107 protein-coding genes and 2 tRNA genes (2 of these 109 cut by a window edge) are annotated in these 109,571 nt (G+C 67.6%); 64 read left to right on the top strand and 45 right to left on the bottom strand.

The features are described 5' to 3' along the window. The 3 genes from KDK82_RS14685 to KDK82_RS14675 all read left to right on the top strand — a co-directional run. Positions 1–179 carry the end of a tripartite tricarboxylate transporter substrate binding protein gene (locus KDK82_RS14685; protein ID WP_088165300.1) on the top strand. The gene continues 790 nt to the left of window position 1, outside the view, so 179 of the gene's 969 nt are visible here — the last part of the coding sequence; the start codon falls outside the window, past its left edge; it ends in the stop codon at positions 177–179. A 163-nt stretch (positions 180–342) separates the two neighbouring features. Continuing rightward, positions 343–1,530, top strand: coding sequence for a CaiB/BaiF CoA-transferase family protein (locus tag KDK82_RS14680; RefSeq protein ID WP_088165299.1), 1,188 nt, complete (start codon positions 343–345; stop codon positions 1,528–1,530). Between the two features lie 43 nt (positions 1,531–1,573). Beyond that, entirely contained in the window at positions 1,574–3,127 is a 1,554-nt protein-coding gene (locus KDK82_RS14675; protein WP_016453080.1) for a malonyl-CoA synthase, read from the top strand. A gap of 108 nt (positions 3,128–3,235) precedes the next feature. Here KDK82_RS14675 and KDK82_RS14670 read toward each other — a convergent pair whose 3' ends face one another. Beyond that, entirely contained in the window at positions 3,236–3,679 is a 444-nt protein-coding gene (locus tag KDK82_RS14670) for a universal stress protein (RefSeq protein WP_016445196.1), read from the bottom strand. Between the two features lie 116 nt (positions 3,680–3,795). On the opposite strand from KDK82_RS14670, the gene KDK82_RS14665 reads away from it, so the two are divergent. From KDK82_RS14665 to KDK82_RS14625, 9 genes are all read left to right on the top strand, one after another. Beyond that, positions 3,796–6,231 carry a cation-translocating P-type ATPase gene (locus KDK82_RS14665; protein WP_088165298.1) on the top strand — a complete coding sequence of 812 codons (2,436 nt, stop codon included), beginning with the start codon at positions 3,796–3,798 and terminating at the stop codon, positions 6,229–6,231. Between the two features lie 163 nt (positions 6,232–6,394). Beyond that, entirely contained in the window at positions 6,395–6,532 is a 138-nt protein-coding gene (ccoS, locus tag KDK82_RS14660) for a cbb3-type cytochrome oxidase assembly protein CcoS (protein WP_013803228.1), read from the top strand. Positions 6,533–6,595: 63 nt separating this feature from the next. After that, on the top strand, positions 6,596–8,032 hold the full coding sequence (gene ccoN, locus KDK82_RS14655) for a cytochrome-c oxidase, cbb3-type subunit I (RefSeq protein ID WP_063326627.1): 1,437 nt from the start codon (positions 6,596–6,598) through the stop codon (positions 8,030–8,032). 19 nt (positions 8,033–8,051) lie between these two features. Further along, positions 8,052–8,684: a cytochrome-c oxidase, cbb3-type subunit II gene (gene ccoO / locus KDK82_RS14650; protein ID WP_012204624.1), complete on the top strand. Its 633-nt coding sequence runs from the start codon at positions 8,052–8,054 to the stop codon at positions 8,682–8,684. 11 nt (positions 8,685–8,695) lie between these two features. Beyond that, positions 8,696–8,833, top strand: a complete 138-nt coding sequence (locus KDK82_RS14645) for a cbb3-type cytochrome c oxidase subunit 3 (protein ID WP_012204625.1) — start codon at positions 8,696–8,698, stop codon at positions 8,831–8,833. A gap of 27 nt (positions 8,834–8,860) precedes the next feature. After that, the gene (ccoP, locus tag KDK82_RS14640; protein ID WP_012204626.1) at positions 8,861–9,778 is read left to right on the top strand and encodes a cytochrome-c oxidase, cbb3-type subunit III; all 918 of its coding nucleotides are present in this window, start codon (positions 8,861–8,863) and stop codon (positions 9,776–9,778) included. Between the two features lie 77 nt (positions 9,779–9,855). Then, complete coding sequence (gene ccoG, locus KDK82_RS14635) at positions 9,856–11,310, top strand: cytochrome c oxidase accessory protein CcoG (protein WP_013803227.1); 1,455 nt, start codon at positions 9,856–9,858, stop codon at positions 11,308–11,310. 57 nt (positions 11,311–11,367) lie between these two features. Continuing rightward, complete coding sequence (locus KDK82_RS14630; protein ID WP_012204628.1) at positions 11,368–11,682, top strand: FixH family protein; 315 nt, start codon at positions 11,368–11,370, stop codon at positions 11,680–11,682. Positions 11,683–11,861: 179 nt separating this feature from the next. Next, a complete protein-coding gene (locus KDK82_RS14625) occupies positions 11,862–12,149 on the top strand; it encodes a hypothetical protein (protein ID WP_013803226.1) in 288 nt (95 codons plus the stop codon). 81 nt (positions 12,150–12,230) lie between these two features. On the opposite strand, the gene fnr is transcribed toward KDK82_RS14625, so the two are convergent. Next, positions 12,231–12,950 carry a fumarate/nitrate reduction transcriptional regulator Fnr gene (gene fnr / locus KDK82_RS14620; RefSeq protein WP_034391808.1) on the bottom strand — a complete coding sequence of 240 codons (720 nt, stop codon included), beginning with the start codon at positions 12,948–12,950 and terminating at the stop codon, positions 12,231–12,233. Between the two features lie 162 nt (positions 12,951–13,112). On the opposite strand from fnr, the gene hemN reads away from it, so the two are divergent. The 4 genes from hemN to KDK82_RS14600 all read left to right on the top strand — a co-directional run bounded on the left by hemN (position 13,113) and on the right by KDK82_RS14600 (position 19,116). Then, positions 13,113–14,495 carry an oxygen-independent coproporphyrinogen III oxidase gene (gene hemN / locus KDK82_RS14615; protein WP_034391810.1) on the top strand — a complete coding sequence of 461 codons (1,383 nt, stop codon included), beginning with the start codon at positions 13,113–13,115 and terminating at the stop codon, positions 14,493–14,495. A 5-nt stretch (positions 14,496–14,500) separates the two neighbouring features. Then, positions 14,501–15,217: a sulfite exporter TauE/SafE family protein gene (locus KDK82_RS14610; protein ID WP_088165297.1), complete on the top strand. Its 717-nt coding sequence runs from the start codon at positions 14,501–14,503 to the stop codon at positions 15,215–15,217. Positions 15,218–15,286: 69 nt separating this feature from the next. Continuing rightward, positions 15,287–16,633: an HD-GYP domain-containing protein gene (locus tag KDK82_RS14605; protein ID WP_088165296.1), complete on the top strand. Its 1,347-nt coding sequence runs from the start codon at positions 15,287–15,289 to the stop codon at positions 16,631–16,633. Next, positions 16,630–19,116 carry a bifunctional diguanylate cyclase/phosphodiesterase gene (locus KDK82_RS14600; RefSeq protein ID WP_088165295.1) on the top strand — a complete coding sequence of 829 codons (2,487 nt, stop codon included), beginning with the start codon at positions 16,630–16,632 and terminating at the stop codon, positions 19,114–19,116. Before KDK82_RS14605 ends, KDK82_RS14600 begins: the two co-directional genes overlap by 4 nt. Here KDK82_RS14600 and KDK82_RS14595 read toward each other — a convergent pair. From KDK82_RS14595 to KDK82_RS14585, 3 genes are all read right to left on the bottom strand, one after another. Then, complete coding sequence (locus KDK82_RS14595; RefSeq protein WP_088165294.1) at positions 19,080–19,898, bottom strand: sulfite exporter TauE/SafE family protein; 819 nt, start codon at positions 19,896–19,898, stop codon at positions 19,080–19,082. The genes KDK82_RS14600 and KDK82_RS14595 overlap by 37 nt on opposite strands. Before the next feature lie 390 nt (positions 19,899–20,288). Next, positions 20,289–20,690, bottom strand: a complete 402-nt coding sequence (locus KDK82_RS14590) for a cell division protein ZapA (protein WP_012204636.1) — start codon at positions 20,688–20,690, stop codon at positions 20,289–20,291. 33 nt (positions 20,691–20,723) lie between these two features. Beyond that, positions 20,724–20,933, bottom strand: coding sequence for a hypothetical protein (locus KDK82_RS14585; protein WP_012204637.1), 210 nt, complete (start codon positions 20,931–20,933; stop codon positions 20,724–20,726). A gap of 316 nt (positions 20,934–21,249) precedes the next feature. On the opposite strand from KDK82_RS14585, the gene KDK82_RS14580 reads away from it, so the two are divergent. From KDK82_RS14580 to KDK82_RS14555, 6 genes are read left to right on the top strand one after another with little or no spacing between them, the layout of a single operon-like run. Next, positions 21,250–22,650 carry a cobyrinate a,c-diamide synthase gene (locus tag KDK82_RS14580; RefSeq protein ID WP_088165293.1) on the top strand — a complete coding sequence of 467 codons (1,401 nt, stop codon included), beginning with the start codon at positions 21,250–21,252 and terminating at the stop codon, positions 22,648–22,650. After that, positions 22,647–23,240: a bifunctional adenosylcobinamide kinase/adenosylcobinamide-phosphate guanylyltransferase gene (locus tag KDK82_RS14575; protein WP_088165292.1), complete on the top strand. Its 594-nt coding sequence runs from the start codon at positions 22,647–22,649 to the stop codon at positions 23,238–23,240. The genes KDK82_RS14580 and KDK82_RS14575 overlap by 4 nt, the downstream gene beginning before the upstream one ends. Next, complete coding sequence (locus tag KDK82_RS14570; RefSeq protein WP_088165291.1) at positions 23,237–24,115, top strand: ABC transporter substrate-binding protein; 879 nt, start codon at positions 23,237–23,239, stop codon at positions 24,113–24,115. The genes KDK82_RS14575 and KDK82_RS14570 overlap by 4 nt, the downstream gene beginning before the upstream one ends. Before the next feature lie 41 nt (positions 24,116–24,156). Continuing rightward, positions 24,157–25,140, top strand: a complete 984-nt coding sequence (locus KDK82_RS14565) for an iron ABC transporter permease (protein ID WP_063327961.1) — start codon at positions 24,157–24,159, stop codon at positions 25,138–25,140. After that, the gene (locus tag KDK82_RS14560; protein ID WP_088165290.1) at positions 25,137–25,940 is read left to right on the top strand and encodes an ABC transporter ATP-binding protein; all 804 of its coding nucleotides are present in this window, start codon (positions 25,137–25,139) and stop codon (positions 25,938–25,940) included. The genes KDK82_RS14565 and KDK82_RS14560 overlap by 4 nt, the downstream gene beginning before the upstream one ends. A gap of 16 nt (positions 25,941–25,956) precedes the next feature. Then, positions 25,957–26,754, top strand: coding sequence for an aminoglycoside phosphotransferase family protein (locus KDK82_RS14555; protein ID WP_088165289.1), 798 nt, complete (start codon positions 25,957–25,959; stop codon positions 26,752–26,754). Here KDK82_RS14555 and KDK82_RS14550 read toward each other — a convergent pair. Next, a complete protein-coding gene (locus KDK82_RS14550) occupies positions 26,751–27,629 on the bottom strand; it encodes a MurR/RpiR family transcriptional regulator (protein ID WP_013803214.1) in 879 nt (292 codons plus the stop codon). The genes KDK82_RS14555 and KDK82_RS14550 overlap by 4 nt on opposite strands. 160 nt (positions 27,630–27,789) lie before the next feature. Between KDK82_RS14550 and KDK82_RS14545 the strand changes: the two genes are divergently transcribed. The 10 genes from KDK82_RS14545 (at position 27,790) to KDK82_RS14500 (ending at position 37,023) form a co-directional block, all read left to right on the top strand. Further along, complete coding sequence (locus tag KDK82_RS14545; protein WP_088165288.1) at positions 27,790–29,133, top strand: aspartate aminotransferase family protein; 1,344 nt, start codon at positions 27,790–27,792, stop codon at positions 29,131–29,133. A gap of 71 nt (positions 29,134–29,204) precedes the next feature. Further along, positions 29,205–30,122 carry an amino acid ABC transporter substrate-binding protein gene (locus tag KDK82_RS14540; protein WP_013803212.1) on the top strand — a complete coding sequence of 306 codons (918 nt, stop codon included), beginning with the start codon at positions 29,205–29,207 and terminating at the stop codon, positions 30,120–30,122. A 17-nt stretch (positions 30,123–30,139) separates the two neighbouring features. Beyond that, positions 30,140–30,796, top strand: coding sequence for an aspartate/glutamate racemase family protein (locus KDK82_RS14535; protein WP_034391838.1), 657 nt, complete (start codon positions 30,140–30,142; stop codon positions 30,794–30,796). A gap of 63 nt (positions 30,797–30,859) precedes the next feature. Continuing rightward, positions 30,860–31,429, top strand: a complete 570-nt coding sequence (cobO, locus tag KDK82_RS14530; RefSeq protein WP_013803210.1) for a cob(I)yrinic acid a,c-diamide adenosyltransferase — start codon at positions 30,860–30,862, stop codon at positions 31,427–31,429. Positions 31,430–31,468: 39 nt separating this feature from the next. Further along, a complete protein-coding gene (bluB, locus tag KDK82_RS14525; RefSeq protein WP_012204651.1) occupies positions 31,469–32,176 on the top strand; it encodes a 5,6-dimethylbenzimidazole synthase in 708 nt (235 codons plus the stop codon). Beyond that, positions 32,173–33,255: an adenosylcobinamide-phosphate synthase CbiB gene (cbiB, locus tag KDK82_RS14520; RefSeq protein WP_088165287.1), complete on the top strand. Its 1,083-nt coding sequence runs from the start codon at positions 32,173–32,175 to the stop codon at positions 33,253–33,255. The genes bluB and cbiB overlap by 4 nt, the downstream gene beginning before the upstream one ends. Next, the gene (locus KDK82_RS14515; protein ID WP_088165286.1) at positions 33,252–34,295 is read left to right on the top strand and encodes an aminotransferase class I/II-fold pyridoxal phosphate-dependent enzyme; all 1,044 of its coding nucleotides are present in this window, start codon (positions 33,252–33,254) and stop codon (positions 34,293–34,295) included. The genes cbiB and KDK82_RS14515 overlap by 4 nt, the downstream gene beginning before the upstream one ends. Then, complete coding sequence (locus tag KDK82_RS14510; protein WP_088165285.1) at positions 34,282–35,787, top strand: cobyric acid synthase; 1,506 nt, start codon at positions 34,282–34,284, stop codon at positions 35,785–35,787. The genes KDK82_RS14515 and KDK82_RS14510 overlap by 14 nt, the downstream gene beginning before the upstream one ends. A gap of 143 nt (positions 35,788–35,930) precedes the next feature. Further along, positions 35,931–36,362: a hypothetical protein gene (locus KDK82_RS14505; protein WP_013803206.1), complete on the top strand. Its 432-nt coding sequence runs from the start codon at positions 35,931–35,933 to the stop codon at positions 36,360–36,362. A gap of 289 nt (positions 36,363–36,651) precedes the next feature. Next, positions 36,652–37,023, top strand: a complete 372-nt coding sequence (locus KDK82_RS14500) for an oxidoreductase (RefSeq protein WP_012204656.1) — start codon at positions 36,652–36,654, stop codon at positions 37,021–37,023. Positions 37,024–37,108: 85 nt separating this feature from the next. Here the strand turns inward: KDK82_RS14500 and otnI are convergent, their stop codons facing one another. The 7 genes from otnI to KDK82_RS14465 form a co-directional block, all read right to left on the bottom strand. Continuing rightward, positions 37,109–37,906, bottom strand: a complete 798-nt coding sequence (gene otnI / locus KDK82_RS14495; RefSeq protein WP_088165284.1) for a 2-oxo-tetronate isomerase — start codon at positions 37,904–37,906, stop codon at positions 37,109–37,111. Between the two features lie 35 nt (positions 37,907–37,941). Further along, complete coding sequence (gene otnK, locus KDK82_RS14490; RefSeq protein WP_088165283.1) at positions 37,942–39,225, bottom strand: 3-oxo-tetronate kinase; 1,284 nt, start codon at positions 39,223–39,225, stop codon at positions 37,942–37,944. Then, positions 39,222–40,154, bottom strand: coding sequence for an L-threonate dehydrogenase (gene ltnD / locus KDK82_RS14485; RefSeq protein WP_088165282.1), 933 nt, complete (start codon positions 40,152–40,154; stop codon positions 39,222–39,224). Before ltnD ends, otnK begins: the two co-directional genes overlap by 4 nt. Then, a complete protein-coding gene (denD, locus tag KDK82_RS14480) occupies positions 40,151–41,131 on the bottom strand; it encodes a D-erythronate dehydrogenase (RefSeq protein ID WP_088165281.1) in 981 nt (326 codons plus the stop codon). The genes ltnD and denD overlap by 4 nt, the downstream gene beginning before the upstream one ends. A gap of 43 nt (positions 41,132–41,174) precedes the next feature. Continuing rightward, positions 41,175–42,506, bottom strand: coding sequence for an MFS transporter (locus KDK82_RS14475; RefSeq protein ID WP_088165280.1), 1,332 nt, complete (start codon positions 42,504–42,506; stop codon positions 41,175–41,177). A 102-nt stretch (positions 42,507–42,608) separates the two neighbouring features. Next, positions 42,609–43,247, bottom strand: coding sequence for an aldolase (locus KDK82_RS14470; protein WP_088165279.1), 639 nt, complete (start codon positions 43,245–43,247; stop codon positions 42,609–42,611). Between the two features lie 146 nt (positions 43,248–43,393). Further along, positions 43,394–44,161, bottom strand: a complete 768-nt coding sequence (locus tag KDK82_RS14465; protein ID WP_013803197.1) for a FadR/GntR family transcriptional regulator — start codon at positions 44,159–44,161, stop codon at positions 43,394–43,396. 119 nt (positions 44,162–44,280) lie between these two features. Here KDK82_RS14465 and cobT point away from each other — a divergent pair, with 119 nt between their 5' ends. Then, positions 44,281–45,525, top strand: a complete 1,245-nt coding sequence (gene cobT / locus KDK82_RS14460) for a nicotinate-nucleotide--dimethylbenzimidazole phosphoribosyltransferase (protein ID WP_088165278.1) — start codon at positions 44,281–44,283, stop codon at positions 45,523–45,525. A 17-nt stretch (positions 45,526–45,542) separates the two neighbouring features. On the opposite strand, the gene KDK82_RS14455 is transcribed toward cobT, so the two are convergent. Then, entirely contained in the window at positions 45,543–47,006 is a 1,464-nt protein-coding gene (locus KDK82_RS14455) for a PLP-dependent aminotransferase family protein (protein ID WP_088165277.1), read from the bottom strand. Between the two features lie 105 nt (positions 47,007–47,111). Here KDK82_RS14455 and KDK82_RS14450 point away from each other — a divergent pair, with 105 nt between their 5' ends. Beyond that, a complete protein-coding gene (locus tag KDK82_RS14450) occupies positions 47,112–47,858 on the top strand; it encodes a GNAT family N-acetyltransferase (RefSeq protein ID WP_088165276.1) in 747 nt (248 codons plus the stop codon). On the opposite strand, the gene KDK82_RS14445 is transcribed toward KDK82_RS14450, so the two are convergent. Next, complete coding sequence (locus KDK82_RS14445) at positions 47,834–48,739, bottom strand: LysR family transcriptional regulator (protein ID WP_026062687.1); 906 nt, start codon at positions 48,737–48,739, stop codon at positions 47,834–47,836. The two genes, KDK82_RS14450 and KDK82_RS14445, sit on opposite strands and share 25 nt — an antisense overlap. Before the next feature lie 143 nt (positions 48,740–48,882). On the opposite strand from KDK82_RS14445, the gene KDK82_RS14440 reads away from it, so the two are divergent. After that, positions 48,883–49,890: a tripartite tricarboxylate transporter substrate binding protein gene (locus KDK82_RS14440; RefSeq protein ID WP_071957095.1), complete on the top strand. Its 1,008-nt coding sequence runs from the start codon at positions 48,883–48,885 to the stop codon at positions 49,888–49,890. 9 nt (positions 49,891–49,899) lie between these two features. Here the strand turns inward: KDK82_RS14440 and KDK82_RS14435 are convergent, their stop codons facing one another. Continuing rightward, entirely contained in the window at positions 49,900–50,676 is a 777-nt protein-coding gene (locus KDK82_RS14435; RefSeq protein WP_088165540.1) for a helix-turn-helix transcriptional regulator, read from the bottom strand. A gap of 199 nt (positions 50,677–50,875) precedes the next feature. On the opposite strand from KDK82_RS14435, the gene KDK82_RS14430 reads away from it, so the two are divergent. Both KDK82_RS14430 and KDK82_RS14425 read left to right on the top strand, forming a co-directional pair. After that, positions 50,876–51,364, top strand: coding sequence for a DUF3237 domain-containing protein (locus KDK82_RS14430; protein ID WP_016453040.1), 489 nt, complete (start codon positions 50,876–50,878; stop codon positions 51,362–51,364). 47 nt (positions 51,365–51,411) lie between these two features. Next, on the top strand, positions 51,412–52,419 hold the full coding sequence (locus tag KDK82_RS14425) for a tripartite tricarboxylate transporter substrate binding protein (RefSeq protein WP_088165275.1): 1,008 nt from the start codon (positions 51,412–51,414) through the stop codon (positions 52,417–52,419). Positions 52,420–52,422: 3 nt separating this feature from the next. Here KDK82_RS14425 and nth read toward each other — a convergent pair whose 3' ends face one another. Beyond that, positions 52,423–53,076, bottom strand: a complete 654-nt coding sequence (gene nth / locus KDK82_RS14420; RefSeq protein WP_043819386.1) for an endonuclease III — start codon at positions 53,074–53,076, stop codon at positions 52,423–52,425. 232 nt (positions 53,077–53,308) lie between these two features. On the opposite strand from nth, the gene KDK82_RS14415 reads away from it, so the two are divergent. Continuing rightward, positions 53,309–54,382 (top strand): YhcG family protein, encoded by a 1,074-nt coding sequence (locus KDK82_RS14415; protein ID WP_088165274.1) that lies wholly within the window; start codon positions 53,309–53,311, stop codon positions 54,380–54,382. 65 nt (positions 54,383–54,447) lie between these two features. Here KDK82_RS14415 and KDK82_RS14410 read toward each other — a convergent pair whose 3' ends face one another. Beyond that, positions 54,448–55,356, bottom strand: coding sequence for a LysR family transcriptional regulator (locus KDK82_RS14410; RefSeq protein ID WP_013803186.1), 909 nt, complete (start codon positions 55,354–55,356; stop codon positions 54,448–54,450). 115 nt (positions 55,357–55,471) lie between these two features. Here KDK82_RS14410 and KDK82_RS14405 point away from each other — a divergent pair, with 115 nt between their 5' ends. From KDK82_RS14405 to KDK82_RS14390, 4 genes are all read left to right on the top strand, one after another. Next, complete coding sequence (locus KDK82_RS14405) at positions 55,472–56,959, top strand: amidase (protein ID WP_088165273.1); 1,488 nt, start codon at positions 55,472–55,474, stop codon at positions 56,957–56,959. Between the two features lie 59 nt (positions 56,960–57,018). After that, complete coding sequence (locus KDK82_RS14400; RefSeq protein WP_065346291.1) at positions 57,019–58,005, top strand: tripartite tricarboxylate transporter substrate binding protein; 987 nt, start codon at positions 57,019–57,021, stop codon at positions 58,003–58,005. Between the two features lie 138 nt (positions 58,006–58,143). After that, positions 58,144–59,340, top strand: a complete 1,197-nt coding sequence (locus tag KDK82_RS14395; RefSeq protein ID WP_088165272.1) for a PLP-dependent aminotransferase family protein — start codon at positions 58,144–58,146, stop codon at positions 59,338–59,340. Next, a complete protein-coding gene (locus KDK82_RS14390) occupies positions 59,337–59,594 on the top strand; it encodes a SlyX family protein (RefSeq protein WP_088165271.1) in 258 nt (85 codons plus the stop codon). Before KDK82_RS14395 ends, KDK82_RS14390 begins: the two co-directional genes overlap by 4 nt. Positions 59,595–59,649: 55 nt before the next feature. On the opposite strand, the gene KDK82_RS14385 is transcribed toward KDK82_RS14390, so the two are convergent. The 3 genes from KDK82_RS14385 to KDK82_RS14375 all read right to left on the bottom strand — a co-directional run bounded on the left by KDK82_RS14385 (position 59,650) and on the right by KDK82_RS14375 (position 62,435). Continuing rightward, positions 59,650–59,784: a DUF3149 domain-containing protein gene (locus KDK82_RS14385; RefSeq protein WP_012204679.1), complete on the bottom strand. Its 135-nt coding sequence runs from the start codon at positions 59,782–59,784 to the stop codon at positions 59,650–59,652. A 198-nt stretch (positions 59,785–59,982) separates the two neighbouring features. Further along, complete coding sequence (locus tag KDK82_RS14380) at positions 59,983–61,410, bottom strand: M20 family metallopeptidase (protein ID WP_088165270.1); 1,428 nt, start codon at positions 61,408–61,410, stop codon at positions 59,983–59,985. Next, positions 61,407–62,435 carry a tripartite tricarboxylate transporter substrate binding protein BugE gene (locus KDK82_RS14375; RefSeq protein WP_088165269.1) on the bottom strand — a complete coding sequence of 343 codons (1,029 nt, stop codon included), beginning with the start codon at positions 62,433–62,435 and terminating at the stop codon, positions 61,407–61,409. The genes KDK82_RS14380 and KDK82_RS14375 overlap by 4 nt, the downstream gene beginning before the upstream one ends. A 191-nt stretch (positions 62,436–62,626) precedes the next feature. Here KDK82_RS14375 and KDK82_RS14370 point away from each other — a divergent pair, with 191 nt between their 5' ends. Both KDK82_RS14370 and KDK82_RS14365 read left to right on the top strand, forming a co-directional pair. Then, positions 62,627–63,616, top strand: coding sequence for a LysR family transcriptional regulator (locus KDK82_RS14370; RefSeq protein ID WP_063326597.1), 990 nt, complete (start codon positions 62,627–62,629; stop codon positions 63,614–63,616). 116 nt (positions 63,617–63,732) lie between these two features. Next, positions 63,733–64,272 (top strand): DUF2721 domain-containing protein, encoded by a 540-nt coding sequence (locus KDK82_RS14365; protein ID WP_088165539.1) that lies wholly within the window; start codon positions 63,733–63,735, stop codon positions 64,270–64,272. A gap of 30 nt (positions 64,273–64,302) precedes the next feature. Here KDK82_RS14365 and KDK82_RS14360 read toward each other — a convergent pair whose 3' ends face one another. The 7 genes from KDK82_RS14360 to KDK82_RS14330 form a co-directional block, all read right to left on the bottom strand. Then, positions 64,303–64,749: a type IV pilin protein gene (locus KDK82_RS14360; protein ID WP_306417377.1), complete on the bottom strand. Its 447-nt coding sequence runs from the start codon at positions 64,747–64,749 to the stop codon at positions 64,303–64,305. 2 nt (positions 64,750–64,751) lie between these two features. After that, positions 64,752–68,108 (bottom strand): PilC/PilY family type IV pilus protein, encoded by a 3,357-nt coding sequence (locus KDK82_RS14355; RefSeq protein ID WP_179217908.1) that lies wholly within the window; start codon positions 68,106–68,108, stop codon positions 64,752–64,754. Between the two features lie 10 nt (positions 68,109–68,118). Continuing rightward, positions 68,119–68,676 carry a PilX N-terminal domain-containing pilus assembly protein gene (locus KDK82_RS14350; protein ID WP_179217907.1) on the bottom strand — a complete coding sequence of 186 codons (558 nt, stop codon included), beginning with the start codon at positions 68,674–68,676 and terminating at the stop codon, positions 68,119–68,121. A gap of 2 nt (positions 68,677–68,678) precedes the next feature. Next, on the bottom strand, positions 68,679–69,767 hold the full coding sequence (locus tag KDK82_RS14345) for a PilW family protein (protein WP_088165266.1): 1,089 nt from the start codon (positions 69,765–69,767) through the stop codon (positions 68,679–68,681). After that, a complete protein-coding gene (gene pilV / locus KDK82_RS14340) occupies positions 69,764–70,252 on the bottom strand; it encodes a type IV pilus modification protein PilV (RefSeq protein ID WP_051940613.1) in 489 nt (162 codons plus the stop codon). Before pilV ends, KDK82_RS14345 begins: the two co-directional genes overlap by 4 nt. A 19-nt stretch (positions 70,253–70,271) precedes the next feature. After that, entirely contained in the window at positions 70,272–71,105 is an 834-nt protein-coding gene (locus KDK82_RS14335; protein WP_080736830.1) for a GspH/FimT family pseudopilin, read from the bottom strand. Between the two features lie 450 nt (positions 71,106–71,555). Then, positions 71,556–72,461, bottom strand: a complete 906-nt coding sequence (locus KDK82_RS14330; RefSeq protein ID WP_012204684.1) for an HTH-type transcriptional regulator ArgP — start codon at positions 72,459–72,461, stop codon at positions 71,556–71,558. Between the two features lie 70 nt (positions 72,462–72,531). Between KDK82_RS14330 and KDK82_RS14325 the strand changes: the two genes are divergently transcribed. Next, a complete protein-coding gene (locus KDK82_RS14325) occupies positions 72,532–73,182 on the top strand; it encodes a LysE/ArgO family amino acid transporter (RefSeq protein ID WP_088165265.1) in 651 nt (216 codons plus the stop codon). A 9-nt stretch (positions 73,183–73,191) separates the two neighbouring features. Here KDK82_RS14325 and KDK82_RS14320 read toward each other — a convergent pair whose 3' ends face one another. Beyond that, positions 73,192–73,503 carry a hypothetical protein gene (locus KDK82_RS14320; RefSeq protein ID WP_034391877.1) on the bottom strand — a complete coding sequence of 104 codons (312 nt, stop codon included), beginning with the start codon at positions 73,501–73,503 and terminating at the stop codon, positions 73,192–73,194. A 30-nt stretch (positions 73,504–73,533) separates the two neighbouring features. Beyond that, positions 73,534–74,031 (bottom strand): Lrp/AsnC family transcriptional regulator, encoded by a 498-nt coding sequence (locus tag KDK82_RS14315; RefSeq protein WP_088165264.1) that lies wholly within the window; start codon positions 74,029–74,031, stop codon positions 73,534–73,536. Between the two features lie 108 nt (positions 74,032–74,139). Between KDK82_RS14315 and KDK82_RS14310 the strand changes: the two genes are divergently transcribed. Further along, positions 74,140–75,042 (top strand): EamA family transporter, encoded by a 903-nt coding sequence (locus KDK82_RS14310; RefSeq protein ID WP_034391880.1) that lies wholly within the window; start codon positions 74,140–74,142, stop codon positions 75,040–75,042. A gap of 97 nt (positions 75,043–75,139) precedes the next feature. On the opposite strand, the gene KDK82_RS14305 is transcribed toward KDK82_RS14310, so the two are convergent. Beyond that, positions 75,140–75,925, bottom strand: coding sequence for a MetQ/NlpA family ABC transporter substrate-binding protein (locus KDK82_RS14305; RefSeq protein ID WP_034391882.1), 786 nt, complete (start codon positions 75,923–75,925; stop codon positions 75,140–75,142). 196 nt (positions 75,926–76,121) lie between these two features. On the opposite strand from KDK82_RS14305, the gene KDK82_RS14300 reads away from it, so the two are divergent. Next, positions 76,122–76,340, top strand: coding sequence for a DUF3820 family protein (locus KDK82_RS14300; protein ID WP_063326593.1), 219 nt, complete (start codon positions 76,122–76,124; stop codon positions 76,338–76,340). Positions 76,341–76,406: 66 nt separating this feature from the next. On the opposite strand, the gene KDK82_RS14295 is transcribed toward KDK82_RS14300, so the two are convergent. The 4 genes from KDK82_RS14295 to mfd form a co-directional block, all read right to left on the bottom strand. Further along, positions 76,407–76,955, bottom strand: coding sequence for an ABC transporter substrate-binding protein (locus KDK82_RS14295; RefSeq protein WP_088165263.1), 549 nt, complete (start codon positions 76,953–76,955; stop codon positions 76,407–76,409). A gap of 306 nt (positions 76,956–77,261) precedes the next feature. After that, positions 77,262–77,975, bottom strand: coding sequence for a phosphoserine phosphatase SerB (gene serB / locus KDK82_RS14290; protein WP_012204694.1), 714 nt, complete (start codon positions 77,973–77,975; stop codon positions 77,262–77,264). A gap of 79 nt (positions 77,976–78,054) precedes the next feature. Then, a complete protein-coding gene (locus tag KDK82_RS14285; RefSeq protein WP_088165262.1) occupies positions 78,055–78,720 on the bottom strand; it encodes a hypothetical protein in 666 nt (221 codons plus the stop codon). A gap of 17 nt (positions 78,721–78,737) precedes the next feature. After that, a complete protein-coding gene (gene mfd, locus KDK82_RS14280; RefSeq protein ID WP_088165261.1) occupies positions 78,738–82,232 on the bottom strand; it encodes a transcription-repair coupling factor in 3,495 nt (1,164 codons plus the stop codon). 161 nt (positions 82,233–82,393) lie between these two features. Here mfd and ispD point away from each other — a divergent pair, with 161 nt between their 5' ends. Continuing rightward, positions 82,394–83,224: a 2-C-methyl-D-erythritol 4-phosphate cytidylyltransferase gene (gene ispD / locus KDK82_RS14275; RefSeq protein ID WP_088165260.1), complete on the top strand. Its 831-nt coding sequence runs from the start codon at positions 82,394–82,396 to the stop codon at positions 83,222–83,224. Between the two features lie 16 nt (positions 83,225–83,240). Continuing rightward, the gene (gene ispF / locus KDK82_RS14270; RefSeq protein ID WP_013803157.1) at positions 83,241–83,720 is read left to right on the top strand and encodes a 2-C-methyl-D-erythritol 2,4-cyclodiphosphate synthase; all 480 of its coding nucleotides are present in this window, start codon (positions 83,241–83,243) and stop codon (positions 83,718–83,720) included. A 103-nt stretch (positions 83,721–83,823) separates the two neighbouring features. Here the strand turns inward: ispF and KDK82_RS14265 are convergent, their stop codons facing one another. Together KDK82_RS14265 and ompR are read right to left on the bottom strand one after the other, a co-directional pair. Then, positions 83,824–85,326, bottom strand: a complete 1,503-nt coding sequence (locus KDK82_RS14265) for an ATP-binding protein (protein WP_012204699.1) — start codon at positions 85,324–85,326, stop codon at positions 83,824–83,826. Between the two features lie 104 nt (positions 85,327–85,430). After that, complete coding sequence (gene ompR / locus KDK82_RS14260; protein WP_017404718.1) at positions 85,431–86,168, bottom strand: two-component system response regulator OmpR; 738 nt, start codon at positions 86,166–86,168, stop codon at positions 85,431–85,433. Positions 86,169–86,473: 305 nt separating this feature from the next. On the opposite strand from ompR, the gene KDK82_RS14255 reads away from it, so the two are divergent. Next, positions 86,474–87,220, top strand: coding sequence for an SIMPL domain-containing protein (locus KDK82_RS14255; RefSeq protein WP_034391893.1), 747 nt, complete (start codon positions 86,474–86,476; stop codon positions 87,218–87,220). 72 nt (positions 87,221–87,292) lie between these two features. On the opposite strand, the gene KDK82_RS14250 is transcribed toward KDK82_RS14255, so the two are convergent. Next, positions 87,293–88,087 carry a 3-hydroxybutyrate dehydrogenase gene (locus KDK82_RS14250; RefSeq protein WP_012204702.1) on the bottom strand — a complete coding sequence of 265 codons (795 nt, stop codon included), beginning with the start codon at positions 88,085–88,087 and terminating at the stop codon, positions 87,293–87,295. 69 nt (positions 88,088–88,156) lie between these two features. Between KDK82_RS14250 and KDK82_RS14245 the strand changes: the two genes are divergently transcribed. From KDK82_RS14245 to KDK82_RS14230, 4 genes are all read left to right on the top strand, one after another. Next, positions 88,157–89,164, top strand: a complete 1,008-nt coding sequence (locus tag KDK82_RS14245) for an alpha/beta fold hydrolase (protein ID WP_179217906.1) — start codon at positions 88,157–88,159, stop codon at positions 89,162–89,164. After that, entirely contained in the window at positions 89,161–91,410 is a 2,250-nt protein-coding gene (locus KDK82_RS14240; RefSeq protein ID WP_088165258.1) for a bifunctional (p)ppGpp synthetase/guanosine-3',5'-bis(diphosphate) 3'-pyrophosphohydrolase, read from the top strand. The genes KDK82_RS14245 and KDK82_RS14240 overlap by 4 nt, the downstream gene beginning before the upstream one ends. Positions 91,411–91,477: 67 nt before the next feature. Then, a tRNA-Val gene (locus KDK82_RS14235) sits at positions 91,478–91,554 on the top strand. Positions 91,555–91,684: 130 nt separating this feature from the next. Next, positions 91,685–92,098 (top strand): DUF1801 domain-containing protein, encoded by a 414-nt coding sequence (locus KDK82_RS14230; protein ID WP_088165257.1) that lies wholly within the window; start codon positions 91,685–91,687, stop codon positions 92,096–92,098. Positions 92,099–92,108: 10 nt separating this feature from the next. On the opposite strand, the gene speG is transcribed toward KDK82_RS14230, so the two are convergent. Continuing rightward, positions 92,109–92,639: a spermidine N1-acetyltransferase gene (gene speG, locus KDK82_RS14225; protein WP_012204707.1), complete on the bottom strand. Its 531-nt coding sequence runs from the start codon at positions 92,637–92,639 to the stop codon at positions 92,109–92,111. A 4-nt stretch (positions 92,640–92,643) separates the two neighbouring features. Further along, positions 92,644–93,324: a TetR/AcrR family transcriptional regulator gene (locus KDK82_RS14220; protein WP_013803152.1), complete on the bottom strand. Its 681-nt coding sequence runs from the start codon at positions 93,322–93,324 to the stop codon at positions 92,644–92,646. Positions 93,325–93,648: 324 nt separating this feature from the next. On the opposite strand from KDK82_RS14220, the gene KDK82_RS14215 reads away from it, so the two are divergent. The 9 genes from KDK82_RS14215 to adhP all read left to right on the top strand — a co-directional run bounded on the left by KDK82_RS14215 (position 93,649) and on the right by adhP (position 104,344). Beyond that, complete coding sequence (locus KDK82_RS14215) at positions 93,649–95,016, top strand: NAD(P)-dependent oxidoreductase (protein WP_088165256.1); 1,368 nt, start codon at positions 93,649–93,651, stop codon at positions 95,014–95,016. 34 nt (positions 95,017–95,050) lie between these two features. Beyond that, positions 95,051–96,370, top strand: a complete 1,320-nt coding sequence (preA, locus tag KDK82_RS14210; RefSeq protein WP_013803150.1) for an NAD-dependent dihydropyrimidine dehydrogenase subunit PreA — start codon at positions 95,051–95,053, stop codon at positions 96,368–96,370. 132 nt (positions 96,371–96,502) lie between these two features. Beyond that, positions 96,503–97,996 (top strand): NCS1 family nucleobase:cation symporter-1, encoded by a 1,494-nt coding sequence (locus KDK82_RS14205; protein WP_013803149.1) that lies wholly within the window; start codon positions 96,503–96,505, stop codon positions 97,994–97,996. Positions 97,997–98,026: 30 nt separating this feature from the next. Further along, entirely contained in the window at positions 98,027–99,487 is a 1,461-nt protein-coding gene (gene hydA / locus KDK82_RS14200; RefSeq protein ID WP_088165255.1) for a dihydropyrimidinase, read from the top strand. A gap of 24 nt (positions 99,488–99,511) precedes the next feature. Further along, positions 99,512–100,777, top strand: coding sequence for a Zn-dependent hydrolase (locus tag KDK82_RS14195; protein ID WP_012204713.1), 1,266 nt, complete (start codon positions 99,512–99,514; stop codon positions 100,775–100,777). 70 nt (positions 100,778–100,847) lie between these two features. After that, positions 100,848–100,924: transfer RNA gene (locus KDK82_RS14190), tRNA-Val, on the top strand. 220 nt (positions 100,925–101,144) lie between these two features. Continuing rightward, the gene (phaR, locus tag KDK82_RS14185) at positions 101,145–101,684 is read left to right on the top strand and encodes a polyhydroxyalkanoate synthesis repressor PhaR (RefSeq protein WP_043819348.1); all 540 of its coding nucleotides are present in this window, start codon (positions 101,145–101,147) and stop codon (positions 101,682–101,684) included. Between the two features lie 92 nt (positions 101,685–101,776). Beyond that, positions 101,777–103,165: a 30S ribosomal protein S12 methylthiotransferase RimO gene (gene rimO, locus KDK82_RS14180; protein WP_016453016.1), complete on the top strand. Its 1,389-nt coding sequence runs from the start codon at positions 101,777–101,779 to the stop codon at positions 103,163–103,165. Between the two features lie 150 nt (positions 103,166–103,315). Further along, on the top strand, positions 103,316–104,344 hold the full coding sequence (adhP, locus tag KDK82_RS14175) for an alcohol dehydrogenase AdhP (RefSeq protein WP_034391942.1): 1,029 nt from the start codon (positions 103,316–103,318) through the stop codon (positions 104,342–104,344). A 64-nt stretch (positions 104,345–104,408) separates the two neighbouring features. Here the strand turns inward: adhP and KDK82_RS14170 are convergent, their stop codons facing one another. From KDK82_RS14170 to KDK82_RS14150, 5 genes are all read right to left on the bottom strand, one after another. After that, on the bottom strand, positions 104,409–105,827 hold the full coding sequence (locus KDK82_RS14170) for an MATE family efflux transporter (protein ID WP_088165254.1): 1,419 nt from the start codon (positions 105,825–105,827) through the stop codon (positions 104,409–104,411). Between the two features lie 54 nt (positions 105,828–105,881). Further along, positions 105,882–106,502 (bottom strand): DUF2239 family protein, encoded by a 621-nt coding sequence (locus tag KDK82_RS14165; protein WP_088165253.1) that lies wholly within the window; start codon positions 106,500–106,502, stop codon positions 105,882–105,884. A gap of 135 nt (positions 106,503–106,637) precedes the next feature. Next, positions 106,638–107,192, bottom strand: coding sequence for an elongation factor P (efp, locus tag KDK82_RS14160; protein WP_012204719.1), 555 nt, complete (start codon positions 107,190–107,192; stop codon positions 106,638–106,640). Between the two features lie 162 nt (positions 107,193–107,354). Then, complete coding sequence (gene earP, locus KDK82_RS14155; protein WP_088165252.1) at positions 107,355–108,488, bottom strand: elongation factor P maturation arginine rhamnosyltransferase EarP; 1,134 nt, start codon at positions 108,486–108,488, stop codon at positions 107,355–107,357. Positions 108,489–108,493: 5 nt separating this feature from the next. Next, a complete protein-coding gene (locus KDK82_RS14150; protein WP_012204721.1) occupies positions 108,494–109,378 on the bottom strand; it encodes a LysR family transcriptional regulator in 885 nt (294 codons plus the stop codon). A 168-nt stretch (positions 109,379–109,546) separates the two neighbouring features. On the opposite strand from KDK82_RS14150, the gene KDK82_RS14145 reads away from it, so the two are divergent. After that, positions 109,547–109,571 carry the 5' end (the start) of a CaiB/BaiF CoA-transferase family protein gene (locus KDK82_RS14145; RefSeq protein WP_043823498.1) on the top strand. 1,193 nt of this gene lie beyond the right edge of the window, so 25 of the gene's 1,218 nt are visible here — the first part of the coding sequence; it begins with the start codon at positions 109,547–109,549; its stop codon lies off the right edge, out of view.

Genomic DNA, 109,571 nt, shown 5'->3' with positions numbered 1-109,571 from the left:
AGAAGCTGTTCGATGCCAGCACCAAGGCGCTGGAAGACCCCGATGTGAAGGCCAGGCTGGCCAAGCAGGGCAATCTGGCCGCGCCCTCGGCATCCCTAGAGGAATTCCGTGCCTGGGCCCTGAAGGAAGGGCAGGAGTCCAAGGCCCTGACCCAGCGTTCCGGCGCCGGGCTGCAGTGAGACACCCCCTGAGGCGCCACGTGCCTTCCCCCTCTCGCTTCGCGGGGGGGACGACACCCTCGGTGCGGGAGCGGCCCTTCCTCGGTGTCCTGGTCTTGGGCCCCGCCGGTCCCATGGGTTGTGGGTGTCGCGTCAAGCAATAGATAACGATATGGAAATCCCTATGAATGAACAAGCCACGGGCCTGCCGCTGGAAGGCCTTACCGTCATCGACCTCACGCGCGTGCTGGCCGGCCCCATGTGCACGCAGATGCTGGCCGACCTGGGCGCGCGCGTGATCAAGGTGGAGCAGCCCGGCACGGGCGACGATGCGCGCGGCATCGGGCCGTTCGTGGACGGGGGCTCGGCCTATTTCCTCTCGGTCAATCGCAACAAGGAGTCGATTGCGCTGGACCTCAAGCAGCCCCAGGACCGCGAGGTCTTCGAGCGCCTGCTGCAAGGCGCCGATGTGCTGGTCGAGAACTTTCGCCCCGGCACCATGGACAAGCTCGGCTATGGCTGGGAGGCCCTGCATGCACGCCATCCCCGGCTGGTGATGACCTCGGTCTCGGGCTTTGGCCAGACGGGACCCTACAGCGGCTTTCCCGCCTACGACATGGTGGTGCAGGCCATGAGCGGCATGATGAGCGTGACCGGCCACCCGGACGCCGGGCCCTGCCGCGTGGGCGTGTCCATCGGCGACCTGGGCGCGGGCCTGTACGCGGTCATCGGCACACAGGCGGCCTTGATGCGCCGCTCGCGCACGGGGCAGGGCGAGCGCGTCGATGTCTCCATGCTCGACTGCCAGGTGGCCTTGCTGGAAAACCCCGTGGCCCGCCTGGGCGCGCTGGGCAGCGTGCCGGGGCCTATCGGCACGCGGCATCCCTCCATGGCGCCCTTCGATGTGTTCGCGGCGCAGGACGGCTGGTTCGTCATCGCCGTGGGCAGCGATGCGCTGTTTCGCAAGCTCTGCGGCCTGCTGCAATTGCCCGAACTGGCGCAGGACGCGCGCTTTGCCGGCAACGCGCAGCGGTGCGAGCACCAGGCCGAGCTCAAGGCCGCGCTGCAGGCGCGCCTGCGGGACAGTCCCAGGGCGCATTGGCTGGGGTTGCTCACTGATAATGGCATCCCGGCGGGGGAGTACAACAGCGTGGCCGACATCGTCGAGCACCCCCAGGTGCGCGAGCGCGGCATGCTGGCCCAGGTGCAGACCCCCAGCGGCCAGACGCTGCGCGTGGCGGGCAATCCCTTGCAGGCCTCGCTCGGCCAGCCCCTGGTGCGCAGGCAGCCGCCCGCGCTGGACGCGGACCGCGAGCGCATCCTGCGCGAGCTGTCCGTGGCGCCGCCTTCGCCAATCCATGAACGTGCCTGAGATTTCCCGGTCCCCAGCGGATTCTTCCTTCTTCTTCACAGCCATGACCAACCGCAATCTGTTCGCTGCCTTGCGCGCCGCCTTTCCCCAGGATCTGCAAAAGTGGGCCGTAGAGGCCATAGGCGCTGACGGCGCCAGCCTGTTCTACAGCTGGGCCGACCTGGACCGTGGCAGCGCGCGCATGGCCAACCTGCTGCAGTCGCTGCAGCTGCCGCCCGCCAGCCGCATTGCCGTACAGGTGGACAAATCGGTGGAAGCGCTGATGCTCTACTTGGCCACGCTGCGCAGCGGCCATGTCTTTCTGCCGCTGAACACCGCCTACCAGGCCGCCGAGATCGAGTACTTCGTGGGCAATGCCGAGCCCGCCGTCGTGGTCTGCACGCCGGCCAATTTCGGCTGGGTGTCCAAGATCGCCTTCACCTCGGGCGTGGCCCATGTCTACACCCTGGGCGACGACCGCAGCGGCACGCTGCTGGAGCGCGCCGCCCACCATGGCGACGAGCAAGAGGTGGTGGAGCGCGGCGAGGACGACCTGGCCGCCATCCTCTACACCAGCGGCACCACGGGCCGCAGCAAGGGGGCGATGCTCACGCACGGCAACATGCTGTCCAACGCCGAGACGCTCAAGGACTACTGGGGCTGGCAGGACGGCGACGTGCTCATCCACGCGCTGCCCATCTTCCATGTGCATGGCCTGTTCGTGGCCATCCATGGCGCGCTGCTCAACGGCAGTCCCATGATCTGGCTGGCCAGGTTCGAACCCGGCACGGTGATCTCGCGCATGCGTGACGCCACCGTCTTCATGGGCGTGCCCACGCTCTACGTGCGCATGCTGGCGGACGCGCGGCTCACGCGCGAGGCGGCGGCCCACATGCGGCTGTTCATCTCGGGCTCGGCACCCATGCTGGTGGAGACGCACCGCGACTGGCAGGAGCGCACCGGCCACGTCATCCTGGAGCGCTACGGCATGAGCGAGACCATCATGCTGACCTCCAACCCCTACCGTGCCGATGGCCGCAACGGCGGCCAGTCCGAGCGCCGCGCCGGCACCGTGGGCTTTGCGCTGCCCGGCGTGGGCGTGCGCATCGTGGACGACGCAGGCCAGCCGGTGGCCGTGGGCGAGATCGGCAACATCCAGGTGCGCGGCCCCAATGTGTTCAAGGGCTACTGGCGCATGCCCGAGAAGACGGCCGAGGAGTTCACGGCCGATGGCTGGTTCCGCACGGGCGACGTGGGCAAGCTCGACGAGCGGGGCTATGTCAGCATCGTGGGCCGCAGCAAGGACCTGATCATCTCGGGCGGCTACAACGTCTATCCGGCCGAGATCGAAGGCTTCATCAACGAGCTGCCCGGCGTGGCCGAAAGCGCCCTGGTCGGCGTGCCGCACCCCGACTTCGGCGAGGTGGGCGTGGTGGTGGTGGTGCCGCGTCCCGGCGCTTCGCTCGAGCCCCAGGCGGTGGTCGATGCGCTCAAGGGCCAGCTGGCCAATTTCAAGATTCCCAAGCGCTGCTTCGTGGTGCAGGAGCTGCCGCGCAACACCATGGGCAAGGTGCAGAAGAATCTCCTGCGCGACCAGCACAAGCAGTTGTTCGCCTGAGTGGTCGCCAAGGCGCGGGTCGCGCCCTGGCCTGATTGAAAAAGCAAAAGGCATCGGCGCCGCCGATGCCTTTTTTTGTGCAGCGAAAGCCGAAGCTGCCGCTACCCTTCAGCGCAGTACCAGCACGGGAATGTGGGTGTGCGTGAGCACGTGCTGCGTCTCGCTGCCCAGCAGCAGGCGCTGCAGGCCCTTGCGGCCGTGCGAGGCCATGACGATGAGGTCGCAGTCGCGGCGCTTGGCCACGTCGATCACGCTTTCGGCCACCAGGTCGGACTTGACGATCTCCGTGGTCACGTGGACCTTGAGCGCCTGGCCCTTGGCGTGGATGGCATCCAGCACGGTCTGCGCGTTGGCCGTCCACTGGCCTTCGATGCGTTCGATCTGCTTGAGATCCACGGTTTCGCCGCCTTCGAAGTAGCTGCGCGGATAGTGCTGGACCACCTTGACGACGATCACGCTGGCGCCGCACAGCGCGGCAAGGCCCAGGCCGCTGTCCACGGCCTTGTCGGAAAGCTCGGAACCGTCGGTGGCGATCAGGATGCGGTTGTACATGCGTGCTCCTTTCGTGTGTGCTGATGGGTGGGACGAAGTCAGCATAGACCCAACCATGAGTTAACGGTTGATTAATGTCAATACGCTTATCATGCCCCCCGATTACGCTAAGAACCATGCCCCACACCATTGCAGCCCCATCCAGCGAGGCGGCGGTGGCGGCGCCTGATTCAGGTCTCTCGCCCTCGCAGCAGGCCACGGCCCGACTGCTGGATGATCCGCAGGAGTGGAGTTCGTTCGGACGGCCCGCAGGCCCCGCAACTCCCGCCGACCCTTCCAAAGAACCCACCGATTTCCCTGCCTGGGATTCGCACGTCGTTCTGGAGGGCATGCACTGTGCCGCATGCGCGCTGACCATCGAGGATGCGCTGCGGGCCGTGCCCGGGGTGGAGAAGGCCGAAGTCAGCGCAGCCACGCGCCGCGCGCGAGTCACTTGGCGCCACGAGCAGGTGCTTCCATCCCAGTGGATGGAGGCCGTGCGGCGCGCCGGCTACCAGGCGCTTCCTGCACGCGATGCCTTTGCGCGCGAGCGCCGCCAGGCCGAAAGCCGCCGTGCGCTGTGGCGCTGGCTGGTGGCCGGCTTTTGCATGATGCAGGTGATGATGTATGCGTGGCCCGCCTACGTGGCCCGCCCCGGCGATCTGTCGCAGGAGATGGAGACGCTGCTGCGCTGGGCCTCCTGGGTCATCTCGCTGCCCGTGGTGCTGTTTTGCTGCGGACCCTTTTTCTCCAGTGCGCTGCGCGACATACGCCAGCGCCGCGTGAGCATGGACCTGCCCGTGGCGCTGGGCATGCTGATCACCTTCGTGATCAGCTCGCTGGGCACCTTCGATCCTTCGGGGCCCTTCGGCGAGGAAGTCTTCTACGACTCGCTGACCATGTTCGTCTTCTTCCTGCTGTCCGGCCGCTGGCTGGAGCTGCGGCTGCGCGACCGCACGGCCGGCGCGCTGGAAGCCGTGATGAATCGCCTGCCCGATGCCGTGCTGCGCGAGAACGCGGCCGGCCACTTCGAGCGCGTGGCCACGCGCCGCCTGCGTGCCGGCGACCGGGTGCGCGTGCTCAGCGGCGAGGCCTTCCCGGCCGACGGCACCATCGTGCGCGGCCGCACCCATGCCGACGAGGCCCTGCTCACGGGCGAGTCCACGCCCGTGCTGCGTGCCGAGGGTGACAGCGTCACGGCCGGCAGCTACAACCTGGACGCCGTGGTCGATGTGCGCGTGGACGGCGTGGGGGCCGACACGCGCTTCGCCCAGATCGTGGGCCTGATGGAAAGCGCCTCGCTGCAAAAGCCGCGCCTGGCCCAACTGGCCGACAAGGTGGCGCGGCCCTTCCTGGTCGTGGTGCTGCTGGCCGCGCTGGGCGCTGCCATCTGGTGGTGGCCCACCGATCCCGGCAAGGCCATGATGGTGGCCGTGGCCGTGCTCATCGTCACCTGCCCCTGCGCGCTGTCGCTGGCCACGCCCGTGGCCATGCTCACGGCCGCCGGCACGCTGGCGCGCAGCGGCGTGCTGGTGCGCAACCTGCAGGGCCTGGAAGCGCTGGCCGCCGTGGACACCCTGGTGTTCGACAAGACCGGCACGCTCACACGCGACGGCCTGGCGCTGTCCTCGTTCGAGCCTGCGCGCGGCGAGGATGCCGACGAGGTGCTGGCGCTGGCGGCGCTGCTGGCGCGCCAGTCCATGCACCCGGCCTCGCGCGCCATCGCGCAGGCTGGCGCCCATGCCGCGACGCACTGGAAGCTGGACACCATGCAGGAAGTGGCAGGCCTGGGCCTGGACGCCTGGGTGCAGGGCCCGGGCGGACGCCGCCATCTGCGCCTGGGATCGGCCCTGCATGCGGGCGTGGCGGGCGAGCAGCCCGTGCAGGGCGTGTTGCTGGCCGAGCAGACCGAACAGGGCTGGCATACGCTGGCGCGCTTTGTACTCAGCGAGGACGTGCGGCCCGAGGCCGCCGCCGTCGTGCAGGCGCTCGGGAAGCAGGGCATCGCCGTGATGCTGCTGTCCGGCGACCGAGAGGACGCCGCACGCGCCATGGCGGCGCGCGTGTGCATCACCCAGGCCCACGGCGGCTGCAGCCCGCAGGACAAGCTGGAGCGGCTGCAGCAGGCGCAGGCAGCCGGCCACCATGTGGCCATGGTGGGCGACGGCCTCAACGACGGCCCAGTTTTAGCTGGAGCGCATGTCTCTTTTGCTTTTGGTAGAGCAGTGCCGCTGGCACAATCGCGCGCAGATTTCGTTGTTCTGGGTGACAGCCTGGAACTGGTACTCCAGGCATGCCTGTTGTCGCGCCGCACGCTGCAGGTGGTGCGCCAGAACATGGCCTGGGCAGCCGCTTACAACGCGGTGTCGATTCCGCTGGCCCTGGCGGGCTTCATGCCTGCCTGGGTGGCCGGCCTGGGAATGGCACTGAGTTCGCTGCTGGTGGTGATGAATGCCGCGCGCCTTGCGCGCAGCCTGCCACTGGCTGCAACGAATCACACGGGCACGCCTGCTGCGCCCGCAGCGTCCGTCGCGATGAAGACGGGCTCCACCGCAACGGTGGGGAGGTTCTGATGGAAATACACCCCCTGAGCGGCTGCGCCGCTTCCCCCTCTCTCGCTTCGCGGGAGGGGAACGACACCTTCGCCGCGAGGCGGCTCTTGCTCGGTGTCACTGAGCTGGATCGCGCCCGTTTTGGGGGCAAGGCGTGGCGCGTCAGCGCCACGGGGAACTGACCATGGATATTTTGTATTTGCTGATCCCGCTGTCGGTGGTGCTGGTGCTGGCCATCCTTGCGGCCCTGTGGTGGGCCGTGTATCGCGGGCAGTTCGAGAGTGTGGAGCAAGAGGGTGAGCGCATTCTTCGGGACGATTGACGTGGGTCAACACGCCCGGGAGCGAAGAACGTAACACTTTGATAGCAATCTAAGGGGTGCACGATGGATAGTTCAAATAAAAACGCTGTCTATTACGACGATTCCGTCGTAAGGCAGTTCTCTATCATGGCCGTCGTCTGGGGGGTGGTAGGCATGGCTGTCGGGGTGTTGATCGCCTCGCAGCTGGCCTGGCCGGAACTCAACTTCGGCATTCCATGGCTGAGCTACGGACGCCTGCGTCCGCTGCACACGAACGCCGTGATCTTTGCCTTTGGCGGATCGGCGCTGTTCGCAACCAGCTACTACGTGGTGCAGCGCACCTGCCAGACGCGGCTGTTCATGCCCAAGCTGGCCAGCCTGACATTCTGGGGCTGGCAGATCGTCATTCTCGCCGCCGCGATCAGCCTGCCGCTGGGCTACACCCAGGGCAAGGAGTACGCCGAGCTGGAGTGGCCGATCGACCTGCTGATCGCCGTGACCTGGGTCTCGTATGCCATCGTGTTCTTCGGAACCATCGGCATCCGCAAGGTCCGCCACATCTACGTGGCCAACTGGTTCTTCGGCGCCTTCATCATCGCCGTGGCACTGCTGCACATCGTCAACAGCGCGGCCATTCCCGCCGGCTGGATGAAGAGCTACTCGGCCTACGCCGGCGTGCAGGACGCGATGGTGCAGTGGTGGTACGGCCATAACGCCGTGGGCTTCTTCCTGACCGCAGGCTTCCTGGGCATGATGTATTACTTCATCCCCAAGCAGGCTGGCCGTCCGGTCTACAGCTACCGCCTGTCCATCGTCCACTTCTGGGCGCTGATCTTCACCTACATGTGGGCGGGTCCTCACCACCTGCACTACACCGCGCTGCCCGACTGGACGCAGTCCGTGGGCATGGTGTTCTCGCTGATCCTGCTGGCTCCCAGCTGGGGCGGCATGATCAACGGCGTGATGACGCTGTCGGGCGCATGGCACAAGCTGCGCGACGACCCCATCCTGCGCTTCCTGATCGTGTCGCTGTCGTTCTACGGCATGTCCACGTTCGAAGGTCCGATGATGTCCATCAAGACCGTCAACGCGCTGTCGCACTACACGGACTGGACCGTGGGCCACGTTCACTCGGGCGCCCTGGGCTGGGTGGGCCTGATCACCATGGGCTCGCTGTACTACCTGATCCCGCGCCTGTTCGGCAAGACCAAGATGCACTCGGTGGGCGCCATCGAACTGCACTTCTGGATGGCCACCATCGGCATCGTGCTGTACATCGCCGCGATGTGGATCGCCGGTGTGATGCAGGGCCTGATGTGGCGCGCCGTCAATCCCGATGGCACGCTGACCTACACCTTCGTCGAAAGCGTCAAGGCCAGCTATCCGTTCTACGTGATCCGCGTGGCCGGTGGCCTGCTGTACCTGGGCGGCATGCTGGTCATGCTGTGGAACACCTGGAAGACCGCGATCTCGGGCCGTTCGGTGAAGGTGGCCGTGCCTGCAGTCGTGGCCCACGCCTGAGCGTCTAGGAGCATTACTCATGTCCGATCACAACAATAGCGCTCCCAAGAGCTTTTCCCACGAGAAGGTGGAAACCAACAATTTCCTGCTGATCGTTCTGACCCTGCTGGTGGTCGCCGTCGGCGGCATGGTGGAAATCGTTCCGCTGTTCTTCCAGAAGTCGACCACGGAAGCGGTGGCGGGCCTCAAGCCCTACACGCCGCTGCAGCTGATGGGCCGCGACGTCTATCTGCGCGAGGGCTGCTACAACTGCCACTCGCAGATGATCCGCCCCTTCCGCGCCGAGACCATGCGCTACGGCCACTACTCGGTGGCTGGCGAGTTCGTCTATGACCACCCCTTCCAGTGGGGTTCCAAGCGCACGGGTCCCGACCTGCACCGCGTGGGCGGCAAGTACAGCGACGAATGGCATCGCATCCACCTGAACAACCCGCGCGACGTGGTGCCCGAGTCCAACATGCCTGCCTACACCTGGCTGGAAAAGAACAAGGTGGATGACACCGTGGTCGCTCAGCACATGAGCGCGCTGCGCAAGGTGGGCGTGCCCTACAGCGACGAGGAAATCAGCGGCGCTGCCGAGCAGGTCAAGGGCAAGACGGAAATGGACGCCGTCATCGCCTACCTGCAGGTCCTGGGCCGTTCGGTCAAGTAAAGGAGAGCGACATGGACATCACCACCATGCGCATCGTGGCCACGCTGGCCTCGCTGGCCTGCTTCATCGGCATCTGGTGGTGGGCGTTCGCCCGCCGCAACCAGGCCCGTTTCGACGAGGCCGCCCAGCTGCCGTTCGAGCAAGACTGAGTCCCTCCACCAGAACGAGAACTTCCCATGAGCGATTTCGTAAACAACTTCTGGTCGATCTATGTCACGGCGATCACGCTGGGCGGCATCATCGGCTGCCTGCTGCTGCTGTATCTCACCGCACGCAAGAAGGTGGTCCCATCGGCCGACAACACCACGGGCCACGTCTGGGACGAGGACCTGCGCGAGCTGAACAACCCCATGCCCAAGTGGTGGATGTGGCTGTTCATCATCACCTCGGTGTTCGGCTTCGCCTACCTGGCGGCCTATCCGGGCCTGGGCTCGTTCGCGGGCAAGCTGGGCTGGACGCAGCTGGGCGCCTATGAAAACGAGATGGCCAAGGCCCGCGCGGACCTGGAGCCGCTGTACGCCAAGTTCACGAGCATGAGCACCGAAGACATGGCCAAGGACCCCCAGGCCATGGCCATCGGCGAGCGCCTGTTCATGAACAACTGCGCACAGTGCCACGGCTCGGATGCACGCGGCGGCAAGAGCTTCCCCAACCTGACCGATGGCGACTGGCTGCATGGCGGCACGCCCGAGAAGATCAGGGAAACCATCACGGGCGGCCGCATCGGCATCATGCCGCCCATGGCCGCTGCCGTCGGCACGCCCGACGATGTGCGCAACCTCTCGCACTATGTGCTGAGCCTGTCGGGCAGCCCGCACGACTCGCTCAAGGCCTCGCTGGGCAAGTCCAAGTTCACGGCCTGCGCTGCCTGCCACGGCATGGACGGCAAGGGCAACCAGGCCCTGGGCGCGCCCAACCTGACCGATGACATCTGGCTGCACGGCTGGGGCGAGGCCGCCATCACGGCCATGATCAACAACGGCAAGCACAACGAGATGCCTGCCCAGAAGGACAAGCTGACCGAGGCGCAGATCGCGGTGCTTGCTTCCTATGTCTGGGGCATGTCGCACAAAGACGGCGCAGTCCGTCAGTAAGCACAGGGGCGGCGCTGCGGCGCCGCCTTTTTGCGTTTTGAGTTTTCAGATATTTCAAAAAAACAAAGGAACCCACCATGAAGCCCGAGAGCGGGGATGACACCGGGAAGCCTCCCCGCAAAGTCATTCCGATCACGCCGGCCACGCCTGATCCGGGCGAGCTGGTGTCGATGTTCGAGTCGGAAAAGAAGGTCTACCCGCGCTCCATCAGCGGTGTCTTCGCACGCTGGCGATGGGCCCTGGTGTTTCTCACCCAACTGGTTTTCTACGGCCTGCCCTGGCTGGAGTGGGGCCAGCGCCAGATGGTGCTGTTCGACCTCGGAACGCGGCGCTTCTATCTCTTCGGGCTGGTGCTGTACCCGCAGGACTTCATCTACCTGGCGGGCCTGCTGATCATCTCGGCGCTGGCATTGTTCCTGTTCACGGCTGTGGCCGGGCGCCTGTGGTGCGGCTTCTCGTGCCCGCAGACGGTCTACACCGAGATCTTCATGTGGGTGGAGCGCAAGGTCGAAGGCGACCGCAGCGCGCGCATGCGGCTGGACAAGAACGGCTGGACCTTCGAGAAGGCCTGGAAGAAGTCGCTCAAGCAGTTGCTGTGGATCGCCATTGCGCTGTGGACCGGCTTCACCTTCGTGGGCTACTTCGTGCCCATCCGCGAGCTGGGCGGCGAGCTGCTGGCGCTGCAGGGCAGCTGGCAGATGTTCTGGGTGCTGTTCTACGGTTTTGCCACCTATGGCAACGCGGGCTACATGCGCGAGCAGGTCTGCAAATACATGTGCCCCTATGCGCGCTTTCAGAGCGCCATGTTCGACCGGGACACCATGATCGTCAGCTACGACACGGGCCGGGGCGAGCCGCGTGCGCCGCGCACCAAAAAGGTGGACTACAAGGCCCAGGGCCTGGGCGACTGCATCGACTGCAAGATGTGCGTGCAGGTCTGCCCCGTGGGCATCGACATCCGCAACGGTCTGCAATACGAATGCATTGGCTGCGGCCTGTGCATAGACGCCTGCAATTCCATCATGGACAAGATGGAGTACCCGCGCGGCCTGATCCGCCTGACCACGCAGAACGCCATGGCCGGCCTGTGGCGGCGTGCCCAGGTGCTGCGCCGCATCTTCCGTCCGCGCGTGCTGATCTACTCGGCCGTGCTGATCGGCTTGAGCGTGGCCATGATCGTGAGCCTGGCGCTGCGCCAGTCGGTCAAGGTCGACGTGATACGCGACCGGGCGTCGCTGTCGCGCATCGTCGCGGGCGGCAAGCTGGAAAATGTCTACCGCCTGCAGATCATGAATGCCACCGAGCAGGCCCAGCGCTACCGCATCAGCGCCCATGGCCTCGATGGGCTGGAGCTGGCTTCCGAGCAGGAAGTCGAGGTCGGCCCGGCCGAGACGCGCGGCATTGCGGCGCGCCTGCAGATTCCCTACGGTTCGGCCGAGCCGGGCTCGCACACCGTATTCTTCGATATCGATGCCGTGCATTCAGGCGCGGGACGCGCGTCCGAAAAGGCCGTCTTCCTGGTGCCCCGGTGATGTTCCTGGCAGGCGCGGCACGGTCCGCGCCTGCCGCCTGAAAGAAAGAGTTTTCCCATGTCTTCCAGTCCCGCAGTTTCCGCGCCCGCGCAGGCTCCCTCGCACCCCGACGCCGGCAAGCCCTGGTGGAAGTTCGGCCATGTCTGGCTGGTGGTGGCCGGCCCGGCGGCCGTGGTGGTCGCTGCCGTGATCACGGCCATCATCGCCATCAATGGCGCCGATCCCGTGATCGACCCCGACTACTACCGCAACGGCATCACGATCAACGAGCGTGCCGATGGCGTGCGCGAAGTGCCCAAGAGCATGGCGCCCGCCGTCACCGGCCGCAACCATGCGGCCACGCCCGCGCACGATCACCCCACGGACCGCTGATCGCCGTGCACCCCTGCAAGAGGCCGCAGTCGCGGCCTTTTTGCATGGCGGATCGCATCTCCGGCATGCGCGACGGGTGAGGGTTTCCTACAGGCGTGCAGGGCGCTGCGGGGCTTGGCGCCATGCGTTGGCGCGGCGCACAATGAAGGCGACCCCTCGACAGCACAAGGAGATCGCTGATGTTGGCCCAACGCTGGATGTGGATTGCCTGGCCTGCCTTTCTGGCAGCCGCCGTGATGGAGATGCTGGTTTTTGCCTTTGTGGACCCGCTGGAGCTGCATTGGCTCGGCGACCTGGGCTGGTCGCGCCAGGGCATCTACACGCTGGCCTTCTTCGCCTTCTGGGGCGTGACCATGCTCTCCAGCCTGATGACCACCATGCTGGGCCGCTCGGCCCGCGATCTCAATGACGGCGTGGTCTCCGAGCCCGACCCGGACCTGGCCATGCAGGGGCTGGGGCGGGACTGAGCGAGAGCCCGCCGCAATGAACAAGGCCCGCTGTCGCGGGCCTTGTTCATTGGCGGATGAATGCTTGCCGCCCTTGCAGCCTCACTGGCACTGCTGGCTGTTGACGATGCGCTTGAGCGCCTCCGTGTCCAGGATGCGCAGATGGCGCTGGCGCACCTCGATGATGTTGTCGTCCGCGAACTTGGAGAAGGTGCGGCTCACCGTCTCCAGCTTCAGGCCCAGGTAGCTGCCGATTTCCTCGCGCGTCATGCGCAGCACCAGTTCGGACTTGGAAAAGCCCCGCGCATGCAGGCGCTGCACCAGGTTGAGCACGAAGGCGGCCAGGCGCTCTTCGGCGCGCATGCTGCCCAGCAGCAGCATCACGCCGTGCTCGCGCACGATCTCGCGGCTCATGACCTTGTGCACATGGTTTTGCAGGGCCGTGACCTCGCGCGACAGGTCTTCCAGCTTGTCGAAGGGCATGACGCAGACTTCGGCGTCTTCCAGCGCGACGGCATCGCAGGTGTGGTGGTCGTTGACGATGCCGTCCAGGCCAATGATCTCGCCGGCCATCTGAAAGCCTGTGACCTGGTCGCGTCCGTCCTCGGTGGCCACGCAGGTCTTGAAGAAGCCGGTGCGGATGGCGTACAGCGAGGTGAATGTCTCGCCATTGCGAAACAGCAGGCCTCCGCGCTTGACCTTGCGGCGCGTGGCCACGATGTCGTCGATGCGCTGCATCTGCTCGGCATCCAGGCCCATGGGCATGCACAGTTCGCGCAGGTTGCAGTTGGAGCAGGAGGCTTTGATGGTCTGAAGGTTCATGGAGTGATAAACATCAGCGGCACACAGCGTGCCGGCGGTGACCTCGTGGATTGCGATGAGTTGGATCAAATTGTCGCAGCAGTCCCTCAAACAACTCTTGATATGAGTCAAGGACATGACCGATGTGCTGCGGCACAGTCGAGGTATTAGAGGAAAAAACCCATGACCGCTGTCACCCCAGAGCTGCTGCGTCGCTTTGACGTACCGGGGCCCCGATACACCTCGTTCCCTACCGCCGACCGCTTTGTCGAGGCCTTTGGTGCAGAGGACTATATCCTGGCGCTGCAACAACGCAAATCGAGTACCGCAGCGCGTGCCATGCCTTTGTCGCTGTATGTGCACGTGCCCTTTTGCGAGTCGCTTTGCTACTACTGCGCCTGCAACAAGATCGTGACGCGCCACCACGATCGCGCCGCCGTCTACCTGGACTACCTGGCGCGCGAGATGGCCTTGCACACGGCCCATTGCGGCAAGGGCCAGACCGTCAGCCAACTGCACCTGGGCGGCGGCACGCCCACCTTCTTCTCCGACGATGAGCTGCGCACGCTGATGGGCCTGTTGCGCGAGCATTTCAAGCTGGAGCCGGGTGGCGAATACTCCATCGAGGTCGATCCGCGCACCGTCAGCGTTGAGCGCCTGGCCGTGCTCAAGGAGCTGGGCTTCAACCGCCTGAGCTTCGGCGTGCAGGACTTCGACGAGCAGGTGCAGATCGCGGTGCACCGCGTGCAGCCGGCCGAGCAGGTGTTCGAGCTGGTGGCGGCCGCGCGGCAGCTGGGCTTTGCCTCCATCAACGTGGACCTGATCTACGGCCTGCCCAAGCAGACGCCCGAATCCTTCGAGCGCACGCTGGCCCAGGTCAACGCGCTGCGGCCCGACCGCATCGCGCTCTATGCCTATGCCCACCTGCCCGAGCGCTTCAAGCCGCAGCGGCGCATTGCGGCCGAGGATCTGCCCCAGGGGGCCGACAAGCTGGCCATGCTGTCGCGTTCCATCGCCGCGTTCATGGACGGTGGCTATGTCTACGTGGGCATGGACCACTTCGCCCTGCCCGAGGACTCGCTGGCCGTGGCCAAGCGCCAGGGCCGGCTGCACCGCAACTTCCAGGGCTACAGCACCCAGCCCGACTGCGACCTGATTGCGCTGGGCGTGTCGGCCATCGGCAAGGTGGGCGCCAGCTACAGCCAGAACGCCAAGACGCTGGAGGAGTACTACGACGCCATCGACGCCAGCCACCTGCCCGTGGTGCGGGGCCTGGCGCTGTCGCGCGACGACCTGGTGCGCCGCGCCGTCATCATGGCCATCATGTGCCAGGGCGCCGTGCTGTTCGAGCCCATGGAGCAGGCCTGGCTGCTGGGCTTCCGCGAGTACTTCGCGCCCGAGATGGCGGCCCTGGAGGACCTGCAGGCCAAGGGCCTGGTGCAGATCAGCGACGAGGGATTCCAGGTCACGCCCATGGGCTGGTACTTCGTGCGCGGCGTGGCCATGCTGTTTGACCGATATCTGCAGGCGGACAAGAACCGGGCGCGGTTTTCGAGGATCATCTAGGCCCCATGCTCTTGTCGCTGCTCTGGACCGCTTTGATCATGGGGCTCGTCGGCGGGCCCCATTGCCTTGCCATGTGCGCTGCGCCCTGCGGCGTGGTCACGGGCGGGGCGGGGCAGGGCGGTGGCTCGCAGGTGGTGGCCGTGCATGGATTGCAAAGCCGGCTGTGGCTGCGCACGGCGCTGTTCCACGGCGGCCGTCTGGCCGGCTATGCCAGCCTGGGCGCTGCCTCGGCCCTGGCCATGGAGAGCCTGTCCTGGCTCACCAGCCAGACCACGGCGCTGCAGCCGTTCTGGACGCTGACCCATGTCGCCGTGATGGCCTGGGGCCTGGCCATGATGGTGCAGGCCCGCCAGCCCGCCTGGCTGGAGTCTGCCGGCCGCGCCGCCTGGCGGCGCGTGCAGCCCTGGGTGTCGGCGCCGGGCGGCACGCTGGCGGCAGGCTATGCCTGGGCACTCATGCCTTGCGGACTGCTGTATTCGGCCGTGCTGGTCGCCGCGCTCAGCGGCGGCCCGTGGCAGGGCGCGCTGGCCATGGCGGCCTTTGGTGCGGGCAGCGGGCTGTGGCTGGTGGCCGGCCCCTGGCTGTGGCGGCTGGGCCGGCAGCGCCTGAACGGTCTGCGCGCCGAATGGGGCACGCGTCTGGCCGGCCTGATGCTGGTGGGCGTGGCCGTCTGGGCGCTGTGGATGGACCTGATCTACAAGCCCAGCCTCTGGTGCCGTTGAGCAACAGCTGAGGCCAGACTTGGCACCTGGGGTCGCGGATTGGCTGCGAGGCCCTCAGAACTGGAGATAATGCCCGAATCATCGGCTTACATATTGCCGATTCCTTCAGCCTCGGGGCCGTTGCCGCGCGTGAACCATTCCGTCCTCATCGATATCCGAGACCTCCGTCCGGGCATGTTTGTCCAGCTCGATGTTGGGTGGCTGAACCATCCCTTTCCGGTCAGCAGCTTCAAGATCACCTCCAGCGCACAGATCCAGACCCTGAAATCCCTGGGCCTGGAGGTGGTGCGCTGTGTCCCGCACAAAAGCGACACCTGGCCCGCCGAGGTGCGCACCCCGCCGCCGCAGGAGCTGCCGCCCGTCGTGGTGGCACCCGAGCCTGCACCCACCGAACCTGCGCCAGCACCGCTGCTGCTGTCCGTGCCCGACTGGCGCGGCCGGCTGGAGGACTGCAATGCGCGCTTTCAGAAAGTGGAGCGCGGCTATGTGGCCATAGAGACCACCATCGCCAGCGCGCCCGAGCAGGCGCGCATGCCCACCGAGGCCCTGGTCGATGGCTGCCTGGCCGAACTGGCGGGCCCGCAGGACGTGGCCATTCACCTGCTGTCCGATGGCGTGGGCAGCAGCCAGAGCGTGCATGCCGTCAACGTGACCGTGCTCAGCCTGCTGCTGGGCCGGGCCCTGGGCCTGCAGGAATCGCTGCTGCGCGACCTGGGCCTGGCGGCGCTGCTGCATGACGCGGGCAAGCCCGTGGCCGGTGTCGACGGCATGCACGGCCTGGCCCTGGAGCCTTCCGTGCCCGACGCCCTGCGCGAGCGCTACGAGCGCCATGTGGGCGAATCCGTGGCCATTGCCATGCGCATGGGCCTGTCGGCCCAGGTCACCACGGCCATCGCCCAGCACCATGAATGGGCCGACGGCACGGGGTTCCCGCTGAGCCTGGTGGCCGAAGACATGGAGCTCACGGGCCAGATCCTGGCCCTGGTCAACACCTACGACCGCCTGTGCAATCCCGGCGATGCACAGACGCCGCATACGCCGCACGAGGCTCTGTCCATGCTGTTCAGTCGGCTGCGCGACAAGTTCGCCGCGCCCGTGCTCAATGGCTTCATCCGCATGATGGGTGTGTTCCCTCCGGGCTCGGTGGTGGAGCTGACCGACGGGCGCCATGCCATGGTCATGTCCGTGAATGCATCACGCCCGCTCAAGCCCTCGGTGATGGTGCACGATGCCGGCGTGCCGGCCGCGCAGGCACCCGTGCTGGCGCTGGAGCTGTTTCCCGAGCTGGGCATACGCCGGGGAGTGGCGCCCGCGCAGCTGCCGCGCGATGCGCTGGACTACCTGTCGCCGCGCCGGCGTGTCTGCTATTACTTTGAACGGGCGGTGGAGTTGGATCCACCGAAGGTGGCGTCTTGAACAAGCAAGCGCTGAACCGCGCCTGGCCCCGCCTGCTCGATGCACTGCAGGAGGCCCTGTGGCTGATCGATGCGCGCACCCTGAAGGTGCTGCGCGCCAACGCCGCCAGCGAATCCGTCACCGGCTATGAGGCCGATGCGGCCCCGGGCCTGCCCGTGCAGGTGCTGGCCGCCACGCCGCAGCAGCAGGCTTTCTGGAGCGATCCCTTCAACTGGCAGGCCGGAGCCCAGTTCATTGCCGAGGTGCGCCGCGCCGATGGCCAGCTGGCGCCCGTGGAGATGCGCGTGCGCGCGCTCGACGGCGAGGTGCTGCTGGTCAGCATGCTGGACCGGCGCGAGCAGGCCTTGCACGAGGCCGAGTTCGAGAGCCTGCTGGGCGAGTTGCGCGCCACGCTGGAGTCCGCGGCCGACGCCATCCTGGTCTGCGATCCCGATGGCCGCATCCGCGCCTTCAACCACCGCTTTGCCACGCTCTGGGGCATTCCCGAGGCGCTGCTGGTGCGCCGCAACGACGTGGCCATCCTCGACCACCTGGCCAGCCAGGTGCGCGATGCCGAATCCTATGCGCGCCAGCTGAAGCTGCTGTCGGCCCAGCCCCTGATGGAGGCGGCCGACGTGCTGGACCTGCGCGACGGGCGCATCCTGGAGCGCCGCGCCGTGCCCCAGCTGCGCCGGGGCCTGCCCATGGGACGGATCTTTTCCTTCCGCGACATCACGGCCGAGGCCCAGACCCAGGCGGGCCTGGAGCTGGCCGCGCGCGTCTTCGAGTCCAGCCTGGACGGCATCTTCATCGCCGACGGCTACATGGATGTGGCCCGCACCAACCCGGCCTGCGAACGCCTGCTGGGCGGCATGCCCGTGCAGGGGCGCACGGTGGAGTCGCTGTTCGAGGCCGCCGAAGGCCAGGCCGACACCCTGGGCGACCTGGCCCGCATCCAGTGGCACCAGGGCGGCTTCTGGGAGGGCGACCTGTGGCTGCGCCAGGCCGGCGGCGCGCGCTGCGCCGTGCGCCTGTCCTGGGTGCCGCTGCGCAACGCGCAGGGCGACGTGGTGCAGAGCATCGGCTTCATGCGCGACCTCACGCAGCAGCGCGTGGCCCAGCAGCGCATTGAACAACTGGCCTACAGCGACGCGCTCACCGGCCTGCCCAACCGCCTGAACCTCACGGAGCGCGTGGATGCAGCCATCGAGGCCGCGCGCGCAGGCGGCACGGTGTTCAGCATCCTGTTCATCGACCTGGACCGCTTCAAGATCATCAACGACTCGCTGGGCCACCAGTTCGGCGACCGCGTGCTCAAGCTGGTCGCGCAGCGCCTGAGCGACTGCATGCGGCCCGTGGACATCCTGTGCCGCCTGGGTGGCGACGAGTTCGTGCTCTATCTGCAGGGCTGCAACGCCGAGCTGGCCGCGTCGGTGGCCAAGCGCATCCTGCAGGAGATGGAGCGCCCCTTCCTGCTCGACGGCCTGGGCTTTTCCGTGCAGTGCAGCATCGGCGTGGCCCAGTACCCGGCCGATGGCCTCACGCTGGATGAACTGATCCGCCAGGCCGACACCGCCATGTACCGCGTCAAGGAGCGGGGCCGGGGCCATTTCAGCTTCTACCAGCCGCAGATGAGCGCCGGCCTGCTGTCGCGCATGAAGCTGGAGCACGCCATGCGCCAGGCGCTGGAGCATGGCCGCATGGCGGTCTACTTCCAGCCGCAGGTGCACATAGACAGCGACCGCATCGTCGCGGCCGAGGCGTTGCTGCGCTGGACCGATCCCGAATTCGGCGTGGTCTCGCCGGGTGTCTTCATCCCGCTGGCCGAGGAGTCGGGCTACATCGTCACGCTGGGCGCCTGGGTCATGGAGCAGGCCGTGCAGGAGGCTGCACGCTGGCAGCAGCAGGGCATGCCCATCAAGGTCTCGGTCAACGTGTCGGCGCTGGAGTTCCGCCAGTCAGGCTTTGTCGAGCGGGTGACCGAGCTGCTGCGCAGCTACGGCCTGACACCCCAGCTGCTGGAGCTGGAGCTGACGGAAAGCATCTTGCTGCAGGACGCCCAGGACATGGCGCTGCGCGTGTGCCAGATCGCCGATCTGGGTGTGGGCATGGTGATTGACGACTTCGGCACCGGCTACTCCAACCTGGCCTACCTGAAGAAGCTGCCCATCTCCAAGATCAAGATCGACCAGAGCTTCGTGCGCGGCCTGCCCAGCGACGAGGGCGACCAGGCCATTGTGGGCGCCATCATCAGCCTGGGTCTGGCGCTGGGCGTGGAGATCGTGGCCGAGGGTGTGGAAACGCACGAGCAGCTGACGGCCATCCACCGCATGCAGGGCCACTACTTCCAGGGCTTTCTGTGCGCGCCTGGTCTGCCGCGCGAGCAGTTCGGCGAATGCCTGCAGGCCCAGCGCGCCGGCATTGGCGCCATCGCCTACCGGCAGAGAATGGCCCAGGCCGCGAGCGCTCAGTTGCCTGCGCTCAAGCCCTTCCAGAGCATGTAGGCCGCCAGGCCGAACAGCAGCGTGGCAAAGATGCGCTTGAGCTGGCCCACGGGCAGCCGGTGCGCGGCCTGTGCCCCCAGCGGTGCCGTCAGCACGCTGCAGCAGGCCAGGGCCAGCAGGGCCGGCAGCCACAGGTAGCCCAGCGAGTATTCGGGGCGCCCCGCGTCGCCCGCGCCGGTGAAGATCAGGCCCGCCGCATTCACCACGGCAATCGGAAACCCCAGTGCCGCGCTGGTGCCCACGGCCATGTGCATGGGCACCGAGCAGCGCATCATGAAGGGCACGCTGATGAAGGCCCCGCCTGCCCCCACCAGCCCCGAGATGAAGCCCAGGCCCGTACCCGCGCCGTACAGCCCCAGCGGGCCGGGCAGGGCGCGCGTGGCCGTGGGTTGGCTGTTGCTGCGCAGCATGCGCAGCGCCATGTAGCCGATGAATACGCCAAAGAACAGCGCCAGGTACTTGCCGCGCAGCAGCGCGAAAACGCCCAGGCTGGCGAGCAGGCCGCCCGTGATGATGCCCGGCGCCAGGCTGCGCACGATGTCCCAGCGCACGGCGCCGCGACCGTGGTGGGCGCGCAGGCTGGAGATCGAGGTGAACACAATGGTGGCCATGGCCGTGGCGATCGCCATCTTCACGGACAGGTCGGGGCCAACCCCGCGCTTGTCGAGAAAGTAGGTCAGAAACGGCACGAGCACCATGCCGCCGCCCACCCCCAGCAGGCCGGCCAGGAAACCGGAGCACAGGCCCAGCAGGGCCAGTTCGAGAAACAGCAGGTCAGGCATGCGGCAGAAGGTCGGTAGTGGATGGGCGGGGAGGGGAGGGCAACAAAAAACCCGGCGCACCGTGGAGGTGCGCCGGGTTGGAATCAGGTGTCTGCAAAGACCACCGGGCCGTCATCCTGAACCGGGGTTCAGGGGGGCAAGGGCAGCCAGACGTTGGGTTCATCTAACGCGAGACGATCACGCTCGAATGGCAATGTACCAAGCCCGGGCTCATAGAGCATTGGTCCAAGGAACTATAAAGCCCGGCGGGTTTGCAGACGCCTCCATTCTACGGCGATTGGGCAGGCCCGCAATCAAGTTCTTTGAACGGCATGGGCTTTCCATTGACATGGCCGATGCCATGAAAAACGGCCTCCGAAGAGGCCGTTGCATGGGCGGGGTTGTGGCGGCTCAGAGCAGCCGTGCATCGCTTTCCAGGGCCTGGTCCAGGCGCAGCACCAGTTGCTCGGCAAGGGCCTGCTGGCGCTGGCGCTCGGCCAGTTCCTCGGGGCTGGGCTCGGGCGGCAGGGACTGGGCGGCATGCTGCGAAGTGACCTCGTCATGCAGGGACTGCATTTCGGCCTGGGCCGTGGCCATGGCGCTTTCCTGCGCTTCGCGGTCCAGCACGTCGAAGGCCATGTTCAGCGCGGACAGCACGGCCACGCGCTCGCGCGAGCGGACCTTGCCGCTGTCGCGGATGCGGGTCATGGCCGTGTCCACACGGCGCACGGCCTCGAGCAGACGCTCTTCCTGGCCATCGGGGCAGGTCAGCACATAGCTTTGCTGCAGGATTTGCACTTCGATCTGCTTCATGGGCGTTCGGGGCGTCGGCGGTTGCGAAGGGGGTCAAGCCCCCTGGTTGGAGGGCAGGCGCTCGATCAGGGCATCGACGCGGGCCCGGGCGGCGTTGAGCCGCGAGCGCAGCGAATCACGCTCCTGGGTCAGGGCCGCCACCTGTTCGGCGAGTAGCGCATTCGTGCGTTGCAGTTCCTCGTGGCGAACCAGCAGGCGCTCCACGCGCTCTGCAATGTGGTCGAGGGAAGTCTGGGAGGTCATAGACGCTGAGATTGTAGGACGTGCGAACGAAGTGAGCGCATTCCGTGGAAGTATCCGAGGAAACCTGATAGCAGGGGGGCTTAGAAGGCTTGACGTCAGCGCCGTGCTCAGGTATTCGAGCGCAGGCGGCAGACTGTCTCACAAAATCGTAGCGCCATGTGTAGGACGCGTCTGCTTCGGCGGGGTGTAATGCGTAAGCATTGGTTGCGGGCGCGGTGCGGGTCGGGTGCGGATACGGCGGGGGTGCGCACTACAATGCGCCGCGTTGGCGGAGCGGCCGGTTCAAGGCAGCGTCGCACGGAGCAAACAAATACACATGAATATTGACCTTGGCCGGGGCGGGGCACGCTGCCCGGCGCTGCTGATCACGTCCACGGCCTCGGGCCAGGGCAAGACCACGCTGACGGCTGCGCTGGCGCGGCTGCATGCGCGCCAGGGGCGCCGCGTGCGCGTGTTCAAGTGCGGCCCTGACTTCCTGGATCCGCACTGGCACGAGCTGGCCAGCGGTGCGCCCGTGCACAGCGTCGATCTGTGGATGACGGGCGAGGCCGACATGCGTGAGCGCCTGCACGCTGCCGCCTGCGAGGCCGACCTCATCCTGGTGGAAGGCGTCATGGGCCTGTTCGACGGCACGCCCTGCGCGGCCGATGTGGCCGAGCGGCTGGGCCTGCCGGTGCTGGCCGTGATCGACGCCTCGGGCATGGCCGGCACCTTTGGCGCGCTGGCCCATGGCCTGCAGCACTACCGGCCCGGCCTGCGCTGGGCCGGCCTGCTGGCCAACCGCGTGGGCAGCGCCCACCATGCCGACCTGCTGCGTGCCGGCCTGCGCGAGCCTTCGCTGTGGCTGGGCGCGCTGGCGCGGGTGCAGGGTGCAGGCACCACCTCGCTGCTGCCCGAGCGGCACCTGGGCCTGGTTGCCGCGCATGAGCTGGACGATGCCCTGCAGCGCCTGGACGTGGCCGCCGATGCGCTGCTGGCCACGCCGCTGGGCCAGTTGCCCTGGCGGGTCGGTCCGGGGCAGGGCGCCAGCTGGCAGGACTGGTCCGTGGACTTTGAACCGTGCCCGGAACCTGCCGAAGCCGTGCAGCCCTGGCTGGCGGGCCGCACCGTGGCGGTGGCGCGTGATGCGGCCTTCAGCTTCATCTACCAGGCCAACCTCGACTGCCTGCGTTCCATGGGTGCGAGGATTGCCTTCTTCTCACCCCTGGCCGCAGAGCGCCTGCCGCAGTGCGATGCGCTGTGGCTGCCCGGCGGCTATCCGGAACTGCACCTGGACGCGCTGGCCGCCCATGCCGCGCTGCGCGGTGACATTGCCGCCCACGTGGCTGCCGGCCGCCCGGTCTGGGCCGAGTGCGGCGGTATGCTGGCGCTGTGCGAACGACTGACCGACACTGCGGGCCGGACCACGGACCTCTGGGGCCTGTTGCCCGGCCATGCACGCATGCAGCCGCGCCTGGCCGGCCTGGGCATGCAGCAGCTGCCCACGCCCTGGGGCCTGTTGCGCGGCCACACCTTCCACTACAGCCGGCTGGACACGTCCATGGTCGAGGCCGGGCGCAGCAGCCGCCCCGGCCAGGCCCCCCAGCCCGACCGGGGCGAGGCGCTGTACCGCCAGGGCAGCGTGCACGCCAGCTATTTCCATGCCTGGTTTGCCTCGCAGCCGCGCGCCGTGGCGGCGCTGCTGGGCGCTGACATTCCCGCGGGCCAGGCGTCATGACCGACCAGATCTCCATCTATTCGCTTGCGCGCAGCCAACTCATTCTGGGCGGCCAGAAAAGCGGCAAGTCGCGCCGTGCCGAATTGCTGGCCCGCGCCTGGCTCGATGGCGCCCTGGACCGCGAGGCCGCGCTGATCGCCACCGGCCAGCCCTGGGACGACGAAATGCGCGAGCGCATCGCCCGCCACCGGCGCGACCGCGCCGAGCGCGTGCCCGGCATGGCCACGCTTGAGGAGCCGCTGGACCTGGCCGCCATGCTGGCGCGGCACAGCACGCCGCAGCGCCTGCTGGTGGTGGACTGCCTGACGCTGTGGCTGACCAACTGGATGATGCCGGCCCAGCCTTCCGAGGAACTGGTGCGCGGATGGGAGGGCCAATGCACGGCCTTTCTGGCCGCCTTGCAAGCTGCGCCCGGCCCGGTGATCCTGGTCGGCAACGAGATCGGCCTGGGCGTGATCCCGCTGGGATCGCAGGTGAGGGCCTTTGTGGATGCGCTGGGTGTGCTCAACCAGCGTGCGGCGCAAAGCTGCGAAACCGTCACGCTGATGTGCGCCGGCCTGCCGTTGGCGCTCAAGGGCCCGCAGCCGTGAGGCCATGGCGTCTCGCCCTGTGGGGCCTGGCGTTGCCACTGGCGCTGTCTGCGGCGCAGGCTGCCATCCGGGTCACGGACGGGCGGGGCGTTCCGGTGGAGCTGCCACAGCCGCCGCAGCGCATCGTCAGCCTGCTGCCCTCGCTGACCGAGACCGTGTGCGAGCTGGGCGGCTGCCAGCGCCTGGTCGGCGTGGACCGCTATTCGAACTGGCCGGCCCATGTGAAGACCCTGCCCGTGGTGGGCGGCGGCATGGATCCCAACATCGAGGCCATCGTCGCGCTCAAGCCCGATCTGGTGCTGGTGTCCATGGCCTCGCGCTCGGTGGCGCGGCTGCAGGCATTGGGCCTCAAGGTCGTGGCGCTGGAGCCGCGCACCCATGCCGATGCGCAGGCCGTGCTGCGCACCGTGGGCCAGTTGCTGGACCTGCCGCCCTCGCAGGGCGCCGACCGTGTCTGGTCCGCCATCGAGGTGCGCATGCAGGAGGTGGAGCGCAGCATGGCCCCCGCGCTGCGCGGGCAGACCGTGTATTTCGAGGTCAACCGCGGCCCCTTTGCCGCAGGCGAGTCTTCGTTCATTGGCGAGACCCTGGCGCGCCTGGGCATGCGCAACATCGTGGGTGCGCAGCTGGGGCCGTTTCCGCGCATCAACCCTGAATTCGTGGTGCGCGCCGATCCGGACTTCATCCTGGGCGGCGACCGCAGCCTGGGCACATCGGGCGAGCCCTATCCGGGCTGGGGCCGCATGCGTGCCATGCAGGCAGGGCGCGTCTGCCGCTTTGTGCCGGCCGAACTGGACGTGCTGGTGCGCGCCGGCCCGCGCATGGCCGAGGGTGCTGCGCTGATGGCGCGTTGCCTGAACGGGGCCGCACGGTGAGGCAGGCCCGCAGGCACCACAGCGGCCTGGCCGCGCCCTGGATGGCACTGGCCCTGCTGGTCGTGAGCGCCCTGCTCATGCTGCTGGGCGCGGGCGTGGGCAGCACGGGCTGGGAGAGCGTGTGGGCGGCGCGCAGTGATCCGCTGTCCTGGCAGATCGTCACCGAGATCCGGCTGCCCCGCACGGCGGGCGCCTGGCTGGCCGGCGGCCTGCTGGGGCTGGCCGGGGCCATCGCCCAGGGTGTGTTCCGCAATCCGCTGGCCGATCCCTATCTGCTGGGCAGTGCCTCCGGCGCCTCGCTGGGCGTTGCATTGAGCATGGCGGCGCTGGGCGCCTCGCCCTTCGCACTGGCGGGTCTGGCGCGCCTGGGTGTCACGGGTGCGGCCTTTGCGGGCGCGGCCCTGGCCGTGCTGCTGACCCTGGTGCTGGCCCAGGGCGTGCACAACACCATGCGCCTGCTGCTGGCCGGCGTGGTGGTGGGGGTGGTGCTGGGCGCGGCCGCATCGCTGGTGCTGCTGATGAACCCGGACATCATGCAGGCCATGCAGGCCTTCATGCTGGGCAGTACCTCCTTCATCGGCTGGGGCGCCTGCGCGCTGATGCTGGCCGTGCTGCTGGCCACCGCCCTGGGCGCCTGGTGCCTGGGCCGCGTGCTCGACGGCCTGTCCCTGGGCGAGGCCACGGCCCACAGCCTGGGCCTGCCGCTGGCGCCGCTGCGCATGGTGCTCATCTTGCTGCTGGCCCTGGCCACGGGCACGGCCGTGGCGCAGACCGGGCTCATCGCCTTCGTCGGCCTGGCTGCGCCGCATCTGGTGCGCTCCATGGTGCGCTCCATGCACCGCTGGCTGCTGGTGCTCAGCGCGGGCATGGGCGCCGTGCTGCTGCTGGCCGCCGACCTGCTGGCGCGCTGGCTCATCGCCCCGCAGGAGCTGCCCGTGGGCGCGCTCACGGCCTTGCTGGGCGGCAGCTACCTGCTGTGGCTCATGCACCGCCGCCACGCCCTGCGCGGCGGGGAGGGCGCATGACGGCACTGGCCCCCGCCCTGCAAGCGCGCGCCCTGAAGGTTCGCCTGGGCGATCGACAGGTTCTGGGCGGCCTGAGCCTGGCCCTGCCCGCCGGCCGCTGGACCGCCATCGTCGGCCCCAACGGCGCCGGGAAATCCACGCTGCTGCGCGCCCTGGCAGGCATGGAGTCCGGCGCTGGCGTGCAAGGCGAGGTGGAGCTCCTGGGCCGCCCGCTGCGGCAATGGAGTGCGCGCGAACGGGCCTGCTCGCTCGCCTGGCTGGGCCAGAACCAGCCCGTGGCCGGCGACATGCAGGTCCAGGACGTGGTCATGCTGGGCCGCCTGCCGCACCAGGGCTGGCTGGCTGCGCCCAGCCAGGCAGACCATGCCGCCGTGGAGCAGGCCCTGCGCCAGACCCAGGGCTGGGACTGGTGCATGCGCAGCGTGGGCAGCCTCTCGGGCGGCGAGCGCCAGCGCGTGCTGCTGGCGCGCGCCCTGGCCGTGCAGGCCCGCGTGCTGCTGATGGACGAACCCCTGGCCAACCTTGACCCGCCACACCAGGCCGACTGGCTCGAATGCGTGCAGGCCCTGGTCGCCCAGGGCTGCACCGTGGTCAGCGTGCTGCATGAGATATCGATGGCCTTGCAGGCCCAGGACCTGGTCATTCTCGACAAGGGGCAGGTGGTGCACCAGGGTGCCTGCGCCGACGCGGCCACGCATGCGGCGCTGGAGGCCGTGTTCGAGCACCGGCTGCGCATCCGCGCCATCGACGGGCAGTGGCTGGCCCTGCCACGGCTGCGGGGGCAAGCCGCAGCTGCCTGATCGCCTGTTAGAAAAAATGTCTCTCCATGCGCCGTATCTGAGCCGCTGGGCTCTGACCATCGATGGCCAGCCCCTGTCCACGCCGCGCGGCGTGTTGCTGCCCGTGCGCCAGGGCGGCACGCCCGCCATGCTCAAGATCGCTAAGGAGCCCGAGGAAGTGGCCGGTGCCCAGCTGATGGCCTGGTGGAATGGCGATGGTGCCGCGCCCGTGCTGGCCCATGAAGGGCCGGCCTTGCTGATGCTGCGCGCCACAGGACCCGAATCGCTGGTGGAGATGGCCCGTGGCGAGCGCGATGAGGAGGCTACGCGCATCCTGTGCACCGCTGCCAAGCGCCTGCACCTGCCGCGCGCCAAGGCGTTGCCACCCCTGGTGCCGCTGACGCAGTGGTTCCATGCATTGCTTGCACAAGGCCATGGAATCGCCAGCCTGCTCGGCCTGTGCTCCACCACGGCGCGCGAGCTGCTGGCCGCACCGCGCGACGTGACCGTGCTGCATGGTGACCTTCACCACGGCAATGTGCTGGACTTCGGCCCCCTGGGCTGGCTGGCCATCGACCCCAAGGGCCTGCATGGCGAGCGCGGCTTTGACTACGCCAACATCCTGAGCAATCCCGACCCCGCCAGCGCGCTGGCGCCGGGGCGCTTTGCGCACCGCATGGCCACCATTGCCGAAGTCTCGGGCATAGAGCAAAGGCGCCTGTTGCAATGGGTGCTGGCCTGGTCGGGGCTGTCTGCCGTCTGGAGCATGGAAGACGGTGACGATCCTGGCGCTGCGATGGCTGTGGCGCAAATGGCGGCTTCGGCCTTGGGCTAGTCGCGACCGGTTTTCCTCGACCGAGGTGCCTCCAGATACGCACCGCTGGCAAACAATTGCTCCTCGGCCTGGTCGATGCGCTGCACCACGCCCTTGCCGGCGCGGCTGGCCAGCAGTTCCACCAGGGCCTCGGACAGCGCCACGGCCGAGGTGATGGAGGGGAAGAACGACGGGCTGTGCAGCGAAAACAGCAGCGTGGCGTCGGCCAGCAGCGCCAGGGGCGAGGCGGGGCTGTCGGTCAGTGCCACGATGCGGCAGCCCGCGTCCCTGGCGGCCTGGGCCACGGCCAGCGCCTCGCGCGAATAGGGCGCAAAGGCGACTACCAGCAATGCGTCGCCGCGCTCCATGGCGCGGCATTGCATCTCCAGCGTGCCGCCCTGGCCGTCCAGCAGGTGCACGCTGGCGCGCAGCAGCCGGTACACATAGACAAAGGAAAAGGCCACGGGGTAGCTGGCGCGAAAGCCCGCCACATGCACGCTGCGGGCCTTTTCTAGCAGTGCGCAGGCCTGCTGCAGCGCATCGCCCAGGCGCCGCTCGGTGGCCTCCAGATTGCGGCGGTGCACTTCGAAGGTCTCGCCCACCAGGTCATGGTCGCCAGCGCGGCCCACCAGGGCCTTGGCGCGCTGGCCGTAGGCCTCGTCGCTGCCCAGCCCCATGTCCTGCGCGAAGGCCTGCTTGAGCTGCGGCCAGCCGTCAAAACCCAGCCACTGCGCAAACCGCACCAGCGTGGCGGGCGGGCTGCCGGCGCGCGTGCCCACGCTGCGCATGGAGGCCGTGACCACATCGTTGGGATGCTCCAGCACGAAGCGGGCCACCTGTTGCAGGGCCGGGCTCAACTCGGCAAATCGCTGGCGGATGTCGTCTTGAACGGACATGGGTTTTCAGGAGAAAGGAGGGGAAAAGGGCGGTATTGGCTGCGCCGACTGTAGCCCAGGCGCGGGCCGGGTTGGAACGGCTGTGGTTGAAATCTCTGTTGACGGAACAAATGTTCCGTTGAATAATGTGATGAAACATTTGTTCCTTGAAAGAACTGTCATGAGCCATGTGTTCCATCGCCATCTGCACCACACGCCCCCCGTCGCCGTCGCCGCCAGCGGCCTGGAGATACGCGACGCACAGGGGCGCAGCTATATCGATGCCTCGGGCGGCGCGGCCGTGTCCTCGCTGGGCCACGGTCATCCCGACGTGATCGCCGCCATGCATGACCAGATCGACCGGCTGGCCTATGCCCACACCAGCTTCTTCACCACTGCGGTGGCCGAGGAACTGGGGCAGGAACTGGTGCGCGGCGCACCCGAAGGCACCAGCCACGCCTACCTGGTCAGCGGCGGCTCCGAGGCCGTGGAGGCCGCGCTCAAGATGGCGCGCCAGTACTTCGTGGAGATCGGCCAGCCCGAGCGCACGCACTTCATCGCGCGCCGCCAGAGCTACCACGGCAACACGCTGGGTGCGCTGGCCGTGGGCGGCAATGCCTGGCGGCGCGCGCCGTTCGCGCCCATCCTGGTGCCGGCCACCCATGTCTCGCCCTGCAATGCCTACCGCGACCAGCGCGACGATGAAACCCCAGAGCAATACGGCCAGCGCCTGGCCGACGAGCTGGATGCGGCCATCGGCGTCCACGGCCCGCGCAGCGTGATCGCCTTCGTGGCCGAGACGGTGGGCGGCGCCACGGCCGGCGTGCTCACGCCCGTGCCCGGCTACTTCAAGGCCGTGCGCGAGGTGTGCGACCGCCACGGCGTGCTGCTCATCCTGGACGAGGTCATGTGCGGCATGGGCCGCACGGGCACCCTGCATGCCTGCGAGCAGGAAGGCGTGGTGCCCGACCTGATCACCGTGGCCAAGGGCCTGGGCGGCGGCTACCAGCCCGTGGGCGCGGTGCTGGCGCAGGGGCGCATCGTCGATGCCATGTCGCGCGGCAGCGGCTTCTTCCAGCACGGCCATACCTACCTGGGCCACCCGGTGGCCTGCGCGGCGGCGCTGGCCGTGCAGCGCGTGATACGGCGCGACGGCCTGCTGGACAAGGTGCGTACCGATGGCGAAGCCTTCGGGCAGATGCTGGTGCAAGCCATGGGCAGCCACCGCCGCGTAGGCGAGCACGTTGGCGACATCCGCGGGCGCGGCTTCTTCTGGGGCGTGGAGCTGGTGGCCGACCGCGCCAGCAAGGCGCCCTTCGATGCGGGCCTGAAGCTCAACGCCCGGATCAAGACCGAAGCCCTGCAGCGCGGCCTGCTGTGCTACCCCGGCGGCGGCACGGCCGATGGCCGTGCGGGCGACCACGTGCTGCTGGCGCCGCCCTTCATCGCCACGCGGGAACAGCTGCAGACCATTGCCACGCGCCTGGGCGAGTCCATCGAGGCCGCACTCGCCCAGGTTCTCTGATCCGTTCCTGCGCTCGCCCGCACTTCCACGCTTTCCCACGCTTTCCCCAACCCCGCCACAGGAGTGTCCCCATGACCCCATCCCGCCCGACCCTGAAGCGCACGGCCCTGGCCGTGACCAGCGCCCTGATCGCCGCGCTGCTGCCGCTGGCCGCCAGCCATGCCCAGGACAGCGGCACGCTCGCCAAGATCCAGCAGGCCGGGGCCATCACGCTGGGCTACCGCGAGTCCTCGTTCGGCTTTTCCTACCTGGATGGCGATCTCAAGCCCGTGGGCTACAGCATGGACATCTGCCGGCGCATCGTGGACGAGGTCAAGGCCCAGCTCAAGCTGCCCGCACTGCAGGTGCGCTATCAGGCCGTGACCTCGGCCAACCGCATCCCGCTGGTGGCCAACGGCACGGTGGACCTGGAGTGCGGCTCCACCACCAACCTGGTGGAGCGGCAAAAGCAGGTGGCCTTCTCGCCGGATATCTTCCGCTACAACGTGCGCATGCTGGTGCGCGCGGACTCGGGGCTGCGCTCCGTCGCCGACCTGCAGGGCAAGACCGTGGCGACGACGGCGGGCACCACGTCCTTTCGCCTGCTGCGCGAGGCGGACCGGGGCCGCAACCTCGACATCACCAACCTTTCGGGCAAGGACCATTCGGACTCCTTCATGCTGGTGGAGAGCGGCCGTGCCCAGGCCTTCGTGCTGGACGACATCCTGCTCGCCGGGCAGATCGCCAATGCCAAGAACCCGCAGGACTACCTGATCACGGGCGAAAGCCTGCGCACCGAGAACCAGGCGCTGATGCTGCGCAAGGACGATGCCGGCTTCAAGGCCATCGTGGACCGCGTGGTGACGGGCATGATGCAGTCCGGCGAGATGGAAAAGCTCTACAACCGCTGGTTCATGTCGCCCATCCCGCCCAGGAACATCAACATCAACTACCCGCTCAACGCCGAGACGCGCGAGGCCTTCGCCCATCCCTCGTCCAAGGGCATCTGAACTTATTGCACGCATCCATGACCCGCATCGCCCTCATCCACGCCCTCAGCCACTCCGTCGCTCCCATCAACGAAGCCTTTGCGCGCGACTGGCCAGAGGCGGTTCGCATGAACCTGCTGGACGACAGCCTCTCGGCCGACCTGGCGCGCAACGGGCGCGGGCTGGACGCCGCCATGCACGAGCGTTTCCAGCGCCTTGCGCAGTACGCCGTGGACACGGGCGCGCAGGGGATCTTGTTCACCTGCTCGGCCTTTGGCCCCTGCATCGAGGCCGTGGCCGCGCGCCATGCGCCGCTGCCCGTGCTCAAGCCCAACGAGGCCATGATCGAAGAGGCCGTGCAGGGCCAGCAGGGGGCCTTGGGTTTGATCTCCAGCTTCGCGCCCACGCTGCAGTCCATGCCGCCGGAGTTTCCGGCCGGCATCGAACTCGTGCCCGCCCTGGCCGATGGCGCCATGGACGCGCTCAACCGGGGCGACACCGCCACGCATGACCGCCTGGTGGTCGAGCAGGCCAGGGCCCTGGCCGCGCGCGGCTGCACGCGCATTGCGCTGGCCCAGTTCAGCATGGCGCGTGCCCGCGCCGCCTGCGAGGCGGCCACGGGCCTGCCCGTGCTCACCACGGTGGACAGCGCCGTGCGTGCCCTGCAGCGCCGGCTGGGCGCCCGCCTCGGTTAAAGTGGCGCTCCGCTGCGGCGCATGCCCGCCGCAGCGTGTGCAACTTTTGAGGATGACAGACCCATGCAGATCGAACAGGCCCCGACGGAAAAGCCCTATGAAAAGCCCGAAGGCGAACGCCGTGGCCTGGTGCTGGTGAACACCGGCGACGGCAAGGGCAAGAGCACGGCGGCCTTCGGCCTGGCCCTGCGCGCGCATGGCCGGGGCAAGTCCGTCAAGATCTTCCAGTTCATGAAGGTGCCCACCGCGCGCTTTGGCGAGCACCGCATGTTCGAGCAGCTGGGCATGCCCATCGAGGGCCTGGGCGACGGCTTCAGCTGGAAGAGCCAGGACCATGAGCGGTCGGCCCAGATCGCGCGCGAAGGCTGGGAGCGTGCGCGCACCGCCATCCTCTCGGGTGATCACTTCCTGGTCGTGCTCGACGAAATCACCTATCCGCTGATCTATGGCTGGCTGCCGCTGGAGCCTGTGCTGCAGGCCCTGGCCGACCGCCCGCGCCATGTGCACGTCATGCTCACGGGCCGCCGCTGCCCCGAGGAAATCATTGCCGTGGCCGATACCGTCACGCGCATGGAACTGGTCAAGCACGCCTTCCAGGCCGGCATTCCCGCCCAGCGTGGTATTGAGGACTGATGCCGCCCGCAGGCCCGGCCTGCGGCGGACAATGGCGGCATGAGCAGCGAAACGCAATCCCGGGCGCCAGAGACCATTCCCGCCCAACCCTTTGCCGAGGCCGAGCGGGCAGCCGTCTACCGCGCCATCCATGAGCGGCGCGACATGCGCCACTTCTGCGGCGGCGAAGTCGCGCCCGAGGTGCTGCTGCGCCTGCTGCGCGCCGCCCACCATGCGCCCAGCGTCGGCTTCATGCAGCCCTGGCGCTTCATCCGCGTGCGCGATGCGCAATTGCGCCAGGAGATCCATGCCGTGATCGAGCAGGAACGCCTGCAGACCGCGCGTGCGCTGGGCGAGCGCGAGGAAGACTTCATGCAGCTCAAGGTCCAGGGCGTGCTGGATGCGGCCGAGGTGCTGGTCGTGGCCATGCCGCCAGGGCGCGAGGCCCATGTCTTCGGCCGGCGCACCCTGCCCGAGATGGACGTGGCCTCGGCCGCCTGCGCCATCCAGAACCTGTGGCTTGCCGCGCGTGCCGAGGGGCTGGGGCTGGGCTGGGTCTCGCTGTTCGATCCCGAGGTGCTGGCCGCGCTGCTGCAAATGCCCGTGGGCAGCCGGCCGCTGGCCGTGCTGTGCCTGGGCCCCGTGTCGGCCTACTATGCCGAGCCCATGCTGCAGCAGCAAAAGTGGGCCAGCCGCGCACCGCTGCAGGACATGCTCTACGACGACTTCTGGGGCCAGCGCGCCGCCGGCCCGCAGCCGCAGGCATGAGCGACAGCCCTTCCTGGCAACTGCTGGGCGCCGCGCTCAGCCCGCTGTGGTGGTGCTGGCAGGCGCTGTCGCAGCCCGTGTCCGAACCCTGGGCGCGCCACGCCCTGGCCGCCGCGCTGGCCGTTCCCGTGGCCTTGCTGATCGACCGGCTATGGGGCGAGCCGCCCGTGTGGATGCACCCCGTGGTCGCCATGGGCCGGCTGCTGGGTGCGGTTGGGCGAAGAATTGCCCCACGCGAAGAACATGTGCGCGACTGGCCACGCTTTGCGCTGGGCGCCGTCGCCTGGTGCCTGCTGGCGCTGCTGTTCTTTGCCATCTACGCGTTCATCCAGTGGCTGCTGCCGCCCATGCCCTGGTGGCTGGGCGCCCTGGTGGTGGGCGTGCTGCTCAAGCCGCTTTTGTCCTGGCGCATGCTGCGCGACGAGGTGCTGGCCGTGGAAGCCGCACTGCAGCAATCCCTGCCTGCAGGCCGCGAGCGGCTTACCTGGCTGGTCAGCCGGGACACGGCGCAGCTCGACGCTGGCCAGGTGCGCGAAAGCGCCATCGAAACCCTGGCCGAGAACCTCAGCGACTCGGTGCTGGCGCCGCTGTTCTGGTTCGCCGTGGCCGGCCTGCCGGGCGCGGCCCTCTACCGCTTTGCCAATACGGCCGATGCCATGTGGGGCTACCCGGGCTGGCGCGGGCAGGGCGATGACCGGCGCCACTGGCAATGGGCCGGCAAATGGACGGCGCGTGCCGATGACCTGCTCAACTGGATACCGGCGCGCCTGACCGCCTTGCTCCTGGCCTTGTCCGGCCTGGCCGCTGGCCGGCGGCCGGGCTGGGGTGCGCTGCGCCAGGACGCGCGCATCACCCCGTCGCCCAACGGCGGCTGGCCCATGGGCGCCATGGCAAGGCTGCTGGGCGTGCGCCTGGGCAAGCCCGGCGTCTACGTGCTCAACCCCGCAGGCCGCGTGCCGCAGGCGGCCGAGCTGCAGCAGGCCGTGGCGCATGCGGGCCGCGTGGTCGCCATGCTGGTGGCTGCAGCGCTGGCCGCCGCCCTGGTCCTTGGATGGGCGATGGCAGGAAAGACACCATGAAACCGATCCCAGTCACCCACGGTGGCACGGATGCGCTGGGCGTGCCCGCGCACGATTTCTCCACCAACCGCAATGCCTGCGGACCCTGCCCGCAGGCGCTGGACATGCTGGCCCAGGCCCACGCGGCCCAGTACCCGGACCCGCAGTACACGGCGCTGCGTGCACGGCTGGCGGATTTTCATGGTGTGCCGGCCGGGCGCATCGTCATTGCGGCCAGCGCCAGCGACTTCATCCACCGCATCAGCATGCATGCGGCGCGCGAAGGCGCGGCCGTCGCCAGCCTGCCGGCCCACCATTACGGCGACTACGCCCACGCGGCGCAGGTCTGGCGCCTGCGCCAGGTCGCGCGCGACGGTATCACCGAGGCCGGCCCCGGCCTGCATTGGGCTTGCGCGCCATCGAGCCCGCTGGGCCGGCCCGAGGACGTCTGGCCCCTGTGGAGCGAGCCCGCACCGCCCGGCACCTGGCGCGTGATCGACTGCGCTTATGCCCCCCTCAGACTGGAGCCGGGCATGGAACCCGCCGTGCCCTCCCAGGTGCGCGACGCCTGGCAGATGTGGACTCCCAACAAGGCCCTGGGTATGACCGGCGTGCGCGCGGCCTACGCCATTGCGCCCGAAGCCGTGCCGCACGACGAGATCGAGGCCTTGCGCGCCCTGTCACCATCGTGGCCCGTGGGCGCCCATGGCGAGGCCATGCTCACGGCCTGGACCGCACCGGCCACCCGGCAATGGCTGGCGCAAAGCCTGCAACGGCTGCGCGATTGGAAGACGCAGCAGCTCGATCTGGTGCAGCGCCTGGGCTGGCAGGTACTGCCCGGCTCGCAGGTCAATTACTTTGTGGCGCGCTGGCCGCAAGCCCAGCAGGGCGACGCCATGCAGACGCGTCTGGCCCAACTGCGCGCGCAGGGCATCAAGCTGCGCGACTGCGACAGCTTCGGCCTGCCCGGCTGCGTGCGCATGGGCGTGCTGGCGCCCGCATCCCAGAACGCCTTGCTGGCTGCCTGGCAGCCAATGGAGAAACACCATGCAATCGAATGAACCCGCCGCCGTGAATCTGCCCCTGCCCAGGCCCGGCCAGCGCCCCGCGCTGTGCGTGATGGTGCTGGGCACCAGCAGCGGCGCCGGCAAGAGCTGGGTGGCCACCGCGCTGTGCGCCTGGTATCGCGCGCAGGGCTACAAGGTGGCGCCCTTCAAGGCGCAGAACATGAGCAACAACGCGCGGGTGGTCTCCGCGCCGGGCGGTGCCTGGGGTGAGATCGGCACGGCCCAGTACCTGCAGGCCCTGGCCGCAGGCTGCGCGCCCGATGTGCGCATGAACCCGCTGCTGCTCAAGCCCGAGGCCGACATGCGCAGCCAGGTCGTGCTGCTGGGCCGGGTCAGCGAGGAACTCTCGGCCTTGCCCTGGCGCGGCCGCAGCGCCCGCGTCTGGCCGCAGATCGCCGAGGCGCTGGACAGCCTGCGCGCCGACAACGATGTGGTCGTCATCGAAGGCGCCGGCTCCCCCGCAGAAATCAACCTGCATGCCAGCGACGTCGTCAACATGCGCGTGGCGCGCCACTGCGGCGCGCATTGCCTGCTGGTGTCCGACATAGACCGGGGCGGCGCCTTTGCCCACCTCTACGGCACCTGGGCCCTGCTGCCGCCGGAAGAACAGGCGCTGATCCGCGGCTTTGTGCTCAACAAATTCCGGGGCGACGCCAGCCTGTTGGCGCCCGCCCCGCAGATGCTGCAGGAGCGCACCGGCGTGCCCACCGTGGCCACCATCCCCATGCAGTTCCAGCATGGCCTGCCGGAGGAGGATGGCGTCTTTGACGACCGTGGCTCTGGAGGAGGGGCGGGGCGCGCCGTGCACACCACCATCGCCATCATTGCCTACCCGCGCATCAGCAACCTCGACGAATTCCAGCCCCTGCTGCAGGTGCCGGGCCTGCGCGTGGTCTGGGCGCGCACGCCGGCCCAGCTGGCAGGCGCGGACTGGATCATCCTGCCCGGCTCCAAGGCCACCGCTGCCGATCTGGCCTGGATGCGTTCCCAGGGTCTGGATGCCGCCGTTGCTGCACACGCTGCGGCAGGCCGGCAGGTGCTGGGCATCTGCGGCGGCCTGCAGATGCTGGGCGAGGCGCTGATCGACCTGCATGGCGTGGACGGCAACGCCGCCGGCCTGGGGCTTCTGCCGCTGACGACCCTGTTCGCGCCCGACAAGACCGTGCTGCCCGCCAGCGTGCAACTGCCGCCGCTGCCGGGTGCGCTGGCGCCGCTGTCTGGCGTGCAGGCACAGGTCTATGAAATCCACCACGGCCAGACCAGCGTGCGCCCCGACATGGTGGCCGCTGGCAGTGCCGTAGCCGAGCCCGTGCCCGGCCTGCTGTGGCACAGCCCCGATGGCCGCATCGCCGGCTGCTACTGGCACGGCCTGTTCGAGAACGCGGACGTGCTGCACGCCCTGTGGGGCGCCGAGGTGCCCACGCTGGACAGCGTCTTCGCACGCATGGCCGAAGGCGTGCAGCGCTGGTTTGCGCACCAGGCTTGACCCAGGTCAGGGGCCGCTTGCAGGGGGCACGGCAAGCTGTAGGCCATGGCCTGCATGCGCAGCCGTGCTGTACCGATAAATGGGGAGCTGGAAAACACGCATGCTTGGGCCTTGACTTTTTTCACGAGGAATGGAGTGAAGCTATGAAGAACCCATGGATTCGTCCCCTGCAGCTGTGTATTGGCGCCGCCGTGCTTGGCATGGCCGGATTGGCCACTGCCCAGCCCGCCCCTGGCCCCGATGGCATGCCGCCCCCACCACCCGCTGCGGAAAAGGCCAAGCCCCATCACCACCACAAGAAGCACGCCGAACCCAAGGGGCCCGCCAAGCGCGGCTATGACCGCCGCGACCCTGCCCAGCACGAGGCTGCAGCCGTCCAGGAGCAATCGCGCCGAGGCGGCGTCCAGTCGGGCGACCACTTCCAGCGCAATGCCGTGGCCCGCTGCGATGTCTTCAAGAACGAAGGCGACCGCCGCTCCTGCGTGGAGCGCGTCAAGGACGGCCAGGTCAGCGGCTCCGTCGAAGGCGGCGGCGTGCTGCGCGAGTACACGGAACAGGTTCCTGTAAGGCAATAACAGCGCTGGCTGTTGTTCACCTGAGAAAACCCGCCGGGCCACGAAGCCGGCGGGTTTTTTTGTGGGCGAATGCAGGCTCCCGCGTCAGCAGCCTGTGGTGTGGTCCCTGCTGCAGGCAGCCGGTCGGTATCGAATCTAGACCGCAGAGACCTGGCCCGCCGCCACGCCCCTGTCCACCGGATTTGATCTGGGTCATACAAACCCATTTCACCCGCCCCGGACCGGCTCACACCGGCAAGGCATTTCTATGATGGCGCCGTACTTCCCATATGGAAAAAGGATTCAACCCATGCAAGCCTTCCGGATCGTGGTCATTGGTGCGGGGCAGACCGGCACTCCCTTGCTGCAGCAATTGCTGGACGCGCCCTTCGTGCAGTTGCTTGGGGTGGCCGACCTGGATTTGAACCAGCCCGGCATCGCACTGGCACGCGCGCGCGGCGTGCCGGTCACCACCCGGTTCATGGAACTGGTGGACGCGGCGGTGGACATCATCATCGACGTGACCGGCTCCCTGCAGGTGCGCGAATCGCTGCGCAGCAAGATGGTGGAGACCGGCAACACGCACACGCTGATCATGCATGAGGCGATTGCGCTGCTGATGATGTCGCTGTCGGCCGGCCGGCTGGTGGTCGGCAAGCACAGCGATCTGGAATATTCCTGAACGCAGGCGGCGGATACGCAGGACAGCTATCCGACCCATCCTCCCGTGCCTGGCGGATGACGGGCTGCCGCAGCAGACGCTACAGCTACAGCCACTCCTTCATCCACCCCAGCCCCTCGCTGGTAGCGTGTGCCGCCGCGCCGCGCGCGGGGCGGTATTCGCAGCCTATCCAGCCGTCATAGCCCAGCTGGTCCAGCAGGCGGAAAAGGTAGGGGTAGTTGACCTCGCCCACGTCGGGTTCGTGGCGTTCGGGCACGCCTGCGATCTGCACATGCCCCACGCGGCCTGTGGGCAGGTACTGGCGGATCTTCATGGCGAGGTCTCCCTCGACAATCTGGCAGTGGTAGAGGTCCATCTGGACCTGGACGTTGGACTCTGCGATGTCGGCCAGCAGCGCGTGGGCCTGGTCCTGGCGGCTCAGGAAGAAGCCTGGCATGTCCCGGCCGTTGATGGGCTCCAGCAGGATGGCGATGCCGTGGGGCGCGGCCAGCCGTGCGGCATGGCGCACGTTGGAGATGTAGGTGGAGCGCAGGATGTCATCGCTGGCGCCTGCGGGCTTGAGCCCGGCCATGACGTGGATGCGCGGGCAGCCCAGGGCCCGGGCATAGGCGATGGCGCGCTCCATGCCCTGGGCGAATTCCGCCTCGCGCCCGGGGATGCAGGCCAGGCCGCGCTCGCCCGCGTTCCAGTCGCCGGGCGGGGCGTTGAACAGCACCTGCTGCAGGCCGTGGTCCTGCAGTCGCCGGGCCAGTTGCTCGGGGGCAAAGTCGTAGGGAAACAGGTATTCGACGGCCTGGAAGCCGTCGCGCGCGGCGGCCTCGAAGCGGTCAAGAAAGTCCAGGTCGTTGTAGAGCATGGACAGGTTGGCGGCGAAACGGGGCATGAAAGCTTTCCTGAAAACGGAGGCTGAGTGTGGCATCAGGCGCGCGGCAACGCGCCGAAGGCCTTGGTGAAGAAGTCCGTGGTGCCGAAGTTGCCGGACTTGAGCGTGAGGTGCAGCCCCTGCGGCGCCAGGGGCGAGGCGGCATGGCACCAGGGCACGCCAGGGTCGATCTGCGGCCCTATGCGCATCTGCTCGACGCCCAGCGCCTGCACGCAGGCGCCCGAGGTTTCGCCACCGGCCACGATGAGCTGGCGCACGCCCATCTCGACCAGCCCCCGGGAGATGGCGGCGATGGTCTGTTCGACCAGTGCGCCGGCCTGCTCCACGCCCAGGCGGCCCTGTACGGCCTTGACGGCTGCGGATTCGGCGGTGGAGTAGATCAGCACCGGGCCGCTGGCGATGTGCTGGCGGGCCCAGGCCAGGGCCTTGCCGGCTTCGTCCTCGCCGGCTGCGATGCGCAGCGGCTCCAGCGCCAGGGCCGGGCGGCCCGAAGCGATGAAGTGCGCCACCTGTGCATTGGTGGCCACCGAGCAACTGCCCGAGACGACCGCCTGCAGGCCGGTGGCGGTTGGCAGGGCAGCGGCCTGGGCCGTGGGCTGGATGCTGAAGTTCGCGGGCAGGCCGATGGCCACGCCCGAGCCCGCCGTGACAAGCGGCATGCCGGCCAGGGCCGGGCCCAGGCGCAGCAAGTCGTCGTTGGAGACGGCATCGACCATGGCCATGCCCACGCCCTCGGCCTGGAGTGCGGCGATGCGCGCGCGGATGGCGGCTTCGCCCTGCGCGACGGCCACATGGTCGATCAGCCCCACCTTGCGCCGTGTCTGCGCCTGCAGCACGCGCACCAGGTTGGCATCGGTCATGGGGGTGAGCGGGTGGTTGCGCATGCCGCTGTCGCTGAGCAGCACATCGCCCACGAACAGGTGGCCCTTGAAGACGGTGCGCTGGTTGTCGGGGAAGGCCGGCGTGGCGATGGTGAAGCCACAGCCCAGCGCGTCCATCAGCGCATCGGTCACGGGGCCGATGTTGCCCTGCGGCGTGCTGTCGAAGGTGGAGCAGTACTTGAAGTAGATCTGCGGCGCGCGGCCATTGGCGCCCTGGGCCTGCAGCCATTCGAGGGCCTGCAGCGATTGCGCAATGGCATCGGCCGGCGCGATGGTGCGCGACTTGAGCGCGACAACGACGGCGTCCACGCCCTCGTCCACCGGGCCGGCAGGCACGCCAATGCTTTGCACCACGCGCATGCCTGCGCGCACCAGGTTGTTCGCCAGATCGGTGGCGCCCGTGAAGTCGTCGGCTATGCAGCCCAGAAGAAGGGTCATGGGGATTCCGATGGAGCCTGGGGCAGGGTGATGCCCGGAAAGATCTTGATGACGGCGCTGTCGTCCTCGCGGCCATGGCCGGCGGTGGATGCCTGCATGAACATCTGGTGGGCCGTGGAGGCCAGGGGCAGCGGGAATTTGCTGTGGCGCGCGGTGTCCAGCACCAGGCCCAGGTCCTTGACGAAGATGTCCACGGCCGACAGCGGGGTGTAGTCGCCGGCCAGCACGTGGGCCATGCGGTTCTCGAACATCCAGCTGTTGCCGGCGCTGTGGGTGATGACCTCGTAGAGCGCGGCGGCATCGACGCCTTCGCGCAGGCCCAGGGCCATGGCCTCGGCCGCTGCGGCAATGTGCACGCCGGCCAGCAGCTGGTTGATGATCTTCACCTTGCTGCCCGCGCCCGCGCTGTCGCCCAGGCGGTAGACCTTGGCGGCCATGGCGTCGAGCACGCCTTCGCAGGCGGCATAGGCCTCGGGGCGGGCGGCCGTCATCATGGTCATCTGGCCCGACGCGGCCTTGGCCGCGCCGCCGGAGATGGGCGCGTCGATGTAGTGCACGCCCTGCGCCTGCAGCTTGGCCTCCAGCGCCACCGACCAGTTGGGGTCCACGGTGGAGCACATGATGAAGACGGAGCCGGGTTGCAGCGCAGGAGCGATGCCGCCTTCGCCGAACAGCACGGCCTCGGTCTGCTGGGCGTTGACCACCACGCTGACGACGATGCGGCAAGCGGCGGCCATGTCGGCCAGCGTGGCGCAGGCCGTGCCACCTTCGGCGGCGAAGGCGGCTGCGGCCCCGGGCCGGATGTCGTGGACATGCACGTGGTGGCCGGCGCGGCGCAGGCTTTGCGCCATGCCGGCGCCCATGGCGCCCAGGCCGATCACGCCGACGGCGCGTGCTGCGGGCTGTGGTGTGGAGGTGTCGTTGCTCATGGCTTGGCCGGTGTCAGGTCATCGGCGATGTAGGCGCGCACGATGGCCGCAAAGTCCTCGTCGCCGCGCAGGCCCAGCTGGTTGGCGCGCGCGGTATCCCAGCGGCCGGGCCAGCTGCCGACGATGCGCTCGACCTTGTCGTCGGGCTGCCAGCTCACGCGGTTGGCCACTTCGTCGCCAGCCACTTCGCGCAGCGCGCGCACCATGTCGCCCGCGCTGACGGACACGCCGGGCAGGTTGATGGGGCGGCGGTCGGCGACGGCGCTGGCATCGAGTTCGCAGCCTGCGACCAGGGCCTCGACGGCGCGGCGCGGCGACAGCAGCCACAGGCGCGTAGTGGCACCCACGGGGCAGTTGGCCGCTTCGCCGTTGAGGGGCTCGCGGATGATGCCGCTGGCAAACGACGAGGCGGCCGCATTGGGCCGGCCCGGGCGCACGCTGATCGTGGGCAGGCGCAGCACGCGGCCGTCGACAAAGCCGCGCCGCGTGTAGTCGGCCAGCAGCAGCTCGGCAATGGCTTTTTGCGTGCCGTAGGAGGACTGCGGGTTCAGGGCCGTGCCGTCCAGCACGGTGTCGGGCAGGTCACCCCCGTAGACGGCCACCGAGCTGGTGAAGACCACGCGCGGCATGTGGCCCACGGCGCGGCAGGTCTCCAGCAGGGCGCGCGAGGCATCGAGGTTGATGCGCATGCCCAGGTCGAAGTCGGCCTCGGCCTGGCCGCTGACCACAGCGGCCAGATGGAAGATCACGGCCGTGTCCTGGTCTATGGCGCCGCGCAGCACCTGCGGGTCGGCAATGTCGCCCACCAGGGAGCGCACGCGCGTGTCTTCAATGGCGTCGGTGGCCACCACGTCGAGCAGGTCGATCTGGTGGATGGGCCAGCGGGTGCCGGCCAGCGTCAGCGCGCCCTGTTCGAGCAGCTTGCGGGCCAGGCGCTGGCCCAGGAATCCGGCGCCGCCGGTGATCAGTACTTTCATGTGTCTTGGGACTTGGAGCTTGAAGGATGGGAAGAAAGGCCGGTCAGCGGTTGACCATCTTTGCGGGGGTGAGCCAGACCGCGATGGCGCCCACCACGAGCACCCCCGCCAGCACGAACATGCCGGCCTGCGTGGACTGGGTCAGGTCCTTGAGGTAGCCGATCATGTAAGGGCTGGCGAAGCCCGCGAGGTTGCCGACCGAGTTGACGATGGCAATGCCCGCCGCCGCCGCCGTGCCCGACAGAAAGGCCGTGGGCAGCGACCAGAACAGCGGCGCGCAGGTCAGCACGCCGGCTGCGGCCAGCGACAGGAAGATCAGGGAAAGAACCGTGTTGTCGGCGAAGAAGGCCGTCATCGCAAAGCCCACGGCGCCCATCAGCGCGGGCACGATCAGGTGCCAGCGGCGCTCGCGGCGCTTGTCGGCGCTGTGGCCCATCAGGTTCATCACCACGATGGCGCACAGGAAGGGGATGGCACTGAGCAGGCCGATGTTCAGCGCGCCCGTGACGCCCGTGGACTTGATCAGCGTGGGCATCCAGAAGGTCAGGCCGTACTGGCCGGCGACAAAGGCGAAGTAGATCAGGCACATCCACCAGACGCGGCGGTCGGCGAACACGGCCTTGAGCGAATGCTTCTGTGCGCCTGAGTGCTGCTGGTCCAGCTCGATCTCGCGCGCCAGCAGCTGCTTTTCGGAGGCCGTCAGCCACTTGGCGCTGGAGATGCCGTTGTCCAGATAGAAGATGGTCACCACGCCGATCACCAGGGCGGGAATCGCCTCGATCAGGAACATCCACTGCCAGCCGTGCAGGCCATGGTCGCCGTGGAAGGCCTGCATGATCCAGCCCGACAGCGGGTTGCCGAAAATGCCGGCCACGGGGATGGCCGACATGAACAGCGCCACGATCTTGGCGCGCCGGTGGGCCGGGTACCAGTAGGTCAGGTACAGGATCACGCCGGGGTAGAAGCCCGCCTCGGCCAGGCCCAGCAGAAAGCGCAGGATGTAGAAGCCCGTGGGCGTCTCCACATACATGAACATGGCCGACAGAATGCCCCAGGTGATCATGATGCGGGCGATCCAGACGCGCGCGCCCAGGCGGTGCATGAGCAGGTTGCTGGGCACCTCGAAGAGGAAGTAGCCGATGAAGAACACGCCTGCGCCCAGGCCGAACACGGTCTCGCTGAAGCCTAGGTCCTGGGACATCTGCAGCTTGGCAAAGCCCACGTTCACGCGATCGAGGTAGGCGATCACATAGCACAGCATCAGGAACGGCACGAGGCGCCAGAACACCTTGGCGTAGGCGCGTGCCGTCTCCAGCGAGTCGGGCTGGCGCGGGGCGGCCCCGGCCTGGCCGGATGCGATATCCGTTGTCGTCATTTCAAGTCTCCCTTGGGTTCGCCGCTTGATGCGCCGCCTGGCGGCTGCGCGGCTGTGAATGGGCTGGGTGGTGGAATGCGGCCGTGGGCGCCGCGGTGCAAATCAGTAGCGCGCCCCGAAGGTGGTGCGCAGCTCGTCGATGGCGGCCGCGTCCAGGGGCTGCGGCCGGGGATGGGTCATGAGCCAGAGCCTTGCGGTTTCCTCCAGCTCTTCCAGCACATGGCTGGCCTGCTCCACCGACCGCTCCCAAACCACGGGGCCCAGCCGCTCGAACAGGGCGCCGCGCACCTGGCCGGCCTGCGCGGCCACCTCGGCGGCGGCCTGCGGGTCGCCGGGCCGGCGGTAGCGGATCAGCGGGATGCGGCCCACCTTCATGACTTGGTAGGGGGTGATGGGCGGCAGCACCTCGTCCTCGCGCCAGACGCCGGACAGCGTCAGCGCCACCAGATGCGTGGAATGCGTGTGGATGACGGCGCGCGCCTCGCCGTCATTGCCGTAGATGCCCCGATGCAGGACCAGGGTCTTGGAGGGCTGGGCGCCGCTGACCCACTGCCCGCCGGCATCGACCTTGGACAGCTCGGCCGGGTCGAGCCGGCCCAGGCAGGCGTCGGTGGGGGTGATCAGCCAGCCGTCATGCAGGCGCGCGCTGATGTTGCCGGCTGCGCCGACGGTGTAGCCGCGCTGGTAGAGGCTGGCGCCGGTGGCACAGATCTGCTCGCGGATGCGGGATTCGTCGCTCATGGGTGAGCGCCCACGCAAAGGCCAGGTGTGCCGGGTGCAAAAAGAGGTGTGACTGATATTGTCATCAGGTCATCATACAAATTTTGCGCAAAAATCCAAACAAGGTGAAAACCCTTGGCCATGCGCCAAGGGATGGCTTCGGAGGTTCAGGGCTTGGCGGCCAGGATGTCGCGGGCCAGGCGTTCGCCGTCCTGCTCCCAGAAGCTGGCGTCGGCGCGGTGGATGCGGTCTATGGCGTTGCCCATGTGCGTGGCGGCGGCCTTGCGCGCGGCCTTGGGGTCGCCGGCCTCGATGGCCAGCACGATGCTGTGGTGCTCGCGTTCCACGGCCTTGCCGAAGTCCTCGCGCCGCGCCTCGTTGGCGCGCGTGATGCGCATGGCACCGCGCAGGAACTGCGACAGGTAGTCCAGCGTGCTGATCAGGAACGGGTTGCCCGAAGCCTGGGCAATGGCGCGGTGAAACGCCATGTCTTCCTCCACGCCATCACGGCCCAGCCGCACGGCCTCGGCCAGGGCGCTCTCCGCATCGTGGATGCGCTGCATATCCTCTTCGCTGCGCCGGCGCGCCGCGAGTTCGGCCACCTCGGCTTCCAGCGCGCGGCGCACCTCGGTGATCTGGATCAGCGCATTCCTGCCAGCCGCAGGCAGGCCCTCGAAGTCCAGTGGCTCTATGCCTGCCGCCTTCACGAACACGCCGCTGCCCTGGCGCGATTCCACCAGGTTGCGCGACTTGAGCTGGGACACCGCCTCGCGCACCACGGTGCGGCTGACCTCGAGCTGCTGCACGAGCTCGGCCTCGGTCGGCAGCTTCTGCCCCGGCTGCAGATTGCCGGCGCGGATGCGCGCCTCCAGCTGCCGGGCAACCTGGTCCGCAAGCTTGAGACCGGGCTGGATGGCCGAGAAGGAAACCGTCATGGAGGGAGTAGGGGGCTGGGGAGACACGTGTGGCAGCGATTGTCTCAGAACGGGCCGGCCTGTACGGCCTGCTGCGGCAATCGACGCCCAGACCGTCCTTGGCGTCAGGAAAGAGGCCGATGGTTCTGCCGGAGTTGCGCGGCGCGCCATACTTGCGCCTTTGCAATCCGCCCGCCACGCCCGTCCCGGGCCAAGGCCGCTTCGCCATGTCAACGCCCACCCCGCATTCCGCTGCACCCACAGAACACTCGCACGATGGCGCCAATGCTGCCACTACCGCTATAGCCGCTATTCCCGCCATCGCCTCCCTGGCCGATGCCGCCTTCACCCAGCGCGTGCAGCACGCCATAGACCACAAGACCAAGCCGCTGGGCGCACTGGGGCGGCTGGAGCAGCTGGCGCTGCGCATTGCCTGCATCCTGGGCCAGGACAGGCCGGTGCTGCAGCAGCCGCAGATGCTGGTGTTTGCGGCCGACCATGGGCTGGCTGCGCGCGGCGTGTCGGCCTATCCGGTGGATGTGACCTGGCAGATGGTCGAGAACTTCATGGCCGGCGGCGCCGCCGTCAGCGTGCTGGCGCGCCAGCATGGGCTGGCGCTGAACGTGGTGGACTGCGGCGTGGCACGCGACTTTCCCGCGCGCGAGCAGGACCCCGACGACAAGCTTCCCCAGGCCGGCCAGCCGCGCCTGTGGCGCCGCAAGCTGGGCTACGGCACGCGCGACTGCAGCCAGGGCCCGGCCATGACGGCCGCCGAATGCGCCATGGCCTTGCGCAACGGCGCGGCCCTGGTGCGCCAGTTGCCGGGCAATGCGCTGCTGCTGGGAGAGATGGGCATTGGCAATACCTCCAGCGCATCCTTGCTGCTGGCGCGGCTGTGCGGCGAACCGCTGGCCGAGGTCACGGGTGCGGGCACCGGCCTGGATGCAGCCGGGCTGGCCCGCAAGATCGGGGTGCTGCAGGAGGTGCTGCAGCTGCACGCCCAGGCCACGGAACCGCTGGACGCGCTGGCGGCCATGGGCGGCTTCGAGGTTGCCACCATGGTGGGCGCCGTGCTGCAGGCCGCCGCCGAGCGCCGTGTCATCGTGGTCGATGGCTTCATCACCACGGCCGCCGTGCTGGTGGCCAGCCGCCTGCAGCCGGCCGTGCTGGAGCGCTGCGTTTTCTCGCACCGCTCGGGTGAGCCCGGCCATGTGCGCATGCTGGCCCACCTGGGTGCCGAGCCGCTGCTGGACTGGCAGCTGCGCCTGGGCGAAGGCTCGGGCGCGGCCCTGGCCTGGCCGCTGCTGGTGTCGGCCTGCGCCATGCTGGGCGAGATGGCCAGCTTTGCGCAGGCAGGGGTGAGCACACGCTCGCAAGAGGCATAGCCGCCTGCGCCGGGCCGCTATGCCCGCGCCGTGGCCGCCGCCAGTTGGCCCAGGAGCCTGACCAGCGGGCCCAACCGCCCGGCATCGGTATTGCCGTAGCCGATGACCAGGCCGTTGTCCTGCGGCAGCGGTGCCAGGGCGAAGGACGAGAGGGCGCCCGGGTTCATGCCGGCGCGCCGCGCCTGCGCCACGATGGCACGGTCGGACAGGTCCGGCGGCAGCCGCACCGTCAGGTGCAGGCCGCCGTGGCCGCCCAGCACCTCGTGCTCCACGCCCAGTTGCGTGGCCAGCGCCTCGCGCAGGGCCGCCTGGCGCTCGCGGTACAGGCGCCGCATGCGGCCCAGGTGGCGCGAGAACTGGCCGCTTTCCATGAAGTCCGCCATGGCCAGCTGCTCCAGGCGGTGGCCGCCGCGCAGCATCTCCTGCACGGCCGTTGCGGCGCTGGCCGCCAGGGCCTGCGGCAGCACCACAAAGCCCAGGCGCAGTGCCGGGAACATGGTCTTGCTGAAGGTGCCCACATAGAGCACGGGCGCATCCGGCACCTGGCCCTGCATGGCGGCGATGGGCGTGCCCTGGTGGCGGAATTCGCTGTCGTAGTCGTCCTCGATGATCCAGGCCCCCGCGCGGCGCGCGCGCTCCAGCAGGTCCAGCCGGCGCGCCACCGACAGCACCGCGCCCGTGGGATATTGGTGCGACGGCGTGATCTGGATCAACCGTGGAGGATGGCTGTCCCACAGGCCGGGCGCGATGGCTGCGCCATCCGCATCCACGCGCAGTGTGCTGACGCACAGGTCTCCCCCCGCAAAGGCCGACTTGGCGCCCCGGTAGCCGGGCTCCTCCAGCCAGGCATGGTCGCCCGGGTTGGTGAGCAGTTGCACGCATAGGTCCAGCGCACCCTGGGCGCCTTCGGTGACGATGATGCGCGAGGCATCGCAGCGCACGCCGCGCGAGATGCGCAGGTGCTGCGCAATGGCCTGGCGCAGTGCGGGCTCGCCCGAAGGGTCGCCATAGTCCAGCGTGGCGTTGGCGGGAAGGCGCAATGCGCGGTCCTGCGAACGGCGCCAGGCGGTCAGGGGGAATCTGTCCAGCGCGGGCGTGCCCGGCGTCAGGGGCAGGCTGCGGTCGATGGCGTGGCGCGTGGGCGCGATGCGGTCCAGGCGCCGGGCCGTGCGGGGTGCGCAGGGGGGCGCGGCGGCCGCCTCGGCGGCTGCCGTGGAATGGGTGGATACAGCCGCCACGCGCGTGCCCTGCCGGTCGGCGACCACATAGCCTTCGGCCGCCAGTTGCTCGTAGGCGATGAGCACGGTGTTGCGCGAGACTCCCAGATCCTCCGACAGCGCGCGCGAGGCCGGCAGGCGGTCGCCGGCCGGCAGGCGGCCCGCCAGGATGGCCTGCTTCAGGCGCTGGATCAGCTGGCGCTGGCGGGGAGCCGCTCCAGGGCCGGATTGCAAGGGACTGGCCAGCAGGTCAGGGGCGTGCATGCAATGGGTGGCGTGGCACCATGAAATAAGGAAGATATGGCGCTTTCAATGATGCCACGCCAGCGCTATCGTGGCCCTGCCAAATGACCTGACCAGGAATCTCCCATGCCCCCCGCACTCAATGCCCACTCCCAACCCGTAGGCCACGACCTTCCCAACTGGACCCCACGCCAGCGCCCGCCGCGCACGCCCATGCAAGGCCGCTACTGCCGGCTGGAGCCGCTGTCCGCCGCGCGCCATGCAGCCGATCTGTTCGATGCCTTCAGCCAGGCGCCGGACGCCAGCGACTGGACATACATGTCGGTAGGCCCCTTCGCCGACGCCCAGGCCTATCTGCGCTTTGCCGAGGCCGCCCAGGCCAGCGATGACCCGCTGCACCACGCCGTCATCGACCTGGCCACGGGCCGTGCCATCGGCTCGCTGGCGCTGATGCGCGTGGACACGGCCAGCGGCGTGATGGAAGTGGGCTTTGTCTGCTACTCGCGCCGGCTCAAGCGCACGCGTGCGGCCACCGAGGCGCAGTTCCTGCTGTTGCAGCGCGCCTTCGACGAGCTGGGCTACCGCCGCTACGAGTGGAAGTGCGACAGCCTGAATGCGCCGTCGCGTGCCGCGGCGGCGCGCCTGGGCTTCCAGTTCGAGGGGGTGTTCCGCCAGGCCGTGGTCTACAAGGGCCGCAGCCGCGACACGGCCTGGTTCTCCATCATCGACAGCGAATGGCCGGCGCTGCGCGCGGCCTACCAGCGCTGGCTGGAGCCGGGCAACTTCGATGCGGGCGGTGGGCAGGTTCTTTCGCTGTCCAGCCTGATGGAGCAGGGTGCGCCGCAGGCTCAGGAGACGGCAGGCGCGGCGTAGTAGGCCTGCAGCACCTCGATCAGGGCTTGCGCATGGCGCGGCAGCCGGCCCTGGTCGCGCACGAGGATGCGGCGCTCGCGCACGCTCCAGGCGTCGGTCAGATCGATGAGCGCCAGCCCCATGCTTTCGCGGTTGCGCCGCGCGGCGCTCTCGGGAACGATGCCTATGCCTACGCCGGCGCCGATCATGCGGCACATGGCGTCGAAGCTGGACAGCTGTATGCGCAGCTTCATGGGCTTGCCCAGGCGCTCGGTCACACCTGCCAGAAATGTCTGCAGCGTGCTGCCCTGCTGCATGCCGATGGCGTCCTCGTCCAGCGTCTCGGCAAACGCAATGCGCTTGCGCCGCGCAAAGCGGTGGCCGCGCGGCGTGGCCAGCACCAGCCGGTCGGTGCTGAAGTGGATGGTCTGCAGGCCCAGCGTATCCACCTGGCCGGCCACGATGCCCAGGTCGGCCCGGCCGTCGAGCACGCCGCGCGCGATCTCGGCGTTGGGCCGCTCCTGCAGGTCCACGTTCACGCGCGGGTGATCGGCAAGAAAGGCGGGCAGGATCTCGGGAAGAAAGTCGGTCACGGCCGTGGTGTTGGCAAACACCCGCACATGGCCGCGCAGGCCGGCGCCGTACTCCTGCAGGTCGTGGCGCAGCTGCTCGGACTGCAGCAGCATGCCGCGCGCGTGGTGCAGGAAGGCTTCGCCGGCCGGCGTGGGCCGCACGCCGCGCGCCTCCCGGTACAGCAGGGGCATGCCCGCCTGCTCCTCCAGCGCCTTGATGCGCAGGCTGGCTGCGGCCAGGGACAGGTGCTGCCTTTGCGAGGCGCGCGTGAGGCTGCCCAGTTCGGCGGCATGCACGAACAGGCGCAGGTCGGTCAGGTCGAAATGCATGAGGGGCATGAAGGGCGAAGAGGGCATGGGCTGGGTCAAGGCTTTGTCAATTCCGAAGGCCGGGTCAGGAAATGCGCGATTGTGCGCTGGCCCGGCACGGGCAACCATGCGGGCTTGCGACAAGAACAAATGGAGACATGACCATGCCGGATTCTTCCTTTCCCCTGCCGTCGAGCCTTTTGCGCCGCCGAAGCCTGGTGGCCGCCGCACTCGCCTTGCCCCTGCTGGGCCATGCCCAGGCCTGGCCTGCGCGGCCCATCGTGATGATCGTCCCGCAGGCGCCGGGCGGCACCAACGACATCGTGGGCCGGCTGGTGAGCCAGAAGCTGGCCGAGGTGCTGGGCGCCAGCGTGGTGGTCGAGAACCGGCCCGGCGCGGGCGGCAACATCGGCACCCAGGCCGTGGCCAAGGCGCCGCGCGACGGGCATACCCTGCTGATGACCATCAGCAGCAGCCAGGCCATCAACCCCGCGCTGTACCGCAAGCCGGGCTTTGATCCGGTGAAGGACTTCCGGCCCATCGGCCTGATCGGCTCCGTGCCCAATGTGCTGCTGGCCCATCCCGGCTTTGCGGCCAAATCCGTGCCCGAGCTGATTGCCATGGCCCGGGGCCGGCCCGACGAGTTCCGCTATGCCTCGGCCGGCAACGGCACGCTCAACCATCTGCTGGGCGAGATGCTCAACAGCATGGCGGGCATCCAACTGCAGCATGTGCCCTACAAGGGCGTGGCGCCCGCGCTCAACGATGTGCTGGGCGGGCAGGTGCCGCTGCTGTTCGGCAGCCTGCCGTCAACGCTGCCCCATATCCAGGCCGGCCGGCTGCGTGCGCTGGCCGTGAGCGGCGCGGCGCGATCACCGCTGCTGCCCGATGTGCCCACCATTGGCGAGACCGTGCCCGGCTACAACGGCACGCTGTGGGTGGGTCTGTTTGCGCCTGAAGGCGTGCCCGCGCCGGTGCTGGCGCAGTTGCAGGACGGCATGGCGCGTGCGCTGGCGGCCGGCGATCTGCGGGGCAAGCTCGAAGCCTCGGGCGTGGAGCTGGCCGGGCCGGCGGACAGGCCCGTGCCACCCGCCCAGATGGCGGCCCTGCTGCGCGAGGACATCGCCAAGTGGGCGCGCATCGTCAAGGCGTCCGGCGCATCGCTGGATTGACGCAAGGCCTCAGCCCTGCGGCTCCATGGCCAGCGCGAACAGCTCGCTGCGAAAGTGGATGCCCAGCCGCGCAAAGGCGCGGTTGCGGTAGGTCTTGACGGTGGGCAGGCTCAGGCACAGGTCGCAGGCAATGCCCTCATGCGTCATGCCCTGCAGCAGCCGGGCGCAGACATCGAGTTCGCGCGGCGTCAGGTCGGGCTGTGCCTGCAGCAGGCGCATGCGCAGGGCCGGCAGTGTCTGCCGCTGCCGGGGCTGGCTGGGTGGGGTGGCCGGGGCCAAGGCCGTTACCACGGCGGGCTGCGCCTGCGTCAGCGCAATGTGCTTGTGCGCCAGGGCCAGCAGCACGGGCGCCATGCTCCCGAAGCGGTCGATCTGCGCATCGCCCAGTGCCCTTTGGTGCTGATGGCGATAGAAATTGACGGCAAACACGCCGCCGTCGTCCTGGTGCTCGACGATGGACACGCGCTCGGCCATGCCGTGCGCGTCGTAGACCAGGGCGCGGTGCTCGCCCTCCACCTCCTGGGCCGTGATGTGGCACAGCGCCGTGCTGCGTGCCGGGCAGGCGTCGCCGTGGTTCCAGGTGCTGTCGCGGAGATAAGGACCCGAGAGATAGGCCCACCAGCAGTCGCGCGTGGTGTCGCGCGCCTCGCTGCTGGCCGACAGGAACAGCTGCGGCCGGCTGCGCGGGCCCGTGCGGTAGACAGACCAGGAGGCGGCGGGCAGCAGCGGGTTCATGGCCGCCAGCACCTGCAGGGCGAAGCCGGGCTCTCCCAGGCTGGCGACCATGTGGCCGATGGCGTGGCTGGGCGCGTGGCCGGACGCATGGCCGCTCAGGGCGCTGGCGTCAGGGGTGTCGGAGGAGGCGGTCCAGTGTCTCAAGGGAAGGCAGGGGCGGGCAGGGCGTTGTCATCTTCCGGGATGACGGCCGGCCCGGGCAATGGTGCTTATGCTAGGTCCCGATTCCATCCACCGGAGCCTCAGAACCATGCCAGATGACGTGCCGCAGCTTGCGGCCTTGCCCGATCCGCGCTTTCGCTTCTTCGCCGACCTGAGCGTGCAGGTAGGCCCGCCGCAGGAGGTCGGTGCCACGGCGCACGGCGGGCGCCGACTGATCCCCATCCTGGGCGGCACGGCCCGGGGCGACGGCTGGAGCGCGCGCGTGCTGCCCGGAGGCGCGGACTTCCAGCGCATCGTGCACGGCGGGCTGGCCGAGCTCGATGCGCGCTATGTGCTGGAGACCGATGCCGGCGACCTGATCTATGTCTGCAACCAGGCGCTGCGCAGCGGCGACCCGGCGCACATGGCAAAGCTGGCACGCGGCGAGCCCGTGGACCCCGCGCACATCTATTTCCGCTGCGCGCCCCGCATGGAGACGGCCAGCCGTGCGCTGGCCTGGATCAACGAGCGCCTGTTCTTCGGCACCGGCGCGCGCCATCCCGATCGCGTGCAGATGCGCTTTCATGAACTGCTCTGAGCCGCGCCTTTCCCCTCTCGATACCCACAATGCAGGAGACAAGACACATGAAAAACCAGGCATCGAAGTCGCGCCGCACCGCCGTGGCCTGCGCACTTGCCGCCGTGCTGGCCACCGGGCTGACTCCCTGGACCGTGGCCGGCGCCCAGCCGGCCTTTCCGAGCAAGCCCGTGCGCCTGCTCGTCGGCTTTCCTGCGGGAACGGGGCCGGACATCGTGGCGCGCCTGCTCGCGCAGAAACTCTCCGAGCAATGGGGCAACCTGGGCGTGGTCGTGGACAACAAGCCGGGCGCTGGCGGCCTCATCGCCGCCAGCGAGGCGGCACGCGCCGTGCCTGACGGCTACACGCTGATGCTGGGCGAGACCGGCCAGCTCAGCATTGCGCCCAACACCTACCAGCGCCTGCCCTACGACCCGCAAAAGGACTTTGTGCCCGTCAGCCAGGTCGTCACCTCCGACTTCGTGCTGCTGGTCAACCCGCAGAAAGTGCCGGCCCGCAATGTGCCCGATTTCGTGGCCTGGGCGCGCCAGCGCAAGGAGCTGTTCATCGCCACCTTCGGCGCCGGCACGCCCGGCCACTTCGGCGCCTTCATGTTCGGCAATGCCGTGCAGCTCAAGCCCGAGCCCGTGCACTACAAGAACACCAACGATGCCCTGGGCGGCTTGTTCAGCGGCGACGTGCAGGCCGTCTTCGCCACGGCGGCCCTGGCCGCGCCCCAGGTCAAGGCCGGCAAGCTCACGGCCCTGGGCAGCACGGGCGCCACGCGCACCCAGTCGATGCCCGAGCTGCCCACCATCCGGGAGCAGGGCTATCCGTCGCTGGAGTTCAATTCCTGGTTCGGCGTGGTCGCGCCCGCCAAGACGCCGCCCGAGATCGTGGCCAGGCTGCAGGCCGACATCGTGCGCGCCCTGCAGCAGCCCGACAGCCGCAGCCGGCTGGAGGAGGCGGGTTTCCGCGTGACAGGCACCACGGGCGACGAACTCGCCCGCATCATGCGCGCCGACACGGTCACCTGGGGCAAGGCCGTGGCGGCCACGGGGTTCAAGGCCGATTGAGGCTCAGCGCTTGCCCGCAGCCGGGGCAGGCGTCTTGGGCGAGTAGTCGCAGTACGGCGCCACCACGCACTCCCAGCAGCGTGGCTTGCGGGCCTGGCAGACGTAGCGGCCCAGCAGGATGAGCCAGTGGTGCGAGTCCACGGCATAGGCCGGGGGCACGCGCTTCATGAGTTGCATCTCCACGGCCAGCGGCGTCTTGCCCGGTGCCAGGCCCGTGCGATTGCCCACGCGGAAGATGTGCGTGTCCACGGCCATGGTGGGCTCGCCAAAGGCCACGTTGAGCACCACGTTGGCCGTCTTGCGTCCCACGCCGGGCAGGGCTTCCAGTTCCTCGCGCGTGCGCGGCACCTGGCCGCCATGGCGCTCGACCAGGATCTGGCAGGTCTGCATCAGGTGTTTGGCCTTGCTGCGGTACAGGCCGATGGTCTTGATGTAGCCCTCCAGCCCTTCAAGTCCCAGGTCCAGGATGGCCTGGGGCGTATTGGCCACGGGAAACAGCTTGCGCGTGGCCTTGTTCACGCCCACGTCCGTGGCCTGGGCCGAGAGCAGCACGGCAGACAGCAGCTCGAACACATTGGTGTATTCCAGCTCGGTCTGGGGCGAGGGATTGGCGGCCTTGAGCGTGGCGAAGAAGGGTTCGATGCTGGTGGTTTTCATTGTGGGGGGCGCGTATCCATCGATGTGGCGTGCATTGTCATGCAAGCGCGGGTATTTGAAAGTGCGTAACAGGCTCTAGGAATGTTCTGATTTTTCATGTCTGCCAGGGTCAGATCGTCTGGTTATGCAGATGTGGCGTTGACTGGCCAAGGCCGCATCGCAATAGTCGGCCGGATCGATTCCGCCGACACCAGACATCCAGACATCACGCCACCAGGAGGGGGGCGACCACATGGCCACTCGCAAGATATCCGTTTCTCCCGCGCTCGCATCGTCACAGGCCCTGCTGGGCAATGTGCGGGACCTGATCGAGGCCGCGCGGCTTCGCGTGGCAGCCAACGTCAACAGTGAACTCACCCTGCTGTACTGGCACATCGGCCAGCACATCCATGGCCATGAATCCGAGGTGCGGCAGGCAGGCTGCAGCGATGAGGTCCTGCCGGTGCTGGCCGGGCATCTGGTCCAGGACTATGGCAGCAGCTTCTCGGAGAAGAACCTGTGGCGCATGAGGCAGTTCTCCACCGCGTTTCCCGACCAGCCCCTGGTCGTCTCGCCGACCCGGAAATTGAGCTGGGCGCATTTCATCGTGCTGATTGCGATCAAGGACCCAGTGCAGCGCGAGTACTACGCCAGCATGGCGAGCCTCGAGCGCTGGAGCGCACGCACGCTGCGCAGCCGCATCGACTCCCAGCTCTATGAACGCCTGGCTCTGCCCTGCGATGCCGAGGCGCTGATCGCACAGGAGCCGGTCACGCCGCGCAGCACCGAGCGCATGTCGCCAGCGCTGTTCATGCGCGATCCCTACATCTTCGACTTTCTGGGGCTGCACGATGCCTGGCAGGAGGGCGACCTGCAGGCCGCCATCATCCGCGAGATGGAGGCCTTCCTGCTGCGGTCGGGCACGGGCTTCACCCTGGTGGCGCGGCAAATGCACATGCATATGGATGAGCAGGACTTCCACCTCGATCTGTTGTTCTACAACCGCAAGCTGCGGCGGCTGGTGGCGGTGGAGCTGAAGGTGGGCGAATTCACGGCCGAGGACAAGGAGCAGATGGAGCAATACCTGCGCTGGCTGGACCGGCATGAGCATGAGCAGGGCGAGAACACGCCGATGGGCATGGTGCTGTGCACGGGCAACAGCTCCGAGCAGATCGAGCTGCTGGAGCTGGGACTGCGCGGCGTGCAGATGGCCGAGTACCTGCCCGGCCTGCCTGAGCGCCAGACGCTGGCACAGCGGCTGCGGCAGGCCACACGCCGGGCGCAGTGGCATTGGGCGCAGCGCCAGCTGGAAGGCGGGCCGGCCTGAGCGCCTGCCACTGCGCTTGAGACCCGTTCCCTCTCTTCTTCCTTCGTTCCCTTCTCCTCTTCCTCCTACCCAGGCGGCAGCAGTTCCCGCAGGTGCTCCACAAATGCCCGCACGCCCTTGGACAGGGTGCGTCCGGACAGCGTCTGCAGCTCGATGGCGCGCGCATTCATGCCGCGCTCGCGGATGGGCGCCGCATGCAGCTCGCCTCGGCGCACGCGCTCGCGCATGGTGACCTCTCCGCCCAGCGACAGGCCGCCGCCGTGCAGCACGAAGTGCACCAGGGTCTCGAACTGGCCGCTGACCAGGGCGGGCTCGAACACCAGGCGGCGGTGGCTGCAGGCGATGTCGAACAGCTGGCGCGCGGTGTTGGCGTCCTCGGGCAGGGCAATGGCATGGGGATGCATCTGGGCCAGGGTGATGCTGGCATGCCGGGCCAGCGCATGGTCGGGCCGCATGATGGCGACCACCGGCGAGACCTGGCGGTGCCAGACCTCGATGTCACGTGCCGCCGCGCGGCTGTAGGTCAGGCCCACATCGGCCTCGCCGCCCAGCACGGCCTGGGTCACGGCGGCAGGCGCCTCCACACGCAGGTGGAACTGCATGCCCGGATACTGTTCGCGGAACAGTGCCATGGCGCGTGGCAGGAATTCGATGGCAAAGCCGCCCGAGCTGCACACGCGCACCACGCCCCGGCGCAGGCCCTGCAGGGCCTCGATGTCGGAGACCACACGGTCGGCCTCCAGCGCACCACGGCGTGCGTGGGCGGCCAGCAGCTCGCCTGCCGGGCTGGGCGCCATGCCGCGCGGGCGGCGCTCGAACAGCGGCACGCCCAGCATCTCTTCCAGTCCGGCGACCTGGCGGCTCACGGCCGAGGGCGAGACATTGAGCCGCGTGGCGGCTTCGCTGACCGAGCCGCTGCGCACCACTTCGAGAAAGTAGCGCAGGGCCGTGTCCTGTAGGCGGTTGGAAAGCATGGTGGCTTGCTCATGGTTTGCGAAAAACGCAACGATAAGCCAAGAAAAAGGCGATTGTCGAAATAATTTCGCCTGCTTATGCTGACTTCGTTCTGTCACAAAAACGAGGAAATCCATGGAGTTAAACGCAAGCACTGCAACGCAGCAGCCGGACCTGGCCACCGGGGGTGGTGGCGTTGTGGAGATGTCGGCCGTCGCGCTGTCGAAGGCCATCCAGGGCCGCGATCTGTCCTGCGTGGAGGTGCTGGATGCCTATTGCGCACAGATCGACCGCCTCAACCCCGTGGTCAACGCGCTGGTGTCTCCGCTGGACCGCGACTGGCTGCGCGGCCGCTCCCGCGAGCTGGACACGCTGCTGGCGCGCGGGCAGAGCCTGGGGCCGCTGCACGGCTTTCCCCAGGCACCCAAGGACATCATGCCGGCGGCCGGCATGGTGACGACCAAGGGATCGCCCATCTTCGCAGGCCAGGTCTCGCAGACCGATTGCGTGGTGTTCGAGCGCATGCGCGCAGGCGGTGCGCTGTTTGTGGCGCGCAGCAATTCGCCCGAGTTCGGCCTGGGCGGCCATACCTACAACCCGGTCTACGGGACCACGCGCAATGCCTTCGATCCTTCGCGCTCGGCAGGTGGCAGCAGCGGCGGAGCCGGCGTGGCCGTGGCGCTGCGCATGCTGCCCGTGGCCGATGGCTCGGACATGATGGGTTCGCTGCGCACGCCGGCCGCCTTCAACCATGTCTACGGACTGCGCACCTCGGTGGGCTGCGTGCCGCATGGCCCGTCGGAAGAGCTGTTCTTCCAGCGGTTCAGCGTGGCCGGCCCCATGGCGCGGGACATTCCCGACCTGGCCCTGCTGCTGTCCGTGCAGGCAGGCTTTGATGCGCGCCTGCCGCTGACCCGCCGCAGCGAGCCGCCCAAGGACTGGACCGCGCAGCTGCAGCGCGACTGCAAGGGCCTGCGCATCGGCTGGCTGGGGGACCTGGGCGGGCACCTGCCCACCGAGCCCGGCCTGCTGGAGACCTGCCGTGCGGCGCTGCGGCATTTCAAGACCATCGGCTGCACGGTGGAAGAGGCCGTGCCGGCCTTCGACTTCGAGCGCCTGTGGCGCGCCTGGATCGACCTGCGCAGCTTCAGCGTGGCCGGTGCCAACGCCGCCCTGTACCGCGACCCGGTCACGCATGCCCTGCTCAAGCCCGAGGCCCTCTGGGAAATCGAGCGCGGCCTGGCGCTGCCGGCCATGGCCGTCTATGACGCGGCGCGTGTGCGCTCGGCCTGGTACGAAACCCTGCGCCGCCTGTTCGACAGCTACGACTTTCTAGTGCTGCCCTCCGCCCAGGTCTTCCCGTTCGATGCGGCGCTGGACTGGCCGCATGCCGTGGGCGGCCGCGAGATGGACACCTACCACCGCTGGATGCAGACCGTGGTGCCCGCCACCATGGCCGGCTTGCCGGCCCTGGCCGCGCCCGCAGGCTTCGGGCCGCAGGGGCTGCCTGCCGGGCTGCAGATCATCGGCCCGGCGCAGGCCGATCTGGCCGTGCTGCAGATCGGCCATGCCTATGACCAGGCCGGCGGCTTCTCGCGCGTGCGCAGCCCGCTGCTCGACTGAAACCGCTGCATCGAGTTTTCCCAGGTTCCCGTTCCCTCGTCCCCCAGGAGATCCGCGCCATGGCCTTGTCCCGTTCCCGTTTTCTGTCGTGTCTGATGGCCGGTGCCACGGCACTTGCGCTGCCCGCAGCCAAAGCCCAGCCCCAGTCCTACCCGGATCGTCCAATCAAGCTGGTCGTGCCGTTTGCGCCGGGCGGCGCCACCGACATCCTGGGCCGGCTGCTGGCCACTTCGCTGGGTGAACGGCTGGGCCAGCCCGTGGTCGTGGAAAACCGCCCCGGTGCAGGCACGGTGGTGGCTGGCGCACTGGTGGCCAAGGCGCCGCCCGACGGCTACACGCTGCTGCTGGGCGCCAGCACCACGCTGACGCTCAACCCCGCCATCCGCAACCCGCTGCCCTATGACCCGCTGCGCAGCTTCACGCCGCTGGGGCTGGTGGCCGACATGGGCCTGGTGCTGGTGGCCCATAACGAAACGCCTGCACGCACGCTGCCCGAACTCGTGGCCCTGGCCAAGGCCGACCCCGACAAGCTGTCCTACGGCTCCTTCGGCACGGGATCCTCGGTGCACTTCGGCGGCGAAATGCTCAAGACCGCCACGGGCATGCGCATGGTGCATGTGCCCTTCAATGGCAGCTCGCCCAGCCTCACCGCGCTGATGGGCGGCCAGGTGCAGGTGGCCGTGGACACGGTAGTGGCCACCACGCCGCTGATCAAGGCCGGCAAGATCCGTCCCATCGCAGCCCTGGGCCCCCAGCGCCTGGCCCTGCTGCCCCAGGTGCCCACCGTGGCCGAAAGCGGCTACCCGGGCTTTGCCATGGACACCTGGTTTGCTTTCCTCGCCCCGGCCGGCCTGCCCGCACCCATCCAGAAGAAGCTGGAAAAGGCGCTGGCCGACGCCATGGCCGAGCCGGCCATGAAGAAGAAGCTGGTGGACATCGGCCTGTCGCCCGCATGGGGTCCGGCCAGCGCGCTGCAGGAGCGCATAGAGCGCGAACTGCCGCAAATGCGCGCCGTGGCCGCCAGAGCCGACATCAAGGTGGATTGAACGCAGCTGCCTTCCGGGAGAGAGGGGGCAGGGCGCGAATCGACTCAGGGGGCTTCTAATCGTGCAGGAAAGCTGCGGCAGGATTGGCGACAATGCAGGCTTCGCCTTTTCATTGCACCGACAAAGAGACTCCTGCCCATGCAATTCGCCGACCGTCTGAACAACGTAGAAACCTCCGCCATCCGCGAGCTGTTCAAGCTGCTGGGCAAGCCCGGCATCATCAGCTTTGCGGGTGGTTTCCCGGACAGCGCCATGTTCGACGTGGCTGGCATCAGCGCCGCCTCCCAGGCTGCTCTGCAGCAGGAGCCGGGCGCCGCGCTGCAGTACGGTGCGACCGAGGGCTACCAGCCGCTGCGCGAGCAGATCGCCGCCTTCATGGCCGCCAAGGGCGTGCGCGAGCTGGCCCCCGAGCAACTGGTGGTGACCACGGGCAGCCAGCAGGCGCTGGACCTGCTGGGCAAGACCATGATCAACCCCGGCGACAAGGTCATCGTCGAAGGCCCGACCTTCCTGGCCACCATCCAGTGCTTCCGCCTGTACGGCGCCGAAGTCATCAGCGCACCCATCGACGCCGAAGGCACCCAGGTCGATGCGCTGGAGCAACTCATTGCCGAGCACCGCCCCAAGCTGGTCTACCTGATCCCCACCTTCGGCAACCCCAGCGGCGCCATGCTGAGCCTGGAGCGCCGCAAGAAGGTGCTGGAGCTGGCCGTCAAGTACCAGACCCTGGTGGTGGAGGACGATCCCTACGGTGACCTGTATTTTGGCGAAGCGCCTCCGCCCAGCCTGCTGGCGCTGTCCAGCCAGGTGCCCGGCAGCCGCGACTGGCTGGCGCACTGCGGCTCGCTGAGCAAGGTGCTCAGCCCCGGCCTGCGCATTGGCTGGCTGGTGGCCCCGGCCGAGCTGCTGGGCCGCGCCGTGATGTGCAAGCAGTTCAGCGATGCCCACACCAGCACCTTTGCCCAGGCCACGGCCGCGCAGTACCTGAAGTCCGGCGCCATGCCCGCCACGCTGGCCCATGTGCGCGAGGTCTACGCGCGCCGCGCCAAGGCCATGGGCGATGCGCTGCGCGAGCACCTCGGCGATGCCGTGGAATTCCTGCAGCCCCAGGGCGGCCTGTTCCTGTGGGTGCGCCTGACCGGCAAGGGCGGCGCGCTGGCCGATGCCGGTGAGCTGGCCAAGCGGGCCATTGCCCAGGGCGTGGCCTTTGTGCCGGGTGCGCCGTTCTTTGCGCAAAACCCCGATGCCACCAGCTTCCGGCTCTCGTTCGCCACGGCTGACGAGGACAAGATCCGCGAAGGCATCGCCCGCCTGGCCCAGGCGCTCAAGGCATGAGCGTGGCTGACGACGCAGAACACGGCGGCGGGCACGCAGACGCCGGTGCCCTGCAGGCGCGCGTGATGGAGCTGGAGATCAAGGCCAGCTACACCGAAGACCTGCTGGAGCAGCTGAACCTGACCATCTACCGCCAGCAGCAGCAGATCGACCGGCTGCTTGACGAGCTGCGCGACCTGCGCCGCCGGGTGCCCGAAGGCGGACCCGCCGGCGGCGCGACCAATCTGCGCGACGAGCTGCCCCCGCACTATTGAGTGCGCAGGGCTGCTGCGTGCGAATGCCCAGGCCAGCCCCTGCCTGGGCATTTCTTCATTCAAGCGGCTTGTTGGCCACGTGCTTCATCTTGCCCAGGAACAGGCGCAGGAAAAAGCCCGCCATGATCAGCATGAAGACGATGGCGCCCAGGCTCATCAGGCCGTAGTCGGTGGAAAAAAGATCAATCATCAGCTTCACAAGTCCTCCTGTGGTTTGTTGGTATCGGTAGGGTCCCGATCCAACTATCGCCGTGGCCTGGCGCGGAGGGCTTGTGATGGGTCAACGCGGCGGCGGGGTGGGTTTGCGGCAGCGCAAAGGGGCAAGCCCCGGCAAGCCCGGGAACTGGTCATGGGGTAGGAGTCGATCATCCAGGGCGAGCCAAGCCCATCACCCCCGCATGAACGGCAAGGGCACCTCCGCAGGAATCGGGCACGCATAGGGTCGGCCGCCGCGGCGCTCAAGCAGCTCCGCCTTGGCCTGGGCAATGCGTTCGGGCTGCTCCAGCAAGGCGATGGCCGTGGCCGCCAGCACCTGGGCGGCGCGCACCATGCCTGCGTGGGCCAAGCCGGACTGGCCTTGCGAGACCATCTGCCAGGAATGCAGCGGCGTGCCGAAGGCGTAGCAGGCCACCCAGGCCTGGACGGTGGGCGTGATCCAGCTCACATCGGCCACGTCGGTGGAGCCGAACAGGGTGTCCTCCACGGCAGGATCGTAGGGTGCCAGGCCTTCGAACACGGCTGGCACCTTGCCGCGCAGCACGCTGGCCAGCGGGCGGCTGACCTGGTCCACGTCGTTGCTGTCCAGCGTGGCCTGGAAGTCTCCGGCCAGGCGATGCAGTCCGGGGTCCACGTGCAGCGGGCCCAGGGCCTGCATCTGCGCATACATCACCTGGTTCAGCGTGCGGTTCTGCAGCAGGTTGGAGCAGGCCTTGTCAAAGACGATCTCCAGCCGGCAATCCGTCATCAGCGCGGCGCCGCGTGCCACGTTCTGCACGCGCTCGTACAGCGCTGCCGCCTCGTGGTTGCGTGCGGCCCGCACCAGGTACAGCACCTCGGCGCGCGCCTGCACCACGTTGGGCGACAGGCCGCCCGAGTCGGTGATGGCGTAGTGCACCCGCGCATCGGTGGGCATGTGCTCGCGCAGGTAGTTCACGCCCACGTTCATCAGCTCCACGGCGTCGAGCGCGCTGCGGCCCAGGTGCGGGGAATGCGCGGCATGCGCGGCCTTGCCGTGGAAGATGAATTTCGCCTGGATGTTGGCCAGCGTGCTCTGGCTGAACACGCCGGTGAAGCTGGCCGGGTGCCAGGTCAGCGCCGCGTCCACATCGTCGAAGACCCCGGCGCGCGCCATGAAGGTCTTGCCCGATCCGCCTTCCTCGGCCGGGCAGCCGTAGTAGCGCACGCGTGCCTTGGCACCGCTGCGGCGCAGGTGCTCCTGCAGCGCAACGGCCGCGAAATGCGCCGAGGTGCCCAGCAGATGGTGGCCGCAGCCGTGGCCCGCCAGGCCCGGGCTGTCGGTGGAAGGCGTGCAGACCAGGGCGCCGCTTTGCTGGTTCAGGCCCGACAGCGCGTCGTACTCGCCCAGGAAGGCCAGCACCGGGCCCTCGTCGCCCCATTCGGCCAGGAAGGCCGTGGGAATGCCGGCCACGCCGCGCGTGATGCGAAACCCGGCCTGCTCCAGCGCATCGATGTGCAGCCGGGCAGAAGCGGTTTCTGCATAGCGCAGCTCGGCCAGGGACCATATGATGTCGGCCAGGGCCGCCATGCGCGGGGACTGCTGCTGGAAGAAGTCCTGGAGATGCTCGACTGCGCTCATTCCGGTTTCACTCCTGCCTTGTCCAGCAGCGCCTTGTTGCGCTGCAGTTCGCTGGCGATCTGGGCGGGGAAGCGGGCCTGGTCCATCTCGGTGACCGAGGCGCCCAGCAGCTTCAGGTGCTTTTGCACCTCGGGCAGGCGCACGGCCCTCACCGACGCATCCTGCAACTGCCGGACGATGGCCGGTGGCGTGCCGGCCGGCACGACCAGCCCGAACCAGCTGATGCCCAGGTCGTTGAGCTGCGCGTAGCCCAGCTCCTTGAAGGTGGGCACATCGGGCAGGTCGGGCGAGCGGCTGTCGCCCGACAGCGCCACGGGGATGAGCTTGCCGCCCTTGATCTGGGGCATGGCCGAAGGCAGCTGGTCGGTCATCACCTGCACCATGCCGGCCAGCGCATCGTTGAGCGCCGGCCCGTTGCCGCGGTAGGGCACGATCTGCACCTGGGTCTTCATGGTCTCGTTGAAGGACGCCACCATCAGATGGCCCAGCGTGCCCAGGCCCGGCACGCCCGCGCTGTAGGCGCCGGGCTGGGCGCGCAGCCTGGCCAGAAAGCCCGGGAAATCCTTGACGCCCATCTTGGGGTGGACCATGTAGACCGACGGCATGGTTACCAGATTGGCCACGGGCAAAAGCCTGCCTTCCAGCTTGGCGGCGCGCGTGTACAGCGAGGGATTGATGGTGGCCGTGCTCACCGTGGCCATGCCGATGGTGTAGCCGTCAGGCGCGGCCTGGGCCATGCTTTCGGTGCCGATCAGGCCGCCAGCGCCGGCCTTGTTGTCCACCACCACGGGCTGGCCCAGCGTGCTGCGCAGGCCCTCTGCGATCACGCGCGCAACGATGTCGGTGGAGCCGCCTGCCGCAAAGGGCACGATGAGCTTGACCGGCTTGTTCGGATAGGCGTCGGCCGCATGGGCCGTGGAGGCTGTGTGGGCCAGAGTGAGGCCGCACAACACGGCGGCAAGACCGGACGTGCCCAGCGAGAGCAGGGTGCGCCGCGGCAGCTGAAATAGGGGTTTGGCTTGCATGGCATGGGTTCCATCTACGGGGGAAGGAGCCGCAGGCCTGGGCCGCGCGGGCTCCCGATGCAGGCGACTATAGAAATCCTGCCGCCCGCGTGGGCCACGGTATTTGTGCCAAGCTATAAGCCGTTCCGATAGCTTGCCCTGCGCCGCCTGTGGCGCGCCAGGGCCTGCCTGGGGAAAACACTGAGACTCCCATGAGCAATGACTTCGATGACCGCGACGGCCTGGACGATGCGGCCACGCCCCAGGGGCGGCTGCTGTATTCGCGCCTGACCAAGCATGTGCGCCTGCGCCAGCTGCAACTGCTGGTGGCGCTGCAGCAATGCGGCTCGGTGGTGCAGGCCGCCGCCACGCTGCACATGAGCCAGTCGGCCGCCACCCAGGCGCTGGCCGAGATGGAGCGCGTGCTGGACATCCGCCTGTTCGAGCGGCATGCGCGCGGCATACGCCCCACGCTGGCCGGCCAGACCCTCGTGGACACGGTGCGCGGCGTGCTGGCCGCGCTGGAGGAGGTGGCGGAATCGCTGGCTGCCATTCGCCGGGGCGCCGCGGCCGCGCTGCGCCTGGGCGCCATTCCGGCGGCAGCCCTGGCCATTCTTTCGCCCCTGCTGGCGCGGTTCTATGCCGAACATCCCGAGGTGCATGTCGATGTGCACGAAGACGCCAGCACCCGGCTGCTGTCCCAGCTGCTGGGCGGCGGGCTGGACGCGGTGTTCTGCCGCGAGCCGGCGCTGCTGCCCGGCCCCTTCGTCTTCGAGCCGCTGCTGGCCGACACGGCCGTGGTGGTGGCCGCACGCTCGCATGCACTGGCCGGGCGCCGTGACGTGCCGCTGCAGGCCTTGACCGGCGCGCGCTGGGTGCTGCCCACGGCCAACATCGCCGTGCGCGGGATTTTCGAGGCCGAGGTGCTCCAGGCGCTGCCCGATGCGCCCTGGTTTCCCGTCTCCACCGTTTCCCTGCCGATACTGGAGGGCCTGTTGAGCCAGCCCGGCGCCGTGGCCCTGGTGCCACTGAGCATTGCGCCGGGCCTGCAGACCCATGCGCGCGTATGCCGGCTCGATGTGCGGCTGACGGGCAGGTTGGCGCCGCTGGGCGTGGTCTGCCGGCGTGACCAGGCGCCCGCCTTGCTGACCGAGATGCTGTCGCTGTGCCGGCAGATGCTGCCAGCGCCACCGGCCCGCTGAATGCCAAAAGCTGGCGACATGGCTTCTTGCCGCCCCCGCTTGCGGCCACAATACTGTCCGCGCGAAAACACGGCAGCATGGCCGCACCAGACAACAGAAAGCACGCAGAGGACCGCATGATCAATTGGTCGCTAGACGCCGATACCGTCACCCACAGCATCCAGCTGGCGCTGGCGCCGGTGTTCTTCCTGACGGCCGTGGCCGGCATGATCGGCGCCGTGGCCGGGCGGCTGGCCCGCATCATCGACCGCGCGCGCAAGCTGGAAGAACTGCTGCGCAACCCGCAGGAAGAGGACTTCATCGCGCGCAGCCTCACGGAACTGCACTTTCTGCGCAAGCGCGGCCGGCTGGCCAATGTCTGCATAGGGCTGCTGACCGTGTGCGGCTTTTGCATCGGCCTGACCATTGCCCTGCTGTTCCTGGGCGAGGCCTACGGCATCAACGGCCATGGCTATGCGGTGCTGGGCTTTCTGTTCGGCGTGCTGATGTTTCTCTCGGCCCTGGCCTGCTTTCTCTGGGAAACCATCATGGCCACCAGCCTGCTGGACTTCCACACCCTGACCCGCGTGCGCGCGGCTGTGCGCACCATACAGCGGCCGGAACCTGCCGGGCCCGGGGCGCCGGTCCCCAGCCCTGGGCCGGGCAGCGAACCCTGAGCGCGGCTGCCGGGGCAAGCTGCGCGGCTCCTACCAGCAATCGCGCGCAGACAGGGTGCCCTTGCGGACCCCACCCACGCCCAGGTGGTCGTAGGTGAAGGTATGGCATTTGTCGCTGAGCTGGCTTCGCAGCGGCGAGGCAATGAGGGTGTAGCTCGATGCGGTGGGGTCAGGGCTCAGCGACAGTTCGTAGAAACCGTCGGGAGATCGGCTGGCATAGACGCCGGTGCCCCCCAGCGTCGCACCCTCGTAGGTCAGGTTGGCGGAAAAGTACTTCTCCATGGCGCCTGCGGCCTCCAGCAAGGCGCGTCTGCCATCGGTGCGGCGGGACTTGCGCAGGTATTCGGCATAGCTGGGATAGGCGATGGCCGACAGGATGCCGATCACGGCCACCACCACCATCAGCTCGATCAGGGTGAAGCCGCGTGCCGCCCGGCGGCGGCCGGGCGTCGGCAACGGGTTGTTCTGCATGCCCATGGTCAGTCCAGGCCCAGCGGATGGATGTCGGCCGGGGTGTCCTCGCGCCAGGAAATGCGCCTGTTGCTCAGCGGCCCCTTGCTTTCGGCCAGCGACTGCAGGCCTGCGGTGCTGTTCATGACCTTGGTTTCCTGCTTGCCGTTGTTCAGAATGGCGGGCTGCGAGCTGATGCCCTCCAGCCGCGCCCCCCCGGTGGCGCGGCCGTTGTCGCCGTAGCGGTCGCTGCCGTCCACCGTACCGTCGCCGTTGATGTCGAACAGGCCGTCGGCATACTTCTCCGCGCCCTGGCCGTCCAGGGAGAGTTCCATCAGCCAGCTATGGCCGCCTGCCGTACACATCTGCGTGCTGGGCACGGCCGTGGTGAAGATGATGCGGTCGCGGCGCAGCATGGGATGGGTGATCAAGCGCTCGCCCGCGTCGGCCAGGGGCATGATCCAGTTCCTGTTGCCGGGGCGGCCGTCGGAGATCAGCCGCAGGGACATCTGCGTGGTGCGGCCATCGCCGTTGGCGGCGCCGGCGTCGACACTGGTGACCTTCAGCACGCTGTGGCTTGCGGAGGAGCCCCCGGCGCCTTCGTCCAGCAGGCTGAAGAAGTACTGGGATGCGGAGGCCGGGGCCGCAGCGTCATGGTCGCCGACCTCGAAGCTCTTGCCCGTGCCGTACAGCAGCTGCACGTGCGATTGCAGCGTGCCGTGGCTGATCTTGGCCTCGGGCCGCGTGGTGATGGGCTGCCCGTGGAAGCTGCCGCCCCAGGGGGTGCTCATCGGTGCAGGAGTGCCGTTGACCGACGGCACGATCCCGCCCCCGTCCCCGCTCGCGGCCATGAGGTCGAAGCGCCACATGTTGCCCTGCAGGTCTCCCGCATAGACGCGGTCCACCAGCCCGTCGTCATCCAGGTCCACGGCAGCCGGCGTGCTCAGGCCATTGGGCCACCTGCGCGTGCTGTCTTGCACGCCTCGGCGAGTGTCCCATTTCCTGTGCAGCGCGCCGGTCTCCAGGTTGACGGCGTACAGCACGGCATTGCCGCTGGCGCTGGCCGCGCCGTCCGCCTCCACATTGTTGTAGCCGTTGCCGAACAGGGCCATCCAGCCTGCCCGTGTCCTGGCGATGGAAGGCTGCGCGAAGCTGAAGCCCATGTCCATATCGAAACCGGCCGGTCGGTTGCTGCCCGGTGCGCGCCGGTCGCGGTCGCCGAACTCCCACAGCACGACGTCCTTGGCGGCGGCTTCGGTGATCGCATCGGGATCGGTGATGTCCAGCGCGTACACGCCCTGGCCCCCTGCGCCCAGACCCCCCACGAGGATGGTCCGCCACCGGCCGCCGATGAAGGCATCGGACACCATGGGCGAGCCGTCCACGTAGAAGCGGTGGCGGTAGTTCGGATCGGACAGCTGGCGCAGGTGGGGGATCACGGTCGAGGGGACATAGGCAAAGAGCTCCTGCCCCGTATCCGCGTCGAAAGCATGCAGCATGCCGTCGTTGGCTCCCACGTAGACCATCTTGCGGCGATCGGCCCGTGCCTTGCGGAATTCGCGGTAGGAGGCCTCGGTGTAGGGCATCTCGGGCGCGCCCACATACACCGGGGCCGAGTTGACGATGTCGCCCAGCAGGCTGGTGCGCCTGCGCAGGGGTCCACGGGGCGCTTCCTGCGCCTGGCTGCCCCGCAGGTAGGCCAGCACGTCGGGCGATCCGATCTGCCTTTGCTGCTCGGGGTTCAGTGCATCCCAGGCAAAGGCCACGCCTTGGCGCGTGTCGGGCCGGTAGCTGAGGATGCGGCGTGTCGCAGGAATGCGTGCCTCCCACTGCGCCTGTTCGGCCACCGCAGTGCCTGTGATGCTGTGCGCTGACAGCGTGCCGCTCCAGTCGCGGGGATCGAAGCGGGCCTGGTAGATCCTGGTGCTGCTGGACACGTTGGTGGAGTTGGCCGCCACGGCGGCCACGCTGGAGGAGCGGGCGGCGATGTCGGCGAAGATCGCCTGCATGGCGGTATCGAGGGTCGCGGGGTCGTTGGCCGCGAAGGCGCGCTCCGTGCCCCCGGCGGCGGCCACCTCGTTCAATTGCTCGGGATTGGTGCCGAAGGGCAGGGCGAATCCGATGACGAAGGTCTCCACGTTGGCCTCTTGCCTGAGGCGCCGCGCGGCCTCTGCCGTCTGGCGCAGGCCGCCCGCCATGTCCTGGATGATGGTGCCGTCGGGCCGGGTCGAGGGCAGGCCGTCGGTGAGCAGCACCAAAAAGTTGCGGCCGCAGGACTGGGGCAGCGGATAGCAGGCGGGCACATAGCCCTCTGCCGCATCGCGCCAACTGCCCCCCTCGCCCTGGAAGTAGTCGAGCGCCGTCAGCAGCGTGCCCTCCAGCGGCGTACTGCCCGCGTTCTGCAGGGGCAGGGCGGGATTGGTCGGCCCGTTGACCACAAACTGCGAGGTGGCCAGCTTGCGATCCAGCGCGGCCCTGTGGGCGCCGTCCAGCGGCCGGATGGGCTGGTGCAGGAAGCCGCGGCCTGGAAAGCGGCGGGAACCGTCATTGCGCCACCCGTTGCTGAACCAGGCCGAGCCTATGGGCGTGAGGAACATCTGCCTGCCGAAGTCGAAGATGCCCTGGGCGAAGTCGGAGTCGGTGGCCTCGAAAGGTCCCCTGAACCAGAAATCGCGATAGCCCGCAATGTCGGTGTCGTTGGCACCGGTGACATTGTCGGTACCTATCTTGCTGCGGAAGCAGGCATAGCGGTCCCAGGTGCCATCGGGTGTCTCGGTTGTGCGGAAGCCGTCGGGATTGGCGGGCGTGGCCGCGGCGTTGGCTGTGGCGGAAAAGCAGTGGGCGGCCGTGTTGCCGAGGCCGTACATCGGCAAGGCCACGTTGAAGTGGATGAAGCGCCCAGGGTCGTTGGGGTTGGGGAGGCGGAAGCGCTTGTTGTCGGGGCTGGCGCGCGAGCCTTCCCAGTCCCGGTTCCAGTGCCTGGGGTTGTAGCTGACGTCGTACAGCGAGTTGCCCAGGCTGGTGATGTCAACGCGGTCGTTCTGCTGGTAGGCCATCAGGCCCAAGTTCATGCGCCCCTGGTGGCGTTCAATGATGGTGCGGGCCGCGGTGCGGGCGATTTCGGACTTGCTGTTCGCACTGTCGCTGCCCACGGCCCAGCCGTTGGGTGCCTCGTCCATGCTGTTGGAGTTGTCCATGATGAGCAGCACGTTGGGCGTGGCGTTCTGCGTGGCCATCAGGGGCACCTGTGAGATGTTCAGGGGCACGGGGCGCACCGGTGCCGGAGGCTGCTGCGCGCGGGGGCCGGCCATGCAGGCGAGCAGCAGCATCGCCACTGCCGCCGGCAAGAGGGGGGTGCTGGGCTTTTGCAGAGGGAGTTTGCGCATGGTCTTTCCTTCAATTGATGTACATGCTTTGCAGCACCACCCGCGAGGCCGGACTGCCATCGGCGCGCCGGGCCGCTCCCATGCCGATGGCCGTCACGCGAAAGACGGGAGGGCGGCCCTGGTCGGCGCCATAGCCCTGCACGACCACGCTTTGAGCAGGGGTCTCCAGCCGCTCGATGAGGTAGCGCGGTGCCGGTGCTCCCTGGGGGCCGGGGGCGGTCTGCCCGGTGTGCGTGCCCAGCGCCACGCCCAGCGTGTCCTGGGCAATGAGCGCCTCGGACCACGAGCTGCCGTCTTCCCTGGGCAGGCACAGGCCCGCTGTGCAGGCATCGTCAAAGGCCTCCAGGGCCGGGTTGCGGGTGGTGATGTCCTGCTCTCCGTCGCGCAGCGCGGCCTCGGCGGCCTGGAAGGCGATGTGCCAGTCGTTGCGGTTGCCCGTGGACCGGCCCTGCAGCAGGCCCATGTTCATGGCGGCCAGCGACAGCATCACCAGGGCCATCATGATGATCATGGTGGTGATGAGCGCCAGGCCGCCCTGTGTCCGTGTTTGTGTCCGTGTCCTTGCCATGCTCATTCCACCCGGTTTCGCAGCGTGAAGACCGCGCTGAATTCACGGTACAGCCGCCGATCGGCTGCGGTGGTGCGCTGGGGAGCGCCGTTGCTGTCGCGATAGAAGGTGTAGCTCTGGGGTGCGTGCAGCAGCGCACCCATGCCAGGCGCGGAGGCCATGAGAAGGCGCACTTCCACGGCGCGCACGGCAGGAGGCGGTGGCGGCGGAGTCGGGCCCGGCGTCGTCGCTCTGCCGGCCAGGCCGGAGCCGGTGTTGTTCCATACGCTGTTGCCGGGAGCCTTTTGCTGCACGGCGGCCGAGGGCTGGCCGTGTATGGCCTCGATCTTGAGATCCACGGCCCCTTCGGCCAGCATGCGGCAGCTCAGGTTATTGGCTTTGCCTTGCTCGGGCTTGGGATCGATCAGGCTGCTGGAGCAGTGGATGAGGCCGGTGGCGCTGCCGTCCTTGAGCCGCCCGATGAAGAACAAGTCATTGACTGCGGGCAGCACGCGTGCATCGCGCTTGAGGGGCGTCAGGCCGCAGGCGCCACGGTCCGGAGAGAAGCCGGAAATTCCCGATCCGGGCGGGGGCTGGATGCAGGTATCCAGGAGCACCCGGCGGGAAATGTAGGTCTGCGAGCAATCGGTCGCGACGACCACATCGTTGTCGCTCAGTTGCTGGCTGCTCTTGTGCGTGCCCGTGCCCGCGGTCCTGAGCACGTCCGACCGGGCGCTGGCCTGGGCAGGGACATCTTCCGCGAAACTGGTCCAACCATCCTGTGCCTGTCCGCGCCGGATGCCTATGGGGTCCAGCAGATTCCAGTGGCGCCCGAGCCTCAGGGGCTCGGCGATGAAGGGGGGAACCTTGCTCAAGGCCGTGCTGCAGCCCGTGAAGCCCGCATTGCGCACCGCCTGGCCCATCACGCCAAAGCTCAGGCGTGCATCGCTTTGCATGCGCGCCAGTGCATTTTCATGGCGCAGCAGGCCTCTTGCGTTCACATACAGTCCCGCCAAGGCGGCCAGGAGAAACAGGGCGATGACCACCGCCACCATGAGTTCCACCAGGGTCAGGCCCTGCTGCGGGCCACGGGATGCCAGCCGATCTCTCATGGGATGACCTCGATGCTGTGTTCTTCGGGGTTTCCATCCCCGCTGCGGGGATGGCTCCAGGTCACGGTGATGAGGGTCTTGCCTTCGGCAGTCTTGACGCTGCCCTGGCCCTGGGCCAGGGCGTTGCCCAGGTCCCTTTGCCACAGGCACAGCCGGTACTGGGCATGGGCCTTGTCGTCGCCGCCTTCGCCAGGGTCGCTGCAGGATCTGGGCGCGGTGCCGCCACCGCCGTCGAAGTCGCCTGCCAGTGCGCCCCGGCGGTTGGCGCGCAGGCGTTCCACCATCTCGGCGGCCTTTTGCACGGCCGCCGTGCGCTGGTAGGAGGCATTGAGGTCGCCCAGGTTCTGATAGAGCCCCTTGAGGGTGCCCAGCAGGCCGGCGGAAATGACCACCAGGGTGACCATGACCTCCACCAGCGTGAAGCCTGCCTGCGATGCCGCAGCTGCGGCGGGGGTGGGAGCGGGGTGTGGATCCTTCCTGTCCATGCGAAGTCCTCGCTTGTGTTCAGAGGCTGGCGGCGCAGCCTATGGCTGGCGGCTTGCTGCTGCCAGAGGCGCGGGGCAGCGGGTCGCGCGGCGCCAGGTCCTGCAGGCCACCGGCATACATGGCGATATGGCGGGCGGGCAGGTGCCGGGCGCGACTCGGGCAGGCCGTGAAGGTCACGTCCGGGTTGCAGGGGTAGGCCACGCGGTGGACCTGCTCGGCGCCCGGTGCGCCCTGGCGGGCCGTGGGCCAGCAGATCTGCCCGTCCGGAAGCGCGTGTACGGCGTGGCCCGCCGATTTCATGCCCTGGCCGCCCGTCGGATACCAGGCGAAGAGATCCACGCTGCGCACGCTGGGAAACACCCTGAGGACCTGATCGTCCTCGTCGATCACGCGGGGGGTGCTGCCGTCGCTGAAGGCGATCAGCTCGCCGGACCAATCCTGGAGCCCCTGATAGGGACCACTGCCGATGGCGGTGTCGCTGCAGGCCTTGCGGCCCGCGCTGGCAGGGCAGATGGTGATGCGCTGGTTGCGTCGTCCCGCCTCGTGCTGGGCCATGCGCAGGGCCGCGGACAGGCGCATCAGTGCGGACTCCTGCTGGCTGGCCTGCACCATGTCGTTCATGTTGGGGGCGGCAATGGCCAGCAGGATGACCATCACGGCCAGGGTCACCATGATCTCCACCAGGGTGAAGCCCTGGTGGCGCCCTGCGGGCGGCGCAGGCATGCCGCCGGCTTCGCGGCGCCGCTGGCATGCCGCATGCGCAATGAATGGAATGCGCAAATGAAAAGCGAAGGAGTACTCCTGCATTGTCTGACCCGTGTATTCGTCCCTGTGTATTCCTGTGGTGTTCATAGGCGAATCCTGAATATCCGGCAATGGAGGAATTGCCGGAGATGACGATTTCCTGGATATGGCAAGTATTTCGAGGCGCGTCTATTGCCTGCGTGATTTTCAAAAAGAGTGGCGGCTTTATGAAATTGCCTTGAGGCCCGCGAATTCTCTAGGCTCACTGCAAATGATGTCAAGGCTTTTCAGAAAATCTGAGTCCTTCTTTTTGCCCCCCGGGACGCTTGTATCTGCCTTATAGGAATGCTCCTATTTGATTTCTAGGACTGTTCCTGTTTGTATTTTCCGGGCGTGCGCGGGATTATCTGATGACGCCGGTATTTCAGCGGCTTCAATGAATGGAAGACCTGTTTTTTCCGGTATTGCGATGATCCCGGGCCGGCAAAAACGCATTGGCCGGGGAGGTGGATTCGGCGGAGTGGGCGAGGGGGAAAGAGGGGGGCGTCGATGGCCCCCTCACTCCATCGGGTCAAGACAGGCGGCTGCCGCCTGGATCACGCAGTCCGTCAGCCGCTGCAGGCTGGCCTGCGCATTGCGCGCATGGGCCCAGTACATGGGAATGTCCAGGTCGTTGCCGGGCAGCAGCTCCACCAGGCTGCCTTCGGCCAGCTGCGCGCCGATCATCAGCGGCGGGTGCATGCCCCAGCCCATGCCCAGCTCGCAGGCCCGCGTATAGCCCTGGTTGGAGGGAAGAAAGTGGCGCGGGGTGTTGCGCCGCCCCTCTGCGCCCAGGCGCTGCAGCCACTGGTCCTGCAGGCTGTCCTTGCGGCCGTAGCTCATCATGGGCGTGCGCGCCATGGCCTCGGGCGTGATGCCGTCCTTCAGGTAGCGGCGGATGAAGTCGGGGCTGGCCGCCGCCACGTAGCGCATGCGGCCCAGCGGCCAGGTATTGCAGCCGGGAATGGCCGAGGAAGTGGCCGTGACGGCGGCCAGCACCTCGCCCTCGCGGATGCGCTTGGCCGTGTGGTCCTGGTCGTCGATGCTGATGTCCAGCAGCTCGTTGCCGTCGCGCGTGAAGGCGGACATGGCATCCATGAACCAGGTGGACAGCGAGTCGGCATTGACGGCCAGCTTGAGCGTGGGCAGGGCGGTCTGGCCCTCGGGGACCAGCTCCGGGTTCTTGCGGCGCAGATCGTTTTCGAGCAGGGCCACCTGCTCCAGGTGCAGGCACAGCCTGCGGCCCGCATCGGTGCCCGAGCAGGGCTGGCCGCGCAGCACCAGCACCTGGCCCACACGCTCCTCCAGCAGCTTGATGCGCTGGGAAACGGCCGAGGGCGTGACATGCAGCTTGCGCGCCGCGCGCTCGAAGCTGCCTTCGCGCACCACGGCCGCCAGGGCCTCGAGTCCGGCGTAGTCGAGCATTTAGATATTCTTCATTTGGTTGAGTAAATGTAATTTTACTTAACCATTTGCCGGCCAGACAATCCCGGCCATGTGGAATGCAAATGTTTCTTCTTCCTGGCTGGCGGGCTTCACGGTCTGCCTGTCTCTCATCGTCTCCATCGGCGCCCAGAACCTCTATGTGCTGCGCCAGGCCGTGCAAGGCCAGCATGTGCGCGCCTGCGTGGCCTGGTGCGTGGTGAGCGACGTGGTGCTCATCGGCCTGGGCGTGGCGGGCATGGCCCGGCTGCTGGGCGACAACCCCGACCTGGCCCGCTACCTGACGCTGGGCGGCGCCCTGTTCCTGCTGGCCTATGGGCTGATCGCGCTGTGGCGCATGGCCATGGCGCCCGATGCGCAACTGGCGGCATCGGGCGGGCAACTGGCCCCGCGTGGCCTGCTGGGCGTGGTCTCCACGCTGGCCGTGATCACCCTGTTCAACCCCCATGTCTATCTGGACACGGTGCTGCTCATGGGCTCCATCGGCGCGCGCCAGGAAGGCGTGCTCAAGTGGGTCTATGTGGTGGGCGCCGCATCGGCCAGCCTGTCGTGGTTCGTGGCGCTGGCCTTTGCGGGCCGCCGCATGAAGCGCCTGTTCGAGAAGCCGCAGGCCTGGCGCGTTCTCGATGGCCTCACGGGCGTGATGATGCTGGCGCTGGCCTGGTGGGTGGCTGGCAGCGCGTTGGCACCGGCAGGTGGCTGACGGCGCAGATCAGTCTGCGGCCGGGGCTTCCTCGCCGGGCGCCCAGGTGCCCACGGCCTCGATGAGGTTCCAGCTGTTGCATTCGATGCAGTAGTGGCCCGTGGCGCCGGTTTTCTGGCTGGTCGCCTCGATGACGACCTTGTGGCCATGACGCTGGGCCTCGGACAAGGGCTGGATCTTGTCGTAGTTGTATTGCTCGGCCAGGTCGCCCCGGAAGGAAATGGTGATGCGGTCGCGCTTGGGATAGTAGTCACGCTCGTACTTGTCGAGGGTGCGTGTGGCGACGAGGCGGGCCATGCTGTCCGGTGAAGGTGCGCTCAAAGCAGTCTCCTGGTGTATGTCTAGGTTGTGTCAACTTGTTTCATTGTCGGGCTTGTGTTCTGCCATCGGCAACTGCAGCCCGGTCTTGATGCGTTCCAGAGCGATCGAGGTGGTGTAGCGCCGGATGTTGTCGTCTCCGGAGAACAGCCGCGCCGCCAGCGCCTGGTACTCCTGCATATCGGCAGCCGTGACGATCAATGAATAGTCGGCTTCCCCGGTCACGTAGTAACACTGCTGCACGGCGGGCTCGCGCGCCACGCGCGCGCGAAAGGCCAGGGACAGGTCCGGGCGCTCGTTGGCCAGCTGCACGTTGATGAGCACGGTGAGCGGGCGCCCCGTGCGCACGGGATCGACCACGGCCACGTTGGCCGTGATCACGCCCAGCTCCTGCAGGCGCCGTATGCGCCGCTGCACGGCCGGTGCCGAAAGGTGGACCTGCTCGGCAATGAGGCGCTGCGGCGTGAGGTTGTCGCGCTGGAGCACGTCGAGGATGGCGCGGTCAAAAGTATCGAGTGTGATGGCGGGCATGGGGGAGGGGCAGAAAACGGGTGCGAGGCGGTCGGAAAGAGCGAATATTGCGCGAAGAGGCCCCAAAACGAGCCTTTTGCATCGCTGGCCTGCAATATCGTACGGGCCATGACAACAAACACCACATGGAACCGCGCCTGGCCCCTGCTGGCCGTGCTGGGCTCGGTCACGGCACTGGGCGTGGGCACTTCTCTTGCCAAGCAGCTTTTTCCGGTGCTGGGCGCCCAGGGCACTTCGGCATTGCGCGTGGGCTTTGCCGCGCTGATCCTGGTGGCCATCTGGCGGCCCTGGCGCTGGACGCTGGCCCGCCCCCAGGCCTGGGCGCTGCTGCGTTTCGGCGTGGCGCTGGGCGCCATGAACCTGCTGTTCTACATGGCGCTACGCACCATTCCCTTTGGCCTGGCCGTGGCCATCGAATTCTCCGGTCCGCTGGCCGTGGCCATCTACCACTCGCGCCGGCCGGTGGACTTTGTCTGGCTGGCGCTGGCCGTGGCGGGGCTGGCCCTGATTTTGCCGATAGGGGGCGCCGGCGCGGGCGGATTGGTGCTGGAGCCCGTGGGCATTGCCTGCGCCGTGGGCGCTGCCATCTGCTGGGCGCTGTACATCCTGCTGGGGCAGCGCCTGGGCAGCATTCCCAGCGGCCAGGCCGTGTCGCTGGGCCTGGTGTTCGCCGCCATGGTGGTGGTGCCTTTCGGCGTGGCCGAAGCGGGGGCCAAGCTGCTGCAGCCGTCCATCCTGGCCTTCGGTCTGGTGGTGGCGGCCATCTCCAGCGCCTTGCCCTATACGCTGGAGATGATGGCCCTGCGCCGCCTGCCACCGGCCACCTTCGGCATTGCCCTGGCCACGGAGCCTGCGATTGCCGCCCTCATGGGCATGCTGCTGCTGCATGAGCACCTGGTGGGGACCCAGTGGCTGGCCATCGCCTGCATCATGGGCGCGGCCATGGGCAGCGCCATCACGCGGCCCGCTGCGGCGGCCAAGGCGCCGGCCGAGGTGACGCCTGCAGGTTGAGTGGCGATACCAGGGAGGGGAAATGAAAAAAGCGCTGCCGAGGCAGCGCTTTTTTTGCGGAGACAGGATGCAGCCGACCGGCTGCATTCCCTGCGCCTCAGAACGCAGGAACGACAGCGCCCTTGTACTTCTCGAGGATGAACTTCTTCACGTCGGGCGTGTGCAGCGCGTTCATCAGCTTGGCGATGTTGGGATCGTTGGCACGGTCCTGGCGCGAGACCACGATGTTGGTGTAGGGCGAATCGGAGCCTTCGATGAACAGCGCATCCTTGGTGGGATTGAGCTTGGCCTCGATGGCGTAGTTGGTGTTGATCAGGGCCAGGTCCACGTCAGCCAGTGCGCGTGGCAGCAGCGGGGCTTCGAGTTCCTTGAACTTGAGCTTCTTGGGGTTCTTGGCCACGTCCAGCGGCGTGGGGGTCAGGCTCTTGGGGTCCTTGAGCTCGATCAGGCCCTGCTTGGCCAGCAGGATCAGGGCGCGGCCACCGTTGGAGGGGTCGTTGGGGATGGCGATGGTGGCGCCGTCCTTCAGATCCTTCACGTTCTTGATCTTCTGCGAGTAACCGCCGAAGGGCTCCACGTGGACCTTGCCATTGGGCACGGCCACCAGCGAGGTCTTGCGGTCCTTGTTGTAGCTGTCCAGATAGGGCTGGTGCTGGAAGAAGTTCACGTCCAGCTGCTTGTCCTCGACGGCCGCATTGGGCTGCACGTAGTCGCTGAATTCCTTGATCTGCAGGTCGATGCCCTGGGCCTTGAGGGCCGGCTTCACATGGTTGAGGATTTCTGCATGGGGCACGGCGGTGGCGCCGACCTTGAGCACGTCGGCGGCCTGGGCCGTCAGGGCCAGCGTGGCAATCGCGATTGCGGAGAGGGCTTTCTTCAACATGACCGGAGGACTTTCTTCAACGGGTTGCAAAAACGCCGCAGGCCCGGTGGAGTGGTTCTGTATCGGGCGGTACGGCAGGCAGGCGCATAGTCTAGTGCGGCGCCAGCGGCCGCAATGAACAATTTTGCTATTTGGTTATAAGGCTTTGGCTTTTTATGCGGATTCTTGCGATGCCGCAGCGCGTACCATCGCCGCCATGGACTCCGAAATGCTGCAAAAGCTGGTGCAGGTGCACATGCCCTATGGCAAGTACAAGGGCCGGCTGATCGCCGATCTGCCCGGCAACTATCTGAACTGGTTTGCACGCGAAGGCTTCCCCAAGGGAGAGCTGGGCCAGTTGCTGGCGCTGATGCAGGAGCTGGACCACAACGGCCTGTCGCACCTGCTGCAGCCGCTGCGCGCCGGGCCGCGCTGAAACGGCCGCCCTACAAAGCAAAAGGCCGCGACGGGCGCGGCCTTTCCGGGGGAAAACGCAGGCGGCTTACTTGGCGGCGGCGCGTGCAGCGTCGGCCTTGGCCTTGGCTTCGTCGGCCTTGCGCTGCAGCTCGGCTGCCTCGGTTTCAGCTGCCTTGGCCTTGGCTTCGGCTTCCTTGGCGGCCGCATCCTTTTCAGGGGTCATGGCGCCAGCCAGCGCATTGCCGGCCATGGAGCCGGCCACGGCGCCCACGGCAGCGGCGCCCAGCGTGCCCATCATGCCGGAGCCGCGTGCTGCGGGAGCGGCAGCCGCGCCAGGTGCAGCAGCAGCGGGGGCTGCCGCAGCGGGGGCGGCCCCAGCTGTCGGGGCTGCAGGCGCGGCCGGTGCGGCGGGGGTGGACGGAGTCGCCGCCTTGCTGGCGGTGGGTGCCGCAGGCGCTGCGGGCTGAGCGGGGGCCTTGCCGATCGACGCCGGGCGCACGGACTTGCCGCCGCTGCCCATGCGCTTGGCCTGGGCCAGCGTGGGCACGGTCAGCGATGCAATGGCCAGGGCGATCACGGAGGCAGTGGCGCGGAACGAAGTCTTCACGGAGTTTTTTCCAATCATGGTGGTCATGTACACGGTCGGCGCAGGCGGGCCCGCGCCGGTCGGCGCGCCACAGGCTGCCCGTATGCGGGCAGGCCTGCGGCCTTGTGTGTCACATGGGGATGGGGGAGGAGATTCCAAGCACCGGCGCGCGGATGCGCCGGCGTGCAGCCTGCTGTTGTAGGTGGGCCACCCGGCGCTGGGGCTGTGGCCTATGGGGCTGCGTGAAGCATTGTAGAAAAGACTGGGGCTTGCCGGAAAAGCAAGCCCACAGAACATTCTCAGCTATTGATTGCGGAGCGGCGCAGCGGCCTGCGCGCGCCCTGCCGCCCGTTTTCAGCGCAGGACTTCCAGCAGGCGGTCCAGGCCGCCTTCGGTGATGGAGACCTTGGCTTCGTTGCGTACGCGCGGCTTGGCGTGGTAGGCCACGGACAGGCCTGCGACCTGCATCATGGGAATGTCGTTGCTGCCGTCGCCCACGGCGATGCACTGGTCGGGGCGAATGCCCAGCAGCGAGGCGACCTCCAGCAGGGTGCGGCGCTTTTCGGCGCCGTCGCAGATGTCGCCCCAGGGCTGCTCGATCAGGCCGCCGGTCAGCGCGCCGTCACGCATCTCCAGCACGTTGGCTCGCACGAAGTCGATGCCCAGCATGCCGCGCACATGTTCGGCAAAGTAGGTGAAGCCGCCCGAGACCAGCAGCACCTTCAGGCCCGCAGCCTGGGCTGCGCGCACCAGGGTTTCGGCGCCCGGGGAGAGCTTCAGGCGCTCGGCCAGCACGCGGGCCATGTCGGCCTCGGTCACGCCGACCAGCTTGCCCACGCGCTGGCGCAGGCTGTCCTTGAAGTCGGTGATCTCGCCGCGCATGGTGGCTTCGGTGATGGCCGAGACCTCGGCCTTCTTGCCGGTGGCATCGGCGATTTCGTCGATGCACTCGATGGTGATCAGCGTCGAGTCCATGTCGAACGCGATGAGCTTGTAGTCGGCCAGCTTCAGTGGCGGCTGGATGCCGCGGATCAGCAGTCCGGGCGCGAATTCGGTGACATCGGTCATGGGTGGGGCAGCAAAAAGGGGACGGGCCGCCGGGCTGGCGGGAAACAGGCGCAAATCATATCCAGTGGCGGGCCTGCCGTCAGGCTGCGGGCGGCTGGCGCAGGTAGATGGCGTCCGACCAGGTGGCCAGCCATTGGGGGCGAAACACCACGAAGATGGCGGTGACCATGCCGGTGACCACGGCATCGCCCCAGGCCATGAGCCAGCGCGCGATGCGTGACAGATCCTCGTTGACACCAGGAAGCGCGTGGCCCGCCGCCTGGGCCAGCAGGGCGGCGATGAAGACGCACAGCACCGTGCCCGCAAAGCCACGCGCAAGAATGAAGACAAAGATCTGGTGCGGCAGCCAGCGCCGCAGCGCCGCGCCCCAGAGCATGGCCAGCGTGGCGGGCACGATGCCCTGCCAGACCGCGATGCCCAGCGCGTCGCCCCAGCCCAGGGCCGGCGACAGCAGGGCGGCCAGGCCACCCACAACGAGCAGCAGCGGCACGGCCAGAGGCCAGCCCAGCATGAGCACCACCAGCGGCGCCGATGACCACTGCAATTGCAGCGGCATGCGGTGCAGCGTGGGCAGGGCCCAGATCCAGGGCAGCAGCACGAGCACGCCCAGCAGCGGCGTGACCAGGGGCGAGGCCATGCGGTCCAGCGGGCCGCCCGGACCGGTGTGGCCGGCCAGCATGCGCCAGGGGCGCAGCCACAGCGCGGTGGCCAGGGCCAGCAGGGCGATGCTCGTTTCGAGGAACATGGCTGGAACGACGCGTTCTATGCGGGCTGGGCTGCCTTCGCTTCCACCAGCGGCTGGCCCAGGCTGCGCAGCACGTCGCGCACCATCTGGGCGCGGTCCTTGGGGTTGTCCAGGGCACGCTCGATGCGCAGCTTCTCGTTGCCGGCCAGCTTGATGTGCTTGTTCTTCTGGATGAGGTGGATGATGGCCATCGGGTCCACGGGCGGCTGGGGCTTGAAGGTGATGTTGATGACGCCGGGCGCCGCATCCACCTTGACCACGCCGTAGGGCTGGGACAGCACGCGCAGGCGGTGCACGTCGATCAGCGTCTGCGCCTGGGGCGGCAGCTTGCCGAAGCGGTCCACGATTTCTTCGAGCAGGGTGTCGATCTGGTCGCTGGTGCGGGCCGTGGCCAGTTTCTTGTAGAAGGACAGGCGCAGGTGCACGTCGCCGCAGTAGTCGTTGGGCAGCAGGGCCGGCGCGTGCAGGTTGATGTCGGTGGAGGCCGACAGCGGGCTGAGCAGGTCGGGCTCCTTGCCGGCCTTGAGGCTGCGCACGGCCTCGGACAGCATCTCGTTGTAGAGCTGGAAGCCCACCTCCATCATGTTGCCGCTCTGGTTCTCGCCCAGCACCTCGCCGGCGCCGCGGATCTCCAGGTCGTGCATGGCCAGGTAGAAGCCCGAGCCCAGTTCCTCCATCTGCTGGATGGCCTCCAGCCGCTGCTGGGCCTGCTTGGTCAGGCTGTCCAGGTCGGGCACCATCAGGTAGGCATAGGCCTGGTGGTGGCTGCGGCCCACGCGGCCGCGCAACTGGTGCAGCTGGGCCAGGCCGAACTTGTCGGCGCGGCTGATGAGGATGGTGTTGGAGCTGGGCACGTCGATGCCGGTCTCGATGATGGTCGAGCACAGCAGGATGTTGTAGCGCTGGGCCACGAAGTCGCGCATCACGCGTTCGAGCTCGCGCTCGGGCATCTGGCCGTGGGCCACGGCAATGCGTGCCTCGGGCAGGATTTCCTCGAGCTTTTGCTTGCGGTTCTCGATGGTCTCGACCTCGTTGTGCAGGAAGTAGCACTGGCCGCCGCGCTTGAGCTCGCGCAGCACGGCCTCGCGGATCACGCCCGTGCCCTCGTTGCGCACAAAGGTCTTGATGGCCAGGCGCCGCTGGGGCGCGGTGGCGATGACGGACAGGTCGCGCAGGCCTTCCAGCGCCATGCCCATGGTGCGCGGGATGGGCGTGGCCGTCAGCGTGAGCACGTCCACCTCGGCGCGCATGGCCTTCATGGCTTCCTTGTGGCGCACGCCGAAGCGGTGCTCCTCGTCGATGATCAGCAGGCCCAGGTTCTTGAACTGCGTGGACTCCGACAGCAGCTTGTGCGTGCCCACGACGATGTCCACCGAGCCATCGGCAATGCCCTTGACGGCCGCCGTGATCTCCTTGCCCGAGCGAAAGCGCGAGACTTCGGCCACCTTGATCGGCCACTTGGAGAAGCGGTCCACCAGGGTCTGGTAATGCTGCTCGGCCAGCAGCGTGGTGGGCGCGAGGAAGGCCACCTGCTTGCCGCCCGTGATGGCCACGAAGGCCGCGCGCAGCGCCACCTCGGTCTTGCCGAAGCCCACGTCGCCGCAGACCAGGCGGTCCATGGGCTGAGGGCTGATCATGTCCTGGATCACGGCGTGGATGGCGGCGCGCTGGTCCGCCGTTTCCTCGAAGCCGAAGTCGTTGGCGAACTGCTCGTAGTCCTGGGGCGAGTAGCGGAAGGCATGGCCCTGGCGTGCGGCGCGGCGTGCATAGATGTTCAGCAGCTCGGCTGCCGAGTCGCGCACCTGCTCGGCCGCCTTGCGCTTGGCCTTTTCCCACTGCGTGCCGCCGAGCTTGTGCAGCGGCGCGTCCTCGGGCGAGACGCCCGTGTAGCGGCTGATCAGCTGCAACTGGCTGACGGGCACGTAGAGCACGGCGTTGCCCGCGTACTCCAGGTGCAGGAACTCCTGCACGGCCGGCGTGCCGTCAGGGTTCTTCTGGCCCATGTCCATGTTGACCAGGCCCTGGTAGCGGCCGATGCCGTGGTCCGAATGCACCACGGGGTCGCCCACCTTGAGTTCGGACAGGTCCTTGATCAGCGCCTCCACATCGCTGACCTGCTCCTGGCGGCGCCGCCTGCGGCCCGTGGGGCTGGTGGCGAACAGCTCCGTCTCGGTGACGAAGTCCAGGCCTTCCTCCACCCAGGCAAAGCCGTTCATCAGCCCGGCCGTGGCAATGCCCACCTTCTCGCCCGCATCGCCCTGGAACTCGGCCAGCGAGTCGAAGACCGGCGGGTTCACGCCCGAGGCGCGGAAGAAGTCCAGCAGGCTTTCGCGGCGGCCATCGGACTCGGCCAGCAGCAGGATGCGGTGGGAGCTGCTGGCAATGTGCCTTTGCAGGCGCGCCAGCGGGTCTTCCGCGCCGCGCACCACGGACAGGTCCTCCAGCTTCTGGAAGATGGCGCTGTCGGCCACGTCCTCGGTGCCTGGGCGCAGCGCGAGCTGGGCGTGCTCCTTGGCGCGCGTGTAGAACTGGTCGGCGGACAGGAACAGCACCTCGGGCGGCAGGGCCGGGCGCTCGGGGTCGCCCTGCACCAGGCGGAAGCGCTCCTTGGTGTCCTGCCAAAAGCGCTGGAAGGCCGGCTCCAGGTCGCCATGCATCACCACGGTGGCATCGGCGCCCAGGTAGTCGAACACGGTGGCCGTTTCGTCGAAGAACAGCGGCAGGTAGTACTCGATGCCGGCCGTGGCAATGCCCTGGCCCATGTCCTTGTAGATGCGGCTGCGCGTGGGATCGCCCTCCAGCAGCTCGCGCCAGCGCTGGCGGAACTTGGCGCGCGCGTCCTCGTCCATGGGGAACTCGCGGCCGGGCAGCAGGCGCACCTCGGGCACGGGGTAGAGGCTGCGCTGGGTGTCGGGATCGAAGGTGCGGATGGAGTCGATCTCGTCGTCGAACAGATCCACGCGGTAGGGCTGCAGCGAGCCCATGGGAAACAGGTCGATCAGGCCGCCGCGCACCGCGTACTCGCCGTGGCTGACCACCTGGGAGACATGCTGGTAGCCGGCCAGGGTCAGCTGGGCCTTGAGTTTGGCCTCGTCCAGCTTCTGGCCGCTCTTGAACTCGAAGGTGTAGCCGGCCAGGAAGGAGGGCGGCGCCAGCCGGTACAGCGCCGTGGTGGCGGGCACCAGCACCACGTCGGCGCCATGCTCCTTGTCGCGCTGGTTGATGCGCCACAGCGTGGCCAGGCGCTCGCTGATCAGGTCCTGGTGGGGAGAGAAGCTGTCGTAGGGCAGGGTCTCCCAGTCGGGGAAGAGCGCGCAGCGCAGGCCCGGGGCGAAGAAGGCCATCTCGTCGATCAGCCGCTGGGCATCCGAGGCGTCGGCCGTGACGATGGCCGTCACCCGGCCTGCAGCCTTCTCGCGCTCGCCCAGGCGGGCCAGCAGCAGGGCGTCGGCGCTGCCCACGGGGCGGGGCAGGGTGAAGCGTTTTCCGGGAGTGAGCTTGGGCAGTTCCATGGTGCTTGGACGTGGGCGCCGCAGCGCCTGGGCGAAGTAACGACAAAACCCCTCGGCACGCGCAGAGGGGTATCGAACCATTTTAGCCAGCACGCATGACGGCCATGCAGGCATGCCCGCATGTCCATGGTGGCGCATGGCCGTCACTACAATGCGCCTCCATGACAGATCTGCTTGCGGCGGCTGCGCCCGCGTCCCTGGAGCCGGCCCGCCTGTGGGCCTTGATCCCCTGCGCGGGCACGGGCTCGCGCGCCATCGCACCCGATGCGCCTGCGCCTGAACTGCCCAAGCAATACCACCTGGTGGCCGGTGCGCCCATGGTGGCGCATACGCTGGCCGCCTTTGCGGGCACAGCGCGCGTGCACCACACGCTGGTGGTGATCGCGCCTGGCGATGATTTCTGGCGCAAGGGCCTGCCGGGCCCGTCGCCCACGCGCTACTCCACAGCGGCCTGCGGCGGCGCCATGCGGGCCGAATCCGTGACCAACGGCCTGAAGGAGCTGCTGGCGCGCGGTGCGAGTGCGCACGACTGGGTGCTGGTGCACGACGCCGCACGCTGCCTGGTGACGCCCGAACTGATCGATGCCCTGATCGACGCCTGCGAGCACGATGCCGTGGGCGGCCTTCTGGCGCACAAGCTGCCCGACACGCTCAAGACAGCCGTGACCGGGCCCGGCGGGGTGCGCGTGGCGGGCACGGTGGACCGCAGCGACAAATGGCTGGCGCAGACGCCGCAGATGTTTCGCATCGCGCCGCTGCTTGACGCCCTGGAGCACGCGGGATCGGCCGTGACCGACGAGGCCAGCGCCATGGAGGCCGTGGGCCAGCGCCCGCGCCTGGTGCCCGGCGGCGCACAGAACTTCAAGGTCACCTATCCCGACGACTTTGCGCTGGCTGCCGCCGTGCTGTCGCAGCGCGCGCATGGCGCGACGCTGGAACGCTACCGGGGCAAGCGCGACCAGCCGCAGGCGTCGGGCAATCCGTTTTTCTGAACCTGGAATGTTTCACATGAATTTTCGTATTGGCGAGGGCTGGGACGTGCATGCCCTGGTGCCCGGGCGCAAGCTGATCCTGGGCGGCATCGAGGTGCCGCATGAACTGGGGCTGCTGGGCCATTCCGATGCTGACGTGCTGCTGCACGCCATCACCGACGCGCTTCTTGGCGGCGCGGCGCTGGGCGACATCGGCCGGCATTTCCCCGACACCGACCCAGAATTCCGTGGCGCCGATTCGCTGGTGCTGCTGGTGGAAGCTGCGCGCCGCGTGCGCGCCACGGGCCTGGAGATTGGCAACATCGACAGCACCATCATTGCCCAGGCCCCCAAGCTGGCGCCGCACATTCCTGCCATGCGCGAGCGCATCGCCACGGCGCTGGGCCTGGCGCTGGACCAGGTCAACGTCAAGGCCAAGACGGCCGAGAAGCTCGGGCCCGTGGGCCAGCAACAGGCCATGGAGGCGCGCGCCGCCGCCTTGCTGTTCCGCGCCTGACCAGCGGGATGCCATCCCCATGGCAAAAGGCCCCGGCGATCGGTCAATGATCGCCGGGGCCTTTGTATCTGCCGAACGTATCTGCCGAACGCGCGCTGCGTGCTCAGTCCTCTCCGTCCAGGGCGCCGTCCTGCGCACGCGGAGGTAGCTGGCGCTTGATCTGCGGGCGCTGCAGACGCTGCTCGGGCTCGGCACCCTTGGCCACGCCCGAGGCACGCTGCAACTGCACATGGGCAACCAGCCCGCCCGTGGAGGAGTTGGATAGCGCAAACACGCCGCCCATGCGCTGCACCGTCTTGTCCACGATGGACAGGCCCAGGCCCGCGCCCGCTGCGGCCGTGCGCGCGGAGTCGCCACGGAAGAAGGGCTGGGTCAGGCTGGCCAGCTGCTCGGGCGGCACGCCACGGCCATGGTCGCGGATGCGAATCACGACCCAGCTTTCGCGCTCCGATGCCGTCACGTCCACGTGGGTGGTTTCGGTCTCGGGCGTCTTGCCGTAGCGGCGTGCGTTCTCGAACAGGTTGGAGATCACGCGCGCCAGTTCCACCTCGTCGGCCAGCACATAGACGCCTTCGGGCACGGCCATGCTGATCTGCAGCTCGCGGTGGTCCTGCACCGCATAGACGCAGGACGACACCACGGCATGCAGGTTCACCGGGTTGAGCGTCACATGGTCAGGGCGGGCATAGTCCAGGAATTTGTCGATGGTGGCATCCAGCTGCACGATGTCGGCCACCATGTGCTCGCGCGCCACGTCGTCCACCACGCTCATCTCGGTCTCCAGCCGCAGGCGGGCAAGCGGCGTGCGCAGGTCGTGGGAGATGCCAGCCAGCATCACCGCGCGGTCCTGCTCCAGCTGGGCGAGTTTCTGCGCCATGCGGTTGAAGCCGATGTTGACCTCGCGGATCTCGCTGGTGACGGCTTCCTCGTCGAGCTGGCTGGCGTCGAAGTCGCCATCTCGCACGCGGTTGGCCGCATAGCTCAACTGCTTGAGCGGCCGGTTGATCAGGCGCGCGATGGCTGCCGCCCCCGCCAGGGACAGCAGGCCGGCCGTGATCAGCCAGATCAGCCAGGTGCGCCCGCTGGCCGGCGTGAAGCGCGAGCGGTCCATCAGCAGCCATGTGCGGTCGCCATTGATGGTGAAGCCCACCCACAGCCCCGGTTCGCCATTGACGCTGCGCGCCACGATGGTGCCGTAGCCCAGGCGGCGCGTGAGTTCTTCGGTCAGGCGCTTGCCCAGCGTGCTCTGGTCCAGCAGCTCGAAGCTGTCGCCAGGCTCGCGCGGCAGAATGCGCACGCCTTCCTGGTCGGCCATGGTCTTGATCAGCGAGACGCGGTTGATGGCATCCGAATGCACCAGGGCCGCGCGGCTGAGGTTGACCAGCGAGGCGATCTGCTGGGCGGTGTGCAGCGTGCGCGGCTCGAACTCGAAGGCACGCAGCGTCTGCAGCCACGCCAGGATGCTGCCCACCAGCAGCAGGGCCAGCAGGCAGAAGGTACGCCAGAAAAGATTGAGTCCCAGCGGAGAGCGCGCAGTCATGCGCCGCTCGTAGTCGAGCGGCGCAGGGCTGGTGGCGTCGTGGGGCGGGACGGTGAAGGAACTCATGGAATGCGGTTCGTCATTCTAGGGGCCGGCTGCGAGATTACGCCTGTGCCGGCCAGCCTGCGTTACCGGTTGTCTCGGGTGCAGGCGAGCGGACTGCCTATCGATCAGTTCGCGCCATCGGGTACGAACACGTAGCCCACACCCCAGACCGTCTGGATATAGCGCGGAGCGGCGGCATCTTCCTCGATCAGCTTGCGCAGGCGCGAGACCTGCACGTCCAGGCTGCGGTCGAAGGGCTCGAACTCGCGGCCGCGCGCCAGTAGGGCCAGCTTCTCGCGCGACAGCGGCTGGCGCGGGTGGCGCACCAGGGCCTTGAGCATGGCGAATTCGCCCGTGGTCAGCGGCAGTTCCTCGCCGTTCTTTTGCAGCACGCGTGTGCCCAGGTCGAAGGTGAAGGGGCCGAAGCTCACCACCTCGTTGTCGCCGGAAGGCGCGCCCGGCGCTTCCTGCGGCGGGCGGCGGCGCAGCACGGCATGGATGCGCGCCAGCAGTTCGCGCGGGTTGAAGGGCTTGCCCAGGTAGTCGTCGGCGCCCACTTCCAGGCCCACGATGCGGTCCACATCCTCGCCCTTGGCGGTCAGCATGATGATGGGCGTGCGGTCATTGGCCGAGCGCAGGCGGCGGCAGATGGACAGGCCATCCTCGCCGGGCATCATCAGGTCAAGCACGATCAGGTCCACTGTTTCGCGCAGCAGGATGCGGTTCAGCGCCTTGCCATCTTCGGCAATCATGATCTCGAAGCCTTCCTGCGTCAGGTAGCGGCGCAGCAGGTCGCGGATGCGCGCATCGTCATCCACCACCAGGATCTTGTCGGTGCGGTTGGTCGTAGTGGCCATGTTCATCCTCGGTCGGTCATTTGTAACAGCCGCCATTGTTACCAGCTTGGGCTGAAAAGTCTGGTCAAAACCCCGAACTTTTGCCGTGTGTTACAGATGTTGCGTTTAAATTTAGAACGGAAAATGTGTCTTTAGAATATTTAACTATGGGTTCGCCGCGTTGATGCATTTATCGTTGCAATAATGTTGTGAATGACGGGGCGAATAGGCCTGAACGGCTCCACACCTGTCACCATCTGGCGGCATGCCGTAGCGAAAGGGCGGCATGCAGTTGTATCCCTGAACTACCTTTCATTTCAAAGGGTGAACGCATGAGCAAGCTTTCCAAACAGCTGTCCCGCCCCTGGGTCAAGTCCGTGGTCGCGGCCACTGCGCTGGCCTGTGCCAGCGGTGCCTGGGCGCAGAACGCCGCCACGGCGCAGGCACAGCCGGCCAATGTGGTGCAGTTGTCTGCAGAAGGCTCGGTGGATGTGGTGCAGGACCTGCTGACCGCCACCTTGTCGGCCACGCGCGAAGGGCGCGATGCGGCCACGGTCCAGTCCCAGCTGCAGAAAGTGGTCGAGGCCGCCATGGCAGTGACCAAGCGCAGCGCCCAGTCGGGCCAGATGGATGTGAGCACCGGCAGCTTCGGCATCTATCCGCGCTATGGCAAGGACAACAAGGTGGAAGGCTGGCAGGGCCGCGCCGAGATTCTTCTGCAGGGCCGCGACTTCGCGCGCATCACGCAGACGGCGGCACAGGTGCAGGACATGACGCTGTCGCAAGTGGGCTTCGGCCTGTCGCGCGAGGCTCGTGAAAAGGTCGAGGGCGAGGCCCAGGCCAAGGCCATCGAACAGTTCAAGCAGCGCGCCTCCACGCTGTCCAAGAGCTTCGGCTTTGCCAACTACAGCCTGCGCGAGGTCAACGTGAGCAGCAGCGATACCTCGGTGCCCATGCCGCGTCCGCGCATGATGGCCATGTCCGCCAAGGCCGCTGGCGCGGAAATGGATGCCGTGTCCGTGGAAGCGGGCAAGGCGCAGGTGATGGTCCACGTTTCGGGTTCGGTGCAGATGTACTGACCGGGTGACCCATCCATGAAAAAAGGAGCGCCACGGCGCTCCTTTTTTGGCAGTGGTTCTATCTGGCCGCGATTACTGCGCAGCCCAGCCGCCATCCATGTTCCAGGCCACGCCGCGCACGTTGGCGGCAGCGGGCGAGCAGAAGAACACGGCCAGCTCGCCAAGCTCCTCGGGCGTGGTGAACTGCATCGAGGGTTCCTTTTCGCCCAGCAGCAGCTTCTTGGCTTCTTCATTGCTGATGCCGTGCTGCTCGGCCTTGGCGTCCACCTGCTTTTGCACCAGCGGTGTCAGCACCCAGCCGGGGCAGATGGCGTTGCAGGTGATGCCGGAGGTGGCGTTCTCCAGGGCCGTGACCTTGGTCAGCCCGACAATGCCGTGCTTGGCCGCCACATAGGCGGACTTCTGCGCCGAACCCACCAGGCCGTGCACCGAAGCCACGTTGATGATGCGGCCCCAGCCCTTGCCGCCATCGGCCGCCTGCATCATGGGCAGGACCAGGCGCGAGGTATGGAAGGCGCTGGACAGGTTGATGGCGATGATGGAATCCCAGCGCTCGGGCGGGAAGTCTTCCACGCGCGCCACGTGCTGGATGCCGGCATTGTTCACGAGGATGTCGATCTGGCCGAAATTGCGCACGCTGTACTGGACCATGTCCTCGATGTCTGCCACGCGGCTCATGTCGGCACCGTGGTAGGCGACCTGGGCGCCGGCGGCCTGGCCTGCGGCCAGCACTTCGGCACGGGGGCCGTCCACATCGCCGAAACCATTGAGCACGATATTGGCGCCCTGGCGGGCCAGCGCCTTCGCGATCCCGAGGCCGATTCCGCTGGTCGAACCGGTCACGAGGGCGGTCTTGCCTTTCAACATAGAGAGTCTCCGAATGAATGTACGATGCAACACAGCCATTATCGGCGCCGGCTCCGCGAATGCGTTTCCATGAATCATCCTACGCTGAACTACGTATCCTGCCCGGCAGTTGCCGGGCGTGCCTCACCCTGGAGCCGTACTGCCAGCCCGGCTGCTCAAGATAATGCGTCGCACCGCATGGCCTATTGGGAATGGAATCGCACCGGCGATCCGCACCATCCCCATGTCGTGGTCTGCGTGCACGGCCTTTCGCGCCAGGGGCGTGACTTTGACGTGCTGGCCGAGCGGCTCAGCGAACGCGCCCGCGTGATCTGCCCCGACGTGGTCGGGCGTGGCGAAAGCGACTGGCTGCAGGATCCGGCCGCCTACCAGGTGCCTCTTTATGCTGCCGACATGCTTGCCTTGCTGGCCCAGGTGCATGCGCAGGCGCCTGTCGAACAATTGGATTGGGTGGGCACCAGCATGGGCGGGCTGATCGGCATGGCGCTTGCAGGCCAGCCGGGGCTGCCGCTGCCGGCGCCCATCCGCAGGCTGGTGCTCAACGATGTGGGGCCTGTCATCGAGTGGTCTGCCCTGGAGCGCATAGGTCAGTACCTGGGCAAGGGCCTGCATTTTGAAAATCTTGAACAGGCAGCCCATGCGCTGCTCTTGATTTCCGAAGGCTTCGGCCCACATAGCGAAGGGCAATGGTTGCGATTGACGCGACCTATGATGCGGCCGGCCGCCGATGGCGGCCTTGTCTTGCATTACGACCCGCAGATTGCAGTGCCCATGCAGCAGATGACGCCCGAGATGGCCCAGGCCGGCGAAGCGCTGCTGTGGCAGTTGTATGACCAGATCAAGGCACGCGTCTTGCTAGTTCGTGGTGCGCAGTCCGATCTGCTGACTGCGGCCACGGCGCAGGCCATGGCGCAGCGCGGCCCGAAGGCGCATTGCGTGGAATTTGAAGGGGTGGGGCATGCGCCCACCTTCGTCGCAGCAGGGCAGGTGGCCTTGCTGTGCCGGTTCTTATGGGGAGAAGAGCGCTTGCCAAGCACCATGAATCTTGCCGAGCAGGCCAGGGAGAGTGACGAATGAAGACCGCCAGCAGCGAGGCCGCCGTGCAGGCGCCTTCGCCCGCCGCAGCCGCGCAGGGCCAGGTGCCGGCGGTGCTGCCGCACCTGATCACGGCCACGTCGCAGACCCTGCCCGAACAGGTCAACGCGCTGGCCCGCGCGCGCAGCTTTGCCGAGCCGCTGATCGCCACCGAGACCATGGAGTCCGGCGAGAACACGATGGCCCATGCCGATGCGGTGGCCGCCATCCTCAAGACCATCGGTGGCTCCGAAACGATGCAGGCGGCTATCTATCTGGTGCATGCCAGCGTGCACCTGAATCGCCCGCAGGAAGTGATCGCCAAGGCTTTTGGCGAGAATTTCGCCACCCTGGCCGTGGAAACCAACAAGCTCATGCGCGTGCAGCAGCAGGCGCGCGGCGCCGAGCTGGGCGGCCAGTATCTGGACGATGAGGCCACGCAGACCGAGAACGTGCGCAAGATGCTGCTGGGCTTCTCGCGCGATCTGCGTGTCGTGCTGCTGCGGCTGGCCTCGCGCCTGCAGACGCTGCGCTACTACGCGGCCAGCAAGCGCCCGGTCTCTCCCGGTATTGCGCGCGAGGCGCTGACGGTGTTCGCGCCGCTGGCCAACCGCCTGGGCATCTGGCAGATCAAGTGGGAGCTGGAGGATCTGTCCCTGCGCTTCCTGGAGCCCGAGACCTACCGCGAAGTGGCCCGCCTGCTCGATGAAAAGCGCGTGGAGCGCGAGGCCTACATGGAGCAGATGCGGGCACGGCTGGAGGCCGATCTGCGCGCGCACAGCATCAGCGCAACGGTGCAGGGCCGGCCCAAGCACATCTACAGCATCGTCAAGAAGATGCGCGGCAAGTCGCTGAACTTCGACCAGGTCTTCGACATCCGCGCCATGCGTGTCGTCGTGCCCACGATCAAGGACTGCTACGCCACCCTGTCCTGGGTGCATGAGCAGTTCACGCCCATCGAGGCGGAATTCGACGACTACATCGCCAAGCCCAAGCCCAACGGCTACCAGTCGCTGCACACCGTGGTGCGCGACGAGACGGGCCGTGCCATCGAGATCCAGATCCGCACCCAGGCCATGCACGACCATGCCGAGCACGGCGTGGCCGCCCACTGGGCCTACAAGGAGGCGGGCACCAAGGGATACGCGGGCGTCACCGCCAGCAGCGAGTACGACGCCAAGATCGCCGTGCTGCGCCAGTTGCTGGCCTGGGGCAGCGACCTGGCGGGCGCGCACCATCGCGGCCTGTTCGAGGATCGCATCTACGTGCTCACGCCCGACGCGGCCGTCATCGAGTTGCCGCAGGGCGCAACGCCCGTGGACTTTGCCTACTCGGTGCACACCAGCCTGGGCCACCGCTGCCGCGGCGCGCGCGTGGACGGCGCCATGGTGCCGCTGAACACACCGCTGCAAAACGGCCAGACCGTGGAAATCACCACGGTCAAGGAAGGCCGCCCCTCGCGCGACTGGCTCAACGCCGACCTGGGCTATCTGACCAGCAACCGTGCCAAGGCCAAGGTGCGTGCCTGGTTCAATGCCCAGGCCACGCATGAGACCGTGGCGCGCGGCCGCGAGGCGGTCGAGAAACTGCTGCAGCGCGAGGGCAAGACGGCCGTCAAGCTGGAGGAGCTGGCCGTTCAGCTCGGCTTCAAATCGGCCGATGCCTTGTTTGAAGTCGTCGGCAAGGATGAATACTCGCTGCGCAACATCGAGACCGTGCTGCGACCGGCCGAGGCGGAGGAAGAAGTCGAGGAATTCTCCCCGGTGCGCAAGGCGCGCGGCACGGACTCGCCCAAGGGCGGCGTGCTGGTCGTTGGCGTGGACTCGCTGATGACCCAGCTGGCCAAGTGCTGCAAGCCTGCGCCGCCGGACGACATCCGGGGCTTCGTCACACGCGGCAAGGGCGTGAGCGTGCACCGCTCCGACTGCTCCAACTTCCGCGAGATGGCGGCGCGCAATTCCGAGCGCGTGATCGATGTGGCCTGGGGTCAGCCCAAGGCGGCCACCGTGGCCTCGGCCGTCTACCCGGTCGATGTGTCCGTGGAGGCCGCCGACCGGCAGGGCCTGCTGCGCGATATCTCGGAAGTCTTTGCGCGCGAAAAGACCAATGTCATTGGCGTGCAGACCCAGTCCGTCAAGGGAGCGGCCTGGATGACCTTCACCGTGGAGGTGGCCGATTCGGGCCGCCTGAGCAAGGTGCTGGGCATCGTGGCCGCCGTGGCGGGCGTGCGTTCGGCGCGGCGGCGTTGAGCATGTTCAGGCATTTTTGCCTGGACGCTGAAAAAGCCGTGCTAGAATCGCTTTCTCGAACAAACACAGGCGCGTAGCTCAGCTGGTTAGAGCACCACCTTGACATGGTGGGGGTCGTTGGTTCGAGTCCAATCGCGCCTACCAATTTTCCATTGCCAGATGGAATGCACAAAGCCTTCTGATCACTCAGAAGGCTTTTTTGTTTGTGCGTTCTCCCTGTGGTCTTGCCTTGGCCTGTCTTGTGATCGAACATGCATCACTTTGGGAGACATGGATGATCAAGACAGTTTCGCCTGAGGCGGCCGCGTCGGCCAGCGTATTGATCAACCAGCGCATTGCCGAGCTGGGCGACTGGCGCGGCGAGGTGCTGGCGCATGTGCGCCGGCTCATCGTGCAAGCGCTTCCGGACGTGGCGGAAGAGTGGAAATGGTCGGTGCCGGTCTGGTCGTGCAGCGGCATTCTGTGCACGGGCGAGGCCTACCAATCGGCCGTGAAGCTCACCTTTCCCAAAGGCGCATCGCTGGCCGACCCGCAGCACCTGTTCAACGCCAGCCTTGAAGGCAAGGTGCGCCGTGCCATTGATATCCGCGAGGGCGAGGAGATCGATGCGCAAGCGTTCAAGGACTTGGTGCGCGAGGCGGCCGCCCTCAACGAGGCGGCTGCCAGGAAGAGGCCGCCGAAAGGATGAAGGTCCGCGCTCAGGTGCCGATGCCGGCCTGTGCCTGCAGGTAGTCGTTTTGCAGCAGGTACATGCGGATGGCGTTGCGGTACTGGCCGTTGGCGAAGAACTCGTCGATCAGCACGCCTTCCTGCACGAAGCCTATGCGCGCGTAGATGTGGATGGCCTTCTCGTTCTCCTGGTCCACATGGAGAAAGATCTTGTGCAGGTTGAGCGTCTTGAAGCCATAGTCCAGCGCCAGCCGCGTTGCCTGGGCTGCGATGCCCTGGCCTTGCTGCTCGGGGGCGATGATGATCTGGAACTCGGCGCGCCGATGGATCAGGTCGATCTCCACCAGCTCGACGAGACCGGCGCGATCGCCCTGGTGCTCGACGATGAAGCGGCGCTCGGTCTGGTCGTGCACGTGGGCGTCATAGAGCGCGGAAAGCTCGTCGAAGGTCTCGTAAGGCTCCTCGAACCAGTAGCGCATGATGGCGGCGTTGTTGTTGAGCAGATGCACGGAGCGCAGATCTTCGCGCTCCAGGGGTCTCAGGCGGATGCTGTGATTCATGCGCTCATTGTGCGAGAGCCGCGGTATCCGGCTGCAGGCCACGGATTACCAGCCGGTAGATCAGGTCGGCCGCCGTGTCGTAGTCGTCGGCGGTCAGTTCCGGCCGGCCCAGCAGCAGCGCGAACTGGGCCTGCTGATCGGCATAGGCCTGGGTCACGGACCAGAGGATGAACATCAGGTGGGTGAAATCCACGCGGGCAATCTTGCCCTGCGCCACCCAGCGCTCGAAGGCCTGTACGTCGGCTGCCAGCGCCGGGCCCACCTGGCTCGCTATGGCCTGTCCGAAGCGGGGCGCACCGGCCATCACCTCGCGCGTGAAGACACGGGAGCCATGGGGCCGCTCGCGCGAGGACTGCAGCTTGGCCCGGATGTAGATGCGCAGGGCCTCCGCAGGGTCGTCGCCGCGCAGCAGGTCGGACATGCCGGCCAGCCACTGCGTCAGCACGTCGCCCAGCACGCGCAGGTACAGCTCCTCCTTGCTGGCGAAGTAGTACAGCAGGTTGTGGCGGCTCAGGCCGGCGTCGTGCGCGATCAGTTCCAGCGATGCGCCTTCGAAGCCGTATTGCGCAAAGTGAAGCTCGGCCGTCTGCAGGATGTTCAGTTCCTTGCGCAGGCGTGCAGCCGTGGGTTTGCGCGTGGCCGATCGCGCCAGGGAAGGGGGCGCATTGTCAGAAAGGGTTGCCATTGCGCAGATGGTAAGTCGGGATAAGTGGCGCCATTTTGGTGCGATTGTCTGGCATCTTTCTTGCTGACGACTTTCTGGGTGATTTTACTGATTGGTAAATTTTTTCACCCGCGTAAATTCCGTTCCACCCCCAGTGCGCCCGACAAGAGGCGTCACTTACACATGCGAGGACCACGATGAAACCTCCGAAGACTGTGTTGTTGGATCCGGGGCCGTTCAGGAGTCCTTCCTGCGGCCCGCCTTGCGTTGTCCGAGATGGCCCGGCGTGCACCTGCATGCCGCGGCCCCTTTCACGCCCTCAATCCTGACTCTGGAGGATGCACCATGGATAGCCCCGCGCAACGCGCCTGCGGCATTGCCGCCGGCCGACTGAACCTGGCCGACTACGCGGCCAATTTCTCCGACGCCCATCCCGCGCTGAACCGTTCCCAGGCCTTGATCGAGGCCGAGCGCTGCTACTACTGCTATGACGCGCCGTGCACCACGGCCTGCCCTACCAGCATCGATGTGCCGGCCTTCATCGCCCGCATTGCCCAGGACAACGTCCGTGGCGCGGCGCGCGAGATCCTGACGGCCAATCCGCTGGGCGGCATGTGCTCCCGTGTCTGCCCCACGGAGCAGCTGTGCGAGCAGGCCTGCGTGCGCAACACCCAGGAAGACAAGCCGGTCGAAATTGGTGCACTGCAACGCTATGCGACCGATGCCTTCATGGCCTCCGGTGGTGCACCGCTGTTCCAGCGTGCCGCCGCCACGGGCAGGAAGGTGGCCGTGGTCGGGGCAGGGCCTGCCGGCCTGACCTGCGCCCATCAGCTGGCGCTGCAGGGCCATGAGGTGGTGCTGTTCGACGCCCGGCCCAAGCTGGGCGGGCTCAATGAATACGGCCTGGCCAGCTACAAGACTCCGGGCGATTTTGCGCAGAAGGAAATCGACTGGCTGCTGTCCGTGGGCGGGATCACGCCGCGCAACAACCAGCGGCTGGGGCGAGATTTCACGCTGGATTCGCTGCTGGCGGCGCACGACGCCGTATTCCTCGGCCTGGGCCTGGCGGGCGTCAATGCGCTGGGCACGGCTGAGCCGCAGGCCGAAGGCTTGCGCAATGCGGTGGACTTCATTGCCGACATCCGCCAGGCGGCCGACAAATCCACGGTGCCGGTGGGCCGGCGCGTGGTGGTGATCGGCGGCGGCATGACGGCGGTCGATGCGTCCGTGCAGGCCAGGCTGCTGGGCGCCGACGAGGTCACCATGTTCTATCGCCGGGGCAAGGATGCGCTGTCTGCCTCCTGGGTGGAGCAGGAATGGGCGCAGACCCATGGCGTCAACCTGCGGCTGTGGGCCGCGCCCCAGGAGATCCTGGTGCAGGACGGCAAGGTCTGCGGCGTGCGCATGGCCAGCACCCGCATGGAGGGCGACAGGCTGCAGGTGACGCAGGAGGTGTTCGACGTGCCGGCCGACATGGTGCTCAAGGCCATTGGCCAGACCTATGTCGGCACGCCGGCGGGCGCGGCCATTGCCCTGCGTGACGGCCGCATCGACACCGACGACGAAGGCCGCACCAGCGTGCCGCGCGTGTGGGCCGGCGGCGACTGCCGCGCCGGTGGCCAGGACCTGACCGTGCAGGCGGTGGAGCACGGCAAGGTCGCCGCGCGAGCCATGCACCAGGCGCTGACCAGCGCCGTGGCGGCCGGGGTTTGAGCGGCTGTGCCCGCGCTTTTCAAGGAGCATTGACATGGCAGACATCAGCAGCCGCTTTCTGGGCATTTCCAGCCCCAATCCGTTCTGGCTGGCCTCGGCACCGCCCACGGACAAGGAGATCAACGTCACCCGCGCATTCGAGGCCGGCTGGGGCGGCGTGGTGTGGAAGACGCTGGGCGAGGACCCGCATGTGGTCAACGTGAACGGGCCGCGCTACTCCACCCTCATGGCGCAGGACCGGCGCGTGATGGGCCTGAACAACATCGAGCTGATCACCGACCGGCCGCTGCGCACCAACCTGGAGGAGATGACCCGCGTGAAGAAGGCCTGGCCTGACCGCGCGCTGATCGCCTCGCTGATGGTGCCCTGCGTGGAGGAAAGCTGGAAGCGCATCCTGCCCATGGTGGAGGACACCGGCGCCGACGGGCTGGAGCTGAACTTCGGCTGCCCGCACGGCATGAGCGAGCGCGGCATGGGCGCGGCCGTGGGCCAGGTGCCCGAGTACATCCAGATGGTCACGCAGTGGTGCAAGCAGTACAGCCGGCTGCCCGTGATCGTGAAGCTCACGCCCAACATCACCGACGTGCGCTTTCCCGCGCGGGCGGCCAAGGCCGGCGGCGCGGATGCGGTGTCCCTGATCAATACCATCAACTCGCTGATGGGCGTGAACCTGGACACCCTGGTCATGCACCCCAGCACCGACGGCCAGGGCTCGCACGGCGGCTACTGCGGCCCGGCCGTGAAACCCATCGCCCAGAACATGGTGGCCGAGATCGCGCGCGATCCGCAGACTGCGGGCCTGCCTATCTCGGGGATCGGGGGCATCACCACATGGAAGGACGCGGCCGAATACATCGCGCTGGGATGCGGCAATGTCCAGGTATGCACGGCGGCCATGGTCTACGGCTTTCGCATCGTGCAGGACATGTGCGACGGGCTGTCCAACTACATGGACGCGCACGGCTTTGCGCGCATCGAGGACTTCCAGGGCCGGGCCGTGCCCACGGTCAGGGACTGGAAGGACCTCAACCTCAACCACATCGACAAGGCCGTCATCAACCAGGACAGCTGCATCCAGTGCGGGCGCTGCCACGTGGCCTGCGAGGACACCTCCCACCAGGCCATCACCTTCAGCAAGGAGGGCGGTGTGCGCCGCTTCGAGGTGGATGACACCGAATGCGTGGGCTGCAACCTGTGCGTGTCCATCTGTCCCGTGCCCGAGTGCATCACCATGCGCAGCCTGCAGCCGGGCGAGGTGGACCCCCGCACCGGCCAGACGGTCACCGGGGAGTATGCGAACTGGACCACGCATCCGAACAACCCCATGCGCCAGGCCGTGACGGCGCAGGGCTAGAGGGGGCATTGCGGCAGGTCGGCGCACGGCCCGCATCCGGGCCGACCTGGCACGAAATGCGCTTGATGGAAAAGGTCAGACCCTGGATCAGCAATGGATTGGTGATTTCTCTCTTCGAGAAGGAGCTTCGCAATGTCGCATGCCCCGCATTCCGGTGAGTCCACAGGCAGCCTGTGGAACCACGACCTCGCACCCACGCTGCCTAGCCAGCGCACCTGGACCTGGTACCACTTCGCCGCCCTGTGGATAGGCATGGTGATGTGCATTCCGGCGTACACCTTGGCCGCCAGCATGATCACGAACGGCATGTCGTGGTCGCAGGCGGTGATGACGGTGTTCCTGGGCAATCTCATCGTGCTGATTCCCATGCTGCTCATCGGCCATGCCGGGGCCAGGTACGGCATTCCCTTTGCCGTGTTGGCCCGTGCCTCGTTCGGCACCCATGGCGCCAAGCTGCCGGCCTTGCTGCGGGCCCTGGTGGCCTGTGGCTGGTACGGCATCCAGACCTGGTTCGGCGGCATGATGATCTACACCCTGCTGGGCGTGCTGCTGGGCCATCCGCTGGAAGGCGAGAAGATCGCGGGCCTGGGCATCAATGTGGGGCAGCTGGTGTGCTTTCTGGTGTTCTGGGCGATCCAGTTCTACTTCGTGGTGCATGGCATCGAGTCCATCCGCAAGCTGGAGACCTGGACTGCGCCGCTCAAGATCCTGATCTGCTTCGTGCTGCTGGGATGGGTCTACCAGAAGGCCGGCGGCTTCGGCCCCATCATGGAGCAGCCTTCGCAGTACGCGCCGGGCGGCCCCAAGGCGGGCCAGTTCATGTCGGTGTTCTGGCCGTCGCTGACGGCCATGGTGGGCTTCTGGGCCACGCTGGCCTTGAACATTCCGGACTTCACGCGCTTTGCCAAGTCGCAGAAGGACCAGGTGGTGGGCCAGGCCATCGGCCTGCCGGTGCCCATGGGGCTGCTGGCCATGCTGGCGGTGGTGGTGACCTCGGGCACCGTGGTGATCTACGGCAAGGCCCTGTGGGACCCCGTCGATGTTGCCAGCCGCATGACGGGGGCGGCCGTGCTGATCGCGCTGATCGTGCTGCTGATCGACACCGTGAGCGTGAACCTGGCGGCCAACCTGGTCGGGCCGGCCTATGACTTCTCCGCCCTGGCGCCCAAGAAGATCAGCTACCGCGTGGGCGGCTACATGACGGTGGCGATTGCCATCGTGATGATGCCCTGGAAGATCCTGGAATCGACCGAGGGCTACATCTTCACCTGGCTGATCGGCTACTCGGCCCTGCTGGGGCCGATCGCGGGCATTCTGATGGTGGACTACTTCCTGGTGCGCAAAAAGCAGCTGGTGGTGGAAGACCTGTACAGGGAAGAGGGCGTCTACCGCTACTCCAACGGCTGGAACTGGGTGGCCGTGGCGGCCTTCGCCCTGGGCGTGGCGCCCAACCTGCCCGGCTTCCTGCACGCGGCGTTCCCCGCTGCATTCCCGAACGTGGGTGATTTCTTCAAGCATGCCTATGACTACGCATGGTTCATCGGCCTGTTCATTGCCGGCGTGGTCTACCGCATCGGCATGGCGGGCCAGGTGACCAAGGGCGCACCCGCGCTGAGCAAGGCATAGGCCGGACCAACCAACAGGAGGCATGACGCTATGGGTCAATCACAGGGTTCGGTATGGGTGCGTGGCGGCACGGTGGTGAATGCAGACCGGCAGGAGAAGGCCGATGTGCTGTGTGTGGATGGGGTGATCGCGGCCGTGGGGCCGGATGTGGCGGCCCTGGTGCCGGCCGGGGCGCAGGTGATCGATGCCTCGGGGCAGTTCGTCATGCCCGGCGGCATCGATCCGCACACCCACATGCAACTGCCCTTCATGGGCACGGTCACGGCCGATGACTTCTACACCGGCACGGCGGCGGCGCTGGCCGGTGGCACCACCAGCATCATCGATTTCGTCATTCCCGATCCGCAGGAGCCGCTGCTGGACGCCTACCGCAAATGGCGTGGCTGGGCCGAGAAGGCTGCGGCCGACTACTCCTTCCACGTGGCCGTCACCTGGTGGAGCGACAGCGTCCATGCTGATATGGGCACGCTGGTGCGCGAGGAGGGCATCAACAGCTTCAAGCACTTCATGGCCTACAAGAACGCCATCATGTGCGACGACGAAACGTTGGTGAACAGCTTCAAGCGCGCGCTGGAGCTGGGCGCCATGCCCACGGTGCATGCCGAAAACGGCGAGCTGGTCTACCTTCTGCAGCAGGAAGTGGCCAAGATGGGCATCACCGGGCCCGAGGGCCATCCGCTGGCCCGCCCGCCCATGGTGGAGGCCGAGGCGGCCAACCGCGCCATCGCCATCGCCGGCGTGCTGGGCGTGCCCATCTACGTGGTGCACGTCAGCTGCACCGAGGCGGCGCAGGCCATTGCCGCGGCCCGTGCGCGCGGCCAGCGTGTGTATGGCGAGGTGCTGGCCGGCCATCTGGTGATCGACGAAAGCGTGTACCGCGACCCCGACTTCGCGAAGGCGGCGGCCCATGTGATGAGCCCGCCCTTCCGTGCCAAGGGCCACCAGGAGGCCTTGTGGCAGGGCCTGCAGTCGGGCCAGCTGCACACCACGGCCACCGACCATTGCACCTTCTGCGCCGCGCAGAAAGCCATGGGTCGGGACAACTTCGCCAAGATCCCCAACGGCACCGGCGGCGTGGAAGAGCGCCTGGCCGTGATCTGGGATGCGGGCGTGAACACCGGCCGGCTGACGCCCAGCGAATTCGTGGCCATCACCTCGGCCAACACCGCCAGGCTGTTCAACATCTATCCGCGCAAAGGCCTGGTCGGCGTGGGGGCCGATGCCGATCTGGTCGTCTGGGACCCTGCCGCCACCCACACCCTGTCGGTCAAGACCCAGCACTCCAAGGGCGACTACAACATCTTCGAGGGCCGCACCGTTCAGGGCATGCCCAGCCACACCATCAGCCAGGGCGTGGTGGCCTATGCGCAGGGCGATCTGCGCGCCGAGATGGGCAAGGGGCGCTATATCAAGCGCCCGGCCTTCGGCCCCAACTTCGACGCGGTGCAGCGCCGCGCCGCCACGCTGCAGCCCACGGCCGTGGCGCGCTGAAGCCCGCATGACAAGGAGACCGCAATGGATACAGATACCCAAGTGAAGCAGGACATCGCGCAGCTGCGCGTCAACGGAAGCCGGCTGTGGGATTCACTCATGGAGCTGGCGCAGATCGGCGCTACGCCCAAGGGCGGCGTCTGCCGCCTGACGCTGACCGACCTGGACCGCCAGGGCCGTGATCTGGTGACCCGCTGGGCGCGCGAGGCGGGAATGACGGTGACCATCGACAAGATCGGCAACGGCTTCATGCGCCGGCCCGGGCGCGACAACAGCCTGCCGCCCATCATGACGGGCAGCCACATCGACACCCAGCCCACTGGCGGCAAGTTCGACGGCAACTACGGCGTGCTGGCGGGGCTGGAGGTGGTGCGCACGCTCAACGACCACGGCATCGAGACCGAAGCGCCCATCGAGGTGGCCTTCTGGACGAACGAGGAAGGCTCGCGCTTCGTGCCGGTGATGATGGGCTCGGGCGTGTTCGCCAAGGCCTTCACGCTGGAGCATGCCTATGCAGCTACCGACTCCGAAGGCAAGACCGTCAAGGGCGAGCTCGAGCGCATCGGCTATGTGGGCAGCCAGGAGCCGGGCGACCACCCGATCGGCGCTTACTTCGAATCCCACATCGAACAGGGCCCGGTGCTGGAGGACAACGCCAGGACCATTGGCGTGGTCACCGGCGTGCTGGGCATCCGCTGGTACGACTGCGTGGTCACGGGCATGGAAGCCCATGCCGGCCCCACGCCCATGGCATTGCGCAAGGATGCGCTGCAGGCCGCCGCGCAACTGATGCAGGAAGTGGTGGCCTGCGCCCACCGCCATCCGCCCCACGGGCGCGGCACCGTGGGCATGGTGCAGGTCCATCCCAACAGCCGCAACGTGATCCCGGGGCAGGTCAAATTCAGCATCGACCTGCGCAACGCCACCGATGCCGACTGCGAAGCCATGGACGCCGACATCCGCGCCGTGGCCGACCGCATCAGCCGGGAGACGGGCCTGCCCATAGCGATCAACCTGGTGTCCAGCTACCCCGCCCAACCCTTCCATGCCGACTGCGTGGATGCGGTGGCGCGCGCCGCCAAGGCCCTGGGCTACTCGCACATGCCCGTCGTCTCGGGCGCCGGGCATGATGCGGTCTACATGGCGCGGCTGGCGCCGGCCGGCATGGTATTCATCCCCTGCAAGGACGGCATCAGCCACAACGAGATCGAGGACGCCACGCCGGCCGACATCACCGCAGGCTGCAATGTGCTGATGCACGCCATGCTGGAACGCGCCAGGGTGCTGTGATCGGAAAAACTGCGCAACTTGCCCGGAGGCCCTGTTTTGCACTGCTATACTTGCGGCTTCAACAAACGACAGGCGCGTAGCTCAGCTGGTTAGAGCACCACCTTGACATGGTGGGGGTCGTTGGTTCGAGTCCAATCGCGCCTACCAAACAAAGCAGTCTCACCAGGGGCTGCAAAAAATCCCGCTTCAAGCGGGATTTTTTTTGCCCTGACGGCGGCGAGGCGGCAAGGCAGCCATTCGCTCTGTCGCATGCGTTGATCACCATCAGGGTTACTGCTGCGCCAGGTGCTGTGTGCGCTGCCTAGAATCTGTTGCAGTGCAATAGATCAATTGCCCGTACAGCACGTACAAGAGGAGAAGCATTGCAATGCAAGAGACGACAACAGCCGCCGCCCCCAGCGCCCAGCGCGTGATCAAGAAATACCCCAACCGCCGTCTCTATGACACCAACACGTCCTCCTACATCACGCTGACGGAAGTCAAGCAGCTGGTAATGAGCAACGAGCCCGTGGTGGTCAAGGACGCCAAGAGCGGCGAAGACCTCACGCGCAGCATCCTGCTGCAGATCATTCTGGAAGAAGAGGCTGGCGGCGCGCCCATGTTCTCCGAGACCGTGCTGGCCAACATCATCCGTTTCTACGGCCATGCCATGCAGGGCTACATGGGCTCGTACCTGGAAAAGAACGTGCAGATGTTCACCGACTTCCAGAACAAGCTGGCCGAGCAGGCCCAGGGCACCTCGCCCGAGGCCTGGAGCCAGTTCATGCGCATGCAGCCGCCCGCCATGCAGAACATGATGAGCAGCTACATGGAGCAGTCGCAGAACATGTTCACCCAGATGCAGGACCAGATGCAAAAGCAGACCGAGCAGATGCTGGGCGCGCTCGGGATCAAGCGCAATAGCTGAGCTTGCAGGGATAAGTTCAGGGGCGGTTTACCAAGTTCTCGCAGAACTGGGACAATATCGCCCCTATGACCCCCACGAGCGACGCAACAACCATGACAACCCCTGCAGGCGCGGCCGCTCCGCGCGTGGGCTTCGTGTCTCTTGGGTGCCCCAAGGCACTCACGGACTCCGAACTCATCCTTACCCAGCTCAGCGCCGAGGGCTACCAGACCTCCAAGACCTTCGAGGGCGCTGATCTGGTGATCGTCAACACCTGCGGCTTCATCGATGACGCCGTGCGCGAGAGCCTGGACACTATTGGCGAGGCGCTGGCCGAGAACGGCAAGGTCATCGTCACGGGCTGCCTGGGTGCCAAGGCGGGCAAGGATGGCGGCAACCTGATCCAGGAAGTGCATCCCAGCGTGCTGGCCGTGACCGGGCCGCACGCCACGCAGGAGGTGATGAATGCCGTCCACACCCATCTGCCCAAGCCGCACGATCCCTTCATCGACCTGGTGCCGGGCGCCTTTGGCGAGGCGGGCATCAAGCTCACGCCCAGGCACTACGCCTACCTGAAGATTTCCGAGGGCTGCAACCACCGCTGCACCTTCTGCATCATTCCCTCCATGCGTGGCGACCTGGTCTCGCGCCCCGTGGGCGATGTGCTCAAGGAGGCGCGTGCGCTGTTCGAGGGCGGCGTCAAGGAGCTGCTGGTGATCAGCCAGGACACCTCGGCCTATGGCGTGGATGTGAAGTACCGCACGGGCTTCTGGGACGGCAAGCCGGTGAAGACGCGCATGCTCGAACTGGTGCAGACGCTGGCCGAGATCGCCGAGCCCTATGGCGCCTGGGTGCGCCTGCACTATGTCTATCCGTACCCCAGCGTGGACGAGATCATTCCGTTCATGGCCACGGGCCGCGTGCTGCCCTATCTGGACGTGCCCTTCCAGCACAGCCATCCCGATGTCTTGAAGCGCATGAAGCGCCCCGCCAACGGCGAGAGGAACCTGGAGCGCCTGCAGCGCTGGCGCGAAATCTGCCCGGATCTGGTGATCCGCTCCACCTTCATCGCGGGCTTCCCCGGCGAGACTGAGCAGGAGTTCGAGCACCTGCTGCAGTTCCTGCGCGAGGCGCAGATCGACCGCGCGGGCTGCTTTGCCTACAGCCCGGTCGAAGGCGCTGCCGCCAACGAGATTCCCGGCATGCTGCCCCTGGAAGTGCGTGAGGAGCGCCGCGCGCGCTTCATGGCCGTGGCCGAAGAGGTTTCCACTGCGCGCCTGCAAAAGCGCGTGGGCCAGACCATGCAGGTGCTGGTGGACAAGTCCGTGGGCCTGGGTAAGAAGGGTGGCGTGGGCCGCAGCTATGCCGATGCGCCTGAGATCGATGGCCTGGTGCATCTGCTGCCGCCCGAGAAGGCCAGCAAGACCTACAAGGTGGGCGACTTCGTGAAGGCGCGCATCGTGGGCACGCAGGGCCACGACCTGGTGGGCCAGCCTGTGTAAGGCCTGCATTCGCATCCCTGAAAAGCGGGCAAGGTTTTCCTTGCCCGCTTTTTTTGCCTTTTCCGGATCAGTGCCTGATATCGATCAAGGTGGCCGGACCTCTTCGCTGAAATGCTGTACCTACTTTGACGCAAAGAAAGGATGGCGCGAATGAACAGGACCATGAAGGCCGCCGTGGTGCGGGAGTTTGGCAAGCCGCTCACCATCGAGGAAGTCCAGGTGCCCAGGCCCGATCCCGGCCATGTGCTGGTGAAGATCGAGGCCTGCGGCGTCTGCCATACCGACCTGCATGCGGCGCAGGGCGACTGGCCCGTCAAGCCCAATCCGCCTTTCATCCCCGGCCACGAAGGCGTGGGCTATGTGGCCGCCGTGGGCGCGGGCGTGACCCATGTGAAGGAGGGTGACCGCGTCGGCATTCCCTGGCTCTACACGGCCTGCGGCCATTGCGAGCATTGCCTGGGCGGCTGGGAGACGCTGTGCGAGCAGCAAAAGAACACCGGCTACTCCGTCAACGGCGGCTTTGCGCAGTACGCGCTGGCCGATGCCAACTTCGTGGGCCTGCTGCCCGGCAGCGTGGACCTGATCGAGATCGCACCCGTGCTGTGCGCGGGCGTCACCGTCTACAAGGGCCTGAAGGTCACGGACACCAAGCCCGGCAACTGGGTGGTGATCTCGGGCATCGGCGGCCTGGGTCACATGGCCGTGCAGTACGCCAAGGCCATGGGCCTGAACGTGGCGGCGGTGGACGTGGATGACGACAAGCTGGCGCTGGCCAGGCGCCTGGGCGCACAGGTCACGGTCAACGCCATGACCACGGACCCTGCGGCCTACCTGAAAAAGGAGATCGGCGGCGCACACGGCGCCCTGGTGACGGCGGTATCGCCCAAGGCCTTCGAGCAGGCGCTGGGCATGGTGCGGCGCGGCGGCACGGTGTCGCTCAACGGCCTGCCGCCAGGCAGCTTTCCGCTGCCCATCTTCAACATGGTGCTCAGTGGCGTGACCGTGCGCGGCTCCATCGTGGGCACGCGGTTGGACCTGCAGGAGTCGCTGGACTTCGCGGCCATGGGCAAGGTCAAGGCCACCGTGTCCACCGACCGGCTGGAGAACATCAACGACATCTTCGCGCGCATGCATGAAGGCAAGATCGAAGGGCGTGTGGTGCTGGACCTGAACGCCTGACGCCTTGCCCACCCCAAAAAAAAACAGGCTTCCCTCGGGAAGCCTGTTTTGCATGGCGCACGCCTTACACCATGCGGCGGATCGGGCGCTTCTTCCAGACCAGCTTGTAGTAGGCGGTCTGAAGGCACAGCGTCAGGGTGTAGGACAGCGGAAGCGCCATCCAGATCCCCATCAGCCCGAAGCCGCGGCTCAGCCACCAGGCCATTGGCAGTTCCAGCACGGCGAGCACCGTGATGGTGATGGCCGTGGGAATGACCACATCGCCGCTGGCACGCATGATGGACGACAGGGCAATGAAGCAGCCCAGCAGCAGGCCGCTCCACAGCACGATGTACAGCAGCTCGATGGCCAGCACCAGCACCTGCTCGTCGGTGATGAACATGCCCAGCAGCGGCCGTGCGAACAGGCTGCCGATCAGGGCCAGGGCGGCGCCCAATGCCAGGTTCATGCGGATGGCCGTGGCCGTGATGGCTCCCAGGCGCTCGCTGCGGCCCGCGCCGATGGCCTGGGCTCCGAGGATGGAGGCCGTGATGGCGACCGAGATCACGGGAAACTGCGCAAACGAGTTGATCTGGTTGACCGCGCCATAGGCGGCCGTGGCGCTGGAGCCGAAGCCGTTGACCAGCGACACGACGACCAGCCCGGCCATGGACGAGGCAATCATCTGCACGCCCGTGGGAATGCCCACGCGCAGGATGCTCTTGAGCAGGGTCCTGTCAATGCGCATGGCCTTCCACAGCGCGGCATTGGGCGCCAGCGGGCTGCCGATGCGGCGCAGCCGCCAGCCCAGCCAGGCCAGCGCCAGGGTGAAGCCCAGGATCATGGACACGCCCGCGCTGGCCACGCCCAGGCGCGGCAGGCCGGCCCAGCCCGCGATCAGCGCCGGGGTGCAGGCCAGGCCCGTGCCCGTGGAGATCAGCAGGGCCAGCATGGGCGAGACCGTGTCGCCCACGCCGCGCAGCAGCGAGGTGGCCAGCAGGAACACGAACAGCCCCGGCATGCCCAGCAGCACGATGCGCGAGTACAGCGTGGCCTGCTCCATGATGTCGGGCGGCGTGCCCAGCAACCGCATCAGCGGCTCGGTGAACAGCCCGCCGAACAGGGCCACGATGGCGCCGAACAGCAGTCCTATGCACATGGCCGTGCCTGCGATGGCGCGCAGCTTGTCATGCATGCGCGCGCCGTAGGCCTGGCCGATCAGCACCGAGGAGCCCGCGCCCAGGCCGATCACGAAGGCGATGAAGAGGAACATCACCGGAAAAAAGGCCGCGACGGCGGCCAGCGCCTGCACACCCAGCATCTGGCCGATGAAGACGCTGTTGATGGTGCCCGACAGCGATTGCAGGATGTTGGCCAGCACCATGGGGCCCAGGAACACCAGAAAGGTGCGCCACAACGGCTGGCTGCCGGCAATGGGCGGCCCGCCGGGGCCGGATGCGGCAGGCGCGGCGGCCTGGGGCAGGGGTTCGGTTGGTTTCGTCATGTTGTGTCTGGTAATGCGACGAGAAAAGCAGAGAGGTCGGGCCGGTTCAGGTCTTCAGTCCTGGGCTGGCGCCGCAGGTGAGCCCGCCCACACGGGGCCGCCCAGTTGCTGCAGATAGCTTCGCACATCCTCGGGCCAGGTGGCAGTGTGCTGTGCGAAGGCTTCGGCCTGGCGTGCAAACAGGGCGCGGCTGGCGTCCTCGAAATGGGGCAGGTCGCCCGCCATCTCGCTCATGAAGCGGTAGACGGCTTCGGTGGCGGCGCGCACGGCATCCTGTGCGGCGTGCTTGCCGCGCGCCTCCTCGATCAGCCTGCGCAGTGCGCCGGAGGCGCCGCCGGGCTGGCGGTTCAGCCATTCCCAGTGCCGTGGCAGCAAGGTGACTTCGCGCGCCACCACGCCCAGCTTGGGGCGGCCCACGCTGCGGGGTGCGGCGGCTTCGGCGGGGGCAGGCGCTGAGGCCAGCTCGCTGCGCCAGTCCAGGTCCAGCCGCATGCCGCTGTAGTCGTCGAACACCCACAGCGGCGGCGCGGATCCGCTGCCGTGGGCCTGTTGCTCATGGCTTTGCAGGAACTGCAGGATGGCCGGCCTGCCGGCCTGCAGCAGCCGGCTGTGGCCCTGGAAGATGGTGTAGCTGGGGGCGGGCTCGGCGGCCGCTGCGCTGGATTTGGTAGTCATGCGGTGGATATTAGCCGGGTAAAATTTGCAAGTCAATTAAATCCGGGTAAATATCTGCATGAATACTGCGCGCCCAAAGAAAAAGCCCCTGGCAGAGACTGCCAGGGGCTTCGCAGAGGGAACTGCAAGCGTTGTTTAGACGCGCTTGCGGTACTCGCCCGTGCGGGTGTCGATTTCGATCTTGTCGCCCTGGCTCACGAACAGGGGCACGGGCACTTCGAAGCCGGTGGCAATCTTGGCGGGCTTGAGCACCTTGCCCGATGTGTCGCCCTTGACGGCGGGTTCGGTCCAGGTGATTTCGCGTTCCACGGAAGTGGGCAGTTCGCAGGAGATGGCCTTGCCGTCGTAGAACACGACTTCGGCTTCCATGCCGTCTTCCAGGTAGTTGATGGCGTCACCCATGTTGGTGGCTTCCACTTCGTACTGGTTGAAGTCGGCATCCATCCACACGTACATCGGATCGGCGAAGTAGGAGTAGGTGCACTCCTTCTTGTCCAGGATCACGTTGTCGATCTTGTCGTCGGCCTTGAAGACGACTTCGGTGCCCATGTTGCCCAGCAGGGACTTGAGCTTCATGCGGACGGTGGCGGCGCCGCGGCCACCGCGAGCGTATTCGGTCTTCAGGACGATCATCGGGTCCTTGCCGTGCATGATCACGTTGCCGGCGCGGATTTCTTGAGCGATTTTCATAGCTTGCTTGGCTGAGGTTGAGCCGCTCAACAGGGCAGGCAAGCGAAGTCGCTGGGACGGTGCGCCTGCCGCAGTTCCGCGGCGGGTGCAACCCTGGTTGGTCGATGGCGGCCGGCTGGCGGTCGCCCGCAGCGGCGCCTCCAGGGAGGCAAAACGTGCATTCTAGCTTTTTTCGGTCACGAAAGCTTGTAGCTGCTCAATCAATGGGGTCTGTTGCAGCAGCCGCAGGCGTGCCGCCTGCACGCATTCCTGCCATTGCTGCAGCAGCGCAGACGTGATTGCGGGCAGGGTGCTCGCCGGTGCCATGCCGTTCCAGGCATGGTGGAAGGCGCGCAGGCTGGCTGGTGCCTGCAGCCAGTCAAGAAAGGCGTCGAGCTTGTCGTGATGGGCGTCGTCGTGCTGGGGATAGATGTGCCAGACCAGCGGCTGGCCCGCCCACAGCGCACGTACCAGCGAATCCTCGCCACGCACCAGGTTCAGGTCGCAGGCCCAGAGCATTTCATCGAACTGAGGTTGGGGGCAGGGCTGCAGCGCATGCCGGGTCACCGCGCCTTGTTCCGTGGCGGGCACGCTGGCCATGGCCTGTTGCACGGCGGCGACTGCGCGCCCCGGGGTCATCAGCAAATGCGTGGCCTGCGGGACCGGGGGGGCTGCATGCAGCTCGGCCAGCCATTGCGGCAGGGCAGGGGGCTCGTAGCAGAACAGCGAGATAGCGCAATCGCCGGTGCCTATGCCGTGGCGTGTGCGCCAGGCCTGCCGGCCCTCGGAAGCAAAAGCTGCCTGGCGCGCGGCCAGGTCCGGCTCGCGCAGCAGGCCGCCTGTGGCGGCCGCGAAGCCCGGGTAGAAGAACCAGCGCGTCAACCCCGCAGCCGGCCCCGACATCAGCGGCGAGGGCAGGCGGTGGCAGCGCTCCACATAGTCCTCTGCCGACAGGTATTCGAGGTTGATCCACAGCGGTGCCCGGCGCGCGATGGCCGCCAGAAAGGGCGGCGGGATCTCGCAGCCGAAGGCCTCGATGACCACATCGCCCACGGTCTGCGGGACATCCTGCGCCTGCGTGGGCCAGCCGTGCACGCTGAGTCCGGCCGGGTGGGGCGGGGGAGCCATCCAGGCCAGGGCGCTGGCGTCGTCCATCCACAGCCGCACGCGCTGGCCGCGTGAGGCCAGGTCGGCCGCCGCGCGCCAGCACACGCCGATGTCGCCAAAGTTGTCTATGACCTGGCAGAAGATGTCCCAGGTCAGCGCAGCGGCCTGCTCTGGCAGAAGGGCCGGGGGGATGGGGTTGAAGGCAAGCATGGGGATCAGGGTTCGCACAGGTGTTCGACCAGCAACTGCGCCACGGGCGGCAGTGCCTCTTGCGAGCGCACGCACAGCATCAGCTGGCGCTCGGCCCAGGGCTCGTCCAGCGCAATGCAGCGCAGAGGGAGGGCGCCCAGGTACAGGCGTGCGCTGCCTTCGGGCAGGATGCCGACGCCCAGGCCCGAGGCCACCATCAGGCACAGCGCGTCATAGCCCGTCACCTTCATTCGCAGCCGCGGCTGCAGGCCCAGGTCGGCCGCGGCGCGCGTGATCTGGTGGTTGAGCGCGCTGCCGGCGTGCATGCCCACCAGGTCATGGTCCAGCACCTGGGCCAGCCGCAGCGAGCGCCGCCGTACCAGCGCATGGCCCTGGGGCACGATGACGATGAGGCGGTCGCGCCGGTACGGGCGCAGGCGGATCTTCTCTCCGTAGCTGCCCTGGTTGAGGATGCCGATGTCGGCCTCGTTGTCCGCCACGGCGCGCGCGATGTCGCTGCTCACCCGCTCCTGCAGGCGCACGTCCACATGCGGGTGCTGGTCCAGGAAGCGCTGCAGCTGGGAGGGCAGAAACTGCGTGATGGCCGAGATGTTGGCCATCACGCGCACATGGCCGCGCAGGCCGCTGCCGTACTCGCGCATCTGCTCGCCGATGCCGTCCAGGTCGTTGAGCACGCCGCGCGCCATGTTCAGCAGTGCATAGGCGGCAGCCGTGGGCACGCTGCCGCGGTTGCTGCGGGTGAACAGCTCCACCTGCAGCTGGCTCTCCAGCTCGGCCAGCCGCCGGCTGGCGGCCGAGGGGGCGATGTGTTCACGTGCGGCGGCGCGGGCGATGGCGCTTTCCTCCATCACGGCCACGAACAGGCGCAGCGAAATCGGGTCGAGTTTCATGGGGTGGCGATTATCTCCCGGCCCCGCCCGGCTGGGTTCTGCCATGCCGGTTTGCGATGGCAGCGTCGCGCTTGAGCGTTTTGCAGCGCGCGCGGACGGCGGCAAGATCGGCGCCGCGGCAATGCCATCGGAGGCTGGCCGCAGGAGACAAAGAGGAAGCGCTAACCCATGACACAACAGACAAGGCTGGTTC

Source organism: Delftia sp. K82, assembly GCF_002193035.1.
Classification (GTDB): Bacteria; Pseudomonadota; Gammaproteobacteria; order Burkholderiales; family Burkholderiaceae_C; genus Comamonas; species Comamonas acidovorans.
This window is presented reverse-complemented; position numbering and strand designations above follow the sequence as displayed.

Excerpts from the sequence above, each read along its gene's own strand:
- KDK82_RS14305 (WP_034391882.1), bottom strand. The coding sequence starts at position 75,925 with ATGTTGAAGAAAGCCCTCTCCGCAATCGCGATTGCCACGCTGGCCCTG.
- serB (WP_012204694.1), bottom strand. The coding sequence starts at position 77,975 with ATGACCGATGTCACCGAATTCGCGCCCGGACTGCTGATCCGCGGCATC.
- KDK82_RS14555 (WP_088165289.1), top strand. The coding sequence starts at position 25,957 with ATGTCTCTCCATGCGCCGTATCTGAGCCGCTGGGCTCTGACCATCGAT.
- cobT (WP_088165278.1), top strand. The coding sequence starts at position 44,281 with ATGGTTCTGCCGGAGTTGCGCGGCGCGCCATACTTGCGCCTTTGCAAT.
- hemN (WP_034391810.1), top strand. The coding sequence starts at position 13,113 with ATGACCGCTGTCACCCCAGAGCTGCTGCGTCGCTTTGACGTACCGGGG.
- KDK82_RS14365 (WP_088165539.1), top strand. The coding sequence starts at position 63,733 with ATGATCAATTGGTCGCTAGACGCCGATACCGTCACCCACAGCATCCAG.
- KDK82_RS14240 (WP_088165258.1), top strand. The coding sequence starts at position 89,161 with ATGAAGACCGCCAGCAGCGAGGCCGCCGTGCAGGCGCCTTCGCCCGCC.
- KDK82_RS14250 (WP_012204702.1), bottom strand. The coding sequence starts at position 88,087 with ATGTTGAAAGGCAAGACCGCCCTCGTGACCGGTTCGACCAGCGGAATC.
- KDK82_RS14350 (WP_179217907.1), bottom strand. The coding sequence starts at position 68,676 with ATGGCAAGGACACGGACACAAACACGGACACAGGGCGGCCTGGCGCTC.
- ispF (WP_013803157.1), top strand. The coding sequence starts at position 83,241 with ATGAATTTTCGTATTGGCGAGGGCTGGGACGTGCATGCCCTGGTGCCC.
- KDK82_RS14325 (WP_088165265.1), top strand. The coding sequence starts at position 72,532 with ATGTGGAATGCAAATGTTTCTTCTTCCTGGCTGGCGGGCTTCACGGTC.
- KDK82_RS14360 (WP_306417377.1), bottom strand. The coding sequence starts at position 64,749 with ATGGGCATGCAGAACAACCCGTTGCCGACGCCCGGCCGCCGCCGGGCG.
- pilV (WP_051940613.1), bottom strand. The coding sequence starts at position 70,252 with ATGGACAGGAAGGATCCACACCCCGCTCCCACCCCCGCCGCAGCTGCG.
- ccoS (WP_013803228.1), top strand. The coding sequence starts at position 6,395 with ATGGATATTTTGTATTTGCTGATCCCGCTGTCGGTGGTGCTGGTGCTG.
- KDK82_RS14195 (WP_012204713.1), top strand. The coding sequence starts at position 99,512 with ATGGATACAGATACCCAAGTGAAGCAGGACATCGCGCAGCTGCGCGTC.
- otnK (WP_088165283.1), bottom strand. The coding sequence starts at position 39,225 with ATGACCCTTCTTCTGGGCTGCATAGCCGACGACTTCACGGGCGCCACC.
- KDK82_RS14455 (WP_088165277.1), bottom strand. The coding sequence starts at position 47,006 with ATGCACGCCCCTGACCTGCTGGCCAGTCCCTTGCAATCCGGCCCTGGA.
- KDK82_RS14500 (WP_012204656.1), top strand. The coding sequence starts at position 36,652 with ATGCAAGCCTTCCGGATCGTGGTCATTGGTGCGGGGCAGACCGGCACT.
- KDK82_RS14390 (WP_088165271.1), top strand. The coding sequence starts at position 59,337 with ATGAGCGTGGCTGACGACGCAGAACACGGCGGCGGGCACGCAGACGCC.
- KDK82_RS14370 (WP_063326597.1), top strand. The coding sequence starts at position 62,627 with ATGAGCAATGACTTCGATGACCGCGACGGCCTGGACGATGCGGCCACG.
- KDK82_RS14215 (WP_088165256.1), top strand. The coding sequence starts at position 93,649 with ATGGATAGCCCCGCGCAACGCGCCTGCGGCATTGCCGCCGGCCGACTG.
- KDK82_RS14435 (WP_088165540.1), bottom strand. The coding sequence starts at position 50,676 with ATGGTCGCCAGCCTGGGAGAGCCCGGCTTCGCCCTGCAGGTGCTGGCG.
- preA (WP_013803150.1), top strand. The coding sequence starts at position 95,051 with ATGGCAGACATCAGCAGCCGCTTTCTGGGCATTTCCAGCCCCAATCCG.
- KDK82_RS14285 (WP_088165262.1), bottom strand. The coding sequence starts at position 78,720 with ATGTTCCTCGAAACGAGCATCGCCCTGCTGGCCCTGGCCACCGCGCTG.
- KDK82_RS14245 (WP_179217906.1), top strand. The coding sequence starts at position 88,157 with ATGAATCATCCTACGCTGAACTACGTATCCTGCCCGGCAGTTGCCGGG.
- KDK82_RS14540 (WP_013803212.1), top strand. The coding sequence starts at position 29,205 with ATGACCCCATCCCGCCCGACCCTGAAGCGCACGGCCCTGGCCGTGACC.
- phaR (WP_043819348.1), top strand. The coding sequence starts at position 101,145 with ATGCAAGAGACGACAACAGCCGCCGCCCCCAGCGCCCAGCGCGTGATC.
- hydA (WP_088165255.1), top strand. The coding sequence starts at position 98,027 with ATGGGTCAATCACAGGGTTCGGTATGGGTGCGTGGCGGCACGGTGGTG.
- otnI (WP_088165284.1), bottom strand. The coding sequence starts at position 37,906 with ATGCCCCGTTTCGCCGCCAACCTGTCCATGCTCTACAACGACCTGGAC.
- KDK82_RS14170 (WP_088165254.1), bottom strand. The coding sequence starts at position 105,827 with ATGACGAAACCAACCGAACCCCTGCCCCAGGCCGCCGCGCCTGCCGCA.
- KDK82_RS14395 (WP_088165272.1), top strand. The coding sequence starts at position 58,144 with ATGCAATTCGCCGACCGTCTGAACAACGTAGAAACCTCCGCCATCCGC.
- speG (WP_012204707.1), bottom strand. The coding sequence starts at position 92,639 with ATGAATCACAGCATCCGCCTGAGACCCCTGGAGCGCGAAGATCTGCGC.
- KDK82_RS14515 (WP_088165286.1), top strand. The coding sequence starts at position 33,252 with ATGAAACCGATCCCAGTCACCCACGGTGGCACGGATGCGCTGGGCGTG.
- KDK82_RS14400 (WP_065346291.1), top strand. The coding sequence starts at position 57,019 with ATGGCCTTGTCCCGTTCCCGTTTTCTGTCGTGTCTGATGGCCGGTGCC.
- KDK82_RS14465 (WP_013803197.1), bottom strand. The coding sequence starts at position 44,161 with ATGACGGTTTCCTTCTCGGCCATCCAGCCCGGTCTCAAGCTTGCGGAC.
- KDK82_RS14415 (WP_088165274.1), top strand. The coding sequence starts at position 53,309 with ATGGCCACTCGCAAGATATCCGTTTCTCCCGCGCTCGCATCGTCACAG.
- ompR (WP_017404718.1), bottom strand. The coding sequence starts at position 86,168 with ATGAACATGGCCACTACGACCAACCGCACCGACAAGATCCTGGTGGTG.
- bluB (WP_012204651.1), top strand. The coding sequence starts at position 31,469 with ATGAGCAGCGAAACGCAATCCCGGGCGCCAGAGACCATTCCCGCCCAA.
- KDK82_RS14575 (WP_088165292.1), top strand. The coding sequence starts at position 22,647 with ATGACCGACCAGATCTCCATCTATTCGCTTGCGCGCAGCCAACTCATT.
- KDK82_RS14150 (WP_012204721.1), bottom strand. The coding sequence starts at position 109,378 with ATGAAACTCGACCCGATTTCGCTGCGCCTGTTCGTGGCCGTGATGGAG.
- KDK82_RS14550 (WP_013803214.1), bottom strand. The coding sequence starts at position 27,629 with ATGTCCGTTCAAGACGACATCCGCCAGCGATTTGCCGAGTTGAGCCCG.
- KDK82_RS14375 (WP_088165269.1), bottom strand. The coding sequence starts at position 62,435 with ATGCAAGCCAAACCCCTATTTCAGCTGCCGCGGCGCACCCTGCTCTCG.
- ltnD (WP_088165282.1), bottom strand. The coding sequence starts at position 40,154 with ATGAGCAACGACACCTCCACACCACAGCCCGCAGCACGCGCCGTCGGC.
- KDK82_RS14165 (WP_088165253.1), bottom strand. The coding sequence starts at position 106,502 with ATGACTACCAAATCCAGCGCAGCGGCCGCCGAGCCCGCCCCCAGCTAC.
- KDK82_RS14450 (WP_088165276.1), top strand. The coding sequence starts at position 47,112 with ATGCCCCCCGCACTCAATGCCCACTCCCAACCCGTAGGCCACGACCTT.
- KDK82_RS14405 (WP_088165273.1), top strand. The coding sequence starts at position 55,472 with ATGGAGTTAAACGCAAGCACTGCAACGCAGCAGCCGGACCTGGCCACC.
- KDK82_RS14425 (WP_088165275.1), top strand. The coding sequence starts at position 51,412 with ATGAAAAACCAGGCATCGAAGTCGCGCCGCACCGCCGTGGCCTGCGCA.
- KDK82_RS14675 (WP_016453080.1), top strand. The coding sequence starts at position 1,574 with ATGACCAACCGCAATCTGTTCGCTGCCTTGCGCGCCGCCTTTCCCCAG.
- ccoO (WP_012204624.1), top strand. The coding sequence starts at position 8,052 with ATGTCCGATCACAACAATAGCGCTCCCAAGAGCTTTTCCCACGAGAAG.
- KDK82_RS14330 (WP_012204684.1), bottom strand. The coding sequence starts at position 72,461 with ATGCTCGACTACGCCGGACTCGAGGCCCTGGCGGCCGTGGTGCGCGAA.
- denD (WP_088165281.1), bottom strand. The coding sequence starts at position 41,131 with ATGAAAGTACTGATCACCGGCGGCGCCGGATTCCTGGGCCAGCGCCTG.
- KDK82_RS14475 (WP_088165280.1), bottom strand. The coding sequence starts at position 42,506 with ATGACGACAACGGATATCGCATCCGGCCAGGCCGGGGCCGCCCCGCGC.
- KDK82_RS14300 (WP_063326593.1), top strand. The coding sequence starts at position 76,122 with ATGGACTCCGAAATGCTGCAAAAGCTGGTGCAGGTGCACATGCCCTAT.
- KDK82_RS14410 (WP_013803186.1), bottom strand. The coding sequence starts at position 55,356 with ATGCTTTCCAACCGCCTACAGGACACGGCCCTGCGCTACTTTCTCGAA.
- KDK82_RS14505 (WP_013803206.1), top strand. The coding sequence starts at position 35,931 with ATGAAGAACCCATGGATTCGTCCCCTGCAGCTGTGTATTGGCGCCGCC.
- KDK82_RS14205 (WP_013803149.1), top strand. The coding sequence starts at position 96,503 with ATGTCGCATGCCCCGCATTCCGGTGAGTCCACAGGCAGCCTGTGGAAC.
- cbiB (WP_088165287.1), top strand. The coding sequence starts at position 32,173 with ATGAGCGACAGCCCTTCCTGGCAACTGCTGGGCGCCGCGCTCAGCCCG.
- KDK82_RS14625 (WP_013803226.1), top strand. The coding sequence starts at position 11,862 with ATGTTGGCCCAACGCTGGATGTGGATTGCCTGGCCTGCCTTTCTGGCA.
- KDK82_RS14355 (WP_179217908.1), bottom strand. The coding sequence starts at position 68,108 with ATGCGCAAACTCCCTCTGCAAAAGCCCAGCACCCCCCTCTTGCCGGCG.
- KDK82_RS14310 (WP_034391880.1), top strand. The coding sequence starts at position 74,140 with ATGACAACAAACACCACATGGAACCGCGCCTGGCCCCTGCTGGCCGTG.
- KDK82_RS14645 (WP_012204625.1), top strand. The coding sequence starts at position 8,696 with ATGGACATCACCACCATGCGCATCGTGGCCACGCTGGCCTCGCTGGCC.
- KDK82_RS14315 (WP_088165264.1), bottom strand. The coding sequence starts at position 74,031 with ATGCCCGCCATCACACTCGATACTTTTGACCGCGCCATCCTCGACGTG.
- rimO (WP_016453016.1), top strand. The coding sequence starts at position 101,777 with ATGACAACCCCTGCAGGCGCGGCCGCTCCGCGCGTGGGCTTCGTGTCT.
- KDK82_RS14605 (WP_088165296.1), top strand. The coding sequence starts at position 15,287 with ATGCCCGAATCATCGGCTTACATATTGCCGATTCCTTCAGCCTCGGGG.
- efp (WP_012204719.1), bottom strand. The coding sequence starts at position 107,192 with ATGAAAATCGCTCAAGAAATCCGCGCCGGCAACGTGATCATGCACGGC.
- KDK82_RS14670 (WP_016445196.1), bottom strand. The coding sequence starts at position 3,679 with ATGTACAACCGCATCCTGATCGCCACCGACGGTTCCGAGCTTTCCGAC.
- mfd (WP_088165261.1), bottom strand. The coding sequence starts at position 82,232 with ATGGAACTGCCCAAGCTCACTCCCGGAAAACGCTTCACCCTGCCCCGC.
- earP (WP_088165252.1), bottom strand. The coding sequence starts at position 108,488 with ATGCTTGCCTTCAACCCCATCCCCCCGGCCCTTCTGCCAGAGCAGGCC.
- KDK82_RS14440 (WP_071957095.1), top strand. The coding sequence starts at position 48,883 with ATGCCGGATTCTTCCTTTCCCCTGCCGTCGAGCCTTTTGCGCCGCCGA.
- KDK82_RS14680 (WP_088165299.1), top strand. The coding sequence starts at position 343 with ATGAATGAACAAGCCACGGGCCTGCCGCTGGAAGGCCTTACCGTCATC.
- KDK82_RS14630 (WP_012204628.1), top strand. The coding sequence starts at position 11,368 with ATGTCTTCCAGTCCCGCAGTTTCCGCGCCCGCGCAGGCTCCCTCGCAC.
- nth (WP_043819386.1), bottom strand. The coding sequence starts at position 53,076 with ATGAAAACCACCAGCATCGAACCCTTCTTCGCCACGCTCAAGGCCGCC.
- KDK82_RS14565 (WP_063327961.1), top strand. The coding sequence starts at position 24,157 with ATGGCACTGGCCCTGCTGGTCGTGAGCGCCCTGCTCATGCTGCTGGGC.
- KDK82_RS14430 (WP_016453040.1), top strand. The coding sequence starts at position 50,876 with ATGCCAGATGACGTGCCGCAGCTTGCGGCCTTGCCCGATCCGCGCTTT.
- KDK82_RS14545 (WP_088165288.1), top strand. The coding sequence starts at position 27,790 with ATGAGCCATGTGTTCCATCGCCATCTGCACCACACGCCCCCCGTCGCC.
- adhP (WP_034391942.1), top strand. The coding sequence starts at position 103,316 with ATGAACAGGACCATGAAGGCCGCCGTGGTGCGGGAGTTTGGCAAGCCG.
- KDK82_RS14595 (WP_088165294.1), bottom strand. The coding sequence starts at position 19,898 with ATGCCTGACCTGCTGTTTCTCGAACTGGCCCTGCTGGGCCTGTGCTCC.
- KDK82_RS14445 (WP_026062687.1), bottom strand. The coding sequence starts at position 48,739 with ATGCATTTCGACCTGACCGACCTGCGCCTGTTCGTGCATGCCGCCGAA.
- KDK82_RS14510 (WP_088165285.1), top strand. The coding sequence starts at position 34,282 with ATGCAATCGAATGAACCCGCCGCCGTGAATCTGCCCCTGCCCAGGCCC.
- KDK82_RS14535 (WP_034391838.1), top strand. The coding sequence starts at position 30,140 with ATGACCCGCATCGCCCTCATCCACGCCCTCAGCCACTCCGTCGCTCCC.
- KDK82_RS14385 (WP_012204679.1), bottom strand. The coding sequence starts at position 59,784 with ATGATTGATCTTTTTTCCACCGACTACGGCCTGATGAGCCTGGGCGCC.
- KDK82_RS14265 (WP_012204699.1), bottom strand. The coding sequence starts at position 85,326 with ATGAGTTCCTTCACCGTCCCGCCCCACGACGCCACCAGCCCTGCGCCG.
- KDK82_RS14345 (WP_088165266.1), bottom strand. The coding sequence starts at position 69,767 with ATGAGAGATCGGCTGGCATCCCGTGGCCCGCAGCAGGGCCTGACCCTG.
- KDK82_RS14335 (WP_080736830.1), bottom strand. The coding sequence starts at position 71,105 with ATGAACACCACAGGAATACACAGGGACGAATACACGGGTCAGACAATG.
- ispD (WP_088165260.1), top strand. The coding sequence starts at position 82,394 with ATGACAGATCTGCTTGCGGCGGCTGCGCCCGCGTCCCTGGAGCCGGCC.
- KDK82_RS14295 (WP_088165263.1), bottom strand. The coding sequence starts at position 76,955 with ATGACCACCATGATTGGAAAAAACTCCGTGAAGACTTCGTTCCGCGCC.
- KDK82_RS14610 (WP_088165297.1), top strand. The coding sequence starts at position 14,501 with ATGCTCTTGTCGCTGCTCTGGACCGCTTTGATCATGGGGCTCGTCGGC.
- ccoN (WP_063326627.1), top strand. The coding sequence starts at position 6,596 with ATGGATAGTTCAAATAAAAACGCTGTCTATTACGACGATTCCGTCGTA.
- KDK82_RS14230 (WP_088165257.1), top strand. The coding sequence starts at position 91,685 with ATGATCAAGACAGTTTCGCCTGAGGCGGCCGCGTCGGCCAGCGTATTG.
- fnr (WP_034391808.1), bottom strand. The coding sequence starts at position 12,950 with ATGAACCTTCAGACCATCAAAGCCTCCTGCTCCAACTGCAACCTGCGC.
- KDK82_RS14220 (WP_013803152.1), bottom strand. The coding sequence starts at position 93,324 with ATGGCAACCCTTTCTGACAATGCGCCCCCTTCCCTGGCGCGATCGGCC.
- ccoP (WP_012204626.1), top strand. The coding sequence starts at position 8,861 with ATGAGCGATTTCGTAAACAACTTCTGGTCGATCTATGTCACGGCGATC.
- KDK82_RS14560 (WP_088165290.1), top strand. The coding sequence starts at position 25,137 with ATGACGGCACTGGCCCCCGCCCTGCAAGCGCGCGCCCTGAAGGTTCGC.
- KDK82_RS14580 (WP_088165293.1), top strand. The coding sequence starts at position 21,250 with ATGAATATTGACCTTGGCCGGGGCGGGGCACGCTGCCCGGCGCTGCTG.
- KDK82_RS14590 (WP_012204636.1), bottom strand. The coding sequence starts at position 20,690 with ATGAAGCAGATCGAAGTGCAAATCCTGCAGCAAAGCTATGTGCTGACC.
- KDK82_RS14585 (WP_012204637.1), bottom strand. The coding sequence starts at position 20,933 with ATGACCTCCCAGACTTCCCTCGACCACATTGCAGAGCGCGTGGAGCGC.
- ccoG (WP_013803227.1), top strand. The coding sequence starts at position 9,856 with ATGAAGCCCGAGAGCGGGGATGACACCGGGAAGCCTCCCCGCAAAGTC.
- KDK82_RS14255 (WP_034391893.1), top strand. The coding sequence starts at position 86,474 with ATGAGCAAGCTTTCCAAACAGCTGTCCCGCCCCTGGGTCAAGTCCGTG.
- cobO (WP_013803210.1), top strand. The coding sequence starts at position 30,860 with ATGCAGATCGAACAGGCCCCGACGGAAAAGCCCTATGAAAAGCCCGAA.
- KDK82_RS14380 (WP_088165270.1), bottom strand. The coding sequence starts at position 61,410 with ATGAGCGCAGTCGAGCATCTCCAGGACTTCTTCCAGCAGCAGTCCCCG.
- KDK82_RS14470 (WP_088165279.1), bottom strand. The coding sequence starts at position 43,247 with ATGAGCGACGAATCCCGCATCCGCGAGCAGATCTGTGCCACCGGCGCC.
- KDK82_RS14665 (WP_088165298.1), top strand. The coding sequence starts at position 3,796 with ATGCCCCACACCATTGCAGCCCCATCCAGCGAGGCGGCGGTGGCGGCG.